The 99,653-nt window shown below is 41.6% G+C and carries 80 protein-coding genes and 3 pseudogenes; 58 read left to right on the top strand and 25 right to left on the bottom strand.

Translation table 11 applies throughout. The features are described 5' to 3' along the window. The 3 genes and pseudogenes from H6G83_RS34970 to H6G83_RS13955 form a co-directional block, all read left to right on the top strand. Positions 1-186 (top strand): annotated as a pseudogene (locus tag H6G83_RS34970) (RNA-guided endonuclease TnpB family protein); the annotation flags it as partial. Positions 187-334: 148 nt separating this feature from the next. After that, positions 335-535: pseudogene (locus H6G83_RS36395) on the top strand (histidine kinase dimerization/phospho-acceptor domain-containing protein); the annotation flags it as partial. Positions 536-1,034: 499 nt separating this feature from the next. Next, positions 1,035-2,501, top strand: a complete 1,467-nt coding sequence (locus H6G83_RS13955) for an aldehyde dehydrogenase family protein (RefSeq protein ID WP_190472999.1) — start codon at positions 1,035-1,037, stop codon at positions 2,499-2,501. Between the two features lie 139 nt (positions 2,502-2,640). On the opposite strand, the gene H6G83_RS13950 is transcribed toward H6G83_RS13955, so the two are convergent. After that, a complete protein-coding gene (locus tag H6G83_RS13950; protein ID WP_190472996.1) occupies positions 2,641-3,147 on the bottom strand; it encodes a hypothetical protein in 507 nt (168 codons plus the stop codon). Positions 3,148-4,306: 1,159 nt separating this feature from the next. Beyond that, positions 4,307-4,750, bottom strand: a complete 444-nt coding sequence (locus H6G83_RS13945) for a pyridoxamine 5'-phosphate oxidase family protein (RefSeq protein ID WP_190472993.1) — start codon at positions 4,748-4,750, stop codon at positions 4,307-4,309. Between the two features lie 447 nt (positions 4,751-5,197). Between H6G83_RS13945 and H6G83_RS13940 the strand changes: the two genes are divergently transcribed. Both H6G83_RS13940 and metK read left to right on the top strand, forming a co-directional pair. Continuing rightward, on the top strand, positions 5,198-8,215 hold the full coding sequence (locus H6G83_RS13940) for a cation-translocating P-type ATPase (RefSeq protein ID WP_190472990.1): 3,018 nt from the start codon (positions 5,198-5,200) through the stop codon (positions 8,213-8,215). 89 nt (positions 8,216-8,304) lie between these two features. After that, the gene (gene metK, locus H6G83_RS13935; protein ID WP_190472988.1) at positions 8,305-9,489 is read left to right on the top strand and encodes a methionine adenosyltransferase; all 1,185 of its coding nucleotides are present in this window, start codon (positions 8,305-8,307) and stop codon (positions 9,487-9,489) included. Between the two features lie 173 nt (positions 9,490-9,662). On the opposite strand, the gene murG is transcribed toward metK, so the two are convergent. Further along, entirely contained in the window at positions 9,663-10,733 is a 1,071-nt protein-coding gene (murG, locus tag H6G83_RS13930; protein WP_190472985.1) for an undecaprenyldiphospho-muramoylpentapeptide beta-N-acetylglucosaminyltransferase, read from the bottom strand. A gap of 84 nt (positions 10,734-10,817) precedes the next feature. Between murG and H6G83_RS13925 the strand changes: the two genes are divergently transcribed. The 12 genes from H6G83_RS13925 (at position 10,818) to H6G83_RS13870 (ending at position 30,038) form a co-directional block, all read left to right on the top strand. Beyond that, the gene (locus H6G83_RS13925; RefSeq protein ID WP_190472982.1) at positions 10,818-11,633 is read left to right on the top strand and encodes a Cif family virulence factor; all 816 of its coding nucleotides are present in this window, start codon (positions 10,818-10,820) and stop codon (positions 11,631-11,633) included. Between the two features lie 269 nt (positions 11,634-11,902). Next, entirely contained in the window at positions 11,903-12,676 is a 774-nt protein-coding gene (locus tag H6G83_RS13920) for an SDR family oxidoreductase (RefSeq protein WP_190472978.1), read from the top strand. A 1,314-nt stretch (positions 12,677-13,990) separates the two neighbouring features. Further along, a complete protein-coding gene (locus H6G83_RS13915) occupies positions 13,991-14,533 on the top strand; it encodes a hypothetical protein (RefSeq protein ID WP_242044587.1) in 543 nt (180 codons plus the stop codon). An 83-nt stretch (positions 14,534-14,616) separates the two neighbouring features. Continuing rightward, on the top strand, positions 14,617-14,994 hold the full coding sequence (locus tag H6G83_RS13910) for a hypothetical protein (RefSeq protein ID WP_190472972.1): 378 nt from the start codon (positions 14,617-14,619) through the stop codon (positions 14,992-14,994). Then, entirely contained in the window at positions 14,942-17,689 is a 2,748-nt protein-coding gene (locus tag H6G83_RS13905; protein WP_190472969.1) for a hypothetical protein, read from the top strand. The genes H6G83_RS13910 and H6G83_RS13905 overlap by 53 nt, the downstream gene beginning before the upstream one ends. Before the next feature lie 304 nt (positions 17,690-17,993). Further along, the gene (locus H6G83_RS13900; protein ID WP_190472966.1) at positions 17,994-18,809 is read left to right on the top strand and encodes a hypothetical protein; all 816 of its coding nucleotides are present in this window, start codon (positions 17,994-17,996) and stop codon (positions 18,807-18,809) included. A 73-nt stretch (positions 18,810-18,882) separates the two neighbouring features. Then, positions 18,883-19,932 carry a hypothetical protein gene (locus H6G83_RS13895; protein ID WP_190472963.1) on the top strand — a complete coding sequence of 350 codons (1,050 nt, stop codon included), beginning with the start codon at positions 18,883-18,885 and terminating at the stop codon, positions 19,930-19,932. A gap of 32 nt (positions 19,933-19,964) precedes the next feature. Then, a complete protein-coding gene (locus tag H6G83_RS13890; RefSeq protein ID WP_190472960.1) occupies positions 19,965-20,780 on the top strand; it encodes a hypothetical protein in 816 nt (271 codons plus the stop codon). A 190-nt stretch (positions 20,781-20,970) separates the two neighbouring features. Continuing rightward, entirely contained in the window at positions 20,971-21,678 is a 708-nt protein-coding gene (locus H6G83_RS13885; RefSeq protein ID WP_190473038.1) for a hypothetical protein, read from the top strand. A gap of 47 nt (positions 21,679-21,725) precedes the next feature. Continuing rightward, the gene (locus H6G83_RS13880; RefSeq protein ID WP_190472956.1) at positions 21,726-23,285 is read left to right on the top strand and encodes a TrbI/VirB10 family protein; all 1,560 of its coding nucleotides are present in this window, start codon (positions 21,726-21,728) and stop codon (positions 23,283-23,285) included. Between the two features lie 352 nt (positions 23,286-23,637). After that, positions 23,638-24,177 carry a hypothetical protein gene (locus tag H6G83_RS13875; RefSeq protein WP_190472953.1) on the top strand — a complete coding sequence of 180 codons (540 nt, stop codon included), beginning with the start codon at positions 23,638-23,640 and terminating at the stop codon, positions 24,175-24,177. Between the two features lie 356 nt (positions 24,178-24,533). Continuing rightward, positions 24,534-30,038, top strand: coding sequence for a translocation/assembly module TamB domain-containing protein (locus tag H6G83_RS13870; protein ID WP_190472952.1), 5,505 nt, complete (start codon positions 24,534-24,536; stop codon positions 30,036-30,038). Positions 30,039-30,299: 261 nt separating this feature from the next. Here H6G83_RS13870 and H6G83_RS13865 read toward each other — a convergent pair whose 3' ends face one another. Together H6G83_RS13865 and H6G83_RS13860 are read right to left on the bottom strand one after the other, a co-directional pair. Continuing rightward, entirely contained in the window at positions 30,300-30,578 is a 279-nt protein-coding gene (locus H6G83_RS13865) for a hypothetical protein (RefSeq protein ID WP_190472936.1), read from the bottom strand. Next, positions 30,559-30,804: a hypothetical protein gene (locus tag H6G83_RS13860; RefSeq protein ID WP_190472934.1), complete on the bottom strand. Its 246-nt coding sequence runs from the start codon at positions 30,802-30,804 to the stop codon at positions 30,559-30,561. The genes H6G83_RS13865 and H6G83_RS13860 overlap by 20 nt, the downstream gene beginning before the upstream one ends. Positions 30,805-31,648: 844 nt before the next feature. Here H6G83_RS13860 and H6G83_RS13855 point away from each other — a divergent pair. From H6G83_RS13855 to H6G83_RS13845, 3 genes are all read left to right on the top strand, one after another. Then, on the top strand, positions 31,649-32,008 hold the full coding sequence (locus H6G83_RS13855; protein ID WP_190472931.1) for a hypothetical protein: 360 nt from the start codon (positions 31,649-31,651) through the stop codon (positions 32,006-32,008). A 268-nt stretch (positions 32,009-32,276) separates the two neighbouring features. Then, on the top strand, positions 32,277-32,816 hold the full coding sequence (locus tag H6G83_RS13850) for a Dps family protein (RefSeq protein WP_190472928.1): 540 nt from the start codon (positions 32,277-32,279) through the stop codon (positions 32,814-32,816). Between the two features lie 95 nt (positions 32,817-32,911). Next, positions 32,912-33,679, top strand: coding sequence for a ChaB family protein (locus tag H6G83_RS13845; RefSeq protein WP_190472925.1), 768 nt, complete (start codon positions 32,912-32,914; stop codon positions 33,677-33,679). Positions 33,680-33,931: 252 nt separating this feature from the next. Here H6G83_RS13845 and H6G83_RS13840 read toward each other — a convergent pair whose 3' ends face one another. Together H6G83_RS13840 and H6G83_RS13835 are read right to left on the bottom strand one after the other, a co-directional pair. Beyond that, on the bottom strand, positions 33,932-34,780 hold the full coding sequence (locus H6G83_RS13840) for an Rpn family recombination-promoting nuclease/putative transposase (RefSeq protein ID WP_190472921.1): 849 nt from the start codon (positions 34,778-34,780) through the stop codon (positions 33,932-33,934). A 525-nt stretch (positions 34,781-35,305) separates the two neighbouring features. After that, complete coding sequence (locus H6G83_RS13835; protein ID WP_190472917.1) at positions 35,306-35,977, bottom strand: hypothetical protein; 672 nt, start codon at positions 35,975-35,977, stop codon at positions 35,306-35,308. Between the two features lie 333 nt (positions 35,978-36,310). On the opposite strand from H6G83_RS13835, the gene H6G83_RS13830 reads away from it, so the two are divergent. The 4 genes from H6G83_RS13830 to H6G83_RS13815 all read left to right on the top strand — a co-directional run bounded on the left by H6G83_RS13830 (position 36,311) and on the right by H6G83_RS13815 (position 38,117). Then, positions 36,311-36,820, top strand: coding sequence for an Imm42 family immunity protein (locus tag H6G83_RS13830; protein ID WP_190472915.1), 510 nt, complete (start codon positions 36,311-36,313; stop codon positions 36,818-36,820). 60 nt (positions 36,821-36,880) lie between these two features. Beyond that, entirely contained in the window at positions 36,881-37,018 is a 138-nt protein-coding gene (locus H6G83_RS13825; protein ID WP_190472912.1) for a hypothetical protein, read from the top strand. Between the two features lie 123 nt (positions 37,019-37,141). Beyond that, entirely contained in the window at positions 37,142-37,441 is a 300-nt protein-coding gene (locus H6G83_RS13820; protein WP_190472910.1) for a hypothetical protein, read from the top strand. A gap of 304 nt (positions 37,442-37,745) precedes the next feature. Further along, on the top strand, positions 37,746-38,117 hold the full coding sequence (locus tag H6G83_RS13815) for a hypothetical protein (RefSeq protein WP_190472907.1): 372 nt from the start codon (positions 37,746-37,748) through the stop codon (positions 38,115-38,117). A 347-nt stretch (positions 38,118-38,464) separates the two neighbouring features. Here the strand turns inward: H6G83_RS13815 and H6G83_RS13810 are convergent, their stop codons facing one another. The 7 genes from H6G83_RS13810 to der all read right to left on the bottom strand — a co-directional run bounded on the left by H6G83_RS13810 (position 38,465) and on the right by der (position 47,265). After that, positions 38,465-41,143 carry a DEAD/DEAH box helicase gene (locus H6G83_RS13810; RefSeq protein ID WP_190472904.1) on the bottom strand — a complete coding sequence of 893 codons (2,679 nt, stop codon included), beginning with the start codon at positions 41,141-41,143 and terminating at the stop codon, positions 38,465-38,467. Positions 41,144-41,337: 194 nt separating this feature from the next. Continuing rightward, the gene (proC, locus tag H6G83_RS13805; protein ID WP_190472901.1) at positions 41,338-42,156 is read right to left on the bottom strand and encodes a pyrroline-5-carboxylate reductase; all 819 of its coding nucleotides are present in this window, start codon (positions 42,154-42,156) and stop codon (positions 41,338-41,340) included. 94 nt (positions 42,157-42,250) lie between these two features. Next, positions 42,251-42,847 (bottom strand): cell division protein SepF, encoded by a 597-nt coding sequence (locus H6G83_RS13800; RefSeq protein ID WP_190472899.1) that lies wholly within the window; start codon positions 42,845-42,847, stop codon positions 42,251-42,253. 373 nt (positions 42,848-43,220) lie between these two features. After that, the gene (locus tag H6G83_RS13795; protein ID WP_190472896.1) at positions 43,221-43,889 is read right to left on the bottom strand and encodes a YggS family pyridoxal phosphate-dependent enzyme; all 669 of its coding nucleotides are present in this window, start codon (positions 43,887-43,889) and stop codon (positions 43,221-43,223) included. Further along, positions 43,886-44,164, bottom strand: a complete 279-nt coding sequence (gene pipX, locus H6G83_RS13790; RefSeq protein ID WP_190472894.1) for a transcriptional coactivator PipX — start codon at positions 44,162-44,164, stop codon at positions 43,886-43,888. Before pipX ends, H6G83_RS13795 begins: the two co-directional genes overlap by 4 nt. 701 nt (positions 44,165-44,865) lie before the next feature. Next, positions 44,866-45,795 (bottom strand): energy-coupling factor transporter transmembrane component T family protein, encoded by a 930-nt coding sequence (locus H6G83_RS13785; protein WP_190473034.1) that lies wholly within the window; start codon positions 45,793-45,795, stop codon positions 44,866-44,868. Positions 45,796-45,903: 108 nt separating this feature from the next. Further along, positions 45,904-47,265 (bottom strand): ribosome biogenesis GTPase Der, encoded by a 1,362-nt coding sequence (gene der, locus H6G83_RS13780; RefSeq protein ID WP_190472891.1) that lies wholly within the window; start codon positions 47,263-47,265, stop codon positions 45,904-45,906. Positions 47,266-47,506: 241 nt separating this feature from the next. On the opposite strand from der, the gene H6G83_RS13775 reads away from it, so the two are divergent. After that, positions 47,507-48,364: a metallophosphoesterase gene (locus H6G83_RS13775; protein WP_190472887.1), complete on the top strand. Its 858-nt coding sequence runs from the start codon at positions 47,507-47,509 to the stop codon at positions 48,362-48,364. 286 nt (positions 48,365-48,650) lie between these two features. On the opposite strand, the gene H6G83_RS13770 is transcribed toward H6G83_RS13775, so the two are convergent. Both H6G83_RS13770 and H6G83_RS13765 read right to left on the bottom strand, forming a co-directional pair. Continuing rightward, on the bottom strand, positions 48,651-48,845 hold the full coding sequence (locus tag H6G83_RS13770) for a hypothetical protein (RefSeq protein WP_190472884.1): 195 nt from the start codon (positions 48,843-48,845) through the stop codon (positions 48,651-48,653). 152 nt (positions 48,846-48,997) lie between these two features. Beyond that, positions 48,998-49,735 (bottom strand): class I SAM-dependent DNA methyltransferase, encoded by a 738-nt coding sequence (locus H6G83_RS13765; RefSeq protein WP_190472880.1) that lies wholly within the window; start codon positions 49,733-49,735, stop codon positions 48,998-49,000. A gap of 349 nt (positions 49,736-50,084) precedes the next feature. On the opposite strand from H6G83_RS13765, the gene H6G83_RS13760 reads away from it, so the two are divergent. Together H6G83_RS13760 and H6G83_RS13755 are read left to right on the top strand one after the other, a co-directional pair. Next, positions 50,085-50,648, top strand: coding sequence for an SRPBCC family protein (locus H6G83_RS13760; protein ID WP_190472878.1), 564 nt, complete (start codon positions 50,085-50,087; stop codon positions 50,646-50,648). Then, positions 50,648-51,223 (top strand): DUF924 family protein, encoded by a 576-nt coding sequence (locus H6G83_RS13755; RefSeq protein WP_190472875.1) that lies wholly within the window; start codon positions 50,648-50,650, stop codon positions 51,221-51,223. The genes H6G83_RS13760 and H6G83_RS13755 overlap by 1 nt, the downstream gene beginning before the upstream one ends. A 249-nt stretch (positions 51,224-51,472) precedes the next feature. Here H6G83_RS13755 and H6G83_RS13750 read toward each other — a convergent pair whose 3' ends face one another. Then, positions 51,473-52,867: a serine/threonine-protein kinase gene (locus H6G83_RS13750; RefSeq protein WP_190472872.1), complete on the bottom strand. Its 1,395-nt coding sequence runs from the start codon at positions 52,865-52,867 to the stop codon at positions 51,473-51,475. A gap of 273 nt (positions 52,868-53,140) precedes the next feature. On the opposite strand from H6G83_RS13750, the gene H6G83_RS13745 reads away from it, so the two are divergent. The 3 genes from H6G83_RS13745 to H6G83_RS13740 are packed head-to-tail and all read left to right on the top strand — an operon-like array spanning position 53,141 to position 53,832. Beyond that, entirely contained in the window at positions 53,141-53,485 is a 345-nt protein-coding gene (locus tag H6G83_RS13745; RefSeq protein WP_242044584.1) for a PIN domain-containing protein, read from the top strand. Beyond that, positions 53,442-53,627, top strand: a complete 186-nt coding sequence (locus H6G83_RS35335) for a hypothetical protein (protein WP_242044583.1) — start codon at positions 53,442-53,444, stop codon at positions 53,625-53,627. Before H6G83_RS13745 ends, H6G83_RS35335 begins: the two co-directional genes overlap by 44 nt. After that, positions 53,611-53,832, top strand: a complete 222-nt coding sequence (locus H6G83_RS13740; RefSeq protein WP_190472869.1) for a hypothetical protein — start codon at positions 53,611-53,613, stop codon at positions 53,830-53,832. Before H6G83_RS35335 ends, H6G83_RS13740 begins: the two co-directional genes overlap by 17 nt. A gap of 340 nt (positions 53,833-54,172) precedes the next feature. On the opposite strand, the gene H6G83_RS13735 is transcribed toward H6G83_RS13740, so the two are convergent. Both H6G83_RS13735 and clpB read right to left on the bottom strand, forming a co-directional pair. Then, positions 54,173-55,156, bottom strand: coding sequence for a hypothetical protein (locus H6G83_RS13735; RefSeq protein WP_190472867.1), 984 nt, complete (start codon positions 55,154-55,156; stop codon positions 54,173-54,175). Positions 55,157-55,388: 232 nt separating this feature from the next. Continuing rightward, positions 55,389-58,007: an ATP-dependent chaperone ClpB gene (gene clpB, locus H6G83_RS13730; protein WP_190472865.1), complete on the bottom strand. Its 2,619-nt coding sequence runs from the start codon at positions 58,005-58,007 to the stop codon at positions 55,389-55,391. Between the two features lie 449 nt (positions 58,008-58,456). On the opposite strand from clpB, the gene H6G83_RS13725 reads away from it, so the two are divergent. Both H6G83_RS13725 and H6G83_RS13720 read left to right on the top strand, forming a co-directional pair. Further along, positions 58,457-59,086 (top strand): response regulator transcription factor, encoded by a 630-nt coding sequence (locus H6G83_RS13725; RefSeq protein WP_190472862.1) that lies wholly within the window; start codon positions 58,457-58,459, stop codon positions 59,084-59,086. A 2-nt stretch (positions 59,087-59,088) separates the two neighbouring features. Beyond that, a complete protein-coding gene (locus H6G83_RS13720) occupies positions 59,089-59,256 on the top strand; it encodes a hypothetical protein (RefSeq protein ID WP_190472859.1) in 168 nt (55 codons plus the stop codon). A gap of 50 nt (positions 59,257-59,306) precedes the next feature. On the opposite strand, the gene hpnJ is transcribed toward H6G83_RS13720, so the two are convergent. Both hpnJ and H6G83_RS35325 read right to left on the bottom strand, forming a co-directional pair. Beyond that, entirely contained in the window at positions 59,307-60,743 is a 1,437-nt protein-coding gene (gene hpnJ / locus H6G83_RS13715; protein ID WP_190472856.1) for a hopanoid biosynthesis associated radical SAM protein HpnJ, read from the bottom strand. Between the two features lie 72 nt (positions 60,744-60,815). Further along, a complete protein-coding gene (locus H6G83_RS35325; RefSeq protein WP_199328427.1) occupies positions 60,816-61,595 on the bottom strand; it encodes a transposase-like zinc-binding domain-containing protein in 780 nt (259 codons plus the stop codon). 169 nt (positions 61,596-61,764) lie between these two features. On the opposite strand from H6G83_RS35325, the gene H6G83_RS13705 reads away from it, so the two are divergent. From H6G83_RS13705 to H6G83_RS13630, 16 genes and pseudogenes are all read left to right on the top strand, one after another. Then, entirely contained in the window at positions 61,765-62,718 is a 954-nt protein-coding gene (locus tag H6G83_RS13705) for a Rieske (2Fe-2S) protein (protein WP_190472852.1), read from the top strand. A 595-nt stretch (positions 62,719-63,313) separates the two neighbouring features. Next, the gene (locus tag H6G83_RS13700) at positions 63,314-66,652 is read left to right on the top strand and encodes a ferritin-like domain-containing protein (protein ID WP_190472849.1); all 3,339 of its coding nucleotides are present in this window, start codon (positions 63,314-63,316) and stop codon (positions 66,650-66,652) included. A gap of 138 nt (positions 66,653-66,790) precedes the next feature. Further along, positions 66,791-68,080 (top strand): FAD-dependent oxidoreductase, encoded by a 1,290-nt coding sequence (locus H6G83_RS13695; protein WP_190472845.1) that lies wholly within the window; start codon positions 66,791-66,793, stop codon positions 68,078-68,080. Then, on the top strand, positions 68,080-69,228 hold the full coding sequence (locus H6G83_RS13690) for a tryptophan hydroxylase (protein ID WP_190472842.1): 1,149 nt from the start codon (positions 68,080-68,082) through the stop codon (positions 69,226-69,228). Before H6G83_RS13695 ends, H6G83_RS13690 begins: the two co-directional genes overlap by 1 nt. An 83-nt stretch (positions 69,229-69,311) precedes the next feature. Continuing rightward, on the top strand, positions 69,312-69,950 hold the full coding sequence (gene vioE / locus H6G83_RS13685; protein ID WP_190472839.1) for a violacein biosynthesis enzyme VioE: 639 nt from the start codon (positions 69,312-69,314) through the stop codon (positions 69,948-69,950). 366 nt (positions 69,951-70,316) lie between these two features. Beyond that, positions 70,317-71,417, top strand: coding sequence for a 3-deoxy-7-phosphoheptulonate synthase (gene aroF / locus H6G83_RS13680; RefSeq protein WP_190472837.1), 1,101 nt, complete (start codon positions 70,317-70,319; stop codon positions 71,415-71,417). 61 nt (positions 71,418-71,478) lie between these two features. Further along, on the top strand, positions 71,479-73,683 hold the full coding sequence (locus H6G83_RS13675; RefSeq protein WP_190472833.1) for an anthranilate synthase: 2,205 nt from the start codon (positions 71,479-71,481) through the stop codon (positions 73,681-73,683). A 163-nt stretch (positions 73,684-73,846) separates the two neighbouring features. Next, positions 73,847-74,731: an indole-3-glycerol phosphate synthase TrpC gene (trpC, locus tag H6G83_RS13670; RefSeq protein WP_190472829.1), complete on the top strand. Its 885-nt coding sequence runs from the start codon at positions 73,847-73,849 to the stop codon at positions 74,729-74,731. 247 nt (positions 74,732-74,978) lie between these two features. Further along, on the top strand, positions 74,979-75,785 hold the full coding sequence (gene trpA, locus H6G83_RS13665) for a tryptophan synthase subunit alpha (protein ID WP_190472827.1): 807 nt from the start codon (positions 74,979-74,981) through the stop codon (positions 75,783-75,785). A gap of 39 nt (positions 75,786-75,824) precedes the next feature. Next, positions 75,825-77,078, top strand: coding sequence for a tryptophan synthase subunit beta (trpB, locus tag H6G83_RS13660; protein ID WP_190472824.1), 1,254 nt, complete (start codon positions 75,825-75,827; stop codon positions 77,076-77,078). A 148-nt stretch (positions 77,079-77,226) separates the two neighbouring features. Then, complete coding sequence (locus H6G83_RS13655) at positions 77,227-78,720, top strand: flavin monoamine oxidase family protein (protein ID WP_190472822.1); 1,494 nt, start codon at positions 77,227-77,229, stop codon at positions 78,718-78,720. Between the two features lie 648 nt (positions 78,721-79,368). Beyond that, a complete protein-coding gene (locus H6G83_RS13650) occupies positions 79,369-79,506 on the top strand; it encodes a hypothetical protein (protein ID WP_190472819.1) in 138 nt (45 codons plus the stop codon). Between the two features lie 157 nt (positions 79,507-79,663). After that, a complete protein-coding gene (locus H6G83_RS13645; RefSeq protein WP_190472817.1) occupies positions 79,664-79,840 on the top strand; it encodes a hypothetical protein in 177 nt (58 codons plus the stop codon). Positions 79,841-80,318: 478 nt separating this feature from the next. Further along, positions 80,319-81,512 carry an MFS transporter gene (locus H6G83_RS13640; protein ID WP_190472814.1) on the top strand — a complete coding sequence of 398 codons (1,194 nt, stop codon included), beginning with the start codon at positions 80,319-80,321 and terminating at the stop codon, positions 81,510-81,512. Positions 81,513-81,593: 81 nt separating this feature from the next. Then, entirely contained in the window at positions 81,594-82,304 is a 711-nt protein-coding gene (locus H6G83_RS13635; protein ID WP_313936043.1) for an efflux RND transporter periplasmic adaptor subunit, read from the top strand. Between the two features lie 140 nt (positions 82,305-82,444). Next, positions 82,445-82,666, top strand: a pseudogene (locus H6G83_RS13630) (ABC transporter ATP-binding protein); the annotation flags it as partial. Between the two features lie 65 nt (positions 82,667-82,731). Here H6G83_RS13630 and H6G83_RS13625 read toward each other — a convergent pair. Then, on the bottom strand, positions 82,732-84,186 hold the full coding sequence (locus tag H6G83_RS13625) for an MFS transporter (protein WP_190472809.1): 1,455 nt from the start codon (positions 84,184-84,186) through the stop codon (positions 82,732-82,734). 1,013 nt (positions 84,187-85,199) lie between these two features. Here H6G83_RS13625 and H6G83_RS13620 point away from each other — a divergent pair. The 8 genes from H6G83_RS13620 (at position 85,200) to H6G83_RS13585 (ending at position 95,958) form a co-directional block, all read left to right on the top strand. Then, positions 85,200-87,482 carry an NACHT domain-containing protein gene (locus H6G83_RS13620; RefSeq protein WP_190472807.1) on the top strand — a complete coding sequence of 761 codons (2,283 nt, stop codon included), beginning with the start codon at positions 85,200-85,202 and terminating at the stop codon, positions 87,480-87,482. Between the two features lie 515 nt (positions 87,483-87,997). After that, positions 87,998-89,101, top strand: coding sequence for a glycosyltransferase family 2 protein (locus H6G83_RS13615; RefSeq protein ID WP_190472804.1), 1,104 nt, complete (start codon positions 87,998-88,000; stop codon positions 89,099-89,101). Positions 89,102-89,154: 53 nt separating this feature from the next. Next, positions 89,155-90,948: an ABC transporter ATP-binding protein gene (locus tag H6G83_RS13610; RefSeq protein WP_190473028.1), complete on the top strand. Its 1,794-nt coding sequence runs from the start codon at positions 89,155-89,157 to the stop codon at positions 90,946-90,948. A 20-nt stretch (positions 90,949-90,968) separates the two neighbouring features. After that, positions 90,969-92,180, top strand: coding sequence for a glycosyltransferase family 2 protein (locus H6G83_RS13605; RefSeq protein WP_190472800.1), 1,212 nt, complete (start codon positions 90,969-90,971; stop codon positions 92,178-92,180). Next, positions 92,177-93,547 carry a glycosyltransferase family 2 protein gene (locus H6G83_RS13600; RefSeq protein WP_190472797.1) on the top strand — a complete coding sequence of 457 codons (1,371 nt, stop codon included), beginning with the start codon at positions 92,177-92,179 and terminating at the stop codon, positions 93,545-93,547. Before H6G83_RS13605 ends, H6G83_RS13600 begins: the two co-directional genes overlap by 4 nt. 69 nt (positions 93,548-93,616) lie before the next feature. Further along, complete coding sequence (locus tag H6G83_RS13595; RefSeq protein ID WP_190472794.1) at positions 93,617-94,381, top strand: class I SAM-dependent methyltransferase; 765 nt, start codon at positions 93,617-93,619, stop codon at positions 94,379-94,381. 52 nt (positions 94,382-94,433) lie between these two features. After that, positions 94,434-94,772 carry a glycosyltransferase gene (locus H6G83_RS13590; protein WP_242044582.1) on the top strand — a complete coding sequence of 113 codons (339 nt, stop codon included), beginning with the start codon at positions 94,434-94,436 and terminating at the stop codon, positions 94,770-94,772. A 34-nt stretch (positions 94,773-94,806) separates the two neighbouring features. Next, complete coding sequence (locus H6G83_RS13585) at positions 94,807-95,958, top strand: glycosyltransferase family 2 protein (protein ID WP_190472787.1); 1,152 nt, start codon at positions 94,807-94,809, stop codon at positions 95,956-95,958. Between the two features lie 270 nt (positions 95,959-96,228). Here H6G83_RS13585 and H6G83_RS13580 read toward each other — a convergent pair whose 3' ends face one another. Both H6G83_RS13580 and H6G83_RS13575 read right to left on the bottom strand, forming a co-directional pair. Then, the gene (locus H6G83_RS13580; RefSeq protein WP_190472784.1) at positions 96,229-96,948 is read right to left on the bottom strand and encodes a lipoate--protein ligase family protein; all 720 of its coding nucleotides are present in this window, start codon (positions 96,946-96,948) and stop codon (positions 96,229-96,231) included. Between the two features lie 18 nt (positions 96,949-96,966). Then, positions 96,967-97,446 carry a YbjN domain-containing protein gene (locus tag H6G83_RS13575; RefSeq protein WP_190472781.1) on the bottom strand — a complete coding sequence of 160 codons (480 nt, stop codon included), beginning with the start codon at positions 97,444-97,446 and terminating at the stop codon, positions 96,967-96,969. A gap of 140 nt (positions 97,447-97,586) precedes the next feature. Between H6G83_RS13575 and H6G83_RS13570 the strand changes: the two genes are divergently transcribed. Then, entirely contained in the window at positions 97,587-98,171 is a 585-nt protein-coding gene (locus tag H6G83_RS13570) for an endonuclease dU (RefSeq protein ID WP_190472778.1), read from the top strand. Next, positions 98,168-98,299, top strand: coding sequence for a hypothetical protein (locus H6G83_RS35915; RefSeq protein WP_277876336.1), 132 nt, complete (start codon positions 98,168-98,170; stop codon positions 98,297-98,299). The genes H6G83_RS13570 and H6G83_RS35915 overlap by 4 nt, the downstream gene beginning before the upstream one ends. A gap of 131 nt (positions 98,300-98,430) precedes the next feature. On the opposite strand, the gene H6G83_RS13565 is transcribed toward H6G83_RS35915, so the two are convergent. Beyond that, positions 98,431-99,333: an ATP adenylyltransferase family protein gene (locus H6G83_RS13565; protein ID WP_190472775.1), complete on the bottom strand. Its 903-nt coding sequence runs from the start codon at positions 99,331-99,333 to the stop codon at positions 98,431-98,433. Positions 99,334-99,653 lie beyond the last annotated feature (320 nt).

Raw genomic sequence — 99,653 nt, 5'->3', positions numbered from 1 at the left:
GGATTTGTGATGGATAGAGATTGGAACGCAGCGATTAACATTCTGAAACTAGCCTTGGGTACTACGGGTCACGTAGGAACCTGGATCTATGATCCGAACGCTTCAGGAGATTCGACCTCTACTCATGCTGGAGAAATCTTGTGTGAGCAAGTTGGGTCTATGAATGAAGAATCTCCGCACTTTTAGGGCGGAGAGTGTCAACTGATGCAAGTCAATTATCCGATAAAATCTAAATGGTATTATTGACTGAATGCGTGAATTTTGAATTGGAGCGTTCGCGTAGCGTCTCGTAGAGAAGCGACTTGACTCTGGTTGTATTATTCACTTCCAGGCGGTAGGAAGAGATATCAGCGATCGCAAAAAAGCAGAAGCAGAACTCGAACAGGCTAAAGAGGCCGCCGAAACTGCCAACCGAGCTAAAAGCACATTCCTGGCTAATATGAGCCATGAATTACGAACTCCCCTCAATGCGATTCTCGGCTTTTCCCAACTGATGAACCAAGACGCAAATCTCTCAAGCGAACAAAAAGAGTTTAGTATAGGCAAGATTAACTAATAGATAGCGAAAATATTCAATTTCTCCAGTTACCATATCCTTTATGGCTTGCATAGCAGCAATTCCATCTCTAGAACTATTATTGGTTGGCAAGAGCTAACGCGAATATTTGGTTGTATTATTTACAACGAACAGAAACTAGAGGAAGCAATTTTACAACCTATTGAGCCTAACAACATTCGTTAGTCAGGAAGAGATAAGCTAGAGGGGAGATATGATCGCTATCTCCAGCATCTAGAGTAGCTTGATTGTGGCTGTTTCCGAATTGGGCGATCGCTCATCTTTCATCACAGCCATTTTCATGACATCGCCATAAGCAAAGCATAAATTATCTACTTATTTAACAGTTTTAGTTTGAGAAAATAGAAATGTTAAGCAAAAACAAAAAAAATATAAAGAAATCTACCTAAATGCTGTGTAGCAGGAAACATAAAGATATAGATTTAAACCAAATTTTTCATAGCTTTAGGAGGGCCTGATGGTTACAGCGAAGGAACCAAAGCAACAGGTGAAAATCGGCCCAACCAGGCTGCTAATTAACAATGAATGGGTAGAAAGTGTTAGCGGTCGGAGATTTGAGACGATTAACCCAGCTACAGGCGAGGTCATCTGTGATGTGGCCCAAGCAGATGCGGCAGATGTGGATAAAGCTGTACAAGCAGCCCGCGCCGCTTTTTATGGAGAATGGTCAAAGATATCTGCTACCAAACGCGGTGATTTGCTTTATAAGTTAGCAGATTTAATTGAACAGAATATTGATGAGTTGGCGCGGTTAGAAACTCTAGACAACGGCAAACCTTTACAAGATTCTCTAGGTGATTTAGGCTTAGTCATTGCCTGCTACCGTTACTATGCAGGTTGGGCGGATAAGGTACAAGGAAAAACTATCCCGATTAATGGGCCTTATTTCTGTTACACTCGCCATGAACCGGTGGGTGTGGTGGGACAAATTATCCCCTGGAATTTCCCCTTGTTAATGCAGGCTTGGAAGTTAGCACCAGCTTTAGCAACGGGTAATACTGTGGTGATGAAAACAGCCGAACAAACTCCGTTGTCAGCGCTACGGGTGGGAGAGTTGATTGTGGAAGCTGGGTTTCCTGCTGGTGTGGTAAATCTACTATCAGGATACGGCCCAACTGCTGGGGCAGCGATCGCACATCACATGGATATCGATAAGGTGGCGTTCACTGGTTCGACTGAGGTGGGACATCTAATTATGGAAGCCGCCGCTAAAACCAACCTCAAGCGGGTAACTCTGGAATTGGGTGGTAAGAGTCCGAATATCGTGTTTGCTGATGCTGACTTTGATGAAGCGATCGCCGGCGCTCATGATGCTTTATTCTTTAACCAAGGTCAATGTTGCTGTGCAGGTTCGCGGTTATTTGTGGAAGAAAAATGTTATGATGATTTCGTCGCGAGAACTGTAGAACAAGCTAAAAGGCGTGTAGTTGGTGATCCCTTCGATGCAAACACCCAACAAGGGCCGCAGGTAGATCAAGAACAATTCGACCGGGTGATGGGTTACATTGAGTCGGGGATGCGAGATGGCGCACAGATGTTGTGCGGCGGAAATCGAGTTGGGGAACGTGGCTATTTTATCGCCCCGACAGTCTTTGCCGATGTCCGCGATGAGATGAAAATTGCCCAAGAGGAAATTTTCGGCCCGGTGATGAGTATCATCAAGTTCAAAGACATCGAGGAAGTCATACAACGGGCAAACACTACCATGTATGGACTCGCCGCCGCCGTTTGGACAAAGGATATCACCAAAGCTCATGCGATCGCCAATAATGTCCGCGCGGGTACAGTTTGGGTCAACTGTTACGACGTATTCGATGCGGCTGCACCCTTTGGTGGGTTCAAGCAGTCTGGTATTGGTCGAGAACTCGGTGAATATGGGTTGCAACAGTACACAGAAGTTAAGACTGTGACGATTAAGTTGTAAGCAGGGGCTAGGGCTTGTTTTCGCACGTCTTGAGAACCGCCCTGGCTTAAAAAAGGGGGAAAATGAATTAAAGGTTCTGTGACTAATGACCAATGACCAATGACAAAATCTCCACCCACAAAGGGGCGGAGATTTTTGATTAATGTTGAATTTCTAAATTGAGAATATAGCGACCTAGTTGGACTTTCTCAGACCATAATTCATATTCCACACGCAAATTTTCAGGTAATTCGCGTCCGCTTAGACTTAAGGTATTGGTATAATTCCGTAAGCGGATGGGATCGTTTGGTTGTAATGACTCGGCGGGTAGCCAATACCGACTCATACCATAAACGCCCTGTTCCCAAAAGTGACGGTAACTCACTTGATCGTTACCTTGCATGGTCATAATTACTCGATAGGGAGAAATTTCTAACCACAAAACTCTGGGACTAGCAGGAGCATAAGCTTTACTAGTACGTGGTAAAAGTTTTTCTTCTGGATCAGGACTTAGTTCACAAGTGATTAACGGTGGTGCGGTCAGTAATAAATGGAACCTATCAATATCCTTTTGATATAGTGTTCCAGCAGTTTCCACAACTGACCAGAATGGCAGATCAGTTGAGATAAGTGATAAGCACACGGGCTTGCGGTGATGGGTCAGCATGGGAGCAATGAGGGCTAAAAGCTATTGAGTGAGTTGAAATTAATACTAAGTGAGCAACTAGGTCAGGATGAGCAACTAAACAGTAAAACCTGATTAATATTAACTGAAGTTGCTGATTTAGTAAGCTAAAGAAACAAACTTCAAAATAAATTTGATATGGTTTCAAAAATCCAAACTATTCTTACTCTACGCTGTATGAATTTGTAAGTAAAGTAAGTGAAAAGTTATACTTATATTAATCTGGTTCGATGCCTGAATTTATTGGTGTAGATAGGGGATAGGGAACAGGGGACAGGGGACAGTGAGCAAGAAAAGCAATACTTGCATTACTCTAATGTTTTTTAGGGGACAGGGGGCAGTTAACAAGGGATAGGATATCTAGTATCTTATGCAAAAATTAAATATGAATCTTATATATGAATAATTTAACGAAATAGGTTCACAATCACAGGATTTTGGAGAGTTTTTGATGGTGAGCAGTTAATGGTTAACAATTATCATGACCTACGGTGGGAGAGCATCGCCATCTTTTTGTTCGCCAGTTCCTCAGTTAACCCTAGTCACCTGATGTCAGGTTCTCTTGGTTGAGGTAGGATGTATTGTAGCGATCGCACCTCCAGGTCGATAATTAAGTAAATATAAATTTACTCTGTCGGCATCTCCTAGTTGTAATTTTGTTTACGTTTAAGAAATGTCAATAGGACTTACGCATGAAAACGAAAAATCAAGGGTTTTGACAAGGGTATAGGGGTATAGGGGTGTAGGGGGTAAGCCTTCAAAACCTACACCCTTACACCCTTACACCCAGTCTTAACAGATAACATTGGTGCGTAAGTCCTGGTCAAGCCCGTAGTATATTAACGAACAAGCAATTAGCGACGCACAAATGTACGCCCCTACTCTGGTATCTGTTCTACTCGTTTTGCAAATTTACAATTGCTTAAGTAAGCGGTGGAAAATAAACCAAACTATGTTAAGTAATCTAAAGTTATCACAATTGGGTTCGTAGTAAGGACTTTAGTCCTTTTTTTAGGACTAAAGTCCTGACTACAAACCTTGATTTATTTAGTCCGTTTTACTTGGTCATATATATTATTGATAAGTAGGGTGGGCATTGCCCACCATTGTATAATTGAAAAATCGCCAGATTTGAGATTATTTACAGACTAATTGATTTGGCGTGAAAATTGGATTTATCATCCCAATAATCCACCCTCTTGATATTTACCTTCAGCAAAGCAATATTGGGTTCATTTAATCCTTGAGGAAACCAAGTTTCTAATTCAGGCTGCCATCTTTGTTGAATTTCTTGACGGTCTTTTACTAATTCTGCTGTACCTGATATAGATATAAATCGCTGTTGATTGGGGGATGAAAAGTTAACACTCACCTGTTGACGGTGTTCTACTTCAAGTGCTTTGTGAGAAGTAGCAGATGAGAAAAACCAAAGTGTGCCATTAGTATCAATGTCACCATTAAAGTACATTGGACGGCTGTGCAGACTGCCATCTTCATCAATGGTAGTTAGCATGGCGTAATCAATGCCTTGAATTAGTTGTTGCAACTGCTGAATCTGTTGATTGCGGTCTGTGGAAATAGTCATTTATTTGCTATGTGTTAGTTATCAATGCTTCGGCTTTTCAGCCACTTAATTAGTACTAGCATTTTTATTTAGGCAATCCTTCAGACTAAAGGGGGAGTTTGCAGAATAGCTAAGTTATATTTTTAGTAAAGAAACGCCTTAGTTTGTAACTTTAGATTGATGGAGGGGAGGATTTATTTAAGTAAGGTTCTATATGGTTGATAGCTATAGGAGGAAAAATTTTATTTATCAACGCAGAGTAGCGCTGAGTTAGATAGAATAAGTGCTACGTTTTATGAAATTCACTGGTTAGTTGTTGGCAACTTTTAAGAAGATAAAAATATAACTTTGAAAGTCTTAACAATTATTGTGTTTAAAAATAATATTTTTATTATTTATAATTAGTTACGGGTCAGCATATTATAGAAGTTTAAATTGGTTCAGGGCGTTACAGGAGTAAGAGTCGCAGTGGTTCAAGCAATACATACTACTGTCAAAGGGAGAGCTAGATATAAGGTAAAAGAACTTTATCGTTCGCTATCTCTAAAAGAATATTTGGAGCGATCGCTCCTCAATCAACCAGAAATTCTCAATGTTTCTGCTAATATCTCTACAAGTAATATTTTGGTCTTCTTTTCGCCAGAATATAGCTACAAGCAAGTTGCTTATTTAATTGATGAAGTTCTTAACAATTTTCAAAAAAGCCATCAGCAAGTCCGGGGGAGAAAGTCGGAGAAAATTGTGAAGAAAACCCAGCGAATCCCTGGTGTTCAACAGCAAAAGAGCGAAAATTGGCATTTAATGCCAGCGAAGACGGTGCTGGATACCTTCAAGACATCGCCATCAGGGTTATCTAGTGAGTCGGCTGCGACTAATTTGAGTATATACGGGGCAAATGTACTTGCCCAAACAGAGGTGCGTTCCAGTTTAAGTATCTTTGTTGACCAGTTCAAATCCTTACCCGTGGCTTTATTGGGTGTGGCGGCTGGGGTTTCGGTATTTACTGGCGGATTGATTGATGCTTTAGTAATTTTGGGTGTGGTAGGATTGAATGCAGCGATTGGCTTCGCTACAGAAACTCAATCGGAACGCATCATCCATTCCCTGAAACATCAAGAACAAACTACAGCTTGGGTGATGCGGGATGGGAAGCCACAGGAAATACCTACAGAAGATGTAGTTGTGGGAGATATTTTAATTCTCAAACCCGGTAGTTATGTAGCCGCCGATGCCAGATTAATCTACGCAGATAACTTAAGTATAGATGAATCGGCTTTAACTGGTGAGAGTCTGCCTGTAAGTAAGGATACTGCATCTTTGACAGGGGAAGATGTACCATTGGGCGATCGCCTGAACATGATCTACAGGGGAACCTACATCACCGGGGGACAAGGGTTAGCGGCGGTTATCGCCACAGGACAATTCACAGAAATGGGTCATATCCAAACCCTCGTAGGTACAGCCAATGCCACAGAAACACCCCTCGCCAGACAGTTAGACCAGGTAGGTAGCCAACTGGTAGTTATTGGTATGGGTCTTTGTGGGTTAGTGTTTGGGATGGGACTGCTGCGGGGATATGGGTTAGTGCAGATGTTGAAATCATCCATATCCTTGGCGGTGGCGGCTGTTCCCGAAGGTTTGCCGACAATTGCCACGACCACCTTAGCCTTGGGTATCCGCGATATGCGACGGAACAAAGTCCTCGTCCGCAGTTTGAGTGCGGTGGAGGCTTTGGGTTCTGTGCAGACAATTTGCATGGATAAAACGGGTACAATTACCGAAAATAAAATGTCGGTGGTGGAAATTCACACCAACACAAGGGAAATTAAAGTTACCAATGGGGAGTTCATCGCCGGGGAAGAAAATATCAACCCCTATATGTACGATGAACTGTTAAAGCTGATTCATGTCTCAGTTTTGTGTAATGAAAGTGGTGTTGATCAGGTAGAAGGTGAGTATGTAGTTACAGGTTCGGCGACAGAAAACGCCTTGATTTACATGGGCATTGCGGCTGGAGTAGATGCAATTTCCTTGCGAGACAAGTATCCTTTACTACAAACTAACCTGCGTTCCGAAAACCGCAACATTATGAGTACCATCCATGAAACTCATAATGGACATAGACTAGTCGCCGTCAAAGGTAGCCCCGGCGAAGTAGCGCAGATGTGCCGAGGGTGGATGAAAGATGGGGAAGTAATGCCTTTAAGCGACCAAGACCGCCAATTGTTGGAAATTGAAAATGACCGCATGGCGGGTAAGGCGTTGCGGGTGTTGGGTGTAGCCTACAACCATATAGATGAATCCCACAACGGCAACCATGAAGCAGACTTGATTTGGCTGGGTTTGGTGGGGATGGCAGACCCAATTAGAAGGGGGGCGAAAGAATTAATAGCCGACTTCCATCATGCGGGGATTAATACAGTCATGATTACTGGGGATCAAAGTCCTACAGCTTATGCGATCGCCAAAGAATTAGAATTAAATCGATCGCCCCAATTAGAAATCCTCGACTCCACCAACCTCAACAACCTCACCCCCGAAGCCTTAACCGCCCTCAGCGACAAAGTAGATGTATTTTCCCGCATCAGTCCCAGCAACAAACTGCAAATAGTCCAAGCTTTACAAAATGCAGGTCAAGTCGTCGCCATGACAGGCGATGGGATTAACGATGCACCAGCCTTGAAAGCAGCCCAGGTTGGGGTAGCTATGGGTAAAGGGGGAACCGATGTCGCCCGTGAAGTTGCAGATATTGTTCTGGAAGATGACCGCCTAGAAACGATGATTATCGCCGTCAGTCGAGGAAGGACAATTTACAACAACATTCGTAAGTCAGTGCATTTCCTGTTGGCGACCAACTTAAGCGAAATCATCGTCATGACCACCGCCACCGCCGCAGGTATAGGCGAACCCTTAAATGCTATTCAACTACTCTGGTTGAACTTAGTAACCGACATCTTCCCCGGCTTATCCTTAGCAATGGAAGCGCCAGAACCAGATGTCTTAAGCCAACCACCCCGCAACCCCCAAGACCCCATTATCAAGAAATCTGATTTTGGCAGAATTACCTTTGAGTCCAGCACCATATCTGCGGGAACCCTGGCTGCATACGGTTACGGCATCCTCAAATATGGTATCAGCCCCCAAGCCAGCACCCTGGCCTTCATGACTTTAACAACAGCCCAACTCCTGCATACAATTAGCAGTCGTTCCGAAAAACACAGCATATTCAGTCAAGAAAAACTCCCCAAAAATCCCTACCTCACGGCGGCGGTGACAGGTTCCTTCGCCTTACAACTAGTAGCTGTAGCTGTACCACCCCTGAGAAACCTGTTAAGAATTACCCCCATTAGTCTTGTAGATGGTGCGGTCATTGGTAGTAGTGCCTTGTTACCGCTAATTGTCAACGAAGGAACTAAGGATATTAGCGGCGGGATGAAGAAGATTAAGGCGATGAGGAAGACTCAATCAGTGAACAGTGAACAGTGAACAGTGAACAGTTATCAGTTATCAGTTATCAGTTATCAAGCTATGTTCACTGATAACTGATAACTGATAACTGATAACAAAGGTGAATTATGAAAAAAGACTTCATGTTTACATCTGAATCAGTCACAGAGGGGCATCCTGATAAACTCTGTGATCAGATTAGTGATGCGATCGTAGACCGATTTTTACAACAAGACCCCTACGCTAGAGTCATTACCGAATGCGCTGCATCTACTGGTATTGTATTTATAGCCGCCAGATTTGAACCGAATACAAATGTTGATTTTACCAACATAGCCAGACAGGTAATTGATCAGGTTGGTTATCAACAGATGGAATTTAACGGTAAAAACTGTAGCATCTTGACCAGCTTAAAAGAATTACCGCCAGACCCATCTCATTCATTTGATGAACAAAAATTATCTGATGCAGAAATAGAACAAATTACCGTCACCAACCAAGCAACCGTGTTTGGTTTTGCTTGTCATCAAACACCCGCCTTGATGCCGTTACCAATATGGTTGGCACACAAGCTAGCTAAACGCATTACTGAAGTAAAACGGCAGAATATTCTCAGTTATCTGACTCCTGATGGAAAAACCCAAGTGGGAGTTGAATATAGAAATCGCCGTCCCTATAGAATCCATAGTATTACAGTCATCGCCAGCCAAAATAAAGCCGGCAAGCCAGACTTAAAGCAATTACAGGATGATATTCGCGAAACTGTGATTTATCCTGTGTTTGCCGATGAAGAAATTAAGCCAGATGAAAACACGAGAATCTTTATTAACCCCGATGGTGCTTTTATTGTCGGCGGCCCGGCTGTACATTCTGGTTTAACTGGGAGAAAGAATGCGATCGATACCTATGGTGAATATTCCAAGCACAGTGGTTCAGCTTTAAGCGGTAAAGACCCTATCAGAATAGATAGAGTTGGTGCTTATGTTGCCCGTTATGCTGCTAAAAATGTTGTAGCCGCAAATCTAGCTGATGAATGTGAAGTCCAGTTAAGTTATTCTATCGGACTTTCTCGACCTGTGAGTGTTCAAGTAGAAACTTTTGGTACAGGAAAGATATCTGATGAAGACATCACAATTTTATTAGAAAAGCACTTTGATTTTCGGTTAGCAGGCATCCTCAAAGAATTTAATTTAAGACATTTACCCTCTTTAACTAAAGGTGGTTTTTATAGGAAACTGGCTGCTTATGGTCATGTAGGTAGGCAGGATATAGATTTACCTTGGGAGAAAGTAGATAAAGCAGATATGTTTTAAAATTCTTGTGGAACTGGGGAATTTATAGCAATTCTCTATGAATTGAGCCAAATAAATGATATGGAGACGTTGCAGGCAACGTCTTTACTGGTGTGGCAAGGCTAAAATATTGCATAAATATAACTCTTGTGGTGTAGGCATCTTGCCTACACTATTTGGTTGACTAAAACTGCTCATTCTACGACTTCCCGCACTAAAGAGGCTAATTTATCAGCACTGTCAGGAACTGCGATCGCCTGAGCATTTTCCCCCATTTTCCTTAACTCTTCTGGCGACTGTAATAAATTTAACACTTGAGCTTGTAATATTTCGGCTGTCAATTCCGACTGTTTAAAGCTTAACGCCGCGCCAGCTTTGGTAAATACCTCGGCGTTGTAAGATTGATGGTCTTCCGCCGCAAAGGGGTAAGGGATTAAAATTGCTGGTGTTCCACAGACTGCTAATTCTGTCAAGCTACCAGCACCGGAACGACTGATGGCTAAACTAGCTCGTTGCAGTAAGGCGGCCATGTTGTCGTAAAAGGGTAATTCTATATACTGCGGGTGCTTCAGGCTATCCACATCGGGATCGCGATCGCCTGTTAAATGCACTAGGTAAGCGCCAGCCTCAAACCAAGCATTCGCCGCTTCACGCACTAACTTATTCACCGCCACCGCGCCTTGGCTACCACCGAAGACGACAATTAAAGGTACAGCTTCAGGAATCGCTAAATCTAGTTGAGAATTATTACTGGCGTTTAAGAATTGTGAACGGACAGGAGTACCCACACATACATTGGTAGCACGGGGTAAATACTGCGCCGCCACCTCAAATCCCAAGGCGACTACACTACACCAAGGGCCAAAAAAGCGGGTAACTTTTCCTGGTAAGGCGTTGGACTCATGAAAAATTACGGGTAAACCTAGAGAACGGGCTGCAATGACAGCCGGGCCAGCAATATATCCGCCTGTGGTGACGACTCCTTGAAATTTGCCTTGTTGCAAGAGTCGGCGGACTTGGAAAATCGCATTGATAAGTTTACCTAAGATGATTAAAGATGAAATGCCGAACCCTTGCTGAAACCCTTCAACTGCAATAGTATTCAAAGGATATTGTTTCGGGACTAACTGAGTCTCTAGCCGATTGGGGACACCCAGCCATTCAATCTCATAATCTGGTAGTTTCTCTGCCAGTGCGATCGCCGGAAACAAATGTCCACCAGTCCCACTGGCTGCTATGAGTAATCTTATTGGTGCATTTACCATTGAAACTATACCGTTTAGCGCCTAGCTTAATTAAGATAAAACAATTTCCTGACCTTCTCCACTCCTATCAGTAAACTCTTCGCCATGACTAAGATAAATTTTTTACTACTCAAACGCCACAGCAAATTTTCTCACAGTATTTGGCTGATTTTGTGTCTTTTATCCCTGGGTTTTGTCAATGTTTGGCAACCTACCCAAGCAACAGAAGTGGCTCAAAGCACATCTGGCGCTGCGCCTACTGAATTAAGAACCCTGTTGACGCAAATTGATAGCGCCGCCAGCAAAGGCGATGTGAAAGGAGTTTTACAGTTCTATAGTCCAACCTTCACTCATGGAGATGGGTTGAACCGCCAAACTTTAGAAAAAGCCTTGGTTACATTTTGGCAGACTTATCCCAAATTGCAATACACTACACAAGTACAATCTTGGAAATCTGAAGGAAATGCGATCGTTGCCGAAACGGTAACTAATATCACAGGTTCAGGTAAAAATAACCTGACTCTCAACGCCACCATCAGATCGCGTCAGCGTATTGCTGGGGGAAAAATTACCCGCCAAGAGATTTTAGCAGAACGTACTTTAGTTACCTCTGGTAACAAGCCGCCCCAAATAGATTTTAAATTACCACAGCAGGTAAAAGTTGGACAGCAATATAGTTTTGATGCGGTTGTGCAAGAACCATTAGGAGATGATTTACTCTTGGGAACTGCTTTAGAAGAACCAGTTCAACCAGATAAATATCTCAAAGGTACACCTGTAGATTTACAACCCCTCAATTCAGGCGGTCTTTTCAAAGTTGGACGCGCCCCATCAACGCCTGGTAATCGCTGGATTTCTGCTGTCATCTTGCGGGGTGGTGGTATGACAATGGTGACACAGCGTTTACAAGTGGTGAGATAGTAGTTCAATAGTCCATAGTCCATCTGACTTTTCACGGCATCTAGAAGACCTCTCTCCAAACCTCTCTCCTACAAGGAGAGAGGCTTTGATTTCTCCCCCTTCCCTTGTAGGGAAGGGGGCTGGGGGGTTAGGTCTGACGTTGACTTTTCCACATAACGTGAAAAGTTAGATAGTCCATAGAGTTTGACTGTTGACTATGGACTGTTGACTGTTGACTGTTGACTGTTGACTATGGACTAATGACTAATGACTAATGACTAATAACTAATATGATTTCCCTGAAGAATCAAATTGTTTTGATTACTGGCGCGAGTAGTGGTATTGGTAATGCTTGCGCGAGGATTTTTGCTGGTGCGGGTGTAAAACTTATCTTGGCGGCGCGGCGGTGGGAAAGGTTACAGCAGCTAGCTGATGAACTGAGTAGGGAGTTTGGGGTAGAAACTCATTTATTGCAGTTGGATGTGCGCGATCGCCATGCGGTAGAATCTGCTATCACTAGTTTACCGCCTGCTTGGTCGGCAATTGATATCCTGATTAACAATGCTGGTTTGAGTCGTGGTTTAGATAAACTGCATGAAGGCGAATTACCAGACTGGGAAGAAATGATTGATACCAATATCAAGGGTCTGCTTTATTTTACCCGTTATATTGTGCCGGGGATGGTAGAGCGCGATCGCGGTCATGTCATTAACCTTGGTTCTATCGCCGGACATCAAACTTATCCTGGTGGTAATGTTTACTGTGCGACAAAAGCCGCAGTCAAAGCTATTTCCGAAGGTTTGAAACAAGATTTGCTGGGTACTCCAGTACGTGTGACTTCCGTAGATCCGGGGATGGTAGAAACCGAATTTAGCCAAGTCCGGTTTCATGGGGATAGGGAAAGGGCGAACAAGGTTTATCAGGGAGTTCAACCACTGACACCAGAGGATATTGCTGATGTGGTGTTTTTTTGTGCGACGCGATCGCCCCATGTCAATATTAATCAAGTGATCCTCATGCCTGTTGACCAAGCTAGCGCCACATTGGTTAATCGGCGACAATAGTATTAGGGGACAGGTGACAGGTGACACTTACTCAGGACTTACGCAAGTGTCACAATTGGTGGTTGGTGCGTGACGCTACAAGTCTCATGACTACGTTCAAATATTTTAAGAGCGTCACACACCCTACAGAAAAAATCTGCCAGTTGCGTAAGTCCTATATAATACTCCCCACCCCAACTTACTATCTTTGACTACAACTCGGTATCAAAACCTTATCCCCGTAACCCCCAGTCTCAACAGACAACCTCCCTTGCTGCGTCAGTGCTGTCAGCTTGTCAATGAGGCTGAAAACGCTCTAAACTATGGTAGTTATACTGAATTTTCCATGAAGCTATGATTTTTATATCAACACTGATGGAGGAGCGTTATATTAATTTATAGATAATACGAATATATTCAAAGGTGGCATTTCCCATGAGGCTGGTTTGACTGTTTGACCAAAACTGCTAAGATGCTAACATTTAAGACTGGACATTTTTCCTTCCATCCAGTAACTTATTGCAGAGCTACTTATACAGGCGATCGCCTGTAGCTGAGTAACTAATTTATCTATAGCTAAATTTTGGCTATGTATATCACAATACCTTTTTTGCATCTACTAAGCAAAACTTCCTATACTTTTATCAATTACTTTGACTAAAGCTGAGAGCAATCAGGTTTTAGCTTTGTTATTGTGTTTAGCATTTTTCTAGATTTACTCATGTAAGCTGAAATTTTCAGTAATTAAATAACTCAGCTTATCATAGCATTTTTGGTCAATTAATAAAATGAAGATCCAAGTTGATAGAGTATGTTCAAAATAGTTCTTCTATTCATTAATTTAGCCAATTTTCCAGCTAGGCATTAAAGATAAGTTTTTCCCAAGACTGAAACTGATTGCTAACTGGAAATATATGCGGTTAACAATATTAGGACTTACGCATGAAAACGAAAAATCAAGGGTTTGGACAAGGGTATAGGGGTATAGGGGTGTAGGGGTGTAAGCCTTCAAAAGCTACACCCTTACACCCTTACACCCAGTCTTAACAGATAACATTGGTGCGTAAGTCCTGAATATTTATTTAATGTATTGTTAATTTATTGTTAACTAAATTTAAACTACTTACAATGTCATAATATAGATATTGTAAAGAAAAATTAATATTTTTTTGGATAAAAGGTGTTAGTGCATGATAGATTATCAAAGTCTCAATAATCTTGTCAATCAGGGTTTTCATTAGCAAGTAGGACAACTGATCAATGCCAAAACAGAAAGTTCATGCACAACAAGCATATAACATTTTTACAAAAAATGAAACTATAAATGTTAATAAAATGAACCAGATAATAAAACAATTACGGTTAAAACTGATAGAATCAGTACCATTTTTATTGGCTTGTGCTGTATTTCTCAGTGTTATCAGCTTAAAAAGCCCCTTACTGCTTTTTTGTATGCTATTTGGTAGTTTAATTGCCATAGTCATTCATCAAGTTGGACAGCAATTAAATTTACCAAAGCGATGGCTAATTTTGTGCCAAATATTGGCAGCCGCCTTGGTTTTGATTGTATTTTGGCTAGATGTTTTAGCCTTTCCTGCACAGGCGCAATTTTTTGGTAAAGCAGAAAACTTTTTCAAAACTACCTTAACCCAGGGAACTGCGAATAGCGGTGGTAGCCAACAAGCGGTCAGCTTAATTTTTAACGTGTTGCGAGGTATATTTTTACTGTATATTGCCATGTCTCTCGTTGGCGTAATCAATGCAGTTCGTAAGGACGAAGATTGGCAAAGTGTAGCGAGAACTCCCCTATTAGTAGTTGTAGCTGTTACCATTGCAGATGTACTCACAGGATTTGTCATTGGTGACACTAGTAAATAATAATTACAGCCCCCACCACCAGGATTAGCTGATACTCTAGTCCATAACCCCTAGTCTCTCCTTCATCTCACGAGAAACGCTGTATGTCTGAGGAACGTCCACCAGAATTTCGCCCAGTTAATCAAATTTTAGGTTCTCAACCGTCACTAGGGCCAATTCCTGCTGACCAAATATTTCCTTGGACAGTCATTTGTCTAACGTCATACTTTATCATCAATGGAATTTTTGGGGCTATTTTCCCAGATGACTTTCAAAGATGGCTATGGACTTTTTTGATTGCTGGTTGGGGAATGGCCACTTGGTGGATATTATCTGGTGGTAGGAGTTGGCGCTTTTTAAGTAAATTTATTGGAGTTCCCACTTGGACAAGAGGCTTTGCTCGTTATCACAGCTTGCTAGAAGTAAACCATGAAGCAAAAAATCGGAAAACAAAGCATCGGTCTCGCCGGAAACGAAAGTAGATTAACGCCTTTTGAGGATGCGCTACATCTATCCACCATGCTGAGAATTGCCTTGGATGGGCGTGATATTGGCGCGTATATTTTAACGAAAGGAACTCAAAAAGATAAATTTTGCTTTGTTTTTGGTTTTGAATGTAAAGGCATTCATACCACATTAAGAAAAGAACAGATAGACACAATCTTTAATAATATCGAATCTGGATTAAAAGACATTCCCGAAGGGGAAAATATGACCTTACACATGGGGTCTTTTAGTTCAGATAAACAGCGCCAAACGGAATTATCAGATTTGATTAGACGCGCTCCCTCAAGAGATATTAAATATCTGTTGATGGCAGAAAGAGCCAGGACGCAAGAATTAACGGCGGCGGGGATTCGCAAGCCAAAATTCTTAAAAATCTACGTAAGTTATACAATAGAACCTACTGCCACCAATGCCGATGATTGGATTGAAAAACTGTTAGGTAGGGTAGAGGCTTGGTGGTTAAATTTTAAAGGTGATATGGCAGAAATTGCCAATCAGCGTATTGAAGGTATTATCGGTAAAGCATACCAACAAGGTTTTTGTCGTTGGGAACAACTTTTATCTAACAAGATGGGGTTGGATATTAAACCGTTAAATGCAGAAGAACTTTGGCAAGAAGTCTGGCGGAGGTTTAATGATACTAAACCAATTGATATTCCCCAATTAGTCACTCTAGATGAAAATGGGCTTTACGAACAAGTACATTCAGAATTATCTAGTACCCAATTATTAATAGAAAATGTCCACAGCACAACCTTGTTAATGGAGTCTGGTGTCCCTTGTGCCGATCGCCGTTGGGTGAATGTCAATAATAATTATATTGGGGCGATGACTTTCCTCGAAAAGCCTGGTGGCTGGCCGAATAAATTTGCCCAACTGCGTTATCTGTGGGAACTGTTGGCGCGAGAGTCAATAGTAGATACAGAAATTGTCTGTCAACTGACGGCGGCTAACCCAGCTTTGGTAAAGACTACCCTACAAAGAGTCTTAAAGCAGTCGAATGTGACGGCGATGATGGCGCAGGAAAAGAGTAAAACAATTGACGTTAACGCCCAATTAAAGTTAAGAAAGTCAGTTGCAGCCCAAGAACAACTATTTGAAGGGGCTGTCCCCATTTATGCAGGTTTGGCTATTTTTGTCCATCGTCCCACGGTGGACAAATTGGATGAGGCGACAAGGTATATTGAAAACTGCTTTCAACGTCCGGCGCGGGTGGTGAGAGAAACTGAGTATGCTTGGAAGATTTGGTTACAATCTTTACCTATAGTTTGGGAAGGTTTACTAGTTAAACCCTTCAACCGTCGCCAGTTATATTTAACTAGTGAAGTACCTGGTTTAATGCCTTTAGTCATTACCAAAGCTGGTGATAAACATGGCTTTGAATTAATTGCCGAAGAAGGGGGTACGCCTGTACAGTTGGATATGTTTAACCAACATAAAAACTTAGCCTTGTTTGCGACTACCCGCGCCGGAAAGTCAGTATTGGTATCAGGAATTTTAACTCAGGCTTTGGCGCATGGTATCCCGGTGGTAGCATTGGACTTTCCTAAACCCGATGGTACATCCACCTTCACCGACTATGCCCATTTTATGGAAGGGAACGGGGCATATTTTGATATTTCCAAACAATCGAATAACTTATTTGAACAGCCAGATTTACGATCGCTCGATCCAGAACAACAACGCGATCGCCTCCTCGATTATACAGGCTTTTTGGAATCAGCATTGATGACGATGGTGTTAGGCTCATCTGCTGACAACCAACTGCTAACACAAACCGTCCGTTCCCTACTCAACTTGGCCTTGGGTGCTTTCTTTGCTGATCATGGGATTCAAGAAAGATATAGAATGGCGATCGCGGGTGGTTTTGGTAGTCCAGAATGGCAAAAAACCCCCACCCTCCAAGACTTCTTACATTTTTGTTCCCCCGAACATCTACAGCTAGACTCTGTGAGTGGAAGAGTTGAAGACGCACTCAGTCAAATTCACCTGCGCTTGCGCTTCTGGCTTTCCAGTCGTGTGGGACAGTCAATTTCCGCACCCTCTAGCTTTCCTACCGACGCGCAACTTTTAGTATTTGCGCTGCGAAACCTCTCAGATAACGAAGATGCAGCCGTACTTTCCTTAAGTGCTTATTCCGCCGCCTTGCGTCGCGCCTTAAGTAGTCCCGCTTCCATCTTCTTTATTGATGAAGCGCCGATTTTATTTGAGTTTGACCAAATCTCCGACCTAGTGGGCAGAATGTGTGCTAACGGAGCTAAAGCAGGTATTAGGGTAATTTTATCAGCACAAGACCCCGACACCATCGCCAAATCTAAAGCTGCATCCAAGATTTTACAAAACTTGACGACAAGATTAATTGGGCGTATTCAACCAGTGGCGGTAGATAGTTTTGTCAGTATTTTGAAATATCCCAGAGATGTTATTGCGCGTAACGCCTCAGAAAGTTTTTTCCCCCGTAAAGAAGGAGTTTACAGCCAATGGCTATTAGATGATAACGGCATTCCTACCTTTTGCCGTTATTATCCGGGTTATGAACAATTAGCAGTAGTTGCGAATAACCCCCATGAACAAACAGCACGTCAACAAGCAATGCAACATTACAGTAATAAATATGAAGCAATATCAGTATTTGCACGTCAATTACTAGCTAGTTTGCGCGGTAGTTAAATCAGTTATCAGTTATCAGTCCTAACGGCGTATTGTGGGGAATTTAGATGATGTTTGAAAAGTCTCTAATCATGTATCAAATACTTTTAGATACCCCTAAATCAACCTTTTTAAAGGGGACTTTGAAAAGTTTTCCTCCCCCTTTTTTAAGGGGGGTTAGGGAGAGCGATAGTGCTTAAAATCACAGCTAATCACTTTTCAAACAACCTCTTAGACACACCAGCCTTCCACCAATTGGTGTTGTTTCACCCAATAATTTAACTGTTCACTGTTAATGGTAAAAAATAACCAGGGTTGTAAATAAATGAAAAAAACTATTTTATTCACATTAGGATTTTTAAGCTTATTAGCTGTTCCCGCAATGGCACAATTAGGGAGAGTTTGGACTGATTTCCAATCCTACTCTACAGACTTACAAAACTATTTGCGATATAACTTGAGTGAAACTTTAAACCCTCTAGAAACTACTAGCTCACAAAATGCTTTGAGTAGTTCAGCAGGAGATTTAAATATACCTAATCCTATTGCGGCTGGTAATCAAGTTCGGAGAGATGTCTTATTTTTCAACTCCATACCAGACAAATTTGAGAATAACCAAGCAATACATTCCAACGCAGTGACTAACGAAATTAATCGTTATATCACCCGGAGTACAGTACAGGGGATGCTGGGGAGAGAGGGACAAGAAAGAATGAAAGCAAAACTTGAGAATACAGAAACAAGTATTCAAAATATTGAACAATATTCTAGAGATGCTGATGGAATTCTATCGTCTATCGGACAGTTAGTTAGTGACGCGAAAGATGCTGCAACTAGAAATACATTTCAAGCTACTACAGACCAAGCAAACTTACAAGTGCAAAGTATTAGAATCCAAACTGAGCAATCAAAAATGATCAGCGAAAACTTATATCAAACAGTATTAGCAAACCAATCTCTACAATATTCTAATCTCAATCTGGCGAACATTTCCCAACAAATGGAAGAAGCCAATCGATCGCGACGAGTAGACACCTCAACAGAAGCTGCTAGACTGCTCCGAAATACTGCTCAAGTCGATTTATTTGGCAGAAATATAAATGGAGAATCAACAGCCAATGAACAAGATGAACGCCGATAATTCTATTTGAGTAAAAAGACTACAAATAGATTAACTAAACTCAACAAATTTCATCGGCGTGTATCGGCGGTTTATGAAAATACAAATTTATCCAATCCTAGCACAAATTGGCTTTACAGATACCCTCAATAGTGGCACAGCAACGGCTCGCAGTATTGCTCAAGGTTGGGACGAGCAATGGCTAAATTTATTACAAAATAACACGAATAATAACCTATATGGAGCCTTAACAAATCTCGGCGTATTTCTTGCTGTCGGTACGCTCCTATTTTTTGTGATCCAGTGGTTCAATGATATGATTCAAAGCGAGTATTCGCGTCCGATATCGGCTCTTGTATGGCCTTTTATCGTGGTCGTATTATTGAGTAATTCTGGTAATGGTAGCCTCCTTTCTAATTTAACATTGGGTTTTAGAGGCTTTATCAATTCTGTAAACCAGCAAGTAGTCACTACAGCAGATGCTGACCAAGTTTATCAGCAAGCATTAAATATGAGTGTTGCGGAAGAAGTTGCTGGTTCTCTCCTGCGTCCCTGTCAAGCTTTAACTGGTGATCAACAAACTCAATGTTTCGCAAAAGCTAGTGAAAGAATTGATCCCCTCTTGCAAGAATATATAAATTTATATGGCAATAAAACTTGGATATTCAGACTAAAAACTCAAGTCGATCAAATCAGATTTGGTACAGGTATTATATCAGAAAATAATTTTAATTCTTTAATAGGTAATACAGTTCAAACTAGTATTAAAAACTTTTTAGTTTCCCTACAATATGCTTTTCAAAATTTAATAGAAGCAACTATGTTGCTAATAGCAGTTTTAGGGCCGATAGCTGTCGGTGGTTCTTTACTCCCGGTGGCTGGGAAACCGATTTTTCTCTGGTTAACAGGATTTATATCAGCAGGAATTGCTAAACTATCCTTTAATATTATTGCCATCATTACAGCCGCCGTGATTGTCAACGCCACAGAACAAGACCCGAATGCTAATCCTGATTTAATGTGGTTCATGATTTTTATCGGAGTTTTAGCACCACTCTTATCTTTAGTGTTGGCTGGATTGGGCGGTTTAGGCGTATTTAATGGTATTAGTAATGCAGCGACAATGGTCAGGGACAGAATATAAGGGGTAATGGGTAATGGGTAATTGGGGGGAAAATGGTTAATTTTTTGCAGCAGAAAAAAAAGCAAACATTTAGTGTGCTGACAGCTTTTGCGATCGCCACATTTAGTTTGCAGTTATTAGCTTTATTTATATTCCTTTTGCAAGGGTTAAATATTCGCCAACTGAGTATTCGCAAACCACCGAATTTCGTGCAAACAATTGATGGTAAGCCAGTAGGCGCGACTGATGACTTAGCCAGAGATCCACAGGTAATTCAACAGTTCGTGAGCAAAACGATGATAGCCATGTTTAACTGGTCGGGAAATCTCCCACCGCAAAGAGTGGAAGATATCGCCAGACCCCAAGCAGACACAGGAATATTGATTAGAACCCCACAAGGAGGTAGCCAGAGAGTGACAACTAGTAGCTGGGTAGCGAGTTTCGCCTTATCAGAAGACTTTCGTAAAGGTTTTTTAAGTGCGATCGCCGAGATGACACCCCCAGAAGTCTTTGCTAGCACTCCGACCCAAGCCATATCAGCACAATTAAATATTAAAAGAGTTTATCCACCAGTAGCGATCGCACCAGGAACATGGCGAGTGGGGATAGTCGCCGACCTCGTGCAAACCAAGAAGAGCGATAACCGCAAAACCATAACTCCTTTCAATAAAGATTTATTAGTACGTGCAGTAGATTTTTTCCCCACTCCCTTAGCCGAGGGTAGCAGCGCTATCCAAAAAGCAATTTATAGCAGTCGCACTGATAAATTAGAAATTTACGAAATGCGTAATTTATGTTTATTAGATGATTATAAAAATGCCAGCCAAAATGCCGCCTATCCCTGTGAACCAGGCAGTTTTATTAGATAGGTGACAGGTGACAGTTATCAGTTATCAGTTATCAGTTATCAGTTATCAGTTGACAGTTGACAGTTATCAGTTATCAGTTATTCCTTCCCCTTTCCCCCTTCCGCCTTACCCTTTCCGCCTTACCCTTTCCCCCTTCCCCTTTCCGCCTTACCCTTTCCCCCTTACCCTTTCCCCCTTCCCCCTTCCCCCCATGCAGCTACTCAAACCAGAAAATAAAAAAACCAGTATTCTACCCCTATTCGCTGTGGGGACATTTGGGTTAAACCTGTTTACTCTGCTGTTGCTGATGTTTCATGGGTCGATGTTACAGCAATTGAACCGCCAATTAACTCCCCGCAGTTTGGTACAGTTAATTGATGGTCGTGCTATTACCGTAGACCCCAAGCCAAGTTTTGAAAGACACCCAGAAACAGTCCGCCGTTTTGTGGGTGAAACTATGACTCTTATGTTAACTTGGTCACAAAAGCAGCCGTCAACAGCTATCTGGGAAGCTAGTTCACCTTTGTTAACTAATAACTTACAAGCAAAATTTTTATCAGAAATAAATGAGTTAAAATCTCCTACCCGCATTGGTAATACTACAAGAAGTGATGATCATGTATTGGTAATTCAAAAAATTTCTCAACCAAAGCCAGTTGGTGAGGGTCAATGGAAAGTGGAAATGTTTGCTAATCAATTAATTTTTAATGGTGCTGACAATTTAGGTAAATCAATTCCCTTTAATAAACAGATTGTAGTTCGAGCTATAGATGAACCAGTTATTTCCCTACCATCTGCACCCCAGCCTTGGGATTTAGCAGCTTTTCGACTGGGGGAAGCTCGATTAGAAATTTACAACATCTGCGACATCAAAGATACTAATTGTGCTGGAACTTCTCAATCAATACCTCAGCAATAAATCTGTTAACTCCCAAAAACTTTTAAATTCCTAATTGAAAATACACTATGACTTACGAAACTCAACCAAAACCTATAACTCATCCAGAAGTAGATCCTACCGATTGGGAAACACAAATGGCTAGACTAGTCGGGTTAGCAGCAGAACCGACTCCTGAGATACCAGATGTACTACCTAGCCAACCCTCCCCAGCATCGCCACAGGAAGTCAAAACTGAGCAACCCCTCTCATCTAACCCCTTTGCAAAGTTAGCCTTGGTGGGTACAGGTACTTTAGTCTTGGTGATGGTAGCTGGGGTGTTTTTATCCCAACTGATGGGTACTACTAATAATAAACCAGCAAAAAATAGTTCAGCTTTGCCTCAGCCGGAAGCACCAGCCACAAATTTCACACCGCAGGAAAATCTCGAACAACAAGTTGAAACTTTAAAAACTAAATTAGCTCTGGCTGAACAAACACAGGCGGTAAAAGTAGCACAGCAGAATCTCAGAAACGCACCAAGAGTAACAGCTACCACAACTCCACAAACTAATACACCGGCAAGGGTAAGTGTTAATCCAGTGCCACAAACCAGCCAGCAAGCAACGCCTTCATCACCAGCACGTACAGTTATTGTTGAGCGCGTTGGGCAAAATCCCTATATGCCACCCATACCACCTATACCACCGATAAATATACCATCACTCAATCCCCAACTACAACAACCCCCTGTAGTACAGGCAAATCCTACGCCAACCCCGCCTAACCCTTGGGAGCAATGGAAAAACCTAGCGAAGATAGGTAGTTACGGTCAGGCTAATCCTGTGGATCAACCTAGTATGACAGTCTCTACCCAACAGCCAGTGACAGCCCCAAGACCACAACCAAGTAATAACATACAATCTCAAATGCCCAATTCGGGGATGAGTCAAGGGCAACCTCGCAACCCCCAAGCAATGAAGGTAGGAACTACTGCAAAAGGTATATTGGCAACAGGTGTTTTTGGGGAATCTGCTAGAGGTAGAGGTGCTAATCCTAACAATAACAACAATGATGACAACGATAATAAGACCGTATTTGTGATCCGTTTAACACAACCACTCAAAGGCGCAGATGGTGCGATCGCCATCCCAGCAAATACTGAGTTATTAGCGGAACTACGTTCAGTTTCCGATCAAGGCTTGATGCAGATCAATCTCACCAAAATGATTGTACAAAATAATGGCGTTCCCACAGAAAGAGACATCCCCAACAATGCACTGATAGTTCGTGGTTCTGGTGGTACTCCTCTGATAGCACGCCAATACCCCGATCGCAGTGGTGCGATCGCCAGCATGGATTTCGGTTTATTTGTCTTAGGCGGTGTAGCTAAAGGCGCAGAATTATTTAACCGTACAGAGTCACAAGTAACATACGGTGGTAACGGTAACGTGACTACAGTCACAACTGGCAATAACCGCCGCAATTTCGTAGCCGGGGTTCTCGAAGGTGGTTTAAACTCCGTCGTTCCCCAAATTTCCCAACGCAATCAACAAGCCGCCGCCCAAATGATGCAGCAAGGCAATATTTGGCTCCTCCAAGCTGGAACCCCAGTGGAAATTTATGTCAATCAAGCGGTTCAACTTTAATAGGACTTACGCAACTGGCACTTGGGGTAGGGTGCGTCAGATGTGGAAAATCCACAGAATGTGTCCGCAATTATTGGGGCTGACGCACCCTACATTTACTTGATTTTTCGTTTTCATGCGTAAGTCCTATTGAAATCTAACTTTTCACGTTATGTGGAAAAGCCAACGTCAGACCTAACCCCCCAGCCCCCTTCCCTACGTTCGCGCAGCGTGTCGTTCGCGGTAGCGTTGCGTAGCAAAGACAGGGACGGGGGAAAAATCAAAGCCTCTCTCCTTGTAGGAGAGAGGTTTGGAGAGAGGTCTTCTAGATGCCGTGAAAAGTCAGCTATTGAAATAATTCCTAATCAGTGTTATGAAGGCTAAACATCCTTTTCCCCGCTTGTCTTTAGCCACCTTGATTTTTTCGGGTGTAATGATCCTATTTGGCAGTCGTGCGGTAGCTGATAATGCCGTTCTACGTTCGATTTTTTCCTGTCAAGCACAAGGCTTAGGAGGATTAGTTCCCACCATCAAAGTGTGGTTTGAACAAGGAACAAACCTCAGTTTTATTCCCGCCGGGGAAAAAATAAAAAAAGTTTGGTTAAATGACCCTTCCCAGGTAACACTTGACTTTGACGGCCCTATGTGTATGCAGTTTGGCGAACAAAGTGGTAATAGTGAAGATTGCAAAAACTCATCCGCTAACGTTATTCAACTGCGACGTATTCCCAGACTCAATCTTCCTGGTGTACGCAGTACCAAAGATACACTATTGACAGTAATTACCGAAGGTCAAGGTCGCACCAAACTTTATACTTTTAAAGTTCTTTATGAAGACACCCCGCCAGAATATCACACCCTAGCTGTTTTCGCTGACCCCGGCGGGGCATCTTGTGTGAGAAGTTCTAATTGATTCCTGAGTGGGGAGTGAGGGAGTAACCCACCCCTAGCCCCTCCCAGGAGGGGAAAAAGAGTGGGGGGAGATGGGGGAGATGAGGGAGTGGGGGGAGATGGGGGAGATGGGGGAGAATAACAACTGTCAACTGTCAACTGTCAACTGTCAACTGACAACTGACAACTGACAACTGACAACTGACAACTGACAACTGATAACTGATAACTGACAACTGATAACTGACAACTGACTAATTACACATCATATGTAAATATAAATCTATCTAGGAAGGGTTTTTCAAAGACAGTAAAACTACTATGTTGTTGTGGGGTAATAACTTGATTATTGCTCAATAACGATATTAGTCACGAAAAATGACTCGTTCTCCCAATCATCGTCGCTTATCTCTCCAGCTTCTTCGGCGTGCCAGTCTGGTTGTAGGATTCGTAGCACTGGCAGGAATTGCCGGCGGCGCTTGGTGGGTGAGAAATTATGTATATAATGACTTAGCTCCTTTAGTGGAAACGAACCTAGAGCAATTGCTGGGACGTTCCATCAAGTTGGGGCAAGTTGAACGTTTCACACTCTCCAGCCTCAGATTTAGCTCTCTATCAATACCCGCAACTGCCACAGATCCTGATAGAGTGACTGCACAAGCGATAGATGTGCGGTTTTCGCCGTTGCAAGTCATCCTCACCCGGACGCTAGTATTAAACGTCACTTTAGTCAACCCCAATGTTTTTATTCAACAGGATCAAGATGGTCGTTGGGTAACGGCGCAAGTGAAGACGGGGGAGGGACGAGGCGCAATTCAAACTCAGTTGGAGACCTTAGAACTTGTTGGTGGGAATGTTGAGTTATTAGCAGCCCCCGCACCAACTAGACCCCAAGGTTCGGTAGTATTAACTCAGGTTGGGGGTATTGCCAGATTTGCACCGGATAATCAGAGGATAGGTTATCAAATCAATGGTCAACTCACCAGGGGGGGAACGGTCAGAATTTCTGGTGAAACACAGCCAAAAGCACAACTGACAAATCTTCAACTTGCAGCACAGAGTGTCCAAGTCTCTGAGGTCAGCCGTTTAATTAATTTACCCATTGTCTTACAAGCTGGGCGCGTTGATGCTGATTTAGCAGTGCAAATTCCCGCCAAGCAGTCGGAAATATCGATTACAGGAACGGCTACTCCCAGTCAAGTCACGGCGAAAGTGCAAAATTTGCCGCAACCGTTTTCTAACACCAATGGCAGATTAACATTTCAAGGACAAACAATTGGTGTAGAAAGTCTCAGTGCTAACTTTGGTAAGGTTGCCTTGTTGGCTAATGGTACAGTTAATCTGCAAACAGGTTATAATCTGGCGGCTGAGGTCAAGTCAGTTACTGCGAAACAACTTTTAGACACATTCAAGGTAAAATCGCCAGTCCCCGCAGCCGGAGAAGTCACAGCCGCTATTAAAGTCCAAGGTGCTTTACAGCAACCAGTGCTGAGTGGGACAGCCAGCAATATCAAACCTATTCAAGTTGACCGTGTTTTATTTACAGGTGTAAAAACTGACTTCCGCTTGAGTGTAGGGAAAAAAGCTACTCAAATTGCTGTACCTAATTTGACATTGGTTCCCGCCGCCGGGGGTCAAATTACCGGAAGCGGTCAAGGTCAACTAGGGGGTAATGTCAAATTTAACATTGAAGCGGCTGGTATCTCAGGGGATGTACTGGCACGTAGTTATGGCGTAAACCCACCTATACAGGTTGGTAATGTGGCGGCTAAGGCGGAAATTACTGGCTCTCTAGGACAGCAGCCTTTAGCATTAAATGTTTCTACGGTGCAAGTGCAGCCACCAGTCGGGGGGCAAATTGTCGGGCGTGGTCAAGTCCAACTAGCTCCCCAAGGTAATGTGTCATTCAACCTTCAAGCACAAAATTTACCAGGGGATGCGCTGGTCAAGACAAACGATAATATCAAAATCGGGAATGTCTCAGCAAACGCCAGAGTTTCTGGCAATTTGGGCAATTTGCGGGCGGTGGCACAGGTGCAAGCACCCACGGCTACTTATCCCACGAGGGGAGAAGTTGTCGTTGCCCAACAAGGCAATAATCTTGTGTTACCCAATGCAGTGTTGAATGTGGCGGGTGGTACTGTCAGGGCTAGTGGTCGGGTTGTCCAACAACGCTGGCAAGCTGCTGTCAATGCTTCGCAAATTCAACTCAACCGTTTTGAGCAAATACCGCCGCAGTTTCAGGGTGTGTTAAGTAATGCGGCGTTCAATTTGTCGGGAAGTACAAGGTCTTTTCAACCTGAAACTATTCAAGCTAGCGGACAGGCAAATCTGAATGTGGCAGGTGGTAGAGTTAACTTAAGAAATGTCAACCTGAATAATGGACGTTGGCAAGCTGTAGCTAATGTTTCCCAAATTCAATTCAACCGTTTGGCACAGATACCGCCGCAGTTCCAAGGTGTGTTAACTAGTGCAGCATTCAATTTGTCAGGAAGCACGGCTTCTTTCCAACCGGAAACTATCCAAGCAAACGGACAGGCAAACCTGAATGTGGCAGGCGGTAGAGTTAACCTGAGAAATGTCAACCTGAATAATGGACGCTGGCAAGTTGTCGCTAATGCTTCGCAAATTCAACTCAACCGTTTCTCCCCCCAACTACGCGGACGACTCAATAGTAATGTGCAGTTGGCAGGAACAACAGCATCATTTCAACTTGCAGATATCCGCGCCACCGGTGAAATTAATGCTTCCCAAGGGATAGCACAGTTAGCGCAACCAATTAACGCTCAGTTTCAGTGGAATGGAAAGCAAATTATAGTTCAACGTGCCACTACCGCAGGGTTGAGTGCGAATGGTGCGATCGCAGTACAATTACCAGAATCAGGTACACCCCAAATTGCTGACTTGAATTTGAATGTGCAAGCCCAAAATTTTGACCTCAGCAAGATAGGGTTTCAAACCCCTGGCGACATAGCAGTTGCGGGGTTCCTCGATTTTAATGGACGAGTTACAGGCACTCTTGATACCCCTGAAGCAGGTGGTAATATCCGCCTCCGCAATTTTAATGTGGGTAACTTGGCATTTGACCCATTGTTAACTGGTAATGTGAATTTCCAAGGGGGACAAGGAGCAAGTCTGCAACTGGCAGGCACACAAGATAAGATAGCTGTGAACCTCAACGCTAATTATCGCCCGACTTCGTTTTTAGTTCAACGTGGTGGCACAATCACCACAGGTAGAACCGAGGGTGATAACTTAATTATCAATGCTCAACAGTTTCCTATCGCTTTGGTGAATGGGTTTTTACGCAACAACCAACTCAGACCTTTGGGTGGGACATTATCAGGGAATTTAACTGTCAACCTCAATAATTATGCCGTAGCTGGTGATGTCGCCATAGCCAACCCCCGCATCGCCAGAGCTTCAGCCGATGAGTTTCGCGGTAATATTAACTACGCTGATGGTACGGCTAGTTTAAGTAATGGGCTATTACGTATAGGTGACAGTAATATCGCTGTCAATGCCAGTTTGCAAGCTGGGAATGACCCCAAATTTCAAGTACAAGCGAATCTCAATCAAACGCGGGTGGAAAATTTATTACAAGCATTTAGCATCTTTGACTTTGGCGACTTTGGCGGTGGTTTACAAACACCCTCACTAGCAGGCGCGGAAGCACTCAATACAACACCTGTGCGTTTACCTGATGCAGATTTACAAACTCAGTTGCAGTATTTCAGTAAAATTCAGACAACAATAGCACAACAACAGCAACAAGAGAGACAACAACAGCCAGATTTACCTAGCCAACAAGAATTAACTGGCGTTTTGAATGGGACAATTACAGCTAGTGGTTCCTTAAGAACTGGGTTGAATGCGGGGTTTAATCTTCTAGGTGATAACTGGCGATGGGGTGAATACTCAATCAATCAAGTTGTTGCTAATGGGAATTTTGCTGATGGTGTTCTTACCCTATCACCTTTACAGGTGGGTATCAATGGGGGATTGGTGGCTTTTGCGGGACAATTAGGTACTGAGGAGTTATCAGGACAGTTGAGCGTCAACAGCTTACCTCTATCACTGTTAGACCCATTTATTGCCAGATATCCTGTAGATATTACCGGACAAGTAAATGCGATCGCTAACTTAACAGGTAGTTTAGCAAATCCCAGGGCGACAGGGGAAGTAAACTTAGCCAACGCCACTTTAAACAAGCAACCTGTGCAAACAGGACAAGTCAACTTTAATTATAACAATGCCCGCCTCAATTTTGACAGTACCTTACTTTTGACAGGTACACAGCCGATTACCATTAACGGTAGTATACCTGCGGCTTTACCTTTTGCCGCCGAACCTCCAACTAACAATCAAATTAGTATTAACGCCAATGTCAGCAACGAGGGTTTATCATTGTTAAACCTGTTGACTAATAATCAGGTCGCTTGGGTGGATGGACAAGGACAGGTAAACGTCAATGTCCAAGGTACTTTCAACCAACCAATTATTAATGGTAATGCCACAATTAACAATGCAACGATTAGCGCTCAAGTTTTAACCGATCCTCTGAGGAATGTCACAGGCACAGTACAATTTAATGGCGATACGTTGAATGTACAGGGGATTCAAGCTACGTATAATCAAGGGTTAATAACTGCATCGGGAAGCCTAGCGATTTTTGCGCCTGGAGAAATTGTCAATAATCCCCTGACAGTAGCAATACAAGATAAACTAAATCTACAAGTTGCAGGTTTATATACAGGCGATGTCAGTGGTAATGCGGTGATTCGGGGAACAGCCCTAAAACCTCAAATTGGAGGTGATATTACCTTAAGTGATGGTCAAGTTACTCTCGCTCTCGGTAACACAAGTAATAATAAGCCACAACAAGCAAATACAACCACTACCCCCACAACTATCCAAATAGAGCGACAACCAGCAACAACAGCCGCCCAACCAGAAACAACAGCCACCCAGCCAGCCACAACTCGCCCTAATTTACCTATAGAGTTTGCAGATTTACGCTTAAATTTGGGTGATGATGTACGGATCACAACTGAGCTATTAAATTTTTTCCCAGGGGGAGCGGAGTTAACGCAGTCGCTAATTAACTTTGACGCTGTAGGCGACTTGACTATCAATGGTAGTTTAGCCCGACTTCGCCCTCAAGGAGTCATCCGTTTGACAGGGGGACGCATTGGTTTATTTTCCACTGAGTTTACCTTAGAGCGGGGTTATGAACACACCGCAACCTTTACACCTAGTCAAGGACTTGACCCTACTTTAGATGTGCGGCTAGTAGCAATTGTACCAGAAGCATCGAACCGGAGCGATCGCATTTTAGATTCGCCTTTCTCTGCGGAAATTAGTGATGTTTCTGCTACCAACTTTGGTACATTACGTACAGTCCGCGTCCGCGCTACAGCGACAGGGCCTGCTAGTCAATTAGCTAAAAATTTGGAACTAACCAGTGAACCTGGTCGTAGTCGCGGCGAAATCATTGCGCTGTTGGGTGGCTCAATTTTAAATAACTTCGCCCAAGGAGATGCTACGCAAGGGTTAACTAATATAGCCAGTTCTACAATTTTAGGTAGTTTGCAAGGCACAATTACAGCGATCGGACAGACTATTGGTTTTAGTGAATTCCGCATCTTTCCCACTGCTACCACAGGTCGGGAATCAACTAGATCCTCAGTTCTCGATTTATCAGCAGAAGGCGTGTTTGATATAAATCGCACTCTATCTGTCTCTTTATCCGCCCCTCTGTCTGGCGATGAATCTTTGCTTTACAACGTACTCTACCGTCTCAATGATGATGTTCTTGTGCGTGGCTCTACTAATCTAGGAGATGATAGTCTATTATTTATACAGTATGAAACTCGGTTTTGACAGTTGACAGTTATCAGTTATCAGTTATCAGTTGACAGTTATCAGTTATCAGTTATCAGTTATCAATTAGCAGGGTTTAAAAAAGATATTTTTTTGAATCTTGAATGCGCGAATTTTGAATTGTTTGTAGGTTTTTTACAAAAGTATTAAACAAGTCATCAGATAGATTACCCAGACTAAATTTTGAATTTTGAATTTTGAATTTTGAATTTTGAATTAATATGACTGGCTCTGATGTAAAAAACCCACATTTGTAACGTTTTAGTTATAATCAAATTTCGTCAAAGGTTTTCTTAACAAAAGTGCATTTCTTCGTTTAGTTTTATGTTTGGCGCTAGTGAGATAATTATCTGCATAACGGAAAGCAGATGCACCATCATAAGCTGCGATCGCTACGGCTTGAAAAAATACCTTGGTAGGGACTAGTTGATTCGATAGCTTTTGCGTCAAAATCAATAAGTCTTCATCTGTTGCCGGTACAATAGCCGTTTCTGACCATTCTGAGCTATCAAAACTATCTTCAATTAACACTTGCGACATTTTCTACTCTCCCAAAAGCATAAGATGCAAAACCTGCGATTAAATTTAGTTGCTGTTCTCTTGTCTGTAGGTTGTCTGGTAACTCGGTGTTAGTACAACCGATTTCTTGCAAAATATGTAAACAATAAGCACTGAGTTCACTACTTGAAGCCCGCTCCCACTCGTGAGCAACTTCTTTTGCCATAGACTGATTAACGCGGATAACGTTCCTTACAGGGCTAATCATCAACTCACTCTCATAAACTTGATAATCGAAGTTTTGATCAGAAGTCCTAATTTACGTAACCGTGATTCTGCTGAATTTATGAAGACTGTAAAGGAAACCATCAGCGCAATTGCGGAACGTTAACTCAAGGACTTACTTACAGTGAGTCTGCTTTCATTGCTCTTTTGTCCTCCAATTAAACTCAGTAAAAAGATTCTTCAGCACTATTTCCGGGATTATTACGCAGAGATTCATCACAATAATACAGAATTAACAAGATAACCTGAAAATCTTTAATCCGTACCTGATAGAGTTTTTACTAATTATTACTACTTACTGCATTTGTAGTATTTTTACTTAAATCTAAAAACTTGATTTTTATCATAAATGATTATTCTATATTGATACAATAAAAAATATTAAAAAATAAACACTTTGTAATCATTTAGTTATCTGAAAATTATTAAATTTTAATAGGAGATACTACTTAGCCTTGAAATTTTCGTAATAAAAAAGTCCTAATGCTTAATTAACTAAATATTCTCTTTAATCCTGATCTATCTAAAGAATGATTTCATTGTGAATAAAAATAAAGCTGGTTTCACTCCACAGGTCGATGTACTGCTTAATTTTTTTAGTATATAAAATTATCATACGAGTCCGGTCAGAAGAATATCATGATATAAACTGAGCATCCTACATTTCTTAAGTAAATGCAATTATATCAAAAATAATTCTTCATAGGGCTTATAACTCAATAACTTCTAAGATGGCAGCTAATTTATTTAGTTTTTTAAGTAAAAATAGATGCTTCTTGGGGAAGGTAAGAGTTATGTGTTGTTATTACTGTTGATGAGGTTTGTAAATGAAGATTTTTACTGTAGTTTTATCTATGTTACGTCCTGTACGTTTTCTAATTATTGCTTTTACCTGTGCATTGCTATTATTATCTAGCACAGTGCCAGCTTTTGCAATTACTAGCTACCAAAGTGACAATACAGAAGCTACTGACCAGCTTCTAGAAACTCAAAAAGCAACTGATGAAGTTGGTAGATCCGCGCCTCCAGGGCTGAAAGAAGTACAGAGGAAATCTAACGAAGGACTCAACGAAGTTCAAGGAGCAGCAGATATTGATAAGCAAAAGCGTCCGGAAAATTCCCAAGAATCATCCTCAGTAGAAGGTGAAATCCAAAACTTGTTGGAAAAAGTTACAGGTAAAAAGTAATCAGCAAAAATCCCACCTGAAGGGAGAGAAATTTGATAATAGGTAATAGGCAATTGATAAAACGCCTATTACCTATTATTTATTAACAAGTAAAACCTCAAACCTATAACCTGTAATCTCTCCCCTGTCCCCTCTTGCTATAACTTCTATATAAAAGTAGTCCTTTAGTTGTAAATATTTATAAACTGATAATCCTTCCAGTGGCTGATGTAGATATGACCTATATTTTGAGAAGTTAATACATAAGTTCACCTGGGAATTAAAAGCAATGCCAAGAATAAACATTGGTTTGACAGAAGAGCAACGTCAAGGAGTAATTAATCTGTTAAATCAAGATTTAGCAGATTCTTATTTACTTTTGGTGAAAACAAAAAAATACCATTGGGATGTAGTCGGGCCACAGTTCCGCAGTCTGCATCAACTGTGGGAGGAACACTACGAAAAGCTGACAGAAAATATTGACGCGATCGCAGAACGGGTGCGGACATTAGGTGGTTATCCTGTAGGTTCCCTAGAAGGATTTTTGCAAATCGCTACCCTCAAGGAACACGCTGGTAATGTCCCCAGTGCTACCGGAATGGTAGCTAACCTCGTCCAAGACCACGAGCAATTGATTCGCAACATCAGAGACCATGTAGACCGCAGTAGCGAAGATTTCCAAGACCAAGGAACTGCGGACTTCCTCACCGGACTCATGGAAGAACATGAAGAGATGGCTTGGATGCTGCGTTCCTTTATCGAAGGGGAATCTATCGAACCAAGCGGTACACAACCAGCAACAGAAACTAAAACTCCTATTGGTGTGTAAACCTTTTGTCTCTGTGTCTTTGTCATAAAAAAGATTTTTCACCACAGAGGCACAGGGACACAGAGGAAAGAAAAGTAAGATGAAGGAGTATAGAAGTGCCAGAAGTTTATCAAGCAGAACGGACTATTTCTGCTGTATTTAAAGAGCAGCCGCAAGTTGATGATGCAGTTCGCCGTTTGTTAGATAGAGGTGTACCTAGAGACCATATTTCGGTCATGGGGAGAAACTTTCAATCGGAAACTCGCATTGCAGGCTTTATTACAAAAAGAGATGTAATTTTAGGTGGTTTGCGGACAGGAGCAATTTTTGGTTCCTTGTTTGGTTCCTTCCTCAGCTTACTGACAGGTGTAGGCTTACTGTTTATTCCCTTTGTCGGGACTATTGTAGCTGCTGGCCCTATTAGCGCTTTGTTACTGGGTGCGGCTAGTGGTGCGATCGCAGGTAGTGCTGGTGCTGGTTTAGTTTCAGTATTCACCACCTTGGGAATGCCAGAAGATAAAGCTACAATTTACCAAACCCGCTTACAAGCTGGTGAGTTTTTGTTATTAGCAGAAGTACCAAGCGATCGCACTGGTGAATTTCAATTACTGCTAGAAAGCGCTGGCGGTGAAGAAATTAGCACCATTGATAAAACTCTGACTCGTGCTTGTCCAGGGCCTTGCAATAGTCCAGAAGATTTGTCTCCAGAAGTGCGATCGCATCTTTCCCCAGAAGCACAACGCACCTTCATTGACCGCTATAACAACGTACTCAACGAAACTAGTGACGAGTTCACCGCAGAACAAGCAGCTTGGGAAGCTGTTCATCAAAAATTTGACGAAGATGATAATGGCGTTTGGTCAAAAGCTAAAGTCGGCGTTTAGTCATAAAATTGACGCTGTTTTTTAATTAAACAAAAATTACCGACCCTCAGCTTCTTGGAAGAAGTTGGGGGTTTTGGTATTGTATTTTGTAACCTTTCTTTCCTGTCCCCTGTCCTCTCCCTTGATTCATATCTTGCACCTTCTCAATAAGCAAGTGCCGATGCACTGCCCACCCTACGAAATAATAAGCTTTTGGGGCTGTTATTTTGTCAATAAGAACGTGGTGCAAGATTTGAGTTGATGTAGTTTAATCTATCGCCCTTCTAACCAAGCCTGTAAATCAGCCACACTGGTAAAATCTAACAATGCTTCGCTCAAATCTTCCAGAACAGGCAAAGGTAAACCAGAAATTGAGGAGCGAGTTTCCTGTGATAATTCTCCAAACCGCTTAGTTAGCAGGCGAATAACGAGGTTGACTGTTGCTTCTTCTCGTCCTTCTTCTCGTCCTTCCTCCTTAATTTCTCGGTAAACTCTGGTTTGCTTTATCGTTATATCCAGCATAGACTCAACCTCTCTTCTGCTTAACTGCTCAAATTTATAGACCATAATTGTGGTAATTATTTCCATTATGGCGCGACTCGTTGATTCACTTACTTCTTCACGAGTTCTTGTCAACAAATACCTAGCTTCTTGTGGTGCTTGGCTTTCTTCGACGGTGGTGAGTACCATGATTGCTACCCATAATGGTAGTTGACGAATATCACCTAATTCATCCAAATACACTCTCAACACTTGTCCGCCGTTCAGCAATGAGCGATGAGGATGAGTATCACTTTGTTCAATACTACGGGATGGGTAGATTATAACTGCTTGCCAGTCGCTAAACCTAGCGCGATTGCGGTAAAAATATAGTGCAGATTCAGCAAATACTCTCTCATAAAGCTGTTCATCTTTTTGAAACTGTACCTCGCAGAAATATACAACCCCAGCACCTTCATTTTCAGGTGGGAGAAACACCCCATCAATTTCAAATTTGGGTTCTTTAACAGCTACTGAATCAAATCGATAAGCTTCTGCATTTGTTGGAGGATTTGTCAATAGTTCAAATAGCAATGTTGGGCATTGTTGAAACAGTTTGTAAAAAATAGAGTCCCGACGCATGAAAAAATGTACTTGCTTTTATTTGTTAAATCTGCACTACATTGAATCATAAATGCTGATACATTGCTATTTTTAGGCGTGAGTTCTATGAACCTCTTCTAAAAGGCGAGAGAGAAGAAACCAAAAAAAACACGGTTTTACTCCCCTCTCCTCGTAGGAGAGGGGTTGGGGGAGAGGTCAAAACAACGCTCATTGAACTCACGTTATTTTTAGACCTGAAGTTACAAGTTTATAAAGTTACTCGCATTGACGATAAAAGCCGACACAGCGAGTAACAAGTTAAATTTACAAACATCCATATATTCAAGATGCTTGATATCTAGTAAGAGAACAAAAGGCTGCACTCAGTTCAGTTAATAACCAAGATTAGCTAACAGTAATTTTTTCCAACTATCTTGGGTTAATTACAACATTACGGAATCGAGCCGCCTCTCGTTTTGCTCAAGTTTTAAATGGCTGATTGGAGTATATTTTGCTTAATTAAGCAGTTATTATACTAAAAGTTGCTATCTGTTAGCTGGCTATTTAATCAGGGTTAAGGATAACAGTCACGCTTGAAAGCCTCATACCCAATGGTTTCCAATGGCGATCGCTAGAAGAAAATGTACCATCTCCTAAAACAGCTTGGTAATCCTTGGGATATCTATCACCAGCATTGGGAGCGGTATCAACTTGTAACATAATTTTCCCTTTGTACTGAGGTAACTTACTAGTTTCCAACAAAATAGTACCGGAGTAGTCCCAACCCAGCCCATATAATTTGAAGTTACCTAATTTACTGCGTAACTCACTCCAAGGAGTCCCGACCCCAATACCTTCACGGGTTTTCCAAGCAGTTCCCAAGATACGCACCTCTAAAGGTTTAGTCCGAGTTTTATCAGTCCAGACTATTAAAAATGAGCGTCCCCGATTGAGATTGACTTCAGTAGCAGCAAAACTACCCATACCTTCAGGCCCAGAAATATTTCTATCAACCAAACGGGACGCACCAAAAATTTTTGCTAATTCTCTTCTAGTGGTTGTGCGTGTTACCGGGCCAACCCTTTCCCCAGGCACAATTAAAGTATCTGTTAACTGTGGCGCTTGAGCAACGATTAAGCTTTGGGGTTGCGTGCTTGGTAGTGCCACTACTGAATTAGCCGAGTAACCCAATAGTAAAGTTAAAGTAGCAGCAATAGTAGAAAGAGATAATTTCACAATGTACCTCGGTTGATAAATTAGTTCATTCTTACTACTTTCTACAATTTCCCAATCCTCATTTCCCGATTTAAGGTCAGCGCAATTGAGTTCGTAGTAAGGACTTTAGTCCTTCTTTGAGGACAAACCAGGGATGACTTACACCCTCCTACTAGTAGTCTGGTAGGGGAGCAGCACAATAGTAGGGTGCGTCAGATGTGGAAAATTCCTTAATTTGTACGCAATTTTTGGTTCTGACGCACCATACAGTTAGTTTGATTTAGTTAGTAAAATATTTAGACTTAAGTCTAATAGTTTTAAAGGTCAACAGACAGTTCAAAAGGCCAGGCAATAATGATTTTTGGAGATAAAGAAAAGCTAGCTATAGAATGTATTTTTGATGAAAAAAGCAAAACAGATGAGCAAATACTTTTTGGAAGGATTGCTATTTTGGCTGGAGGATTTAGGCTGGGAGATATTTCGCTTACGGTAATTTTGAATATTCCTATGCTATTTTTTCAGCAATCTTTAAAAGATTGTGAAAAACGCAGAAGCGACTTCTTCAATCAAATGAATGCAGAAGCAGTTTGGGAATTACTATACTCAGCTTTGTATGATAATTATGAATCTGATATAAATGAATCATATGAATTAGATAAAAAGTACAGAAAGTTTTGTATATGTCCTGGTTTTTCTGAAGCCTTTGATGGAGAAATAGCTTTTCTTATAGAGGACGAGCAGGAAGAGAGGTTTATCTGGATGGATGCACAAACTGAGCAGATTAAAGAAGTCAGGCTAAGACCGGAAACTTACAAAAATGTTGTCGAATCCCTTTTAAGTGGAATTCAGACTAACTATTCTTAAATAGCTTATTAAGTAATCTACTTTTAAAAATTTGACTATGTTAGAGCGGCAATGTAGCCAATGAACAATCACTTTTTAATGCTCCCCAGTGCTATCGGGCGATCGCACTTCAATCGCCTAGTCCTAATTGCCCAAGAACTGCAACGCCGGGGATCTGAAATTGCCTTGGCACTCAGCATTAGGGCGCAGACTGGTTAAAAAAGCGGCGGAATTGCCAGATGCGATCAGCTACGCTGGGCGCTCTGCGCCATCGCACAAGCCAACCGGGCGGATTCCGTCTCGAAAGTGCTTTTCCTGCATATCCATAGAGAGCTAAATTAAATGCAAGACTATGAACTAATCTGGGATTTTCTGCGTGAGTTCTTTAACTATGAACATTATGCGATAGCAATTGAAAAAGCTAGATATGCTATAGCTAGCAACAAAGTATATAAGGAAAACTGGTTAAGAATTGTACAAGTGATTCAGAATCGAGAGCTTTTACCAAGACAACCATTGACTTTAGTTCACGAGGGAGCGAATCAGGTTCTTGATGAAAACTCAGATGACGAGGCTTACATTTGGTTAGCTAAAATGGTTCATAACGTGGAAAGAACTGATGGCAAAATCGAAGAATATTAACAAAGATTTAGAGATGATTTATAAAGTAAACCTTAAATTGTAGGAAAAACAGCATATAATAAGACCCCCAGACTTTTTAATTACTCTCTTCTTAATCTAGAAGAGTTACAGTTTTTGTTTTTCACTATCTGAATTAACAACAAACCAAGTCAAACTAGCTGAAAAAAAAGTAGTTGAGGATAATGAGATGCAAAATCATCTTCAACACTTTAAAAACTTACTATAAAAGAGTAATGGCACGAAAATTGCGGCGAACGACAATATTAACAAAATATGTCACTTTCTTTCCCATAAAACAATAGTAATGATTATAAATATAAAACTTGATAATGAGGAAAATTTAATAGGAGACAATGCCAGTTATAGTTTAGGGTGGATAGAAATTGTAGATAGAGCGAAAGAAATATATTTCTTCAAAGACAAATTATGTATGATATTTATTACAATAACTTTTCTGTTAGAACATATCAAAACATTAGAAACTCAAAAACACCTAAAGCTGGAATGGGTAGGTGAAGACTATGGCGCTGTTTTTAATTTATCTATTAATAGCAATCAGCTTTGCATAGAAGATAAAAATATTAGTATCTTCTTGAATTTTCAGGAATTTAAAATGGCTGTTTTAGAAAGTGTAAGACAATTTTTGAAGTATTGCTTAGAAATTAATATAACGTGAGTTCGATGAACCTCTCCCTCCCAACCTCCCTCTTCTACAAGGAGAGGGAAGAGAAACGAAAAAATCACCCTCTTACTCCCCTCTCCTCGAAGGAGAGGGGTTGGGGGAGAGGTCAAAACAACGCTTGTCGAACTCAGGTTAATATAAATATAGCGCAGGAATCTGCTTTTATAGACTTGCAGACAGTTGCACAAAAATTAGAAGAGTAATTGCTATATATTTTTGGCTCACCCTGATTTTTATTTTTTCTCTGCTGAGAGTGACAAATGAGGGTAAGGACTTTAGTCAGCAAAGAAGGACTAAAGTCCTTACTACAAAACTGGTACACCGTTCTACTTACCCATTCTCTACTCAACAACCTCATTCACAGGGAATCTATCAATCAGTTGCATGGCTCGGTAGGCGTTACGCTGTAAAACATCAGGTAAATTAGGAACGTGGGGGATTTGGGATAACAAATCCAAACTCCGGCGCAAAATTCGCACTACATCACCCTCATCCAAGGTGGTGTTTTGACAAAGTTCAGTCCACTCGGTTCCTAAAGCCCACTGTTCTACAAGGGCAATTAAGCCAATATAGCGATTCTCCAAACCCACAGGTAAGGCTACACCATGTCGGTACTGCACCTTTAAGACAGCGCGACGGATTTTTTGTAATCTCGACCAAGCGTCGTCTATTTCTGGGGAAAGGTTGAAGTTGACTCTGCTATCTGGACGGGGGGTTTCTGTAACTAAAGCGGCTATAGTTGCGGCTAGGTGATGGGGGTCTAAATTATTTAACTCACCACTAGCTAAAGCTAAACCTAACCACAGTTCATTTTCTCCCCGAATGGCGGCGGCAATTTGACCCAGTTGGGTGGGTACTAGGTTATCCAAGCAATCGAACTGTTGCAAGATGGTGATTAGGTTGAGAAACTCTTCCCAATAACGCTGGGATTGTTGCTCTACTACAGCCTGCATTTGTTCGAGTTCGGCTTCTAGTTCCACATAGCGGGCGCGGGCTTTGAAAATCGTCGCCACACTACCTGATTGATGTATGGGATTTGCTTCTAACTGCGCTTGGATGGCGGTGGTGCGGCTGAGTTGTTCGGCTACCTCTGGGGTGAGATGCAGACTGTTATCGGGGTCGGGGATACTTTGAGCGATCGCAAACGTTTCTTTAGCACCACGGCTCGATTGTCCCGGTTTCAGCATCAAATCTGATGGTGGGAGGATATCTGCTGGCACATCCACACGCGGGAGTTCCGCATATAAATCAACCACATCCTCAGTAGCCGCAACATACCATCGATTATCCTGTCCCAAACACACCAAGTAAGGCGATGGCGAACCAGAGGTTTTCCCCACCAACACTGCTGTTACAGGTGTAGATACTGTAATATTTTTACCCTTGAGACTCAGCAATGTTCCCAAAACAGCAAAATCCAAGAGCATTTTGATTTGTTCTTGTCGCTCCTGTTGGGCTTGCTCCTGTAGAGTCTTCAATAACTGGCGTTCTACTTTCAACCGTTGCCGCAATTTTTCATAAATCGCTATATCACTTTCATCAACGGAGTTGATTATTTCCTGTAACCTCGCTAATTCAGCTTGTAAAGCCGCAATTTCCTCGTAATCTGGTCTTAAATGTAAAGTCGCCATGTACTGCCCAAAACTGCGTTCGATCAGTTCCTTGGCTTCCTCTATGGTGTGGGTTTGCAGTAGGTTCAACACCATACCGTAGCTAGGCGTAAACTGACTAACTAACGGGTCTGGTTTCGATGTGGCTAAATACGCCGCCTCTTTAGATCCTTCAAAAGGAGTCTGCAAGGTGACTACATGACCTTGCTTATCCATCCCCCGACGACCAGCCCTCCCCGCCATTTGCAGAAATTCGGAAGCGTTGAGGAGGCGGTGTCCGGTGTCTGTACGTTTGGATAGGGTGGAAATAACTGTCGTCCGGGCAGGCATATTAATCCCTGCGGCTAAGGTTTCCGTGGCAAATACAACCTTAATTAACCCTTGCTGGAATAATTCTTCTACCAAAACTTTCCAAGCTGGTAAAATCCCGGCGTGGTGAGCCGCAATTCCCCTATACAGGGGGGCAATTTGTCCAGAACGTCCTGCTTCCGGGTTCCTCGCTAAGAAATCATCGATTTGTCGCCGCAATATCTGGGACTCTTCGTTATTAACCAACCACAGATCCCCTACTTCCGCCACAGCCTTATCACATCCCCGACGACTGAAGATAAAGTAAATCGCCGGCAACATATCCCTTTGCTGTAGGTGACTCAGGGTATAGACGATGCTGGGGGCTTCTGGTCTACCATTCTTACCTTTATCCCCTTGTCGCCTTTTACCTCTATTAGCTAAACGGGGGTTAATTTTGGTTTTGCTATCATTCAATAGGGGAAACAGCCCCTTGGGATTGCAGTAGTGAAACTCCAGAGGAACAGGGCGAAAATCAGAGTAAATCAGGTCTGTGGGGCCGTGGACGCGATTTAGCCAGTCGGTGAGTTGGTCGCTATTGGCAACGGTAGCAGATAGGGCGACTAGTTGCACTTCACGGGGGCAATAAATAATCGACTCTTCCCAGACTGTACCTCTTTGGCGATCGTTCATGTAATGGCACTCATCCAGTACCACTGCTTCCACGTTTACTAGGGAAGTGCCGACTTGTCCAATTGGTGTACCGTAGAGCATATTCCGAAAAATCTCTGTGGTCATCACCAAAATCGGCGCATCTCTATTGATAGAAGCATCGCCAGTTAACAGCCCTACCAGGTCAGCACCGAATTTCTCACGAAAATCGCGTAATTTTTGGTTGGACAACGCCTTTAAGGGAGTCGTGTAAAATACCCGTTTCCCCCGTGCCAAAGCACGATAGATGGCGTACTCTCCAACTAAAGTTTTGCCCGAACCTGTGGGCGCACACACAACAACAGAGCGCCCCGCGTTGAGGGACGCGATCGCATCTTTTTGAAACTGATCTAGATCAAAGGGAAATATCGACCCTAAGTCCAGTTGTGGAGACGGCGCGGGATAATTCACTCAATTATTTTTTTCAAGCAGACTGTTTACTATATTAACGAGTCTTTGTCAACTTCGATAGGGGATTGGGGAAAGGGGAGGGGGGAGGGGGGAAAGGGGGAAGGGGAAAGACTGCTCCCATGCTTCCCTGCTGGGTTCCCCTCCTGGGAGGGGCTAGGGGTGGGTTGCTCCCCTGCTTTCCCAGTCCCCAGTCCCTAGTCCCTCGTCCCCAATTCTTGCGATCGCCATGCAGCTGCTTTGACTGCTTCGATTAAGGCGGAACGGAAGCCGGCTTTTTCTAGTTGGGCGATCCCAGCTATTGTCGTACCGCCTGGGCTGGTAACTCTGTCTTTGAGTTCGGCTGGGTGGATTTTGCTTTCTTGTAGTAGTTGGGCTGTTCCGAGTACGGTTTGTATTGCTAGTTGATTAGCAATTCCTCTTGGCAAACCTGCGGCTACTCCCCCATCGGCTAAGGCTTCTACTAATAAGGCTACGTAAGCCGGGCCGCTACCGGAAAGTCCTGTGACTGCATCCATTAGGCTTTCCGATACTTCCACTACTTCCCCCACGGCGGAAAAAATTTGCTGTGCCAATTGCTGATGTTCAGCGTAAGTATATGCCCCAGAGGTAATTGCTGTGACACCTGCGCCTACGGTGGCTGGGGTATTGGGCATAGCTCTAATTACTGGTGAATTGGGAAACGCTGCTTCTAGTTGGCTTAAGGAAACTCCTGCCAAAATGGAGATGACAAGGGGCGATTTTTGTGTTGTTACAATATCTGCTAATTCTTGGGCGATCGCACTAAATACTTGTGGTTTTACAGCCAAGAATACAACCTCTTGCGCTTGAGTAAATACTAGGCTGTTATCTGTAGTGACAGCCACATGATATTTTTCTTGTAAAAAAGCTTGTCGCGCTGCTTGCGGTTCGCTGACTATGACTTGTGATGGTTGATAAATTTCTCGCGCAATAAGGCGGGATAACAACGCTTCTCCCATTACCCCGCCACCAATTAAACCAAATTTTATTGTCATTAGTCGTTAATCGTTAGTCATTGGTCAATAGTCAATAGTCATAGTCAATTGTCATTTTTGAACTATTGACTATGGACTAATGACTAATTTAACCTTATTGTGCCATCCGGTTGCCTTCGTTGCCCCAAGAACTGGGATTAGCTGGTGCGGTGCGTGCAGGACGTGCGGGGGGTTGGGGTACTTCATGAATAACTCCACCTTGAGTGCTAACTTGCACACAGCTCGGCGTAAACAAAAAGATGCTTTCGCCAATACGTTCTTGATGTCCATCCAGTGCGTAAGTTCCACCTGCAACAAAATCAACAGCCCTTTGTGCTTGATCTGGATCCATGATTGTCAAGTTCAACACTACTGATTTACGCTCACGTAGTGCTTGAATTGCCTGGGGCATTTCTTCAAATGTACGCGGTTCGAGTACTAATACTTCAGAAATTCCGTTAATTGCTCCTGGCATACCAATCACATTCCCCATAGTCGATTTTGTTCCTGTAGCAACGTCATCACCCATTGTAGTCACGGGTTCACGCCAACGTCGATTGTTTGGGGCAGCCTCTGCTGGTGTTGGTTGAGGATTTTCCTGTTGATACAAATTTTGGTAGTTATCTGTATCAGGATCTTCTTCGTAGTATTCGTACTCTACTTGCTCGTTGAGACCTACAAAGTCTCGTAGCTTAGAAAATATATTGTTCATTTAGTTGCACTCCTTCTGCAAATTGCCTCTGAAAATTCGGTTCACTGTTAATGTAGCTTATTGATATCGCTACAAAGGGCAAATGGCCTATTAATTTTATCGCTATTTGTAGCATCTACTACTGCTAATGGCAATGAAATGGCGTTATTGGTAACGCCTGTACATTAACCTAGATACAATAATTGAGTCAAGATTATATCTCAACAATTCCTTAATGGAAAGTTGACTAAATTTGTATTTAGTGCTTCTTGTTGATTATTTATTTTTGTTTAATTTATTTTACAGTATTTTATTGCACTGGTATGGGCAGCAAATTTGCGTACCCAAGACCCAGCACTAATCGATACTGTAGACCCAGCACTAGTACTTTTGCTTAAGTACGCTTGCCAAATAAAATAGTTCCCAATCTAATCATCGTTGCGCCTGCTTGCACTGCTAGTTGGTAGTCGCCTGACATACCCATCGATAACTCATTCATCTGAATGTGTGACCAAGGTTTTTCCGCAATTTCCTTGGCTAATTTGCAAGTGCTGTTAAATACATAAAGGATTTCCGCGTTATCTAAACCAAAGGGCGGAATTGTCATTAAACCCTGAATTTGTAAATTTTTACAAAGGTCAAGTGCTGGTAAATCGGTTAGTAGCTCTGGTACAGTCCAACCAGACTTATTGGGGTCTGGAAGGATTTTCACTTGTAGGCAAACTTTTGGCTCAACTCCTAGCTGTTGGGCTAATTCGTCTAGGCGCTGTGCTAATTTCAAATTATCTACAGAGTGAATCCAGTCAAATAGTTCTAGAGCTTTCTTGGCCTTGTTCGTTTGCAAATGTCCGATAAAGTGCCAAGTAATATCCGGTAAGTCTTGTAACTGGGCTTGTTTAGCAGCCGCCTCTTGGATACGATTTTCGCCAAAATCGCGGATACCAGCAGCATAGGCAGCACGAATAACTTCAGTCGGCATTTGCTTAGTGACAGCAATTAACCTGACTGAAGGCGGTAGGGAGGCCTGAATTTGAGTAACCTGTTCGCTAATCGAACTCATCATTGGAAGGTGCGTTGGAAAACACTCTGAAGCTGATCGTACTCCTGTGATTGACCATTACGACGTAAAGTCCGTAAACGATTTTCCAACAGCATTCTTGCTTCAGTGCGTCCTATAGGCTGGAACTTAATCGCTTTAATGTCATTCACTACTAGAAAAAACAAGCGTTGGGCGTAAAGTGTAGTAAACAGATCCTGGTTTTCATCAACCATACAGATCCGATATAGCAAACCCCAAGTAGGGTGATTTATGTAAGTTTCCGAGGTTTCTGGATTCATCTATCAATCAAGTAGCAGAATCTATAATTTTTTTTGCAATCAAATTCCCATATTCGGACGATATTTTCTCTTGCGCCAGAATATTGGGATACAGTCAGGTGAGAATCAGCAAATTTTACCCTTAAATTGTGCTTATGAAGACCTTGATCTCATTCTTCATTGGTAGACTAAGCCAGCAGTGGGGAGTGGGGGGAGTGGGGGGAGATGGGGGAGATGAGGGAGTGGGGGAAGATGAGGGAGTAACCCACCCCTAACCCCTAAGAGGAGGGGAAAAGGGAGATGGAGGAGAATTTATAACTCTTGTTACCTGTCACCTGTCACCTGTCACCTATTACCTGTCAACTGTCCCCCTCTCACAACTGTCATTGGCAGCACAGAAAATCCCTGATGCGTTTGTTGGCGGCTTCCAGTGACGTTGAGATGCGCCCTTTGGAGTTGTTGGCACAGACTTTTATCCTGCTGTTGAATCTAACTTTTCTCCATGTTTACATAATTATCGCTTGTTAGAGCAAAATAGCCAACAGGCGAATTTTCCTAATAACTGTTTGTGATAACAGTCGGTATTGCTACAGTTTGGGGAAAAGTTGACAGGTGACAGTTATCAGTTATCAGTTATCAGTTATCAGTTGTCAGTTGTGCCTTTCCCCTTTCCCCTTTCCCCCTTTCCCCCTTTCCCTTTCCCCTTCCCCAGTCCCTAGCTTCTATGAAATTTCATTGCCAAAGACTATTCTGATGCCCCAAAATATGGTAAGAATAGCGATCGCTAGCCAATCCCATGATTTTAAGCGTAAATCGTGCCAAGGGACTCGGTGTTCGTTGGGGCTGGTAAAACCGCGTACTGTCATGGCGCTAGCCATTTGCGAAGCCCTGAGTAGCAAGTTTTCTAATAGTCTCTCGGCTACAATCATCCAAACTTTAACTGCACCTTTTAAGCCGAGTTTTTTCCAATTTATCGCCCTAGTCATCACAGAACGGATGAGATTTTGCACTTCTTCTAGAACTAGGGGAATGAAACGTAAGGATAAGGTTAAAGTCAATGTCAGTTCTGTTACTGGTATCTTAAATCGGCGTAGGGGCTGCATTAAGCTTTCTATACCAGATGTAATTTCTTCTGGTGCGGTTGTCAGTAAATATAAGGTAGAACTGTAGATTACGGTAAACAAAATTGAACTCAGGCTGACAGCTAAATCTAGAGAACGGCGGGTGACTTTGACTGGGCCTTTGTGAAATAAGACGTAACTATAGCTTTTACTACTTTTTACTGGTTCTGGGGCTGTTGGGGAATTATTTGTGTTGGCTGGCTGGGTTAAAACTTGGGGGTTGGCTGGGAGGCGTGGTTGGTATTCTACACCCATTGCATCAGGACTAATGGCTCCGATGAGCAACACAAAAAATGATAATGTTAATAACCAGCCCATCTGCTGTTGCCATACTCGTCGGGGAATTTGGGCAGTGACAGTCAGAATTATTAATAATGCTACCAGTAGTACCCGCCACAAGTTATTGGCAAAACTGTAGCTGGTAAGAAAACTCATTAACCAAATGAACTTAACTCGCGGATCGAGTTTATGTAACCAAGTTTGGGGCTGTTCTAAGTATAGTCCTAAAGGTAGCGATCGCAGTAAGTCCATAGTCAATAGTCCATAGTCAATAGTCCATAGTCAATAGTCCATAGTCAATAGTCCATAGTCCGAAACTCTGTTGACTGTTGACTGTTGACTGTTGACTGTTGACCAATCTTAAACGCGAGTTGCGCGGTTGACACTACCAACTTCTGCATCTCTAACTTTTTTGCTGCGCCAGAGTAGGCGGATGGGTGTACCTTTAAAGCCTAATTGTTGGCGGAATTGTCTTTCGATGTAACGGCGGTAGTTTTCGTTAAAGCGTTTAGCGTCGTTGACAAATAGGGCGATAGTTGGGGGTTGGGTGCTGACTTGCGTACCATAGTAAATTCTACCCTGACGACCGCCGCGAGTGGTTGGGGGAGAGTGCCAACTTACAGCATCTTCGAGAACTTCGTTAATTACTGAGGTACTGACGCGGCGCTTGTGTTCTTCGTTGGCTTTAACCACCAACTCTAAAATCTTTTCTACCCTTTGTCCTGTCAGCGCACTGACAAAGATAGTATCAGCCCATTCTGTAAAATGTAGCCGGGCTTCCAGATTTTTCTCGTAGTCGTAGATAGTATATGAATCTTTCTCGACCGCATCCCATTTATTAACGACGATGACACAAGCCCTACCTTCTTCGATAATTCTCCCGGCTAATTTTTGGTCTTGTTCGGTAACTCCATCAAGGGCATCTATTACCAATAAAACCACATCAGCGCGGCGAATGGCTTTAAAAGCACGGTTGATACTAAAGAATTCTGTACCATAATCAATGCTTTTCTTTTTGCGAATCCCGGCTGTGTCAATTAAACGATATTTTTGTCCTTCCCGTTCGATAAAAGTGTCTATTGCATCGCGGGTTGTTCCAGAGATGGGGCTAACAATTACCCGTTCTTCACCGACAAAAGCGTTTAATAAACTTGATTTACCGACATTTGGTCGTCCGACAATGGCAATTTTAATTTCGTTGGTTTCTTCTACTTCCGTCACCACCGGAATGTGTTGAATGAGTTCATCAAGTAACTCACCTGTACCGTTGCCATGAATTGCAGAGATCGGGTATGGTTCTCCTAAGCCCAGTTGCCAAAATTCCGCAGCTTGAATCAATCCCTGTTCTGGGGATTCGCATTTATTGACTGCGAGTAACACGGGTACTGGTTGTTGGCGTAACCATTCGGCTATTTCTTCATCTGCTGAATTGGGGCCTGTTTGACCGTTGACAACAAATATTGCTGCACTGGCTTCAGTCAGCGCCGCCATTGCTTGTTGGCGTATCAGGGGTAGGAACTCTGTGTCATCGTTAAAGACCAAACCGCCTGTATCTACCACTTGAAATTCGCGATCGCCCCAATAAGCTTGTAAGTAAGTGCGATCGCGTGTCACACCCGGTTCATCGTGGACGATCGCCGTTTGTTCCCCGGCGAGACGATTAACCAGGGTAGATTTGCCCACATTTGGGCGACCGATAATAGCAACAATTGGCAGTCCCATAAACCAAGGGTAAGTTAAGAGAGATAATATATCACATCTTTAACATTTTATCGCAGGGGATTGGCGACTGGGGATTGGCGACTGGGGGAAAACATTACTGTTGGTGATATTTACGCTTTTAAGGTGTTGTCATATATGTGACTACAGCTATAGTTCTTTCCACCCCTAGATGATTTAGCGCCAAGTTTCAAGAAATCACATCACGGCATAACTGGCAGTCACATCATTAGGAGATTAAGTCTTGAAAAATCGCAAGTGGCTCATCAAAGCCAGGAGATTCGTTTGGCCTTATATTCGCTGGTTATTTTGGTTAGGATTTTGTACTCTATTGTATGCCAAGTTGATTGAACCGAATTGGATTGAAATTAATTCTTTACAACTAACTTTACCCCATCTAGCACCGGAATTTCATGGTTATCGGATTGTGCAAATCAGCGATATTCACCGTGACCAGTGGATGACAACGCAACGCCTACAGCGTATTGTTCGTTTAGTCAACCAACAAAAACCGGACTTAGTAGCTATCACAGGCGACTTAGTTACCCGTAATTCTTCGTCGTTGATTCCATCTCTTCAGCCTGCTTTAGAACAACTTACACCCAAAGACCAAACTTTTGTAGTCTTGGGTAATCATGACCATGAGAACGATACCAACGCCCTAATCAAAGTTCTCGAACAAAGTGGTATATCTCATCTTTGTAATACTGTTAATACCATAAAAAGAGGCAAGGCTAAGTTACACATTGCTGGGGTGGATGATGTACAAATGGGTAAAAACCGCTTGGATTTAGTATTGCAGCAATTACCAAAGGATGGTTCGGCAATTTTATTAGCCCATGAACCAGACTTTGCCAATAATAGCGCAGCTACGGGAAGATTTGATTTACAACTGTCAGGACATTCACACGGTGGACAAATACGCCTACCTTTTTTCAAGCCAATGATTCTACCACCTTGGGCGCGAAAGTATTACGCAGGAGGATATCAAGTAGGCAATATGCTATTACACACTAACCGAGGCTTGGGAATGACAGGCTTGCACCTGCGCTTGTTTGCGCGACCAGAAATTACAGTCTTTACCTTGGTTGAGAAGGAGTAGGGAGGTGGGGGAGATGAGGGAGATGAGGGAGATGAGGAAGGTGGGGGAGATGAGGGAGTGGGGGAGATGAGGGAGTAACCCACCCCTAGCCCCTCCCTGGAGGGGAACGGGGAGATGAGGGAGTGGGGGAGATGAGGGAGATGAGGGAGATGAGGAAGGTGGGGGAGAATAACTGTTGACTATTGACTGTTGACTATGGACTATGGACTGTTGACTATGGACTATGGACTATGGACTATGGACTATGGACTATGGACTATGGACTGTTGACTATTGACCATTGACTCTAAAAACGCCACCAAGTTTTTTGGGCGTAGGCTATTAGACCGATCGCGATCGCACCGAGAAAAAATAGTAAAATTACTCCACCGGGAATAAAGGTGAGAATACCAAAGCCTCTTAGCAGCCAGGTGGCTATACCAATGCCTAGCAGCACGCCTAGAAGCTGGATTAATTTGCGGTTTAAGGAAGATTGAGTCACTGCGTTTCCTTTGGTTTTCAACTTTGCTGTATAATGTCACGGTAACAGGCATTCATAGCACAGTGGTGAGTTTTGAGTATCAACCTTGTTATTGAAAGGCTTTGAGCGTTCAACAAAGACTTTCAACGCTGTCCCCTGTTCCCTGTTCCCTGTTATGCTGGTTTACTTGCTGCGAGAATCAAAAACAGAGGAATACGCGATCGCCTTTCGTAAGTTTGTATATCGTAAAAGTTCTCGCGTTGCGGACAGGCTTCCCGCAAATCATCAATAATAAACCCTGCTTGTTGCAGAAGATGAAAATAGTCTTCCACCGTGCGGTGATATTTCTTTACTGTACCACCGAGCCAATGCGTGACTCGCTCTCCGGTCGTAAAATAATTATCGACTAACCAATCTTGGCGCGGTGTCCCAGATGTCCAGCCTTGGTCACATGAGGTAATTACGGGATGCTCGACGGAAAAGACAAACCGTCCTGTAGGTGAGAGTGTGTGAAAAACTTTGGTGAAAACTGGCGCGAGATTGGCGATATAATGCAGGGAGAGTCTAGCAATGACTAAATCAAAACTTGCCTGGGGATACGTCCAATTCTCAATCGTCTGGAGAATTATTTCTCCGGTGGTGTCTGCGAGTGTCTGCTTCCCCACAGCCGCCATTTTATGAGAACCTTCAACGCCAAGGTAGCTAACTGCGCCGGACTGGAGGAGTTCTCGACCTATAGCCGCATCGCCACACCCCAAATCAAGGATACGTTTGCCAATAATAGGTTGAATGAGATTCATTATCACTGGCTTTTCTAAGGTGTCGTTAGCCGTATCTACACGCTGGCGAAGGCTCATGTAGTTGGCAAAAACTGCCTCATCATTATAGAAATCTGGGCCTGCCTGTTCCATATATTTTCTTGAGAATTAGTCCATAGTCATTAGTCCATAGTCAACAGTCCATAGTCAACAGTCCATAGTTCTTCTCACTCCCTCATCTCCCCCCACTCCCTCATCTCCCTCATCTCCTCCCACTCCTCACTTCCCATTTATTTTTATCTAACTTTAAATAAAATTTATATTGTGGTTGCATATACGGTTTTTTAAGTAAATTTTCGGAAAAATAACTTAAAGATGCTTCGTGGCAGAAAACCTGGGCGTTGAAGTAGGACTAGAATTGATTAGTTTAAATTTCATGCTTAAAGATGATTTGTAGTTTAACCTATAAGGTGGAAAATCTGAGGAGTGACCATAATTTATTATGTCTGCATCTTATATTTCCGACTCAGTTATTAAAGGTACTCATATGACTTGGAGTCAAGAAAAACAACAGTTGTTGATGCAGGGTGAAATATTAGTAGAAACGCGATCGCATACTGCTTGGGGTGGTGCGGTGTCTGCTTGTATGTACTTACCCTTGGTGCGATCGCAGGTATGGCAACAAGTCACTGATTACCCCCGATGGGTACAATACTTTCCAGACGTGACTAAAAGCGAAGTTCTACAGCGTGGGGAAGTTAAACGTCTGTATCAAGCAGCACAAAAAGCTTTCCTTTTTTTCACAGCTCAAGTCGAGATTTATCTTAACGTTGTAGAAGTGCTAGGTCAAAAAATTCAATTCCGTATGGAAAAGGGAACTTTTATTGACTTTACAGCCAATTTAGAACTACAAGATTGCGGTAACGGAACTTTGCTAATTTACGGTGTCCAAGCAACTCCTAATATCCCCGTACCTTCCATATTCATTCAACAAGCGATGAACTTGGAATTGCCCGCAAATATGCGGAAAATGCGACAAGTAATTTGTCAAAATCAATCAAAGTAATGTCACCAGCACAGAGTATCTTACAATTCTGGTTTGGTCATCCTGATGAACCTAATTATGGTCAATCAAAGCCGTTTTGGTTTATCAAAAACCCCGAAGTAGATGAGGAACTAAAAACTCGATTTCTCCAAGATTATCAACAAGCAGCAGCAGGATATCTAGACAATTGGTTAAATTCACCCGCCACTTGTTTAGCATTAATTCTGCTGCTAGATCAGTTTGGGCGAAATATCTTTCGGGGAACACCCGCCGCATTTGCAACTGACTCCAAAGCACTCGCAGCCGCCCAGCACGCTGTTACCCAAGGTTATGACCGCGAATTTCTCCCTGTACAAAGGTGGTTTTTCTACCTACCTTTTGAACATAGCGAAAACTTAGCCCATCAGCATCAGTCTGTGAAGCTGTTTCAGCAACTAAATGATGATCCTGAGAGTGCATCACCAATTACATACGCATTGCAACATCTAGAAATCATCGAGCGTTTTGGACGCTTCCCTCATCGCAACATTATTTTAGGACGTGTTTCTACTCCCGAAGAGGAAGAATTTCTCAAGCAACCAGGCTCAAGTTTTTAGGTTAATTATTGCAACAAGCTTTTTACAGCATATTTTGGGTAGATGAGGTACTAGCATAGAACCCAAAACAATGTAGAGACGTTACATGTCAATCTCTACAGTATTTCACGAATATTGAAACTGCTGTATATCATATCTTGGGGGTTGGTAATTGGTAATGGGTAATTGGTAACAAACAATTATCTATTACCCATTACCGACTCAATCAACCATATCGTAAGTAATTATCTGAACCGTATTGTGTTATAATCAACCATTATTGGAGATTTTTGGATGCCGCAACAACCAAACTAAGACCGCACCAGAAATAAGTCCTCCAACCCAACCACCAAGGGCATTTACTAATAGCCACCAACCAGCTTTATCAACTAATCGCCGTAAAACTAGCCATTGTGCAATCCCCACAATTAATCCGTGTAATAGGGCAAAATCCCAAAAGTTATTTAACCCTCCTACTAACAAGTAAGGAATAACCACAGATAGGCTAGTTGTAAATATCCACAACCAAGAAGGACGGAAAACTTTCAGACGTAATATTAACCACTGCTTCACGCCAATTGCTAACCCCCAAAAACAAACAGCCGCCAAGTCTCCTGCTACTGCTAACAAGTTAAACCCGATTAAAAATCCTCCAACGTAACCAAAAATAGTGATAAATACCCATTGGAGATAAAAGCCCCATCCCACTCTTATGTGGGGCGCTATTACGGTAGGTATTTCACTAGATAAAAGTTCGGCTGGTAAGGCAGTTTCTTGACGATATTGAGGCAGAACCGGAGGGGGTGGAGAGTGTAGGGTTATGGTGCTTAACTGTGCTTGTGCTGCGTAAGATGCCAACTCTTGTACAGATGTTAGTACCTCTGCTGCTGATTGGTATCTTTGCCGAAAGTCATAGCGTACCATTCTGTCTAAGATATCTGCCAACTCAGGACTAATATCTACTAAGTGTCGCCATCTCATCTCTGCATGGTCATCTTCTGGTAACTGGTCAGGCATTAAGCCGGTTAATGCTTGAATGCAAATCATGCCAACAGCGTAAATATCGCTACTAAATTTAGGGCTACCCCGACTCTGTTCGCTGGGCATATATCCTGGTGTACCGATACTGACCGTCATTCTAGTTCTATCTGGAACACTGGCTACTTGAGTACTGATGTGTTTAACTGCCCCAAAGTCAATTAAAACAATGTTGCGATCGCTGTGTCGTCGAATTAAGTTGGAGGGTTTGAGATCCCGATGGATGACGTGATGTTCATGAACAAAAGCTAGAGGTTGAAGGATGTTCAGTAACAGATTAATTACATAATCCTCACTCCACCTTTGCCCAGGGGTCAGTTCTCTATTTAAAGGATGACCGACAATCAATTGCTGAACTAGGTAAAATTCCTCATTTTCTTCAAAATGTGCTAGTAATTGCGGAATTTGGTCATGATGCCCCAATTCATGCAGAAGTTGCGCCTCTGCGGCGAATAATCTTCTAGCTAACCGCAAAGTCGTAGGTTCACTGGCTTGCGGCTTCAGTTGCTTGACCACACAGTGCTTGTGATAAAGTTTAGTGTCTTCAGCAATATAGGTTTGACTAAAGCCACCTGAAGCCAAAGTTTGAATAATCCGATACCGTCCGTCTAGTAACCGACCCAACATAAAGGCGATCGCCTATTTTAGGAAACACACAATAATCTCTGTATTTTACCTTCCTTAAAGTTTATTCCCAAGCAATAATTGAGAGTTATTACTGATATCATCAGTTTATCTCTATGAATATCTTATTTTATTCCTGTATAAATACGTAGCTTATAGTTTCATTACTGATCTGAGTTTAACTCAGTACAACTAGCCTAAACCAAGCCTACGCTAACTTCGCTGATTGTGCGATCGCTCAATTAACTCAGTAAGTTAAGATTATTACTAAACGCTATGAGCAAACAATATAAAATCTATCTTGATGCTTGTTGTTTGAATCGTCCATTTGATGACCAGACACAGTTGCGTATTTATTTAGAAGCACAGGCAGTTATGACAATTATAAGTCAATGTCAATCAGGGATTTGGAAACTGATTAACAGCAGTGCTTTAATCGCTGAATTAAACCAAACACCTGATTTATCAAGACTAGAAAATGTCAAAAAATTACTTGGCATTGCTAAAATTAAAGTTCTTAATAGTGCATTCATTGAAAAAAGAGCCGCCGAACTCCAACAATTAGGATTCTTCAACTATGATGCTATCCACATCGCTAGCGCTGAAAAAAAGTCAGGCTGATGTATTTCTCACAACAGATGATAGACTCTTCAAGAAAGCTCAAAAAAACTATCAATTAATCAACGTTAAAGTTAACAATCCTGTGCAATGGCTAGCTGAAATCATACAAGCCGAGGAAAGCAATAATGAAAACCCAACATGAAATTATCAAACAGGGCTATGATGCTTTAATTAATTCTTTAGGAGTTGCCGATACTATTCGGTTTATTCAATATTTCAGTCCTGGTAAAGGAGACTATACCAAAGAACGACATCAATGGCTAGATGATAAAACTTTGGCGGATGTGTTAGCGCAAATGAAAGAATTACCAGAAGACACTAATGACTATGACGAAATTATTGAGTAGTGAATTAAAGAATATGGTAAGTAGCTGTATTTGCTTAATATCATTGCCTTTTTTCACATCTGAAACTCACATTTATAAAATACAGCATTTTTCATTTGATTGCTGTACACATTGCAAGGAGGAAGACTAGGTGGTAGTTCGCGGATTGACAATTGGGTTGAGTTTAATTTAGTACAAACAACTAGCCTAAGCTAACTTCGCTGAGTGGGCGATCGCTCAATTAACTCAATAAATTTAGGATTATTGCTTAAAGTATCATGGTTTTGGTGGGCATTGCCCACCCTACTAAGTCCAAATAGCAATGGCTAGAATATTTTATTCAGGATAACCCAGTTATTGATTAGATATGCTGTATAAACAGTTTGAAAATAAAAGAAAAAAGCATACTAAATAAGATCCAAAAAATTCGAGTAGCAATTTCCATAGTTAACTTTTTATTATTCTTCTCGTAATCTTCGATTGCTTTCTTGTCTCCTCTTGTAATCGAAAATTTTGGATATTCTTCAAACTTATTGATTTTTCTATCTATAGACCTCTCAATTTTTCTGCCAACAAATGAACCAAATGTAAAAATTGTTATTAACAATATAAAAAATATAAAAAAGTTATCAATTGATATATCCTTTTTTATACCTAAAATTATAAATAAGTATTCAGAGTATATATAGGCAATAATTAATAGTAAAATTGGTGTTGCACAACGAATAATTTCGCTTACAAGCGAGCCTTGACTTTTAAGAAATCGATGAATAATATTAGGTTTTGGTGATTCCTTTAAACCTTCGTACCAGTTGCTAATAATGTTTAGTAATTCTATTGCAAGAATATTATTAATAAAATCAATTTTACATATACCATCTGCCGTTGTTTCAAGTAGTTCTAAAACGTCATCACTTGTAAGCAATAACTGAAATACATCTTTTGGTGGAATAACCGTACCAATTCTTAATTTTATTGAATGTCTTTGAGGAAGCTGGTACTGTGGTAATTTAATTAAAATATCCCAGTTAATAGTAAATGATTCTATCTTTTCATTCACAGTATCCCACTTCTCTCTATCAAACTCAGCCCAACTAGAATAGTCCTTTATTTTCTTGTTTGTGAGAATGAAGTTGAGAGATGTAATATCAGCAGTTATATCATGATTTTTGAGTTTAGATCCGATTCGTTCGTTAATACTTATAATATCTGCCAATTCTAGAGTCTTTCCAAACGTCCTACCATCAGAGAGCAGGCGTATTTCAGTATCAGGTTTAGCATTAAGTTGATAAAATATCGATTTATATTCATCAAGAGGCAAAATTGCTGAAGAAGGTTGAGACACGAAGCCTGAATCTTGTGGAGATAAAAAGTTATCCATGCCAGTAGATACTACATTCTAAAAATATAAATTTTAACTTATAAAACTCAACTGTGTCATCCTAATCACTTTGCTTTCTGAGAAAAGTGATTACTAGGAATAAAATTTTTACTGAATAATTATTCCTAAAAGACGCAAAAACGCAAAGACACTCCTTCGCGTCTTTGCGCCTCTGCGTGAGCTAATCTTCCTTCAACTAACTAGTAAACACCTCAACAGGTAATCGACTAAAAGACAATCTTTCATTCTGTACATCGACAAAAATCGTATCCCCATCATTAAACTCACCGCGCAAAATCGCCTTAGCAATTTGCGTTTCTAACTCGCGCTGTATCGCCCGCTTCAGTGGACGCGCCCCAAACACTGGGTCGTACCCTACTTCTGCCAAAAAGTCAAGGGCTGCATCGGAAAGTCTGAGAGATATCTTACGATCGCCCAATCTCGCCCGTAACCTTTCCACTTGCAACTGCACAATCTGCCGCAATTCCCGCTTATCCAAACCGTGGAAGATAATTACCTCATCAATCCGGTTGAGGAACTCAGGACGGAAGCTATTCCGCATCGCCTCCATTACCCGATGGCGCATTTCGTCGTAACGGGAGTTATCGCCAGCAATATCGAGGATGTACTGCGAACCGATGTTGCTGGTCATGATAATAATTGTGTTCTTGAAGTCCACAGTATGACCTTGGGCATCAGTTACACGACCATCATCGAGGATTTGCAGGAAAATATTAAATACGTCGGGGTGGGCTTTCTCGATTTCGTCGAAGAGAATGACGGCGTAAGGACGACGACGAATCGATTCTGTCAGTTGTCCGCCTTCCTCGTAGCCTACGTAACCTGGAGGCGCACCGATTAACCGGGAGACGGCGTGTTTCTCCATGTACTCGGACATATCAATTCGCACCAAGGCTTCTTCGGTGTCGAACATATAGGAGGCTAACGCCTTCGCCAGTTCGGTTTTACCTACACCAGTGGGGCCGAGGAAGATAAAGCTGGCGATGGGACGATTAGGATCAGCTAATCCAGCACGCGATCGCTGAATTGCATCGGCGACGGCTGTCACGGCTTCATCTTGTCCTATCACCCGACGGTGCAATTCATCTTCTAAATGTAGGAGTTTCTCTTTCTCAGATTCTACTAACTTGCTGATGGGAATACCCGTCCACTTAGAGATAATTTCCGCAATGTCAGCTTCGGTGACTTCTTCCCGCAACAGAGATTTACCTGAACCTTGGGCTTGGGATAATTCCCGTTCCGTTGCTTCCAGTCTGCGGTGCAAGTCGGTTAACTTACCATACTTGAGTTCGGCGGCGCGGTTGAGGTCGTAATCTCTCTCGGCTTGCTGAATTTCTAAGTTAACTTTGTCAATTTCTTCCTTGACAGATTGTAATTTAGTAATGACATCCTTTTCCGATTGCCATTGGGCGCTGAGGGTTCTTTGTTCCTCTTTCAGGTCAGCCAGTTCTTTCTCTAATCTTTCCAACCTTTCACGGGAAGCTGCATTACTTTCTTTTTGCAGAGATAGCTTTTCCATCTCTAATTGCAGAATCTTCCGGTCGATTTCGTCGAGTTCTTCTGGCTTGGAGGTAATCTCCATTTTCAACCTAGCGGCGGCTTCATCTACTAAGTCAATGGCTTTGTCTGGGAGGAAGCGATCGCTAATATAACGGCTGGACAATGTAGCGGCTGCTACCAAGGAACTATCGGAAATCTTCACCCCGTGGTGGACTTCGTAACGTTCCTTCAAACCGCGTAAAATAGAAATGGTATCTTCTACACTAGGCTGGTCTACGTAAACTTGTTGGAAACGTCTTTCCAGTGCCGCATCTTTTTCGATATATTTGCGGTATTCATCCAAGGTTGTCGCCCCAATACAACGCAGTTCACCCCGCGCCAACATGGGTTTTAACAAGTTGCCAGCATCCATTGCCCCTTGAGTTGCACCAGCACCAACAACGGTATGAATTTCATCAATAAATAAAACTATATTACCGCCGGATTCGGTGACTTCTTTTAATACTGCTTTGAGACGTTCTTCAAATTCACCCCGGAATTTTGCCCCCGCAATCATCGCCCCCATATCTAAGGAGATTAACTTGCGGTCTTTGAGAGATTGGGGTACATCACCAGCGACGATACGCTGGGCTAAACCTTCGGCGATCGCCGTTTTACCTACACCGGGTTCACCAATTAACACGGGGTTATTCTTGGTGCGGCGTGAGAGGATTTGGATGGTGCGGCGAATTTCATCATCCCGACCAATAACTGGATCAAGTTGACCTTTACGGGCTGCTTCTGTGAGGTCACGCCCGTATTTTTCCAGCGATTGGTATTTGCCTTCTGGATTTTGGTCGGTCACTGTTTGACTCCCACGAACTTGCTTAATAATATTCTTTAACTTGCTTTCATCTAAGCCGAACTCTTGTAGCAAAGCTTTACCGAAGCGATCGTCTTTGGCGTAAGCTAATAATAAATGTTCAATAGAAATATATTCGTCTTTAAAATCTTTGCGATGTCCGTCCGCCCGGTCTAATAAAGTATCCAAACTCCGCCCCAGGTAAACTGAGGTGCTGTTACCAGAGACTTTGGGCTGACGTTGGATAAATTGGTCAGTGCGATCGCTAATTCTTTGTAAGTTCACACCTGCTTTGGTCAAAATCCCACTGGCCAAACCATCTTGTTCCAGTAGCGCTTTCATCAGATGTTCGCTTTCTATTTGCTGCTGTTGATGCTGTTTAGCAATCTCAGGAGTGTGGGCGATCGCTTCCCAGGCTTTTTCGGTAAATTGATTAGGATTAGTTGGTTGCATAGGCTAATTGAGGGACGACCAAATGTAAATGCAGAGAATGCAGGTGGAACTATTTGTTCTCTATCGTCATTTTACGGAGAGTCGCATCATTAGCGGGATCGGTCTTCACGTCTTAAGAGAGTAGTATTACTTCTCTATTTAATAAACGTGAGTTCGATGAACCTCTCCCTCCCAACCTCCCTCTCCTACGAGGAGAGGGAGGAGAAACGAAAAAATACCTCACCCCCAACCCCTCTCCTCGTAGGAGCGAAAAGTCTGTAGCTTGCTTCCCGTAGGGTGCGCCGGCTTCCGGCGTTCAGAACTTTTCAAGACAGAGGGGTTGGGGGTGAGGTCAAAACCGCACTGGTCGAACTCACGTTAAATAAATATTTCTGTCTCTGCCAACTTGTGGCAAGCCAGAATTGTCCCTAGCACAATCTGTATCTCATGACTATTAAGGTGGAGGGGAAATGATTGGAGTAATGGTAGTTGCTGCTTCCCCTGTAGTACGGGCGGGATTATCGGCTGTGGTGGCGAGTGATCCGCAAATGACGGTTGTGGGAAGTGTATCTGATGTGGATGTACTAGCAAGGGAAGTTAAGCAATTACAACCGGATGTATTGCTGTTAGATTTGGATGATGATTCTCCCGACCTTTGGGATAAATTACTACTCATCCAAGAGGAACAAGACCCGTTAAGGGTGATGTTGATTGTGGAAGAATTGGCTCAAATCGATACGGAAGCCGCAATAGGTGCTGGTGTACGGGGTATATTACTTGATAATAGTACAGAATTGGAAATTTTGACAGCAATTGAAGCGATCGCTCTTGGTTTGGTTGTCCTACATCCAGACATTTTAGAATTTTTATCTGTCCGCGAAAAAGCAGCACCGAATGCGGTACAAACCTTAACACCACGAGAAATTGAGGTTTTACAAATGCTGGGTTCTGGGTTGGGGAATAAAGCGATCGCCAAAAATCTGCAAATTTCCGAACATACAGTCAAGTTTCATGTTTCCTCTATTTTCCAGAAACTCGCCGTTTCCACCCGCACCGAAGCTGTTACTGTTGGTGTGCGACTTGGTTTAATTCTGTTGTAAGGGTGACTGGGGGAGATGAGGGAGATGAGGGAGATGAGGGAGATGAGGGAGATGAGGGAGATGAGGGAGATGAGGGAGATGAGGGAGATGAGGGAGATGAGGGAGATGAGGGAGTGGGGGGAGATGAGGAAGAAATAATTAACTCCTACCTCCTGACAACTGACAACTGACAACTGATAACTGTCAACTGTCAACTGTCAACTGTCAACTGTCACCTGCCTTAATGTGAATTTTGCGCTGTTAATCGCCGTTCCTTCAAGTAAGAGAAGAACTCCCCACCTTCACGTAAGCGACGCACCAGCATTTGGCGATCGCTCAACATTTCCCGCACAATGGGGATGATAGCTTTGGGGCGGAAGTAAAATTTGCGGTACATTCGCTCAACAGCATCTTCAATTTCGGCACTGGAAAGGGTGGAATATTGCAGTGTAGAAGTTTGAATGCCAGAATCAGCTACCAGAGATTGATTAGTAAACCAGTTGTTAGCTTTGGCTTGTTCGTAAAGTTCCGTTCCCGGATAAGGTGCAGCAATGGAAACTTGTATCGTGTGGGGACTGAGTTCACAAGCAAATCGGATTGTTTCTTCTACGGTTTGGGGAGTTTCAATCGGTAAACCAATGATAAAAGTTCCGTGGACGGTAATTCCTAGTTTGTGGCAATTGTTCATAAATTCTCGCGCCACTTCTAACTTAATGCCTTTTTTGATGCGGTTGAGAATATCTTGGTTTCCAGATTCAAACCCAACTAGCAGCAAGCGTAAACCATTATCCCGTAGTTGTTTGAGGGTATCATAATCGAGATTGGCGCGGGCGTTGCAACTCCAAGTTAGCTTGAGTTTCTTCATGTGTTCGCTGATGGCGATCGCACGATGTTTATCGATGGTAAATGTGTCATCATCAAACATATACTCCCGCACTTTGTCGCCGAATAGGGCTTTAGCTTCCGCCATCTCTCGTCCTACCGCCTCCGGGCTTTTGTGGCGATAGAGATGACCGCCAATTGTTTGCGGCCATAGACAAAAGGTACATTTTGCCGGACAACCGCGCCCAGTATAAAAGGAAATATAAGGATGCTGGAGATAACCGATAAAATACTTACTAATATCTAAATCACGGGCGTAAACTGGTAGGACGCTAGGCATAGCATCCCAATCATGAATTAAGGGACGCTCTTCATTGTGACGGATTTGGGAGAACTGGTTGCGGTAACTGATGCCTTTAATTTCATCCCAAGGCTTACCCTCAGCCAATTCTTTACAGGTATAGTCAAACTCATTGCGACACACAAAGTCAATTACTGGATTCTGCTGCAACGTCTCCTCTGGTAAGACTGCCACATGAGCGCCAACAAAACCAATCTTTACACTGGGATTTTTTGCCTTAATCGCTTCAGCACACTTGACATCATTAGCTAATGATGGCGTACTAGTGTGCATAATAATTAACTCGTAATCTTGAGCTATTTGCAGCACATCCTCCACAGTTTGACCATGTGGTGGCGCATCTACCAGCTTGCTACCAGGTACAAGCGCCGCAGGTTGTGCCAGCCATGTCGGATACCAAAATGATGTAATTTCGCGTTTGGCTTGGTATCGGGAACCTGCACCACCGTCAAACCCATCGAATGAAGGAGGATTGAGGAATAGCGTTTTCTTCACTGATATCTCTCCGCAGTTTGAGAAGATCGTTATTTATCTTAAGTATTTTCTGGGGATTAACAACAGATATTGTCACAATTTATTGCATGAGGTTTCCTGCCTCTGTAAAAACTGTCTACCGCAGTCTTTGCAGAGATAGCGTTGTTTGCCGTGGCGATGCCCATTTTTTGATAACCGAGATGAATGACAGTGAGGACATATCATTACTTTCATTACCTGTTGTGGCGATCGCTCTGCATAGGGTGTCAAGTATGCCACTAATAAAGCCTTAATTTCTGCATATCGAGCTTGTCTTTGCTGCTTATCCTGGCGTAAAGCATTGAACAGTAAGGTGTTGTAACATAAATGAACCGTTTCTGCTAAAAGTTCGCTTTTTTCTACAGTTAAGTCGGGATTCCAACCGCGAAACAAGCTAGCAAACTCTTTTATCAACCACTCATTAAAGCTTTCATTAAATAGTTTAAATAACTCTGGTGCAAGAAAATATTGAATATACACAATACGCGGCATGGGATCGGCAAAATATTCAGCATAAGTATTCACCACAAGTTCAATAAAGTCTGATAATGGCTTTTCCCTATCTGCTGACTGCATTAGTTGAGCATGAATAACTGTTACCCGTTCCATGTGACGAGCTTCTAAAGCGTGAAAAATTGCCAATTTATCAGGAAAAAACTGATATAGAGAACCGATCGCCGTTTCAGCTTTCGCCGCTATCATGTGGGTAGTCGCCGCTTCATATCCCACTTCTACAAAAACTTCTGCTGCTGCTTGGAGAATTTTCTCTACTCGTTGTTGACTGCGCTTTTGCTTGGGTTGACGGCGCATTGGGGTAGGTTCTGGTTTAGTCACGTTCCTAGTTGACAAATGTGAATGATATGTCGTATTTTAAAAATCAAAGATGAAACTTTTGTCACAATTTTACTCTATTACCGCCCAGAATCTAGGACGGGCTGTCCTGCCCATCCTACAAGAAAATTTGGGATGTCCCTAACTTAAAACTAATCCTTGGGAGACTTATATGGAAGCAATTTTGCCGGGTGCACCTTGGTTAATTGCCCATCGTTCCATGTTGGGCATTAACAAACCTTATAAAGTCACACTTAATGAACAGGACTATGTACTGTGGCAAAATCAGCAAGGTGAAGTGTTTGCCCTTGATAACATCTGTCCTCATATGCAAGCACCGTTATCAGATGGCTGGATTTGTCAAAATAAAGATGCGATCGCCTGTCCTTTCCATGCGCTAGAGTTTGATGGGCAGGGAAGACTGCACAATTGCGGTAAAGTCAGCAGTCAACCCCTGTTAAATCCTCTGGAAATCGTGATTAAAGATGATTGTATTTGGACATACGGCGGCTATGATCCCAAAATTCCCATCCCAGATTTGATCTCCAAAGTCAGTGCAGGTATGAGTTTTTTGGGAGTTGCTGGAGAAAAGAGTATTCGGGGTACTTTTTTGGACAACATATCCATCAACTATGACTACAACCATCAAAGCGGCACACACCGCGAGTTATTTGGCATTAAAGCCAATCGCATCCCCGTATTTGAGTATGACGGATATTGGGCAAAAGTTGTGCAAGAATTAGACCGTAACGATACTACCTGGAATGATATCCTCCGCAATCCTCTGATTTTGACTGCACCCAAGACTTACACTAGCACATTAGAATATGCTTTTCCCGCACTAACAACTTTTCGTGCGACTTTCCCCATTGGTGAAGTTTTGCAAGTTCATGCGTTGTATCCAGAAACTCCCACACAAACTAAAACCTTCGTTTTAGTCTACATTCAACCCAAGCACCCAATTTTCAAACCACTACTGGGGAAATTTGTCTTAAGTGCAGTAACAACAGTAATAGAGCAAGATACCAACGCCATTGAAACTTCTTACCCCCGCCAGCCCGCTAAGATTCGCCTACCCAATGAAGAAATTATGTTTCATGCCCAAAAGCTATATCATGAATGGTAAGCGATAATTTGGCGTAGATATTCTCCGCCTGAAAGTATGATTGTGTCAGCTTGTTGATAATCTTTTTTTGGCGTTGCTGAATTAGAATATGAAATCGCAAAATGACCGTCCTTTTTCTTTGTAACTTAGCGCCTTCTCTACGAGACGCTGCGCGAATGCGCCTTTGCGTGAGACAAATTCATATCTTGATTCAGCAACGCCCTTTTTTTATATATTATTCCCTGCCTTTGTTAAACAAGCATAAGGTAGTCAACTTAGCCAAAAACCTGCTTACCTAAGTGTCGAATCACTCTGCTGCAAGTCTAACTCAGGTTTATGAATATTCCTAAACTGCAATTGTGTAAAAAATGTAAAATTATGAGCAATCTGCATAAATTGCTCAATGCACCCTGAAAAGTACGCAAAGGTTAAAATCAAGCCTATTACATAGCTTTTAAATCGTTAAGCATGAAGAAAGGCAATATAAGAACCTTCTCCTGCTGTGCTTTCTTGGGAGGTGATCCACCTTCAAACTAGCATTCTGCAATGCCCGAAAAAAGTTTGCAGGAAAAGCCAGATCAAGCAAATACTGCCATTTATTTCTCAGGAATCTGCCATGAGCATTTTGGATTTTCCCCGATTGCACTTTCAAGGCTTTGCACGCACTCATGCTCCTACAGGACACAAAAATGGGCTAGTGGATCTTAGTACAAATACAGTATACATGAACGGCGATCGCTTTGACCACCGCCGTCCTGTATCCGAGTACCACGAATACCTCTACCAACTAGGAACCAGGTTTAATAGTGAAGGTCATTGGGATGAAAATGGCCCCTTCAGTATGGCGATGGGATGGGACTTTGGGGGTAATGGTCATTTCGCTATTGAAGCACAAATTGTTAGCACACAACAGCAACCAGGACAAGTTGATCAGTGCGATCCAGTGGTGGGACGTAATATCGATATGTGGGGTCACTACAACGAATATTTAGCCACTACCTTTAATCGCGCCCGCATCTTCGACTGCGATCCAGCCTCCAACTGGACTACCACAATTATGGTAGGTCAACTAACCTTTGGTCGTCTTGGCGGCTCCCACGAAGTCTCAAATATGCTCTCAGCCCCTGTAGAGGGGGTGCAGCCAGCCCGTTGGCAGAACTTCAACCACATCCAAGAATTGCCTGAACATTGTCTCAACAGTGAGTTTGGGCGTGCGGCGGTGCATCAATTTACCATCTCTAAAGCATCGGCAGATTTATTATGGGGCGAAGAAGCAGCGCTTTCACCAACAGTTGTCTTGTTACGTGAGGCAATGAACCGGGACGACGTATTGGGGCTAGTGGTACAATTCGGCTTGAGCAATATGTCAACACCGCAGGAACCAGACTCGCCTGTGTTCTGGGAACTGCACGGAACCATCGGTTTGTGGTGTGAGGGAGAACTTAGCACCTATCCACATGGTCGGCTACTGACTCCCCGTCACTTACAACCTGACTTAAAGAAATTATCCAATCTTACCGTCCAGGTGACTCGCCAGGGGGCAAGCCTGAATATGGTGACAGCAGTGCCTTGTCTGGGGCGAGCGACAAAACCGGGGCCAGGGCCAACTCATGCGATCGCTTCCAAGCTTGACTTGGGTGAATTAGAATTGCGTACAGTCAAAAGCCTGCGGCTAGTAGCAAGAATCCCTAAAGATGCTTATCAACAAGAGGCACATCAACTTACCAGTGGCATTGTAGATGTACCACTAATGGAACCCTTTGAAGACCTGAGTCATGAAATTTTACAACAGGGTCTATGTATAATTGCGACGCAGCCTGACGGACAACCGCAGATTCTGCTTCAAGAGGAAGAGATTAACCTGCAAATAGATCAAGCCTGCTTGTTCCTAGAGTTCCCCAATTGGCAACGGGGTGAAGACTACGCTGTGGAACTAGAGGTGCGGTCTTTTGTGCGGGGAAATCCTGCACCAGTTGAGTCCGTCTATCTGCGCCAGTTCTACAATCCCAAAGGATTGCCCCAGCTACGCTATGAGTTTGAACGCGACCCGGCTAGAGTTGGTGAGACTTTCCATTTTCCCCATAGTTGGGAAATGGAAATTGTGAATTTCAAGCCAGGTAAACAGCAGGAAATCGGCTTTGCCCCTAGTTGTGTCATCTCAACGGATGAGAGGGGATGTGGGTGGGTAACTCTACTTGGTGTCCAACCAGGAACTACAAGGGTGTTGTTGTCGGCTCGATCCGATGAACGACCCGGCGATTCCCACCATCCCGACGAGGCAATTATTGCCTACGATAACGATGATTTACTCGGCTTTTGGTCTGGTGCTGGTTCCTTTGCTGTCCGGGTATTAACAAACGATTGGCACTTGGAGAAAATTGAGGATGAGACAGTCAATTTCCACCTGATCTATGAGCAAATCCTAGCTTATTACGAATTGGTTTTCTCCTTTATGAAAGCCGAGGTTTTCAGCCTAGCTGACCGTTGCAAGGTAGAAAACTATGCCCGCTTGATGTGGCAGATGTCCGATCCTCGCAACAAAAACAAGACTTATTACATGCCACCAACGCGAGATATGTCTCAGCCTAAAGCAATGCTTTTACGTAAATTCTTGGCTAATCAACAGCGAGTTGGTTACATTCCCAACGCAGTCCCACAGCCAAAGCGCACCCAGCGCACCATCCAAACCCGTGATGAATTAGTGGTGGCTTTGCGACATGCTGCGGAACTGGAGATAGCGGTTATGCTGCAATACATTTATGCAGCATACTCCATCCCCAACTACGCTACAGGTCAGGAGTATGTGCGTCGGGGTTTGTGGACAAACGAGCAGTTGCACCTAGCTTGTGGTGACGGAAAAGAAGTGCGCGATTACGGTATGCGAGGTGTATTACTAGATATATCCCGTGAGGAAATGATCCACTTTTTAATGGTGAATAACATTCTCATGGCGATGGGTGAACCTTTTTACCCAGCGACACCTAACTTTAGCAACATCAATCGCCGCTTCCCTATTGAAGTCGATTTTGCTCTCGAACCCTTAAATGCCAGCACCCTACAACGATTCATGCGTTTCGAGTGGCCTGACTTTCTGGAAGAAGAACTCGTTGGCGAACCTGTCTTGAAAGATCCCGCAGCTGATCGCCTCCACGGTTATGGTTCCTTAAGCGAATTGTACCGTCAGATTCGCTCGGCGTTGGAGACAATTCCAGATTTAATTGTAGTCAAAAAAGGTTGTGTTGGTGGCGAACACCACTTGTTTTTGCGTGAAGATTTTAACAAAGCTCACCCAGATTACCAATTTCAAGTAGACGACGTTAACAGTGCGCTTTTTGCGATCGATTTAATTGTTGAGCAAGGGGAAGGATGTGACTCATCCTCACCTAAGTTTGAGAAATCCCACTTTCAGCAATTCCGACGCATGGCTGAGGCTCTGGTGCGAGAGCAGGTAACTGATGCTGGAACTAGCCGCCAGGTTCCTTGGAATCCAGCATACCCCGCGATACGGAATCCGACATTGCATCATCAAGATTACAACACCAATATCGTTACAGTTCCCCAAACTCGCAAGGTGATGGAAATCTTTAACGAGTGTTACTTTCTGATGATGCAGATGATGGTGCAGCATTTCGGGTTAACGCCCTATGGCAGCCTGCGCCGCTCGAAGCTGATGAATGCCGCTATTGACGTAATGACGGGTATGATGCGCCCTCTAGGGGAATTGCTGATGACTATGCCCTCTGGGAAGCGTGGCAAAACCGCAGCCCCATCATTCGAGATCGCGACTCCGCCCGCGTATATTCCCACACCAGAAGTAGCATATCAGGCGATCGCTCGTCGCTTTGAGCGTCTGGGAAATCAGGCTAGGGAATGCGAGGCGATCCACAGTACTGTCTTTGAGATGTTCGATTTTTACAGTCGATTCTTTCAAGAATTGGCAAACAATCCCGACTAGCTCTTTCCCTAATACAGATGTAGGTCAAATGAGCAATCATCAGTCCTAAACATCAGATATGAATGAGCGCCAAGAAGTTTCACTACGTTCTCCTAGATCACAATTATTTATTAGGAAAATTTTTAAGAGAAGCTGATTATGAGTAAAATTATTATTGCTGGCGGGGGTCTGGCAGGTGGGCTGGCCGCGATTTATTTAGCCCGTAGAGGACATGAAGTTCATGTAGTGGAGAGACGGAGCGATCCGCAAAAAGACATCTCTTCATATATTGATCAAGTAAGCTCCAAAGGAATTGGTGTCAGTATGACAGCAAGAGGAATAAAAGCTGTTCTGGGCGCAGGTATTCCCAAAAAAGAGTTGGATTTGTGTGGTGAGTACATAGTTGGTATGTCCTTTTATGCGGCAGGTAAATTTAAAACTAGAAAACTACTTCCCATAGAGGACTTATCGCCGCTTTCATTGGATAGATCCGCATTTCAAAAATTACTGAATAAATACGCTCTGATAAATGGCGTAACGTATCACTTTGAACACAAGTGTATTCATGTTAATCTCGACCAAAAATCTATCATTACGGAAGATAAAAATGGTGATTTTCACAATATATCTGGTGACTTAATAATTGGTGCGGACGGTGCTCGTTCAAAAGTTCGTCAAGCCATGCAAAATACTATCCGTCGCTTTGAATTTCAGCAGTCATTTTTTCGACATGGTTATAAAACCTTAGTTATACCTGATGCTAACAAACTAAACTTTCGTAAAGACTTATTATATTTCTTTGGAATGGACTCAAAAGGCTTGCTTGCGGGTCGTGCAGCGACTATTCCAGATGGTAGTATTAGTTTTGCCATTTGCTTACCTTATGAAGGGGAAATCAGCTTACATATGCAAAATAGGGAACATATTTCCCAATTATTTTTGCACTACCTCCCCCAGATGCCGGTGGATATCCGCAATGAGATGATAAAACAGTTTATCGAAAAACCGAGCAATGATTTGATCAATGTCATGTCTAGTACATTTCATTACCAAAACAAAGCATTATTACTGGGTGACTCTGCTCATGCAACAGCACCATTTTTAGGGCAGGGAATGAATATGGCATTGGAAGATGCTCAAATACTTTCTGAACTATTGGAAAAAAATGATGACGATTTTGAAAAAAGCCTACCTGAATTTACCCAACTCAGAAAAGCAGAAGCAGATGCGATGCAATATATGGCACAGGCTAATTATGACGTATTAAGTTGTTCAAATCCTACTTTCTTTATGCGTGTCAAATACACACGCATGATGCACAATCTGTTTCCGAACATTTATCCGCCGGATATGGCAGAAAAACTCTACTTCACCTCTATGCCTTACAGTGAGTTGCACAATTTTCAGAAAAATCAAAACGTTTGGTACAAATTAGGGAGAGTAAATTAATGAAGATACTAGTTGTTGGCGCAGGCCCAGCAGGATTAATGTTTTCTTATCAGATGAAGAAACTCAAACCAGACTGGGATATAAAAATAATTGAAAAAAACACACCCCAGGAAGTTGTAGGATGGGGCGTGGTATTGCCTGGTCGCGCACCACATCATCCAGCTAACCCATTATCATATTTAGATGATTACGATCAACTCTCTGCTCAGTATTTAGACGAATTTAAGCTGGTTCATCATAACGAGAGCAACATCATCAGCACAGGTCTAACAATGTGTGCTGTAGAACGACGCGCTCTGCTACGTTCTTTACAAGAACACTGTAAGCGGCTTGATATTGCTATTGAGTATTCATCTCCTGCTACGTCTGAGTTTGAACTTAATCAAGAGAATTATGATTTGGTCGTGTTATCAAACGGAATCAACCATAAGTCTAACTATTTTAGAGAGGCGCTGAAACCGGAAATAGAATATGGCAAAAATAAATATACTTGGTATGCCACCAGTAAAATCTTTGATCATTTAAGCCTGATTTTCAAACTTCACCCTAAAGGTCTTTTCATTGCACATACATATAAATATTCTAACGATATGAGTACCTTTGTGGTTGAGTGCAGTGAAGAAACCTATCTAAATGCTGGACTTGATCAACTTTCAGATGAAGAAGCTGCAACTTTTATCGCACAGGTGTTTGAAGATGAATTGGAAAGTCGTCCTCTGCTGGGACAAGAGGGGTTAAAGTGGCGAAATTTTATGACTCTCACTCATCAAACATCCTATGACCAAAACTTGGTGTTATTAGGTGATGCACTTCAATCAGGGCATTTCTCTATTGGACATGGAACAACGATGGCAGTAGTAGGCGCACAGATGCTAGTCAAAGCCTTGAGTGAAAATACTGATGTTCCATCTGCTCTAGAATCATTTAACGCGAAAGTTATACCGCTTATGCATTTATTTCGCGATCATGCTAATGCAAGTCGTTTATGGTTTGAAAATATTCAAGACCATATAAACATGAACACAAAGGAGCTTACGGAAAGTTTTAATGCACGTCGCAGCGCCTTACCCCCTTTGTCTGCTGCCCTTGGTCAGAATCTGAGTGAAGCGCTGAAACGCGAAGGAGCTAGGGCAAAGGTATCTAAATAGAACTTACGCATTGACAAGCATTGTAAAAATTGCCGGAAAATAATTGAGAAAAAACTAGCGATCGCTCTCACGAAGGAGTAACAATGGAATTTGAAAAAAGACTCGATACACCACCCATGCTTCCAGATCAATGGAGTACTAGCTATATTTCATATTGGCAACCCATGTTGGAAGAAGATCAGATTACTTCAGGATATTGCTGGTTTGACTATCGTCGCAATGTTTGCCGCATAGATGGTTTATTTAATCCCTGGTCTGAAAAAGAAACTGGACATAGACTCTGGATGTCTGAGATATTTATCCCAGGTGAGCGGCAAAGATATAAGACTAAAATAACCTACACTAGAGAAGACATAAACAAACAAAGTATTTACCAAGCTATCCCTTTAAAAGATGATGTGGATATATGTTATGAAGTACTGATAACACAAGATATATTGATTCAAAATAATGCTACTTATGCAGGCAGCCATATAATATTAGGAATGAAAACAGATGCCTGGACATTTACCAGACAGGGGAAATTTCCTTTAACCTATTATTTTAAGCAAGGCACAAATCATTTAATACGTATGATGACTGGAGATCCAAATAAACATGCCTCAGTACGTGATTTTCCTAACTTCAATACACATATTATTCCGGCTAATATTTTTGAGCATTTTCAAAACATTAGTTCAACGTTAAATACTCATAGTCATACCATTTCCCTAAAATCTTGAGACATATAGATTTTTTGTAGGAGCGCTGCGCCTCTATCAACGTATTTGTATCAGTTTTCAAGTGTAATAGTATACAACACTTATCGGTTAAGGGTAAAAGGGGAAGGGTTTTATACCCTTCCCCTTTAGCTTTATCCATTTTTGTATTACAAAACAATACAAAAACTAATCTACTGCATAAAATCTAGATGAAAACTTGATAAAAAGTGGAGGATCAAAACTCAAAATGAATTCCTCTCTTATATAATCTTGCATAAAACAAACAAACTGGACTGATTAATATTTGAGAGTTTGAAAAACAATATTATCAAACTAATAAATTATAACTAAACCTATGATTACCATAGTGAAAGGAGGTTAAATAAAATGATTATTGTGATGAAATTAGAGACACCATCAGGAGAAATTGACCGTGTTTTTGAACAACTTTGTAGTCATAAAATCAGCCCAAAAATATGCCAAAATCAGCATAAAGTAATAATTGGCTTGGTAGGTGATACGGCAGAAATTGATCCGAAACAACTTCAAAATCTCAGCCCTTTTATTGAGCAGATAATTCGGGTAAATAAGCCATTTAAACGGACTTCTTTAGAATTTCGTTATGGTGAAGTTAGTGAGGTAGTTGTATCCACACCAAATCAACCTGTAATCTTTGGTCAAAACCATCCTTTAGTTGTAGTAGCCGGACCCTGTTCTGTAGAAAACGAAGAGATGATTGTAGAAACAGCAAAGCGAGTCAAAGCAGCAGGAGCGCAGTTTTTACGAGGAGGAGCATATAAACCTCGCACATCTCCATACGCTTTTCAAGGTCATGGTGAAAGTGCTTTAGAGTTATTAGCCAGAGCCAAAGAAGCTACAGGTTTAGGGATCATTACAGAAGTCATGGATACAGCTGACTTGGACAAGGTAGCTCAAGTTGCAGATGTGATCCAAATCGGCGCTCGGAATATGCAGAATTTTTCCCTGCTTAAGAAAGTAGGAGCGACAGGTAAGCCAGTACTCTTAAAGCGCGGACTTGCAGCCACAATTGAAGATTGGTTGATGTCAGCAGAATACATTTTGGCAGAGGATAATCCCAATGTGATTTTGTGTGAGAGGGGGATTCGCACATTTGACCGCCAGTATACAAGGAATACCCTGGATATATCTGCAATCCCAGTATTGCGATCGCTAACTCATTTGCCAATTATGATTGATCCTAGCCATGCTACAGGGAAATCTGAGTTTGTATTACCGATGACTATGGCGGCGATCGCTGCTGGTGCAGACTCAATGATGATAGAAGTTCATCCCAATCCAGCAAAAGCGCTTTCAGATGGCCCACAATCTCTAACTTTGGAAGCATTTGACCAATTAATGAAAGAAATGGTTGTTTTGGGTAAATTCTTTGGTCGTTGGAGTCACAACAATTATCCACTTACAATACCCAAAACAACCACCAGAGTTGCTACCACTATGAGTATCTAGAGAAACTTAAACAGATTCAAATTTTTCGCAATTACATTAATAAATTTGAGAGGACTAGCTAATGTATTTAGATACCCATAACTATACAACCGCAGGTGAAATTTATATATCTCGCTTTGTAATTGAGACTTCAATAGATACTGCTATTCAAGATACCCTATCATCTCTTGATTCCCAACGTGGAGGTTTGTTCAAAAGTAGCTATGAATATCCAGGGCGTTATAAAAGATGGGGAATCGGTTTTGTTAATCCACCTTTAGAACTTGTTACTCGCTCTAACTCCTTTACAATCACCGCACATAACCAGAGAGGCATGGTGTTGCTTCCTTATCTCCAAGAGCGCCTATATCAGCACCCACAACTAATAGCAGTTAACTTAAAAAACTCTTCTATAACTGGATACGTTAAAACAACAAAACATTTATTTTCAGAGGAAGAAAGGAGTAAACAGCCATCAGTATTCAGTATTATTCGTGAGATTTTATCTGTATTCAGCAGTCCAGAGGACGAACACTTGGGACTATACGGTGCATTTGGCTATGATTTAGCTTTTCAGTTTGAGCAGATGCCAAAGCATATAACTCGTGCAGAAGACCAAAGGGATTTGGTACTTTATTTACCTGATGAACTGTTAATTATTGACTACTATCAGCAAAAAGCATTTCGTTTGCAGTATGAATTTGTAACTAAGTACGGTAGCACTGAAGGTCTGCCTCGCACTGGAGAAATTATTGATTACAAAGGTAAACGTTATACCCCTACTCAAGCTTCTGACCATTTACCTGGTGAGTATGAGGAACAAGTTAAGAAAGCACTTGAATACTTCCGTCGTGGTGATTTATTTGAGGTTGTTCCTGGACAAAGTTTCTTTGAATTCTGCGAAAATCCTCCAAGCGAACTGTTCCAAACTTTAGAGCAAATAAATCCTAGCCCCTATGGATTTCTCCTAAATTTAGGTGGTGAGTATCTTATTGGTGCATCTCCAGAAATGTTTGTGCGTGTTGAAGGCAGACGAGTAGAAACTTGCCCGATTAGTGGTACAGTCCGCCGAGGAAAAGATGCCATTGATGATGCGGCTCAAATTCTCAAGCTGCTCAACTCAGGCAAAGAAGAAGCTGAGTTGACCATGTGTACCGATGTTGATCGCAACGATAAATCTCGAATTTGTGAACCAGGTTCTGTTAAAGTTATTGGTCGTCGCCAAATTGAGATGTACAGTCATTTAATCCATACAGTAGATCACGTTGAAGGGATATTACGACCAGAGTTTGATGCCTTAGATGCCTTCTTGAGCCATCTTTGGGCAGTTACAGTTACAGGCGCACCAAAACGCTGGGCAATGCAGTTTATCGAGGAATACGAACATAGTCCCCGGCGTTGGTATGGTGGAGCTGTCGGCTATCTAACCTTCAAAGGCGACTTCAACACTGGTCTGACCCTGCGGACTATTCGACTTCAGGATTCAATTGCAGAAGTGCGAGTGGGTGCAACAGTTCTTTATGACTCTGACCCAGAAGCCGAAGCGCAAGAAACGCTCACTAAAGCAGCAGCTTTATTCCAGACACTCTATCAGGCTAAATATAAAGCTGCCGATTGTTTACACAACGCTAATATTAACCATCAACAAGTTAGCACCCCATCAGGTAAACGAGTCTTACTAATTGACTATGAAGACTCATTTGTACACACCTTAGCAAACTACATCCGTCAAACAGGCGCTACAGTCAAAACACTACGTCATGGCTTTTCAGAATCAGTTTTTGATACAGAACGCCCAGACTTGGTTGTGTTATCTCCCGGACCTGGCAGACCCAGCGATTTCCACATAACAAAGACAATTGCTGTCTGCCTCAAACGCCAAATCCCCATCTTTGGTGTTTGTTTAGGATTACAGTCAATTGTTGAAGCTTTCGGTGGTGAACTAGGAGTTCTCGACTATCCCCAGCATGGCAAATTATCTCGTGTTTCTGTCGTAGAAGCTGATTCTAGCATTTTCCAAAATATCCCACGATCATTTGAAGTTGGTAGATACCACTCTTTGTTTGCTCTTAGAGAAAGTCTTCCTAAAGAACTCAAAGTTACAGCTATTGCCGAAGATGGTGTGATCATGGCTATCGAACATCAAACACTGCCAATTTTGGGTGTTCAGTTCCATCCAGAATCAATCATGACTCTGGCGGGAGGGGTTGGGCTGAAGATTATTCAAAATGCAGTTAATGAACTAACAACCAAAAAGCTTGTCTCAGTTCTCGCAAATTACAAGTAATTAACTCTACTACTGTGCCAAGACAACTTTACTGGGTTCGTAGTGAGGTTTCCATTAAAGATTTTAGTCCTGACTACGAACTTATTCACCCATGAAAGTTGATGTAGTATTTAATTGCTTTATTAATAACTACTAACCTAAATTTCGTTCACCTCAAAACTATATGTCCAATTGTCAGTATCAAACAACCGAGTTTCTGACTACCATTAACAACCAAGTGGCGGCATTACCAGTAAAATCACGCCATATTCTCGCAGAGATTGTATTGTATAAACAGCAAGAAGTTGCTCAAAGACGTGAGCAGATCCCTCTAGAAGTGTTAAGAAATCAAGTGAGTGCTGCGTTGCCAACAAGGGATTTTCTCTCTGCTTTGCAACAGAATCCTCACAAACCCACTTTGATTGCAGAGGTCAAAAAAGCTTCACCCAGTAAAGGAATCATTTGTGCCGATTTTGATCCCATCAAGATTGCTCAAGCATACGATCGCGGCGGTGCTACCTGCTTATCAGTGTTAACTGATGATAAATTTTTCCAAGGCAGTTTTGAGAATCTGCGAAAAATTAGAAACAATGTGGCACTGCCATTGTTGTGCAAAGAATTCATTATTGACCCATATCAAATTTATCTAGCACGGGTTAATGGGGCAGATGCAGTGTTACTAATTACCGCCATTTTATCCGATCAAGCTCTCCAGAATTTTATAGGAATTGCACAAGATTTGGGTATGAATGCTTTAATTGAAGTACATACTCTCAGCGAACTTGACCGGGTGCTGGCATTACCAAATGTACAATTGATCGGTATTAATAACCGCAATTTGGAAGATTTTACTCTTGACTTAGCAACAACCCAATCCCTGATAACACAGCGTCAAGAAAAAATAGCTAGCTTAGGGATAACAATTGTAAGTGAGTCTGGTTTATATACATCGGCTGATTTAGCTAGAGTTGCCGGGTGGGGAGCCGATGCCGTTTTGGTTGGAGAATCTTTAGTGAGGCAAACTGATATAGAACAGGCTGTAAATCGTTTGTTGAATCTAAATAAGTAGGCTTATTCGCCTAAGTCTTCAGTCAAAAATTTAAGTAATTATAGTTCTTCCGTTAGTTTTATGGTGATTATGAGAAACCATCAAATTTAAATGACTATAAAATTGTGAGTTTAATGCCTAAATTATGATTTTTAGAGGCATTGAGCAAACATGAATAATACTTAAATATTCAACTGAATTTTTGCTAGTAATTCTCCATGAAAGTAACCCAAAAATTGTAATTATTAACTTTGAGTGGATTATCAATATGGCTTCTATTTCTCAACACTTTGAATCTTTACGTGCAAAAAACCAATGTGCCTTAATCCCCTTTTTAACTGCTGGCGATCCTAGTTTAGATATCACAGCCGAAGCTTTACGGGTTTTAGATACTAGCGGTGCTGACTTTATTGAACTGGGAATTCCCTACTCAGATCCCCTAGCAGACGGCCCGATGATTCAAGCCGCAGCAACCCGTGCTTTAAAAGAAGGGACTCGATTAGCTCATGTTTTAGAAATGGCTTATAGAGTCATTCCTAGTTTGCGATCGCCAATTATTCTATTTACTTATTATAACCCAATCTTGAATTTGGGCATTGGGCAGTTTCTCCAACAAGCTGCTGCATCAGGAATTAAGGGGTTAGTGATTCCTGATTTACCTTTGGAAGAAGCCAAAGAAGTACTAGAACTTGCTGATGCTGTTGGCATTGAAGTTACCTTGTTAGTAACTCCTACAAGTTCAAAAGAGCGCATTGAAGCGATCGCCCGTCAATCTCGTGGATTTGTTTACCTTGTAAGCGTTACAGGCGTAACTGGTGTGCGCTCCCAAATTGATAGTCGTGTTCAAGATGTGATCAAAGTAATTCGGAGTGTGACTAACAAACCTATTGGTGTTGGTTTTGGTGTCTCTGAGGCAGAACATGCTCGTCAACTAAGAGATTGGGGTGCTGATGCTGTCATTGTCGGCAGTGCCTTTGTGCAACGTTTAGCAGAAGGTACACCCTTGCGGGGACTACGAGCCATCAAAGATTTCAGTAAAGATTTGAAGACATCAATTACCCCTGTCTTGAGATAAATATTTACACAATTACACGACAAAATTTTGGAGATTTTTATGTTATTAAACACACAAACCATTGCTCTTTCAACTCCACTAAACAAGCAGCAACCCAATGCACTTGGTAGATTTGGCCAATTTGGTGGTAAGTACGTACCAGAAACTTTAATGTCGGCTCTTACCGAATTAGAAACGGCATTTCAGAAATACCACAACGAGCCGCTATTCCAAAATGAGCTTCAGGAAATGCTGCGGGATTACGTTGGACGTGCTACTCCTCTCTATTTTGCACAACGACTGACTGCCCGCTACGCTAGACCTGATGGTACAGGCCCGCAGATTTATCTCAAACGTGAGGATTTAAATCATACAGGAGCGCACAAAATTAATAACGCTCTAGGGCAAGTACTTTTAGCCAAGCGTATGGGCAAAAAGCGCATTGTTGCAGAAACAGGAGCCGGTCAGCATGGTGTTGCCACAGCCACAGTATGCGCTCGTTTTGGTCTAGAATGCGTGATTTACATGGGTATTCACGATATGGAGCGGCAAGCCCTGAATGTGTTTCGGATGCGGTTGATGGGAGCAGAAGTTAGACCCGTAGAAGCAGGAACAGGAACCCTGAAAGATGCAACTTCAGAAGCAATCAGGGATTGGGTGACAAATGTGGAAACCACCCACTACATTCTGGGGTCAGTTGCAGGCCCACATCCCTACCCAATGATGGTGCGATTTTTTCAAGCAGTAATCGGCCAAGAAACTCGTGTTCAAGCCCTAGAAAAATGGGGAGGACTACCGGATATTCTTCTAGCTTGTGTAGGTGGAGGTTCTAATGCGATCGGACTGTTCCATGATTTTGTAGATGAGCCATCTGTGCGTCTAATTGGAATTGAGGCGGCGGGTGAAGGTATTGATACTGATAAGCACGCAGCAACTCTCACACGAGGCAGAGTAGGAGTTCTGCACGGTGCTATGAGTTATGTGCTACAGGATGAAGATGGTCAGATTGTAGAGGCACATTCTATCAGTGCGGGGCTAGATTATCCCGGTGTTGGCCCTGAACACAGCTATCTCAAAGAGATTAGGCGGGCTGAATATTACAGTATCACAGATGAACAAGCTTTAAGTGCATTTGAGCTGGTTTCTCAATTAGAAGGAATTATTCCTGCTTTGGAAACGGCTCATGCGATCGCATACTTGGAAATACTTTGCCCACAACTGACTGGTAGTCCCCGGATTGTAGTCAATTTCTCTGGACGTGGAGACAAAGATGTACAAACTGTTGTCAAGTTTCTCAACCTCAATCAACCTTAAGTATTGAGGATTGGATTGAATGGCAGGCTTGTTAAGCTGAAGGGCTGGCAGGATAAGGATTCTAGAGGGGTAGGGGTTTTCAACCGCCAATTCACCTCATATTTAGGCAACATCATATTTCTAAATAGTAATTTCGAGAAATTAAAAAATGGACACCAAGACAATACTTAATCTTTGCAAACTGTCAAATTCACAACAAAGCAAACACATAACCATCCTTGGGGCTGGTATTGCTGGGTTGGTAGCAGCTTATGAGCTTGAGCGATTAGGTCACACAGTCGAGATTTTAGAAGGCAGTTCACGCATTGGGGGTAGAATCTGGACTCACCGCTTTGGGAATGATCCGAAAGCTCCTTATGCAGAACTTGGAGCTATGCGTATTCCCCGCGAACATAAGCACGTCCTGCACTACATACAAGAAATGGGGCTGGAGAAAAAACTGCGTAAGTTTGTCACAGTATTTGAGGAGCAAAATGCTTTAATCAATATCCAACGAAACATATTCTCCATGAAGGACGGGCCTCGGATATCCCTGGAGCATTATCAAGGAATTTTTCTAGATACTCGCTACAGTGAGAAAACTCGGCTATTTGGGGCTTGGTTAAAAACAGTTGTTAATACTATATCGCCTGGAAATTTGCGCGAAAGTCTAGATCGTGACTTGAACTCGCACTTAATGGATGAGCTAGAGAGGTTGGATTTAGAGCCTTTTTTCAGCAAAGATGACGAAAGCATTGATTTTCATGGATTCATCAAAGCCAACCCAGGTTTTCGAGCTAAGTGTAGTAAGGCACTTGATATGTTCTTTAGCGACATCCTGGTTGAGACTAGCCACGATTTATTACAGCTTGAAGGCGGTATGGATCAGCTCATTCACTCTTTGGCAGCCGTAATCAAGGCTCCGATCAAGTGCAACCACAAGGTAGTAGGTTTGCATGTGCAAGAGGATGGCGTTGAAGTGTCTTGGTTAAAAGGTCAGCAATTGCATACAAGGCATTGCGATTATGTGTTGTGTACGATCCCGTTCTCAATCTTACGCAAAATGGACTTGAGGGGGTTTGACAAAAACAAACTCGCTTCAATCCATAACACCACTTATTGTCCAGCCACCAAAGTTGCTTTTCACTGCGCCCAACCCTTTTGGGAAAAGCATGGAATTAAAGGCGGGGCTTCTTTTAGCGGTGAAGGCATCCGCCAGACATATTACCCTTCGGTAAATACCAACCCCTCTTTAGGTAGCGCCTTATTAGCTAGTTACACCATCGGGGATGATGCTGACTACTTAGGAAAGATGTCTGAGCAAGAGCGCTATGCCTACGTCAAAAAGGTGGTGAGCCAACTTCACCCGGAAATTGCAGCACCTGAGATGGTTACGGATATGGCTAGCATCGCCTGGGGTAGTTACGAATGGAGTAGTGGAGGATGCTCCATACCTTGGGGTGACGATGTAAGCAGTGAATCTAACCACCATATTCATTATCTAGAAGCTGCTAGACCGCAGAATACACTCTTGTTTGCTGGCGAACACTGTTCTAGGTTCCCGGCGTGGATTCAGGGATCTATTGAGTCAGCACTCGAAGTAGTCTATGAAATTGTCACCCATAAACAAACAGCAGTCAAAAAAGCTCTCATGTATGCTTGATAGGCTTTGTTGCCCTTGGCGATCGCTGTGGGTACGGCATCGCTGCCCTTCGTTAATCAAGCCAAGTGATTAGCGTAGGCGTAGCCCGCCGTTCGCGTTAGCGTCTCTGAAAGAGAAGGCATCGCTTGATTATCTATCGTAGGAGTATTATGTAGTTGTGCGTGGTCAGAGTTTTGTTTCAGTTGTTTGAGCAGAGATATATACTAAACTTGCATAAAGCTTTCAACAACTGATGATAAGTATTCACGTATCAAGGAGGCAAAGATATTTCATTTTAAATAACCGCGATCGCTCCGTTATGCTCAAGGGTTCAGAAAATAAATATTAGCAGATACAATGACTAATATTTTAGTAATAAATGAACATTCTCAAACCGAAAAGCTTTTAATTCAATGCTTTGAGCAGGGTTATAGGTAATTTTAATAAAGAATTTTCTTGTTAATGTTCATCTAAAACACGAGAAATTGCCTAGTACCACCGAAAATAAAAAATCAGTAATTTGTGTGTGATGTTTGCATTCACACTTTATAAGCTAGTTAAAAGCCTGGTTTGATACTTCTGATTGAATAATTTGCAGAGATGCTTATTGAATTATCGAACTAGAGAATGTGAAGCGTTCAACAGGACAGTTACTGAAATCTTCAATTTTTGCGTCAATTTTTTCGCAGAGATGCTGAATTAGAATCATGCTTGCTTGTGGATGCTACCAGTTTAGTAAGACAAGTATCTAGTGAAACAGCGATCGTCTCTACTAATGTAGATTGTGTTATTAAAGTGCATACATAATACGATTTTTCTATAAATATGCCTAGAATATCTGCAATTAAACTCTTGTTTTACAAGAATTTAAGACTTCAAAATATGGGCATTGTCAGAAAAAATTGGTATTAAGCATGATTCTTCTTAACCATTTGAACTCAAACAAACAATTGCCATGAAGAAAATGAATAACCATAGTACCGTTCAAGAAAAGCAAACAGTTGAAAATATTAACTATCAAAATAATCAAGTTCTTGAAGATAGCGAACTCACCAACAATTCAAAGCAATTAACACCACCTTCAGAGGATACACCATTACTACTTTCGTTAATTTTTTTCATAATAATCCCGAAAGAGTAAGAAAAGTTTTAGGAAAATATTCTTTGGGACGATCGGCAACATCAGCAGATATTCATCCTACTTGTTGGGGCCCTAAATTTCTTTTTAATCAGGGTTTTGATAGCTGGAGAGACACGCCAAAATATAACAGGACTTACGCAAGTGTCACAATTGGTGGTTGGTGCGTGACGCTACAAGTCTCATGACTACGTTGTGTTTATCAAGCTATGAATCATCTTTCAATTTTACATCTAGGTAGTCAGTTTGCTGATATGGAACACTTACAACAATACTTACAGCAGATTGTAGCTTAATGAGGTACAGATGATTTTAAGGACACAAAAGTGCTGCGCCCTACATCTGTACTTCATTTACCCGAAAAACGCTGTATCCGCTCTATGAGATGAAGTAGATATTAATGGTAACTCTCATTCTCAAGCCTTCTTTTTTGGTTGATAACACTTGACATATTGCACAATAATCTATCTATTAATGAACTATGCAACCTGATTTTACAAGCAACAAAAATCCTCTTCACGATTACAATCTTTATATCATTATTAGTGTTACCATGATTGCGATTATGGGTGGGCCAAGTATCGCACCTATACTTCCAGATTTAGCTAAAGTTTTTCATGTCTCATCCACGGAAATTCAACTAGTAATGACCGTCTTTTTTCTACCCATCGGTATTGCTACTCCCATTTTAGGCATACTAGCCGATCGCGTAGGGATAAAAAAAATCTTAGTTCCTTCTTTGTTGCTGTTTGCTGTTGCAGGAGGATGTAGTTCCTTTGCCCATAATTTTCAAAGTTTACTTGAGTGGCGATTTATACAAGGTTTAGGTGTTACTAGCTTAAATTTTCTAGCCCTCTCTATGATGAGTATGATGTATCGGGGCAAAGCCTTGACCACGGCAATGTCTTTAAACGTCAGTATGATTGGCATGAGTACAGCGATTTACCCAGTTATTGGTGGGGCATTAGCAGGTTTTAGTTGGCGATATCCATTTTTACTAGCAGTTAGCGCCTTTCCATTAATAATGTTGATTTTAATGGTACTCAAGCTTCCCAAAAAACCCATCCCTAGCCAAAAGAGCGGTCTCAAAATTTATCTACAAAATACTTGGCACAGTATTAACAATCGTACAGTGCTAGGACTGCTGTTGGTACTAGGTTCCATATTTGCAATTCAATCTGGAGCCTTTATGACTTACATCCCAATCCTCGCAGGAGTTAATTTTGGTACTTCGGGATTAATCATCGGCTTGATTTTAGCCAGTATGTCAGTATCCCTAGCGGTGGTTGCTTCGCAGTTGGGAAGGTTAGTGCAGGGAACATCGGAAATAACTCTCATTAAAGTAGCTTTTGTGATTATTGCGATCGCTCTGTTGATTATTCCGGCAATTCATAATCCCTGGTTGCTCATTGTTCCTAGTACTTTATTTGGTGTGGCTGAAGCTTTAGCAATACCTTGTAGCCAAATATTATTAGCAGGATTAGCGGTAGACAATACGCGATCTGGATTTATGGCGGTCAATGCTACGGTACAAGCAGTGGGTCAAGCAATAGGGCCGGTAATTGCAGGAATATCTTTTGGGTTATGGGGTATGTATGGTGTCTTTTGGGTAACTGCTGGTATTTCTCTGGCTACATTAGCCTTGTTTAGTTTTCTGCTAACTCCCAAACGCTAGTCACAAATAACTGATCTAATCGACAAAATTCCTTGTCATTTAACATCGAACCACCAAGATGTAGCGCTAATAATTCCAAGAGTGAGCGTAAGTCTTGGCAGGCAGTTATACGATAACGGTGCAATTTCACTCTCCACCTTTGAAAGTAAGGGTTTGGCATTGGAAACCGCTCAGAAGAAAAGAAACGAAGCGAAAGCTGTTCTAAAACGAATTGACGCAACACAAAAAAAGCAAATTAGCGAAGCACAAACAGTTCTTAATCGAATTGTCGCTACGGGAAACAACCAAATTAGCGAAGCCAAAGCTACGTTAGAAAAAATAGCCGAAGTTCGTCCTGTAGATGTGCAAGTATCAGAAGCCGAAGTCACAGATGCCATTGCAGCAGTAAATCAGGCAAAAGAAAAACTCAAACAAGTTTATGTGCGATCGCCTCAAGATGGTGAAGTGCTAGAAATATATACACGTCCTGGAGAAGTAATTTCAAATAATGGCATTGTCGAGATTGGACAAACCAGTCAGATGTATGCAGTTGCAGAGGTTTACCAAACTGATATTAGTAAAGTGCGACCGGGACAAAAAGTTAAAGTTATCAGTGATTCTTTACCAAATCAACTATATGGAAATGTGGATTGGATTAGCTCAAAGGTACGTAAGCAGAATCTAGTCAATACAGATCCTAGCCAGAATATTGATGCCAAAGTGGTTGAAGTGTACATCAGGCTAAATAAACCTTCTAGCGAAATAGCATCTAAGTTTAGTAATTTGCAAATCGAAGTGGAAATTGAATTATGATTGGCTTTATTCAACAGCTACAGCGACGAACACCTTTAGGATGGCTACAACTAAGATATGAAAAAAGTCGGTTATTAGTAGCAATATCTGGTATTGCTTTTGCTGATGTTCTTATGTTTATGCAGTTGGGTTTCCAATCAGCATTAGCGCGTGCGCTAGTAAGTCATCCCAAAATTCTGTTAGCGGACGAACCCACGGCTGCTTTAGATAGTAAGTCGGGTAGAGATGTAGTTAACCTAATGCAGAAATTAGCAAAAGAACAAAGTTGTACTATTGTTTTAGTTACTCATGACAACCGTATTCTTGACATTGCCGATCGCATTATAAATATGGAAGATGGTAGTTTAGCGGCAACAAGTTGAAGCTTACCAAGTTTTTATCTCTGTTTTGTCATTTTCTAAGTTTAGCTGATTTCAAACTTTGATTTTCAATTAACCAAATCTACTGGCTGCTTAACTGGTAACAGCATTTGCATTAACTGCACCAACGAAATAGAACGTTGTTCTTGAACAAAAACTAAGGGTACGAGTGCAAGCATCCGTAGTAAGCCGGAGAGAACAAATAGCCCCAGCAAACCACCAATAGCAGGAAAAGTTGCTAAAAAGCTACCGAATGTGATGCCTATTGCTCCTGTTATACCAGCAACTGCGCCGGCGATCGCAAAATAACCAGACTGATAACGTATGGGTGCTATACCCATCATCATATTATTAGTACACAAATCGATCGCTGCCCAAGTTCCACCCGCTAAGATGTGTAGCAAGGGTAAGTAAACCCAGAAGGAAATTTGATTGCTTCCCACCGCCAGCCACAACAGAGGAGTCACAGCTACTAAGACACCTACTAATATTAGTAGCGGACGATTACCGATGCGATCGGCCAATTTACCCCACAAAAGCAGCATTAACATATTTGCCGCCGTACCTAAGCCATGATAAATCGTCACCACACTAATATCTATACTCAGATTATCTAGCAGATAGAGGTTAAAGAAGGGGGCGCTGACATTCACCGCAAAGCACCAAATGCTCAAGTAAAGTACAAACTTTAAAAAATTAGTATCTTTGAGCAAGCTAAAATCTATACCTTGGGGTTGGGTTGTTTCGGAATCCTCAGTTTTCAACACCTGGGGATTAACATCAGTCATCCAAATTTGGCAACTTACACTGATTATTCCCAGTATAATTCCTACAACCAGAATTGCGCCGTAACCTTCAAGCGTTCCACCAGGCCAAACCGATACCACCAAACCTAAAAGTGGCACAGCAACAAAATTAGTCAAGCCAAGAATACTGCTACGAAAACCAAAATACCGTCCCCTTAATTTTTGCGGTACTAACACAGCCGTCCAACCCAGCCAAGGCGCACGACCCAAAGCTTCAATAATATTACCTATTAAGAGAATTGCTAATGTTAACTGTACTACCTGCTGTCCAGCTATATGAGATGATCTCACTAGCCAAATTGCTGGTACAAGAATCAACCACAACAACCGAGGTGGGAGGAAAATAGATACACTATACTGGCGAAAGCTCAGGCTGCGGTTTATTAGATAAGCGCCTAAAGGTTGAAGTAAATTCACCACTTGCGGAATAGCCGCCAGCAAACCAATTTCTACTGGGCCAGCACCTAACTCTAGCAAGAAATTACTGAGTAATGCGCCGCCAATAACACTATAAAAAATGGTAGCGAAAACACTCTCAAAAGTTAATACCTTGAGACTATGGCGAATATCTGATTTAGAAATGATTGTCAGAAACCTTTTCGGACTAGGAGAAATGATTGTTTCTGTTAATGCTCTATCCTCATAAATCTCTTGAATAGGGATAGGAGGGAGAGTAGTTGATTCCAGTGGAATGACATCTTCTTGATTTGGCAGCATACGGTTTACTCAATATCTAAAATTTCCATATTCATGACAATTTTCTTCATTAATACTAATTGCAATTAATGAAATAGTTGAGAATATAAGGGCTGAAAGGCTACATTTACCTACTTATCTCAATTAATAATTCATAGCAAGCTTCACTATACACTATGGTTTAGTTAAAAATGTTATATAAACAAACTTTTATATGGCAAACTTATGTGATTTTTGAAAAAAGCTCGTATCGTTGAATTAGTGGGCATTGTCCACCAAAATCTACGTCTTTTTCAAAAGTCAAATAGAAATGCTCTGTCAATCAAAATCATGTTTTCATTGACATTTATCTTTGCTTATAAAATTTATTAGTAACATTATCATGATAGATAATATCATCAAAATAAAATCAGATTTTTGGTCAAAAAACTGACATATTTTTCCTAATTCTCTCTGAGGTATTAAAAATCTGGAAATTTCAGAGGCTTATCAGGCGAGATAGCTGATAAATCTACCTTTCGATAACTTATATGTGACTATTTGTATAAGCCTTAAGTAGATGATTCAGGGAGAAATTTCTATCAGCAGGTTATCATTGCACACTCTACTAAGTGTGGCACGATCGCAGTACGGCTAAAAAAGGTATTTATGCAGACAGAAGTTAACAGTATATACGCAGATGGAAAAATATTTTGTCTTTGCTTTTTGTCTGGACTAATATATCTGACTGTCCCCACAAAATGGATTATTTATTTTGAGAAATACTTGATAAATCACACAAAGATGTGATGAAAATTTTTCTTCCCAGTCCCCAGTCCCCAGTCCCGTTAATAAAAGCTTAAGCATTGCTCAAAATGAGAATCGCTCCTTGGGCAATGCTCTAAGCTAGTTGGGTATGTAGATTTGGCTGACTCAAGTTCTATTATGGACAACCGATGTTTGCGATCGCGCTGGGTTTTTGTATAACTTACTGTACGAGTTGTATATTTTGTCTGCAAATGGGCAAACTAATACAGTAGTTTATTGGTATTATCATGATCAAGCGATCGCTCCAAGCATCTGCTGAGGGTATAAAAAAGGCAAAGCAAGCTTTTAAGCGTAAGGGATGGACGCAAGAATATCTAGCGGCGGAAGTGGGTTTAGAAACACGTCAGTCTATCTGGAAATTTTTTACGGGTAAACCTATTGACCGTCATGTTTTCAACGATATTTGCTCTGCGCTAGAATTAGACACTTCAGAAATTTCTCAACAGCCTGCTGAAGTTAGTTTATGTTTAGAGCGTTATGAGTCTAACTCACTAGATATTGATGATTTGGTGCAGAAACTGCGTTCTATTCATCACGATAGAATTCAAGCTCAATGTGGTATATTACACCTTTTAGATATTGCTCGACCCATCTACCTCAATGATATTTATATTGATATCAATGTTTGCGAGGAAATTTCTCGTAAGCAATGGTTAGAAATTAATGATTTACAAAAGCCAATTACCCCAAAATGTCAAAAACCAATTCCAGGTTTAGAAGCTATTACAAAATATGCCAAAATGATTTTATTGGGTAAACCAGGTTCAGGTAAAACTACATTTTTACAATCAGTTGCGCTGAGTTGCGCTCAAGGAGCCTTTCAACCAGATTATGTACCAATTTTTATCAATGTCAAAAGCTTTGCTGAAGATGTTAAGGAGTCTCGCCAGATTAGTTTATTTCAATATATACATAATTATTTGCTGAATTTGGGAATTTCCGAAACAGATATGAGTACATTATTGTCTCATGGCAGAGCGTTAGTTTTGATAGATGGTTTAGATGAAGCCATAGGAGAGAATTACGACAAGACTCTGAATAAAATTCGTATTTTTATTAACAAATTTTATAAAAATAAAATAGTTATTAGTTGTCGTTCAGCTTTATATTGTGCTAATTTTCATGGGTTTACTGAAGTAGAAATTGCTGATTTAAATCCAGTACAAATTGCTGAGTTTGTCAATAAGTGGTTCTTGTCGGTTGCTAAAAATTCTCCAGTTACTTCGCAAATATTGACAAAAACAATCATGCAGAAACTGGATTTACCGGAAAATTCCCATATCTTAGAATTATCTAATAACCCACTTTTATTAAATTTTTGTTGTTTAGTGTTTCAGTCATATACAGATTTTCCTAGCCATCATTTTGAAATTTATAAGCAAGCATTAGATTTACTACTTGTGCGTTGGTATGAAGTCAAAGGTATTGAATATAGCCAGGTGGTTCCTAACTTATCCTTGTTAGATAAAATTAAGCTACTTAGTCGGATAGCAGCAAGTAGTTTTTCTCAGGGAGATTACTTGATCAGACAAACTAGGCTCCAGCAAATTATCACTGATTATTTACTCCATCAAAAAAATATAACGACTGATACAGATGCTTTGGAAATGCAGAGTAGAGAAGTTATTAAAATAATTGAATTGCAACATGGGTTATTAATTGAAAGAGCAAAAGGCATCTATTCTTTTTCTTATGTAATATTTCAAGAGTATTTTACGGCTAAAGAAATTGTGGCTAACGCCAATAGTCAAAAGCTGCAAGAGTTAGCTGTTAATTTGTGTGATAAACGTTGGCGTAATGTACTTTTACTATCTGTATGGATGCTCAAGCCAGCAGATGAATTATTAAAATTAATCAAACAAAAAATTGATAATCTGGCTATCAGCAATATTAAGTTATATCATTTTCTGCAATGGGTAGAACGCAAATCTTCTCAAGTAAGTTCTATCTATCAGGGTAGTAGTGTGCGTGCTTTTTATTTTACTATTGCTTTACCTCCAGAACATCCTCTAGCTTGTAATCAAGATTTAGCTATTACTTTAGAGCATCAGTTTACTGGTAGTTTGTCTATGGAATTAGCTCTAGATTTGGTTTTGACTCATGCACTAACTGTAAGTTTGACAATGACGGCTGATATTTTCTATGCTAGGTTATCCACCTTAAATTTAGCTCTGGATGTAAAACATTTGTTAGTGCAAGAAATCCCTTTACATACATCATTACAACATCTCAAACATCAGTTACCTGCTACTACCGAAGGGAGAGAAGGTTTAAAAAATTGGTGGTTAGCTAATGGAAAAGCTTGGACGGAAGAGTTACGAAATTTGATGATTAATGCTCGTCAAATTGGCTTGAATTGGCAGTTTAATCAGCAAGATTTACAAGATTTACAACAGTATTGGGATGCTAATAAGTTACTAATAGATTGTCTTAATTGTACAAGGGATGTTTCCCCTAGCTTACGTTCTCATCTAGAGACAAGTTTGTTTTTAGCTAGAGGGGTTGAATGAGATAGTCAAAAAATTCTTGTGGAACATCTTAACTCTGTGACTCTGCACCTCTGTGGTTGAATAAATTATTTTGAGCGCAAAAGCACAGAGGAGACGTGTTGAGCAAAGTCTCCGTAACACAGAGAAAAAATAAATTTAAATAATACTTTTTTAGGATTTATTTTATGTATAAAAAATAATCCATATTCTACATAACACGGTATATCTGCTTTAATTTGTCATACATTGAAACATGAGCAGAATTATATTAGGTTACATTAAGCACTGATAAGTTTGCTCTGTAACGCTACTTTGTCAAAACTTTAAATGCGATCGCAGCAAAATACAGACAAAATTCTGGTAAGGTGAAAGGCATAGATGCAAACTACTCTACTACTAGTGAATTTACTTGCTTGATCGTGATTCTGTTAGAGGTGTTTTTGCTTGATCATGCCCCTCAATGTTTCATGGTTATTATTTCTCTGTTAAGACTTGAATGCTAAATTTTAGTTAATTTTGAGGAATACTCAAAGCAAATGAAATTAGATGTTCCCTTGGTTTCAGTTATCATACCTGCCTATAATGCAGAAAAGTTTATAGGTAGAACATTACAGTCGGTTTTATCTCAAACTTACAGCAATATCGAAGTTGTAGTTGTTGATGATGGTTCTCAAGATAAAACGACTGAGATAGTCGAATCTATCGCTAAGGTAGACAATCGTGTAAAATTATTCCAGCAGCCGAATCAAGGAGTTGCGATCGCCCGTAATTTAGCAATAGAAAAATCTGTAGGAGAATATATTGCGCCAATTGATGCTGACGATATTTGGTATGAGCAAAAACTAGAAAAACAAGTGCAATGTCTAGCAAATGCTGATTCATCTGTAGGATTAGTTTATGCTTGGTCTGCTTTAATTGATGAAAATGACGCGATTATTGGCAAATATAATTCTTGGTATTATTCCCACATACATAGTGTAGAGGGAGAGGTGTACAAACATCTGTTGTACACAAATTTTATCGGTAATGCTAGTGTACCATTGATTCGTCGCGTTTGTTTTGACAAAGTGGGCGGTTTTAATAGTGAACTAAAAAGTCAGAATGCACAAGGATGTGAAGATTGGGATATTTATTTACGCATTGCTGAACATTATCAATTCTCAGTGGTACGAGAATTTTTAATAGGCTATCGTCAGGTCAGTGGTAGTATGTCTAGGTCATATATATCGATGGCAAAGTCCTATAATTTAATGATGCTCGATTTTCGCGGCAAACATCCAGAAATACCTGATTATATATTTCATTGGTCTGCTAGTTATTTTCGCTACTATTTAGCATTGCAAAGTCTCAAATGTGAGGATTATTGGCAGACTCTAATTTGGCTGTATAAAGCAGTGAGGCTAGATTTTCTCTTGCTTTGGCATACAGGAGTATATAAGTGTATTTTGCAGATGCTGATGCAAATAGTCAAGAAAATAATTAACAGCGATTCTCTGTCTCTATCGCCTTTAAATGATAATTCAAACTATCATCAGCAGACTGATGTCAGTCAAATTAAAATCCAAGATAAAAAGCCAAGCCCTTGGAAAATATATGATATCATCTTGTCTCAAAGATGGTCTGGTTTGGCACAGAATTAGGATTAATTGATATCAATAATTATCTTGAGCCTAGCTCTTTTAAACTAGAAAAAATGAAAAAAAAGAATATATATACAAATATATTAGCGATTTTAAGGCTTTATCCTTGGTCAATTCCTGTAATTGTTAGTCTGGGGACATTATCATCTTTTTTTGAAGGAATTGGCATTAGCTTGTTTATTCCTTTGCTGCAAAGTTTAGATGGTTCATCTTTAACCACAGGTAACAACAGTTTTTTAGTAGGTGTTCTCAATCACATATTTGTTAATGTTTCTCCTAATAATCGCCTGATAATTATTGCTATTTCTATTGTCGCCAGTATTTCTATCAAAAACTTGTTGATTTATGGTAATAGTATTTTATTTGCTTGGTTTAATTCGCGTATCGGTCACGACCTGCGCTCAAGAATTTTTCATCAGCTTTTAAGCATTAGTTACAGTTTTTTAGAAGGTAATGAATCAGGTAAACTGATGAATACCTTGGCTTCTGAAACTTGGCGGACTGGTCAGGCTTTATCGGCATTTGTCAGCCTCATTATTAATTGTTGTACAATCTCAGTATTTACAATTTTGTTGTTATTACTTTCTTGGCAATTAACTGTATTAGTGGCTATTTTGATGGCATTAATATCTATTACTATTCAGCTAGTTACAAGGCGAGTAAAGTATTTAGGACAACAAGCAGTGGAAAGTAATTCTGCTCTTGCAAACCGAATGTGGGAAGGGTTAGCGGGAATGAAGGTAATTCGCGCTTTTGGACGGGAAGATTATGAGCAGGAACGTTTCGATAGAGCTTCTAAAAATGTACGTTATACATTCTTCAAACTTGATGCTCTCTCCGCCAGTGTTAACCCGATTTCTGAGGTTTTATCGGCAATTTTATTAGTATGTATTTTAGTTATTACATTACTACAAGATAGAACTTCTTTACCAAGATTATTAACCTTTATTTTCATTCTCTACCGCTTACAGCCGCAGGTCAAACAACTAGATGCGGCAAAAGTCAATTTAATTGCTTTGTCTAGTGCGGTAGATGATGTGATATCTCTATTAGATGATAGTGATAAACCTTATATTCGTTCTGGTAATATTCACTTCCAAAAATTAAAGCAAGGCATATATTTTGAATCTGTAAGTTTTGCTTACAATGCTACAGAAAAGCCTGCTGTTCAAGATATTTCTATTGTCATACCTCAAGGTAAAACCACAGCTATAGTAGGGCCTTCTGGTGCGGGTAAGTCTACAATCATTGGGTTGATATGTCGATTTTATAATTTAGAAATAGGAGAAATCTACGTTGACGATTATCCACTTAAGGAACTAAATTTGCATGACTGGCGTAATCAAATTGCTATTGTCAGTCAAGATGTGCATATGTTTAGTACAACGGTATGGGAAAATATCGCCTATGGTCGTTTGGGAGTAACAGAAGCAGAGGTTATAGAAGCAGCTAAACTGGCAAATGCTCACCAATTTATCAGCGAATTACCTCAAGGATATGATACCAAAGTCGGCGATCGCGGTGTGCGTCTCTCAGGAGGGCAAAGACAACGCATCGCGCTTGCACGCGCTATAGTCCGCAACCCGGAAATTCTCATTCTCGATGAAGCCACAAATGCGCTTGATAGTATTTCTGAACATTTAATTCAAGAAGCGCTGAATACCCTCAGTGACAATCGTACCGTAATTGTGATTGCCCATCGCCTAGCCACCATCGAGCAAGCAGACAAAATTATTGTGCTGAACGCAGGAAGAGTTATTGAACAAGGTAAATTACCAGATTTACTCAAGTTAAATGGATTATTTGCCCAACTTTATAATTTGCAACACCGCAATGCTCATATATAAAATGTAATTAATAAATAGCTATGCCCTATAGGATTAAAGAAATAGAATTAACACAACCTTTGCCTAGCATCTCCCTATCTCCAGATAATACAGGTATTGCATTGATTGTGCGCCGCCAGGATAAGCCTGTGGGATTTGTCTTGCAAGAATTTCCTGTGAACAGTTTGGTTTCTAGCGAAGAAATAGCCCAATTAATTGCCAAAGAAATTGGTAGTAAGCTGATTCAAGAATATCTCCAAGAAGAATTAAGTCCAATTGTTAATCATACTCCCTTCCCCTCACTAACTATTGCTATTTGTACGAAAGACCGACCGGAAAATTTAGCGCGGTGTTTGCAATCTTTACAGGAATTAGTCAAACAAGGTTCAGGGTTAGAAGTCTTAGTTATAGATAATGCTCCTGCTGACGATCGCACTCAAAAATTGGTCGCATCATTACCTTGGGTACGTTATGTAACAGAACCAAAACCAGGACTAGATTTTGCGAGAAATAAAGCTCTACATTCAGCAAATGGGGAAATTCTCGCCTTCCTTGATGATGATGTAGTTGTTGATAGAAGATGGTTAACAGGATTGATGACAGCATGGCGAGAAAATCCTGATGCTGCGGCTTTTACGGGGTTAGTATTACCTTACGAATTAGAAACTCAAGCGCAAATCTTATTTGAACAAAGAGGCGGATTTCGACGTGGATTTAAAAAGATTCGCTACGGTCAAATTTTGCCTGGAAATCCCCTCCATCCCTGTGGCGCGGGGATATTTGGTGCAGGATGTAATATGACATTTCGGCGAGACATCTTATTAAAAATTGGCGGATTTGATGAGGCGTTAGATACTGGTGCGCCTTTACCTGGTGGCGGAGATTTGGACATTTTTTATCGGGTAATTCGTGCAGGTTATACCCTAGTTTATGAGCCGGAATATTTAATCTACCATCAACATCGGCGGGAGTATGAGAAACTGCATCGTCAATACTGGACTTGGGGATTAGGATTCATGGCTTTTGTGATGAAAGCTTATCAAACTGATCCGCCTCAACGTTCTAAATTACGCAGTCTGATATTGTGGTGGGTGAAGGATCAACTCAAGCAATTAAGAGATAGCTTGCGGGGAAAACACCCATTACCAGCAAACATGATTCTGGCAGAAATGTGGGGTGGAGTTGTGGGATTTTTTGGGGAATATCCACGTTCTATCAAACGAATTGAAACTATTCGGAGGCAATTTTCATGAGTAATTTTGCTCCTTGGAAAATACTACATATTGACTTGAGTGAAGATATCCCAGAATTAACTCCTGAACCTCAATATCAAGGGATATATGCTGTATTTTGGTGGCGGGGTATCCCCCTTGGCGATCGCGAAATTTTCCCTTCCCAGTTACCCCTCAGCGCTAGCGCATTGCGGAACCTCGCTATAGAGACTATCACACCAACTGTAGGCGATCGCTTACTCGCAAATGGGTTCAAAGCACCTTTACCCGTGGTTCATCCTGATCCCGCCTGGGATAAACCACCAGAATTTGCAGCTTTGTTGGCTTTACAGCAACCCCTCCAGCAACTTCAACAAATCAACAACCAACCAATAAATAACTCTATATCGGTAATAATTTGTACCCGCAACCGAGCAGAATCACTGGCGCGATGTTTGCGATCGCTACTCAATTTAACTCAACCACCACAACAAATTATCGTCGTTGATAATGCACCAAAAGACGCAACCACCCGTGAGATAGTTGCACAAATACCCCAAGTACAGTACGTCTTAGAACCAAAACCAGGACTAAGCATAGCGCGGAATACAGGTATTCGTCATGCAACTGGAGAGATTATTGCTTTCACAGATGATGATGTAGAAGTTCATCCAGACTGGTGTGTGCGTTTACAGCAAGCTTTTATCAATCCTCAAGTCCTAGCTGTTACCGGACTGATGCTTCCGGCGGAACTGGAAACAGAAGCGCAATATATCTTCCATCAAGGTTCAGGAAGTTCAGGCTGGGAATACCGCGCCATCAACTATGATATGCGGTTTTTTGCAAATATGCAGCATCGGGGTGTTCCGGTGTGGCGCATTGGCGCAGGTGCAAACATGGCTTTTCGCCGTCAAACATTTGAATTAGTCGGGTACTTCGATGAACGACTAGGCGCAGGCGCATCTGGATGTAGTGAAGATTCAGAAATGTGGTATAGAATCCTAGCTGGAGGTGGGATTTGTCGCTATGAACCACAGTCTGTAATTTTTCACTACCATCGCCGTGACATCGATGCTTTTAAATCCCAAGCTTATCAATATATGCGTGGTCATGTAGCAGCGCTATTAGTACAGTTTGCTAACTACAAACATTGGGGAAATTTGCGGCGTTTGTGTGTGACTTTGCCTCAATATTATGTAGCAGCAATTTTGCGATCGCTCAAACATGGTTCTTCCCTACGCTCTAGTTCTATTTTGACAGAAATACTTGGTTGTCTATCAGGAATTAAGTTTTACATCAACCACAGGAAAAAACCAGCTTGGACAGAAGTGGAAAAGCTAACGCCACTCACCCCTCAACTCCCTTCTCTCGCAGGAAAGGGGGAGAAATCAAAGCCTCTTTCCTCGTAGGCGAGTCAGTATTAGATTTTTGGCATCATGCAAAATAATCACTTTACAGATACATCTGGGTGCTTGAATATGGTTACTTTATCTACAAAAACCCATCATTTTAAACAACCTTTAAAGGAATTTTTAGCTAGCAATCCTTTTCCCGAACCGCTAACTCTGGGATTTTTTTATCGAGAAAAGATGCGTGCTATTCATCATATCGCCCCCGACCAAGAATTACCAAAAATTCTCGAAGTAGGTGGTGGACAAAGTGGATTAACATCTCTACTTTATCCCCAAGCAAAAATCACGAACATAGACTTCAATCCCGAATACGCCAAAGCACCTTGTAATCAACAAGAACAAGTCAGCTTTGTCTGTGGTGATGCAACAGATTTACCCTTTGCAGATGCGTCCTTTGATGCAGTAACAATGTTCGATTTATTAGAACACGTACCAGATGATCAAAAAGCTATATCAGAAGCGTTAAGAGTGTTACGTCCCCAGGGATTTTTATTAATTAGTACCCCCAATGAAAATTGGCGCTTTCCCTACTACAAATTTATGCAATCTATCTGTCCTAGTGAAGCCGAAGTCATGGCAGAATGGGGTCATGTCAGACGCGGTTACACCTTAGCAGAACTCCAAGATTTAATTAACTTACCTTATAAGAAATCTGCTACATTTATCAACCCGTTAACTGTGCTAAATCATGATGTAGCCTTTTCTAAATTATCCCATCGTCAACGGCGAATTTTGTGTAAATTGCTCAGTCCATTGACCTGGGTTAGTTATTACCTACACCAGCCACAAAGATTAGGAACAGAAACAGCTTCACTTTGGCAAAAGGAATGACATCACATACCATAGCCCTGTTACATTGGGGCGATTTAATTATAATATGAATATGAATATGAATGAATATATCCGCGATCGCACTCTGATCCAAACTTATTTATCAGCTGCGGATATCTACACTCTCCCTTCCCGCCACGAAGGTTTCCCCGTAGTAGCTACTGATGCCACTGGTATCCCAGACATCTTACAGAATCAGCAATTATCCGGTGGTCTGATTGTCTCCCGTGAAGATAGCACTGCCTTAGCTCAAGCCCTTGGTTCCATTTTAGATAACCAACCTTGGGAAGATGAACTGGATAAAAAAGCCCGCGATCGCGCTGAAAAAGCCTTTTCTCTAAAAGCCATCGGTCAGCAATTACGGGAGTTTTTACTGATAAATAAAAGCTAAATTTTTTCCATGCAAATTGATTCTAGTAACGATTATGAGTGCATCATTTACTTTATTCACAAAACCAGGAAATAATTGCCCATTAGTATCAGTAATTATCCCAGCTTATAATGCAGCAGAGTTTATTGAAAGAACCTTAAATTCAGTTATTAATCAGACTTATCCCCACATCGAAGTCATAGTTGTAGACGATGGTTCACAAGATGAAACATCTGCGATCGTCCAATCAATTATGCAGCAGGATCATCGAATTCAATTATTACATCAACCTAATGCCGGCGTAGCTGCGGCACGTAACTTAGCCATTAAACAGGCGAAAGGAGAATTTATTGCTCCCATTGATGCAGACGATACTTGGTATCCGCAAAATTTAGCAAAGCAAGTCCAACGTTTTCAAGAATCTGATTCATCTGTAGGACTAGTTTATTCTTGGTCAGTCGTCATTGATGAAGCAGATAATCCTAATGGTGATTTTCACATTTCTGAGTACGAAGGTGACGTTTATATTGCCTTACTATATCGAAATTTCTTAGGAAATGCCAGTTCTACCTTAGTGCGTCGTAGTTGTTTTGATAGGGTAGGTTTGTATGACTGCGAATTTAAAGCCAAAGGCTGTCAAGGTTGTGAAGATTGGGATCTCTATTTACGCATTGCCGAACAGTATCAAGTAAGAGTAGTACGAGAATTTCTCGTTGGCTACCGTCAGACTACTAGTAGTATGTCTCATAATTATAGTTCAATGGTAAATTCTCAGCAATCTGTATTAGCATTAATTCAGCAAAAACATCCAGAAATTCCTCATGTGCTTTATCGCTGGTCTTGTAGTCTTTTTTATATCTATATAGCTCGTAAAAGTAGCGTATCTGGCAAATATTGGCAGACTTTGCTTTGCTTATATAAAGCATTAAAGCTGGATTTTTCTATGACATTGTTACGCCCTGATTTATATGTACAAACTCTCAAAATTATTCTCATTTCATTTATCAGAATAATTAGTTTGGTATTTCCTCAGACTCATACATTTTTCAGGACAAATAAAAATAATCATCCTCAACAGCTACAACTAAAAAATGGCAAAAGATTAATGAAAATCAAGAAAATCTTACCTTCAAAAATATATGAAGATTGGCGGATTAATTGGTTATCAAAAAAAGTGGCAATTCAAAGATATAGAGTTACTGCTTGATATCATGTCCGCTTAAATACTTATCATATCTTGGGGGTTGGTAATAGGTAATAGGTAATAGGTAATTGGTAATTGGTAATTGGTAATGGTAACAAACAATTACCTATTACCGACTAAAGCAACCATATCGTAAGCAATTAGTCGGACATAAATAGCGATCGCCTGTTGTCTAGCTACTTAAAATATAGCAGTAGCCACATAGGTTAGGACATAGGTAGATCATAAAACCCTGATATTAACAAGCTTCCCTTGCCTGTCACCTGTCACCTGTCACCTGTCACCTGCTATATCATTCCATTCAGCTACACACAATGGTTTAACTTCCAACTGCATATCAAAACAATCACTAGCAGCAGTAGTCAAAGCCCTGATAATCTCTTCTACACTCAAGTTTAATTGTACAGGTGTCAACGATGCTGCACCAAATACCTGAGCAAACAATTCTGCATCTGGTTGTAGACGCATAGAACCATGTTGCAAAATTACATTACCACGCCGCAGTTGAGCGCTACCAATTAGTTTAGTGCCATCTGGTAAAACTAAATCTGCACCTGTAGCTGTACCAAAGCAATTGGGATTGTGGATGTAACCACGCCCGGCTGTACCATAACTTAATTCTATAGCGATCGCTCTCCATCCTTGAATTAAAAACTCACAAATCTTTTCGTATGCTGCCAGACGATTACCGCTCAATCCAGATGTTACCACAGCATAAGTTAAATCACCTTGATGTAACACTGCTCTCCCACCAGTAGGACGACGTACCAAATCTAACTTTTGACCTCGCCAAATTAAATTTTCCCAATGTTCGGGATATTGGCGTTGATGATAACCAAGAGAAATGGCGGGTGGCGACCAAGTATAAAATCGCAGAGTGGGTGGATGTTTACCAGCTTGATGCTGTTCTAATAACCAACGGTCAATAGCCATCTGCACAACACCAGAAGCTGCTAACAAAGGAATTAGTCGCCAAACCTGCTTGCTACCCATCAAAAATTCACAAATTGCTTAAGCTGCACCAAACTCTGATTGTAAAGCTTCGTCATAGTCATCCGCGACTGTAGCCACAATGGTAATCAGCCGTGAAACCTCCCCAGGAGATATTTCCGCCAAAGTACGGATAGAAATAACCACCACTTTATTTTCAATAATGCCAAAACGCGCTTCAAAAGTGCTGGAACAGTTCAATTCCAACAAATGACGCAATAACTTTGGTTCATCCTTAGCTGGTAACTGGAGAACCGCCGCCCAAACTGTGATAGTGTCTTCATCAGTTGATCCAGTCAGTTGGATAAATACTTCTACAGTCCCATATTTGAACTTCCACAGATAACCACCTTCTGGACTGTGGCTAACCATTGCACTATCATCTTGTTCTAGGGAGTCAATCACATTTTCAATGATTTCCACATGATTAATGCTAGTTTTTTCGGAAATTAGTTCTTCAATGAGTTCATCTTTACTCACGGTTTCTTGGTAACTTGTCATAAGGGTTTTTCTCTCTAGCTATATTCTATTAACTACACATTCTTTATACCTTGTGCAGAAAGCATAGTTTTAGCCCCTAAAGAGTAAATCTAGATTTAGATAAGTGTATGATTATTTTGCCTCTGCCGTAGGCAAACATCATGGAACTAGAACATCTACTGCGAAATCGTCGTAAAATCCGCGCTATAGGTTTTGATGATGCGCCATTTGAGCGCCATACGGCTCAACCCGTGGGAGTCGCTGGAGTCATTTGTGCAGGTACAAGGTTTGAGGGTATGGTTTGGGGAGAGATAGACGCTGATGGCTGGAACGCAACAGATACCCTTTGTCAATTACTCATAGGAGGTAAATTTCTTTCCCAAATTCATGTAGTGTTATTAGATGGAATTTCTTTAGGTGGCTTCAATATAATTGACTTACCCTTATTAGCACAAAGGCTAGAACGTCCTTGCATTGCCGTGATGCGAAAGCAACCCAGATTAACAGCTATCATCCACGCCATGCAAAGATTACCATATCCAGACAAACGCTTAGAAGTTATCCGCCGTGCAGGCCCTGTACACGAACATCCCCCATTTTATTTTCAAGTCTGCGGCGCTGAACCTGAAGTCACAGCCCAAGTCCTGCAACAACTCACAGACTGCGGTCACGTTCCCGAAGCCCTACGCCTAGCCCATTTAATAGCCTCTGCGGTGGTCAAGGGGGAGAGTGGGAGACAGGCGTGAGTGGGGAAAGGGGACTGGGGGGACTGGGGGGAGATGGGGGAGATGGGGGAGATGAGGGAGTGGGGGGAGATAAGGGAGATGAGGGAGATGAGGGAGATGAGGGAGATGAGGGAGTAACCCACCCCTAGCCCCTCCCAGGAGGGGAACAGGGAGATGAGGGAGATGAGGGAGAAAAACTAATGTCAACTGATAACTGATAACTGATAACTGTCAACTGATAACTGATAACTGATAACTGATAACTGATAACTGATAACTGTCAACTGACTACTTCCTTAAGAATAGTCATGGGGCCATGTTGTTTGAGGAGTTGCATTTCTGTCTCGTTTTTCACTAGCAAAGCACCGGCGAACCCTAAAGAGTTTACCGAAATGGTGTGGAAATGTTCTTGCGATCGCGGTACAATCATCATCCATTCCCTTGTAGCTAATAAATTATAAGCACCCGTAGGTTTATCACCATCGACTATTCCTAAACCCACCGCACGCAATAAGTCATGATAAATTGCTAAAGTAGCTTCAGCTCCTATCAATGGAGAATCTACCCAAGCTGGTTGTAAACTAGCGAAAGCATGGACGAATGGTAGCCCCGGTATAGTTGCAGTGCTATCTTGAAATTTTGCTGATATTAATAGTGGTGCAATGGGTATCTGCGGCTGTGAAGCTGTAAAAGGTAATGGTACTAGTTGCAAGTGCTTATGTCTTTGACTAGCGCCCGCAAGTTTGCCACTATTATAAAATGCTAAACCATCCATCCCCGCTAGACAAGCCCACATTGCCGCAAAATCTCCTAATGTCAGCAAGCTTTCCTGTTCTTCAAAATCGCGGGTGATAATCAGTAAGTGATAATCAACAACATTAAATTTATTCAATATACATACATGAGTATCGGATATTTCCGACACAAATAAATCCTGTTCGTAAGGAAGAAAAGGATTAAAATCTTTCCCAGCCGCAGCTTGCTTATCTTGCTTCTTCTTGGCTGCATTTTTCCTTGCGAGGTTAGATAAAATTCTCACCAAAAAATTAACCCCATCCTGTTCGACAAATTCAAACTCCGTCGGTATCGATAGCAGCGCCCCACAGTTTAAAGCATAATCTGTCTGTTGTTTTACCCGATGCCACAATGTTTCAGGTTCTAGTAAAATTTTTCCTTCAGTCATGGTTAAGTCCATAGTCCATAGTCAATAGTCAATAGTCCATAGTCCATAGTTAATAGTCAATAGTCCATAGTCCATATATTACTTCCCCTTTCCCCTTTCCCCCTTCCCCCTTCCCCTTCCCTTCCCTTCCTCCTAAACTTCTACACAAACTTAAAAACTCCACTCATAATTGAGTGAAGTTTTGTAAATTTTATTTGATTAAAATTTTAATCCTTTAATCTTAAAACACGCTCATGACTGCGATGATGCTAGCACTGGTCAGCATGATGAAACCGCCCAAAAACATATACTCACGCACTGGTGTCAGGGATTTGGTAGTT

This window comes from Anabaena azotica FACHB-119 (assembly GCF_014697625.1).
Lineage (GTDB): Bacteria > Cyanobacteriota > Cyanobacteriia > Cyanobacteriales > Nostocaceae > Trichormus > Trichormus azoticus_A.
The sequence above is the reverse complement of the archived record's forward strand: the minus strand, read 5'-3'. Positions and strand labels throughout refer to the sequence as shown.

Coding starts and splice junctions, on each gene's coding strand:
- trpB (WP_190472824.1), top strand. CDS start 75,825: ATGTTATTAAACACACAAACCATTGCTCTTTCAACTCCACTAAACAAG.
- H6G83_RS13740 (WP_190472869.1), top strand. CDS start 53,611: ATGAAAACCCAACATGAAATTATCAAACAGGGCTATGATGCTTTAATT.
- H6G83_RS13640 (WP_190472814.1), top strand. CDS start 80,319: ATGCAACCTGATTTTACAAGCAACAAAAATCCTCTTCACGATTACAAT.
- H6G83_RS13655 (WP_190472822.1), top strand. CDS start 77,227: ATGGACACCAAGACAATACTTAATCTTTGCAAACTGTCAAATTCACAA.
- H6G83_RS13590 (WP_242044582.1), top strand. CDS start 94,434: ATGAATATGAATGAATATATCCGCGATCGCACTCTGATCCAAACTTAT.
- H6G83_RS13760 (WP_190472878.1), top strand. CDS start 50,085: ATGTCTGCATCTTATATTTCCGACTCAGTTATTAAAGGTACTCATATG.
- H6G83_RS13690 (WP_190472842.1), top strand. CDS start 68,080: ATGAAGATACTAGTTGTTGGCGCAGGCCCAGCAGGATTAATGTTTTCT.
- H6G83_RS13595 (WP_190472794.1), top strand. CDS start 93,617: ATGGTTACTTTATCTACAAAAACCCATCATTTTAAACAACCTTTAAAG.
- H6G83_RS13915 (WP_242044587.1), top strand. CDS start 13,991: ATGAACCAGATAATAAAACAATTACGGTTAAAACTGATAGAATCAGTA.
- H6G83_RS13855 (WP_190472931.1), top strand. CDS start 31,649: ATGAAGATTTTTACTGTAGTTTTATCTATGTTACGTCCTGTACGTTTT.
- H6G83_RS13620 (WP_190472807.1), top strand. CDS start 85,200: ATGATCAAGCGATCGCTCCAAGCATCTGCTGAGGGTATAAAAAAGGCA.
- H6G83_RS13565 (WP_190472775.1), bottom strand. CDS start 99,333: ATGACTGAAGGAAAAATTTTACTAGAACCTGAAACATTGTGGCATCGG.
- vioE (WP_190472839.1), top strand. CDS start 69,312: ATGGAATTTGAAAAAAGACTCGATACACCACCCATGCTTCCAGATCAA.
- H6G83_RS35335 (WP_242044583.1), top strand. CDS start 53,442: ATGATGCTATCCACATCGCTAGCGCTGAAAAAAAGTCAGGCTGATGTA.
- H6G83_RS13795 (WP_190472896.1), bottom strand. CDS start 43,889: ATGATGAGTTCGATTAGCGAACAGGTTACTCAAATTCAGGCCTCCCTA.
- H6G83_RS13910 (WP_190472972.1), top strand. CDS start 14,617: ATGTCTGAGGAACGTCCACCAGAATTTCGCCCAGTTAATCAAATTTTA.
- H6G83_RS13950 (WP_190472996.1), bottom strand. CDS start 3,147: ATGCTGACCCATCACCGCAAGCCCGTGTGCTTATCACTTATCTCAACT.
- H6G83_RS13785 (WP_190473034.1), bottom strand. CDS start 45,795: ATGGACTTACTGCGATCGCTACCTTTAGGACTATACTTAGAACAGCCC.
- proC (WP_190472901.1), bottom strand. CDS start 42,156: ATGACAATAAAATTTGGTTTAATTGGTGGCGGGGTAATGGGAGAAGCG.
- H6G83_RS13695 (WP_190472845.1), top strand. CDS start 66,791: ATGAGTAAAATTATTATTGCTGGCGGGGGTCTGGCAGGTGGGCTGGCC.
- H6G83_RS13945 (WP_190472993.1), bottom strand. CDS start 4,750: ATGACTATTTCCACAGACCGCAATCAACAGATTCAGCAGTTGCAACAA.
- H6G83_RS13865 (WP_190472936.1), bottom strand. CDS start 30,578: ATGTCGCAAGTGTTAATTGAAGATAGTTTTGATAGCTCAGAATGGTCA.
- H6G83_RS13610 (WP_190473028.1), top strand. CDS start 89,155: ATGAAAAAAAAGAATATATATACAAATATATTAGCGATTTTAAGGCTT.
- H6G83_RS13850 (WP_190472928.1), top strand. CDS start 32,277: ATGCCAAGAATAAACATTGGTTTGACAGAAGAGCAACGTCAAGGAGTA.
- aroF (WP_190472837.1), top strand. CDS start 70,317: ATGATTATTGTGATGAAATTAGAGACACCATCAGGAGAAATTGACCGT.
- H6G83_RS13840 (WP_190472921.1), bottom strand. CDS start 34,780: ATGCGTCGGGACTCTATTTTTTACAAACTGTTTCAACAATGCCCAACA.
- murG (WP_190472985.1), bottom strand. CDS start 10,733: ATGGTAAATGCACCAATAAGATTACTCATAGCAGCCAGTGGGACTGGT.
- H6G83_RS13830 (WP_190472915.1), top strand. CDS start 36,311: ATGATTTTTGGAGATAAAGAAAAGCTAGCTATAGAATGTATTTTTGAT.
- H6G83_RS13925 (WP_190472982.1), top strand. CDS start 10,818: ATGACTAAGATAAATTTTTTACTACTCAAACGCCACAGCAAATTTTCT.
- H6G83_RS13625 (WP_190472809.1), bottom strand. CDS start 84,186: ATGCTGCCAAATCAAGAAGATGTCATTCCACTGGAATCAACTACTCTC.
- H6G83_RS13580 (WP_190472784.1), bottom strand. CDS start 96,948: ATGGGTAGCAAGCAGGTTTGGCGACTAATTCCTTTGTTAGCAGCTTCT.
- trpA (WP_190472827.1), top strand. CDS start 74,979: ATGGCTTCTATTTCTCAACACTTTGAATCTTTACGTGCAAAAAACCAA.
- H6G83_RS13600 (WP_190472797.1), top strand. CDS start 92,177: ATGAGTAATTTTGCTCCTTGGAAAATACTACATATTGACTTGAGTGAA.
- H6G83_RS13645 (WP_190472817.1), top strand. CDS start 79,664: ATGAATAACCATAGTACCGTTCAAGAAAAGCAAACAGTTGAAAATATT.
- H6G83_RS13825 (WP_190472912.1), top strand. CDS start 36,881: ATGAACAATCACTTTTTAATGCTCCCCAGTGCTATCGGGCGATCGCAC.
- H6G83_RS13800 (WP_190472899.1), bottom strand. CDS start 42,847: ATGAACAATATATTTTCTAAGCTACGAGACTTTGTAGGTCTCAACGAG.
- H6G83_RS13820 (WP_190472910.1), top strand. CDS start 37,142: ATGCAAGACTATGAACTAATCTGGGATTTTCTGCGTGAGTTCTTTAAC.
- H6G83_RS13585 (WP_190472787.1), top strand. CDS start 94,807: ATGAGTGCATCATTTACTTTATTCACAAAACCAGGAAATAATTGCCCA.
- H6G83_RS13860 (WP_190472934.1), bottom strand. CDS start 30,804: ATGATTAGCCCTGTAAGGAACGTTATCCGCGTTAATCAGTCTATGGCA.
- metK (WP_190472988.1), top strand. CDS start 8,305: ATGAAAAAAGACTTCATGTTTACATCTGAATCAGTCACAGAGGGGCAT.
- H6G83_RS13700 (WP_190472849.1), top strand. CDS start 63,314: ATGAGCATTTTGGATTTTCCCCGATTGCACTTTCAAGGCTTTGCACGC.
- H6G83_RS13575 (WP_190472781.1), bottom strand. CDS start 97,446: ATGACAAGTTACCAAGAAACCGTGAGTAAAGATGAACTCATTGAAGAA.
- clpB (WP_190472865.1), bottom strand. CDS start 58,007: ATGCAACCAACTAATCCTAATCAATTTACCGAAAAAGCCTGGGAAGCG.
- H6G83_RS13605 (WP_190472800.1), top strand. CDS start 90,969: ATGCCCTATAGGATTAAAGAAATAGAATTAACACAACCTTTGCCTAGC.
- H6G83_RS13705 (WP_190472852.1), top strand. CDS start 61,765: ATGGAAGCAATTTTGCCGGGTGCACCTTGGTTAATTGCCCATCGTTCC.
- H6G83_RS13615 (WP_190472804.1), top strand. CDS start 87,998: ATGAAATTAGATGTTCCCTTGGTTTCAGTTATCATACCTGCCTATAAT.
- H6G83_RS13895 (WP_190472963.1), top strand. CDS start 18,883: ATGAAAATACAAATTTATCCAATCCTAGCACAAATTGGCTTTACAGAT.
- H6G83_RS13870 (WP_190472952.1), top strand. CDS start 24,534: ATGACTCGTTCTCCCAATCATCGTCGCTTATCTCTCCAGCTTCTTCGG.
- H6G83_RS13900 (WP_190472966.1), top strand. CDS start 17,994: ATGAAAAAAACTATTTTATTCACATTAGGATTTTTAAGCTTATTAGCT.
- H6G83_RS13815 (WP_190472907.1), top strand. CDS start 37,746: ATGATTATAAATATAAAACTTGATAATGAGGAAAATTTAATAGGAGAC.
- H6G83_RS13755 (WP_190472875.1), top strand. CDS start 50,648: ATGTCACCAGCACAGAGTATCTTACAATTCTGGTTTGGTCATCCTGAT.
- pipX (WP_190472894.1), bottom strand. CDS start 44,164: ATGAATCCAGAAACCTCGGAAACTTACATAAATCACCCTACTTGGGGT.
- H6G83_RS13875 (WP_190472953.1), top strand. CDS start 23,638: ATGAAGGCTAAACATCCTTTTCCCCGCTTGTCTTTAGCCACCTTGATT.
- der (WP_190472891.1), bottom strand. CDS start 47,265: ATGGGACTGCCAATTGTTGCTATTATCGGTCGCCCAAATGTGGGCAAA.
- H6G83_RS13955 (WP_190472999.1), top strand. CDS start 1,035: ATGGTTACAGCGAAGGAACCAAAGCAACAGGTGAAAATCGGCCCAACC.
- H6G83_RS13750 (WP_190472872.1), bottom strand. CDS start 52,867: ATGTTGGGTCGGTTACTAGACGGACGGTATCGGATTATTCAAACTTTG.
- H6G83_RS13880 (WP_190472956.1), top strand. CDS start 21,726: ATGACTTACGAAACTCAACCAAAACCTATAACTCATCCAGAAGTAGAT.
- H6G83_RS13675 (WP_190472833.1), top strand. CDS start 71,479: ATGTATTTAGATACCCATAACTATACAACCGCAGGTGAAATTTATATA.
- trpC (WP_190472829.1), top strand. CDS start 73,847: ATGTCCAATTGTCAGTATCAAACAACCGAGTTTCTGACTACCATTAAC.
- H6G83_RS13765 (WP_190472880.1), bottom strand. CDS start 49,735: ATGGAACAGGCAGGCCCAGATTTCTATAATGATGAGGCAGTTTTTGCC.
- H6G83_RS13905 (WP_190472969.1), top strand. CDS start 14,942: ATGAAGCAAAAAATCGGAAAACAAAGCATCGGTCTCGCCGGAAACGAA.
- H6G83_RS13885 (WP_190473038.1), top strand. CDS start 20,971: ATGCAGCTACTCAAACCAGAAAATAAAAAAACCAGTATTCTACCCCTA.
- H6G83_RS13890 (WP_190472960.1), top strand. CDS start 19,965: ATGGTTAATTTTTTGCAGCAGAAAAAAAAGCAAACATTTAGTGTGCTG.
- H6G83_RS13920 (WP_190472978.1), top strand. CDS start 11,903: ATGATTTCCCTGAAGAATCAAATTGTTTTGATTACTGGCGCGAGTAGT.
- H6G83_RS13725 (WP_190472862.1), top strand. CDS start 58,457: ATGATTGGAGTAATGGTAGTTGCTGCTTCCCCTGTAGTACGGGCGGGA.
- H6G83_RS13570 (WP_190472778.1), top strand. CDS start 97,587: ATGGAACTAGAACATCTACTGCGAAATCGTCGTAAAATCCGCGCTATA.
- H6G83_RS13745 (WP_242044584.1), top strand. CDS start 53,141: ATGAGCAAACAATATAAAATCTATCTTGATGCTTGTTGTTTGAATCGT.